This window comes from Psychrobacter aquimaris (genome assembly GCF_016107525.1).
GTDB lineage: Bacteria > Pseudomonadota > Gammaproteobacteria > Pseudomonadales > Moraxellaceae > Psychrobacter > Psychrobacter aquimaris.
The window spans coordinates 57,672-173,014 of record NZ_JABASR010000008.1; the positions used below are offsets into that span (position 1 = coordinate 57,672).

General features: G+C 43.5%; 91 protein-coding genes (2 of these 91 cut by a window edge). 35 read left to right on the forward strand and 56 right to left on the reverse strand.

Annotation, left to right across the window (positions count from 1 at the left end):
- The 4 genes from bioD to coaD all read right to left on the reverse strand — a co-directional run.
- Positions 1-620: the 5' portion of a dethiobiotin synthase gene (bioD, locus tag JFC10_RS08575; RefSeq protein WP_198332498.1), read on the reverse strand. The gene continues 106 nt to the left of window position 1, outside the view; only the first 620 of its 726 coding nucleotides appear in the window; it begins with the start codon at positions 618-620; its stop codon lies off the left edge, out of view.
- Positions 621-640: 20 nt separating this feature from the next.
- The gene (gene bioA / locus JFC10_RS08580) at positions 641-1,951 is read right to left on the reverse strand and encodes an adenosylmethionine--8-amino-7-oxononanoate transaminase (protein ID WP_198332499.1); all 1,311 of its coding nucleotides are present in this window, start codon (positions 1,949-1,951) and stop codon (positions 641-643) included.
- 53 nt (positions 1,952-2,004) lie between these two features.
- Positions 2,005-2,253, reverse strand: a complete 249-nt coding sequence (locus tag JFC10_RS08585; RefSeq protein WP_021814308.1) for a YfhL family 4Fe-4S dicluster ferredoxin — start codon at positions 2,251-2,253, stop codon at positions 2,005-2,007.
- Between the two features lie 105 nt (positions 2,254-2,358).
- Complete coding sequence (gene coaD / locus JFC10_RS08590) at positions 2,359-2,877, reverse strand: pantetheine-phosphate adenylyltransferase (protein ID WP_060490411.1); 519 nt, start codon at positions 2,875-2,877, stop codon at positions 2,359-2,361.
- 358 nt (positions 2,878-3,235) lie between these two features.
- Here coaD and smpB point away from each other — a divergent pair, with 358 nt between their 5' ends.
- Positions 3,236-3,712, forward strand: a complete 477-nt coding sequence (gene smpB, locus JFC10_RS08595) for an SsrA-binding protein SmpB (protein WP_193013243.1) — start codon at positions 3,236-3,238, stop codon at positions 3,710-3,712.
- A 101-nt stretch (positions 3,713-3,813) separates the two neighbouring features.
- Here the strand turns inward: smpB and rarD are convergent, their stop codons facing one another.
- Positions 3,814-4,836: an EamA family transporter RarD gene (gene rarD, locus JFC10_RS08600; RefSeq protein ID WP_198332500.1), complete on the reverse strand. Its 1,023-nt coding sequence runs from the start codon at positions 4,834-4,836 to the stop codon at positions 3,814-3,816.
- A 249-nt stretch (positions 4,837-5,085) separates the two neighbouring features.
- Here rarD and JFC10_RS08605 point away from each other — a divergent pair, with 249 nt between their 5' ends.
- The 5 genes from JFC10_RS08605 to JFC10_RS08625 all read left to right on the forward strand — a co-directional run bounded on the left by JFC10_RS08605 (position 5,086) and on the right by JFC10_RS08625 (position 10,729).
- Positions 5,086-5,553 carry an Lrp/AsnC family transcriptional regulator gene (locus tag JFC10_RS08605; protein WP_193013245.1) on the forward strand — a complete coding sequence of 156 codons (468 nt, stop codon included), beginning with the start codon at positions 5,086-5,088 and terminating at the stop codon, positions 5,551-5,553.
- Positions 5,554-5,695: 142 nt separating this feature from the next.
- Positions 5,696-6,496, forward strand: coding sequence for a YidX family protein (locus JFC10_RS08610; protein ID WP_227685785.1), 801 nt, complete (start codon positions 5,696-5,698; stop codon positions 6,494-6,496).
- 220 nt (positions 6,497-6,716) lie between these two features.
- Positions 6,717-9,176, forward strand: a complete 2,460-nt coding sequence (locus JFC10_RS08615; protein ID WP_198332501.1) for a YgiQ family radical SAM protein — start codon at positions 6,717-6,719, stop codon at positions 9,174-9,176.
- A gap of 337 nt (positions 9,177-9,513) precedes the next feature.
- Positions 9,514-9,927 (forward strand): hypothetical protein, encoded by a 414-nt coding sequence (locus JFC10_RS08620; protein WP_198332502.1) that lies wholly within the window; start codon positions 9,514-9,516, stop codon positions 9,925-9,927.
- Between the two features lie 238 nt (positions 9,928-10,165).
- Entirely contained in the window at positions 10,166-10,729 is a 564-nt protein-coding gene (locus JFC10_RS08625) for a hypothetical protein (protein WP_227685782.1), read from the forward strand.
- Between the two features lie 50 nt (positions 10,730-10,779).
- Here JFC10_RS08625 and JFC10_RS08630 read toward each other — a convergent pair whose 3' ends face one another.
- The 6 genes from JFC10_RS08630 to JFC10_RS08655 all read right to left on the reverse strand — a co-directional run bounded on the left by JFC10_RS08630 (position 10,780) and on the right by JFC10_RS08655 (position 21,307).
- Positions 10,780-12,375 carry a DUF2971 domain-containing protein gene (locus JFC10_RS08630; protein WP_198332503.1) on the reverse strand — a complete coding sequence of 532 codons (1,596 nt, stop codon included), beginning with the start codon at positions 12,373-12,375 and terminating at the stop codon, positions 10,780-10,782.
- Positions 12,376-14,451, reverse strand: a complete 2,076-nt coding sequence (gene ligA, locus JFC10_RS08635) for an NAD-dependent DNA ligase LigA (protein WP_198332504.1) — start codon at positions 14,449-14,451, stop codon at positions 12,376-12,378.
- 226 nt (positions 14,452-14,677) lie between these two features.
- Positions 14,678-15,694 carry a cell division protein ZipA gene (locus JFC10_RS08640; RefSeq protein WP_198332505.1) on the reverse strand — a complete coding sequence of 339 codons (1,017 nt, stop codon included), beginning with the start codon at positions 15,692-15,694 and terminating at the stop codon, positions 14,678-14,680.
- A gap of 203 nt (positions 15,695-15,897) precedes the next feature.
- Entirely contained in the window at positions 15,898-19,839 is a 3,942-nt protein-coding gene (locus JFC10_RS08645) for an AAA family ATPase (RefSeq protein WP_198332506.1), read from the reverse strand.
- Positions 19,840-19,981: 142 nt separating this feature from the next.
- The gene (locus JFC10_RS08650) at positions 19,982-20,458 is read right to left on the reverse strand and encodes a hypothetical protein (RefSeq protein WP_198332507.1); all 477 of its coding nucleotides are present in this window, start codon (positions 20,456-20,458) and stop codon (positions 19,982-19,984) included.
- A 45-nt stretch (positions 20,459-20,503) separates the two neighbouring features.
- A complete protein-coding gene (locus tag JFC10_RS08655) occupies positions 20,504-21,307 on the reverse strand; it encodes a sulfite exporter TauE/SafE family protein (RefSeq protein WP_198332574.1) in 804 nt (267 codons plus the stop codon).
- A gap of 195 nt (positions 21,308-21,502) precedes the next feature.
- Between JFC10_RS08655 and JFC10_RS08660 the strand changes: the two genes are divergently transcribed.
- Positions 21,503-22,471 (forward strand): biotin--[acetyl-CoA-carboxylase] ligase, encoded by a 969-nt coding sequence (locus JFC10_RS08660; protein ID WP_198332508.1) that lies wholly within the window; start codon positions 21,503-21,505, stop codon positions 22,469-22,471.
- A 37-nt stretch (positions 22,472-22,508) separates the two neighbouring features.
- On the forward strand, positions 22,509-23,237 hold the full coding sequence (locus JFC10_RS08665; RefSeq protein ID WP_198332509.1) for a pantothenate kinase: 729 nt from the start codon (positions 22,509-22,511) through the stop codon (positions 23,235-23,237).
- 83 nt (positions 23,238-23,320) lie between these two features.
- Here the strand turns inward: JFC10_RS08665 and JFC10_RS08670 are convergent, their stop codons facing one another.
- The 13 genes from JFC10_RS08670 to JFC10_RS08730 all read right to left on the reverse strand — a co-directional run bounded on the left by JFC10_RS08670 (position 23,321) and on the right by JFC10_RS08730 (position 39,994).
- Positions 23,321-23,788 (reverse strand): energy transducer TonB, encoded by a 468-nt coding sequence (locus JFC10_RS08670; RefSeq protein ID WP_198332510.1) that lies wholly within the window; start codon positions 23,786-23,788, stop codon positions 23,321-23,323.
- A 169-nt stretch (positions 23,789-23,957) separates the two neighbouring features.
- The gene (locus tag JFC10_RS08675) at positions 23,958-25,145 is read right to left on the reverse strand and encodes an isovaleryl-CoA dehydrogenase (protein ID WP_198332511.1); all 1,188 of its coding nucleotides are present in this window, start codon (positions 25,143-25,145) and stop codon (positions 23,958-23,960) included.
- 42 nt (positions 25,146-25,187) lie between these two features.
- Positions 25,188-26,108 carry a hydroxymethylglutaryl-CoA lyase gene (locus tag JFC10_RS08680; RefSeq protein WP_198332512.1) on the reverse strand — a complete coding sequence of 307 codons (921 nt, stop codon included), beginning with the start codon at positions 26,106-26,108 and terminating at the stop codon, positions 25,188-25,190.
- Positions 26,109-26,123: 15 nt separating this feature from the next.
- Positions 26,124-28,223, reverse strand: a complete 2,100-nt coding sequence (locus tag JFC10_RS08685; protein WP_198332513.1) for an acetyl/propionyl/methylcrotonyl-CoA carboxylase subunit alpha — start codon at positions 28,221-28,223, stop codon at positions 26,124-26,126.
- Between the two features lie 60 nt (positions 28,224-28,283).
- Positions 28,284-29,102 carry an enoyl-CoA hydratase/isomerase family protein gene (locus JFC10_RS08690; protein WP_198332514.1) on the reverse strand — a complete coding sequence of 273 codons (819 nt, stop codon included), beginning with the start codon at positions 29,100-29,102 and terminating at the stop codon, positions 28,284-28,286.
- Positions 29,103-29,274: 172 nt separating this feature from the next.
- Positions 29,275-30,885: a carboxyl transferase domain-containing protein gene (locus JFC10_RS08695; RefSeq protein WP_198332515.1), complete on the reverse strand. Its 1,611-nt coding sequence runs from the start codon at positions 30,883-30,885 to the stop codon at positions 29,275-29,277.
- Positions 30,886-31,014: 129 nt separating this feature from the next.
- Positions 31,015-32,793, reverse strand: coding sequence for an AMP-binding protein (locus JFC10_RS08700; RefSeq protein ID WP_198332516.1), 1,779 nt, complete (start codon positions 32,791-32,793; stop codon positions 31,015-31,017).
- A 278-nt stretch (positions 32,794-33,071) separates the two neighbouring features.
- Positions 33,072-34,844 (reverse strand): AMP-binding protein, encoded by a 1,773-nt coding sequence (locus JFC10_RS08705; RefSeq protein WP_198332517.1) that lies wholly within the window; start codon positions 34,842-34,844, stop codon positions 33,072-33,074.
- A 301-nt stretch (positions 34,845-35,145) separates the two neighbouring features.
- Positions 35,146-36,381 carry an FAD-dependent oxidoreductase gene (locus tag JFC10_RS08710; RefSeq protein ID WP_198332518.1) on the reverse strand — a complete coding sequence of 412 codons (1,236 nt, stop codon included), beginning with the start codon at positions 36,379-36,381 and terminating at the stop codon, positions 35,146-35,148.
- A 193-nt stretch (positions 36,382-36,574) separates the two neighbouring features.
- The gene (locus JFC10_RS08715; protein WP_045443837.1) at positions 36,575-37,306 is read right to left on the reverse strand and encodes an amino acid ABC transporter ATP-binding protein; all 732 of its coding nucleotides are present in this window, start codon (positions 37,304-37,306) and stop codon (positions 36,575-36,577) included.
- A 182-nt stretch (positions 37,307-37,488) separates the two neighbouring features.
- Positions 37,489-38,160, reverse strand: a complete 672-nt coding sequence (locus tag JFC10_RS08720; RefSeq protein WP_193012441.1) for an ABC transporter permease subunit — start codon at positions 38,158-38,160, stop codon at positions 37,489-37,491.
- Entirely contained in the window at positions 38,157-38,903 is a 747-nt protein-coding gene (locus JFC10_RS08725) for an amino acid ABC transporter permease (RefSeq protein ID WP_193012442.1), read from the reverse strand. Before JFC10_RS08725 ends, JFC10_RS08720 begins: the two co-directional genes overlap by 4 nt.
- Before the next feature lie 95 nt (positions 38,904-38,998).
- On the reverse strand, positions 38,999-39,994 hold the full coding sequence (locus JFC10_RS08730) for a glutamate/aspartate ABC transporter substrate-binding protein (protein WP_198332519.1): 996 nt from the start codon (positions 39,992-39,994) through the stop codon (positions 38,999-39,001).
- 562 nt (positions 39,995-40,556) lie between these two features.
- Here JFC10_RS08730 and hslO point away from each other — a divergent pair.
- Positions 40,557-41,537, forward strand: coding sequence for an Hsp33 family molecular chaperone HslO (gene hslO / locus JFC10_RS08735; RefSeq protein ID WP_198332520.1), 981 nt, complete (start codon positions 40,557-40,559; stop codon positions 41,535-41,537).
- Positions 41,538-41,652: 115 nt separating this feature from the next.
- On the opposite strand, the gene JFC10_RS08740 is transcribed toward hslO, so the two are convergent.
- The 10 genes from JFC10_RS08740 to JFC10_RS08785 all read right to left on the reverse strand — a co-directional run bounded on the left by JFC10_RS08740 (position 41,653) and on the right by JFC10_RS08785 (position 53,302).
- On the reverse strand, positions 41,653-43,122 hold the full coding sequence (locus JFC10_RS08740) for an esterase/lipase family protein (RefSeq protein WP_198332521.1): 1,470 nt from the start codon (positions 43,120-43,122) through the stop codon (positions 41,653-41,655).
- Between the two features lie 227 nt (positions 43,123-43,349).
- Positions 43,350-45,551: a PhoX family protein gene (locus tag JFC10_RS08745; RefSeq protein ID WP_198332522.1), complete on the reverse strand. Its 2,202-nt coding sequence runs from the start codon at positions 45,549-45,551 to the stop codon at positions 43,350-43,352.
- 253 nt (positions 45,552-45,804) lie between these two features.
- Positions 45,805-46,521, reverse strand: coding sequence for a fumarylacetoacetate hydrolase family protein (locus JFC10_RS08750; protein WP_198332523.1), 717 nt, complete (start codon positions 46,519-46,521; stop codon positions 45,805-45,807).
- 201 nt (positions 46,522-46,722) lie between these two features.
- The gene (locus tag JFC10_RS08755) at positions 46,723-47,448 is read right to left on the reverse strand and encodes an ABC transporter permease (protein WP_193007750.1); all 726 of its coding nucleotides are present in this window, start codon (positions 47,446-47,448) and stop codon (positions 46,723-46,725) included.
- A gap of 12 nt (positions 47,449-47,460) precedes the next feature.
- Positions 47,461-48,195 (reverse strand): ABC transporter permease, encoded by a 735-nt coding sequence (locus JFC10_RS08760; protein ID WP_193007751.1) that lies wholly within the window; start codon positions 48,193-48,195, stop codon positions 47,461-47,463.
- Between the two features lie 458 nt (positions 48,196-48,653).
- Positions 48,654-49,565, reverse strand: a complete 912-nt coding sequence (locus tag JFC10_RS08765; RefSeq protein ID WP_198332524.1) for an ABC transporter substrate-binding protein — start codon at positions 49,563-49,565, stop codon at positions 48,654-48,656.
- A 103-nt stretch (positions 49,566-49,668) separates the two neighbouring features.
- Positions 49,669-50,595, reverse strand: a complete 927-nt coding sequence (locus JFC10_RS08770) for a transporter substrate-binding domain-containing protein (protein ID WP_198332525.1) — start codon at positions 50,593-50,595, stop codon at positions 49,669-49,671.
- Positions 50,596-50,627: 32 nt separating this feature from the next.
- Positions 50,628-51,428, reverse strand: a complete 801-nt coding sequence (locus JFC10_RS08775; RefSeq protein WP_193012451.1) for a transporter substrate-binding domain-containing protein — start codon at positions 51,426-51,428, stop codon at positions 50,628-50,630.
- A gap of 311 nt (positions 51,429-51,739) precedes the next feature.
- Positions 51,740-52,537, reverse strand: coding sequence for an ABC transporter ATP-binding protein (locus JFC10_RS08780; protein WP_198332526.1), 798 nt, complete (start codon positions 52,535-52,537; stop codon positions 51,740-51,742).
- Positions 52,538-52,978: 441 nt separating this feature from the next.
- A complete protein-coding gene (locus JFC10_RS08785) occupies positions 52,979-53,302 on the reverse strand; it encodes a hypothetical protein (protein ID WP_198332527.1) in 324 nt (107 codons plus the stop codon).
- 483 nt (positions 53,303-53,785) lie between these two features.
- On the opposite strand from JFC10_RS08785, the gene JFC10_RS08790 reads away from it, so the two are divergent.
- The 5 genes from JFC10_RS08790 (at position 53,786) to JFC10_RS08810 (ending at position 58,165) form a co-directional block, all read left to right on the forward strand.
- Positions 53,786-55,087, forward strand: a complete 1,302-nt coding sequence (locus JFC10_RS08790) for a glutamate-5-semialdehyde dehydrogenase (protein WP_193012454.1) — start codon at positions 53,786-53,788, stop codon at positions 55,085-55,087.
- 182 nt (positions 55,088-55,269) lie between these two features.
- Entirely contained in the window at positions 55,270-56,040 is a 771-nt protein-coding gene (locus JFC10_RS15020; RefSeq protein WP_198332528.1) for a ribonuclease domain-containing protein, read from the forward strand.
- A 1-nt stretch (position 56,041) separates the two neighbouring features.
- Positions 56,042-56,410: a barstar family protein gene (locus JFC10_RS08800; RefSeq protein ID WP_193012456.1), complete on the forward strand. Its 369-nt coding sequence runs from the start codon at positions 56,042-56,044 to the stop codon at positions 56,408-56,410.
- Positions 56,411-56,499: 89 nt separating this feature from the next.
- Positions 56,500-57,774 carry a sodium/glutamate symporter gene (gene gltS / locus JFC10_RS08805; RefSeq protein ID WP_193012457.1) on the forward strand — a complete coding sequence of 425 codons (1,275 nt, stop codon included), beginning with the start codon at positions 56,500-56,502 and terminating at the stop codon, positions 57,772-57,774.
- A gap of 142 nt (positions 57,775-57,916) precedes the next feature.
- Positions 57,917-58,165 (forward strand): DUF2164 domain-containing protein, encoded by a 249-nt coding sequence (locus JFC10_RS08810; protein ID WP_198332529.1) that lies wholly within the window; start codon positions 57,917-57,919, stop codon positions 58,163-58,165.
- A gap of 125 nt (positions 58,166-58,290) precedes the next feature.
- On the opposite strand, the gene JFC10_RS08815 is transcribed toward JFC10_RS08810, so the two are convergent.
- The 5 genes from JFC10_RS08815 to JFC10_RS08835 form a co-directional block, all read right to left on the reverse strand.
- Positions 58,291-58,749 carry a hypothetical protein gene (locus tag JFC10_RS08815; RefSeq protein ID WP_198332530.1) on the reverse strand — a complete coding sequence of 153 codons (459 nt, stop codon included), beginning with the start codon at positions 58,747-58,749 and terminating at the stop codon, positions 58,291-58,293.
- Between the two features lie 240 nt (positions 58,750-58,989).
- On the reverse strand, positions 58,990-59,730 hold the full coding sequence (locus tag JFC10_RS08820) for a type 1 glutamine amidotransferase (RefSeq protein WP_198332531.1): 741 nt from the start codon (positions 59,728-59,730) through the stop codon (positions 58,990-58,992).
- Positions 59,731-59,820: 90 nt separating this feature from the next.
- A complete protein-coding gene (glyA, locus tag JFC10_RS08825; protein WP_193012461.1) occupies positions 59,821-61,077 on the reverse strand; it encodes a serine hydroxymethyltransferase in 1,257 nt (418 codons plus the stop codon).
- A gap of 430 nt (positions 61,078-61,507) precedes the next feature.
- Positions 61,508-62,026, reverse strand: coding sequence for a chorismate--pyruvate lyase family protein (locus JFC10_RS08830; protein WP_198332532.1), 519 nt, complete (start codon positions 62,024-62,026; stop codon positions 61,508-61,510).
- Between the two features lie 63 nt (positions 62,027-62,089).
- On the reverse strand, positions 62,090-63,388 hold the full coding sequence (locus JFC10_RS08835) for a GNAT family N-acetyltransferase (RefSeq protein ID WP_198332533.1): 1,299 nt from the start codon (positions 63,386-63,388) through the stop codon (positions 62,090-62,092).
- Positions 63,389-64,124: 736 nt separating this feature from the next.
- Between JFC10_RS08835 and JFC10_RS08840 the strand changes: the two genes are divergently transcribed.
- The gene (locus JFC10_RS08840; protein WP_198332534.1) at positions 64,125-66,344 is read left to right on the forward strand and encodes an NADP-dependent isocitrate dehydrogenase; all 2,220 of its coding nucleotides are present in this window, start codon (positions 64,125-64,127) and stop codon (positions 66,342-66,344) included.
- A gap of 342 nt (positions 66,345-66,686) precedes the next feature.
- Here JFC10_RS08840 and icd read toward each other — a convergent pair whose 3' ends face one another.
- Positions 66,687-67,946: an NADP-dependent isocitrate dehydrogenase gene (gene icd, locus JFC10_RS08845; protein ID WP_198332535.1), complete on the reverse strand. Its 1,260-nt coding sequence runs from the start codon at positions 67,944-67,946 to the stop codon at positions 66,687-66,689.
- Between the two features lie 572 nt (positions 67,947-68,518).
- Here icd and JFC10_RS08850 point away from each other — a divergent pair.
- Together JFC10_RS08850 and copM are read left to right on the forward strand one after the other, a co-directional pair.
- Positions 68,519-69,136, forward strand: coding sequence for a pseudouridine synthase (locus JFC10_RS08850; RefSeq protein WP_198332536.1), 618 nt, complete (start codon positions 68,519-68,521; stop codon positions 69,134-69,136).
- 203 nt (positions 69,137-69,339) lie between these two features.
- A complete protein-coding gene (copM, locus tag JFC10_RS08855; RefSeq protein ID WP_198332537.1) occupies positions 69,340-70,149 on the forward strand; it encodes a CopM family metallochaperone in 810 nt (269 codons plus the stop codon).
- A 169-nt stretch (positions 70,150-70,318) separates the two neighbouring features.
- Here copM and JFC10_RS08860 read toward each other — a convergent pair whose 3' ends face one another.
- Positions 70,319-72,352: a M61 family metallopeptidase gene (locus tag JFC10_RS08860; protein WP_198332538.1), complete on the reverse strand. Its 2,034-nt coding sequence runs from the start codon at positions 72,350-72,352 to the stop codon at positions 70,319-70,321.
- A 333-nt stretch (positions 72,353-72,685) separates the two neighbouring features.
- Between JFC10_RS08860 and JFC10_RS08865 the strand changes: the two genes are divergently transcribed.
- Positions 72,686-73,171 (forward strand): FKBP-type peptidyl-prolyl cis-trans isomerase, encoded by a 486-nt coding sequence (locus JFC10_RS08865; protein ID WP_193012469.1) that lies wholly within the window; start codon positions 72,686-72,688, stop codon positions 73,169-73,171.
- Positions 73,172-73,740: 569 nt separating this feature from the next.
- On the opposite strand, the gene JFC10_RS08870 is transcribed toward JFC10_RS08865, so the two are convergent.
- Positions 73,741-75,951, reverse strand: coding sequence for a carboxy terminal-processing peptidase (locus tag JFC10_RS08870; RefSeq protein WP_198332539.1), 2,211 nt, complete (start codon positions 75,949-75,951; stop codon positions 73,741-73,743).
- 517 nt (positions 75,952-76,468) lie between these two features.
- Between JFC10_RS08870 and nagZ the strand changes: the two genes are divergently transcribed.
- Positions 76,469-77,554 (forward strand): beta-N-acetylhexosaminidase, encoded by a 1,086-nt coding sequence (gene nagZ, locus JFC10_RS08875; RefSeq protein ID WP_198332540.1) that lies wholly within the window; start codon positions 76,469-76,471, stop codon positions 77,552-77,554.
- Between the two features lie 82 nt (positions 77,555-77,636).
- On the opposite strand, the gene JFC10_RS08880 is transcribed toward nagZ, so the two are convergent.
- Entirely contained in the window at positions 77,637-79,232 is a 1,596-nt protein-coding gene (locus JFC10_RS08880) for an OmpA family protein (protein ID WP_198332541.1), read from the reverse strand.
- Positions 79,233-79,694: 462 nt separating this feature from the next.
- Complete coding sequence (locus JFC10_RS08885; RefSeq protein ID WP_198332542.1) at positions 79,695-81,290, reverse strand: hypothetical protein; 1,596 nt, start codon at positions 81,288-81,290, stop codon at positions 79,695-79,697.
- Between the two features lie 370 nt (positions 81,291-81,660).
- On the opposite strand from JFC10_RS08885, the gene JFC10_RS08890 reads away from it, so the two are divergent.
- The 6 genes from JFC10_RS08890 (at position 81,661) to JFC10_RS08915 (ending at position 86,842) form a co-directional block, all read left to right on the forward strand.
- Complete coding sequence (locus tag JFC10_RS08890) at positions 81,661-82,269, forward strand: rhomboid family intramembrane serine protease (protein WP_193011242.1); 609 nt, start codon at positions 81,661-81,663, stop codon at positions 82,267-82,269.
- 144 nt (positions 82,270-82,413) lie between these two features.
- Positions 82,414-83,379, forward strand: a complete 966-nt coding sequence (locus JFC10_RS08895; RefSeq protein ID WP_198332543.1) for a metallophosphoesterase — start codon at positions 82,414-82,416, stop codon at positions 83,377-83,379.
- Between the two features lie 99 nt (positions 83,380-83,478).
- On the forward strand, positions 83,479-84,039 hold the full coding sequence (purE, locus tag JFC10_RS08900; protein WP_198332544.1) for a 5-(carboxyamino)imidazole ribonucleotide mutase: 561 nt from the start codon (positions 83,479-83,481) through the stop codon (positions 84,037-84,039).
- A 188-nt stretch (positions 84,040-84,227) separates the two neighbouring features.
- Positions 84,228-85,580: a 5-(carboxyamino)imidazole ribonucleotide synthase gene (locus tag JFC10_RS08905; RefSeq protein ID WP_198332545.1), complete on the forward strand. Its 1,353-nt coding sequence runs from the start codon at positions 84,228-84,230 to the stop codon at positions 85,578-85,580.
- A complete protein-coding gene (locus tag JFC10_RS08910; RefSeq protein WP_109592368.1) occupies positions 85,580-86,029 on the forward strand; it encodes a YaiI/YqxD family protein in 450 nt (149 codons plus the stop codon). The genes JFC10_RS08905 and JFC10_RS08910 overlap by 1 nt, the downstream gene beginning before the upstream one ends.
- A gap of 174 nt (positions 86,030-86,203) precedes the next feature.
- Positions 86,204-86,842 (forward strand): NAD(P)H-binding protein, encoded by a 639-nt coding sequence (locus JFC10_RS08915; protein ID WP_198332546.1) that lies wholly within the window; start codon positions 86,204-86,206, stop codon positions 86,840-86,842.
- Positions 86,843-86,979: 137 nt separating this feature from the next.
- Here the strand turns inward: JFC10_RS08915 and epmA are convergent, their stop codons facing one another.
- The 3 genes from epmA to JFC10_RS08930 form a co-directional block, all read right to left on the reverse strand.
- Positions 86,980-88,005 carry an EF-P lysine aminoacylase EpmA gene (gene epmA / locus JFC10_RS08920; RefSeq protein WP_198332547.1) on the reverse strand — a complete coding sequence of 342 codons (1,026 nt, stop codon included), beginning with the start codon at positions 88,003-88,005 and terminating at the stop codon, positions 86,980-86,982.
- 72 nt (positions 88,006-88,077) lie between these two features.
- Positions 88,078-89,211: a 4-phosphoerythronate dehydrogenase gene (locus JFC10_RS08925; RefSeq protein WP_198332575.1), complete on the reverse strand. Its 1,134-nt coding sequence runs from the start codon at positions 89,209-89,211 to the stop codon at positions 88,078-88,080.
- Between the two features lie 39 nt (positions 89,212-89,250).
- A complete protein-coding gene (locus JFC10_RS08930; RefSeq protein ID WP_198332548.1) occupies positions 89,251-90,378 on the reverse strand; it encodes an AI-2E family transporter in 1,128 nt (375 codons plus the stop codon).
- 849 nt (positions 90,379-91,227) lie between these two features.
- Between JFC10_RS08930 and JFC10_RS08935 the strand changes: the two genes are divergently transcribed.
- Entirely contained in the window at positions 91,228-92,919 is a 1,692-nt protein-coding gene (locus JFC10_RS08935) for an NAD+ synthase (RefSeq protein WP_198332549.1), read from the forward strand.
- 249 nt (positions 92,920-93,168) lie between these two features.
- Complete coding sequence (locus JFC10_RS08940; RefSeq protein WP_193011250.1) at positions 93,169-94,443, forward strand: hemolysin family protein; 1,275 nt, start codon at positions 93,169-93,171, stop codon at positions 94,441-94,443.
- A gap of 97 nt (positions 94,444-94,540) precedes the next feature.
- Here the strand turns inward: JFC10_RS08940 and JFC10_RS08945 are convergent, their stop codons facing one another.
- Entirely contained in the window at positions 94,541-95,257 is a 717-nt protein-coding gene (locus JFC10_RS08945; RefSeq protein ID WP_198332550.1) for a YggS family pyridoxal phosphate-dependent enzyme, read from the reverse strand.
- A gap of 383 nt (positions 95,258-95,640) precedes the next feature.
- Between JFC10_RS08945 and JFC10_RS08950 the strand changes: the two genes are divergently transcribed.
- Positions 95,641-96,696 (forward strand): type IV pilus twitching motility protein PilT, encoded by a 1,056-nt coding sequence (locus tag JFC10_RS08950; protein WP_193011252.1) that lies wholly within the window; start codon positions 95,641-95,643, stop codon positions 96,694-96,696.
- Positions 96,697-96,867: 171 nt separating this feature from the next.
- Positions 96,868-97,989 (forward strand): PilT/PilU family type 4a pilus ATPase, encoded by a 1,122-nt coding sequence (locus JFC10_RS08955; RefSeq protein WP_198332551.1) that lies wholly within the window; start codon positions 96,868-96,870, stop codon positions 97,987-97,989.
- A gap of 148 nt (positions 97,990-98,137) precedes the next feature.
- Here JFC10_RS08955 and fur read toward each other — a convergent pair whose 3' ends face one another.
- Positions 98,138-98,572, reverse strand: a complete 435-nt coding sequence (gene fur / locus JFC10_RS08960) for a ferric iron uptake transcriptional regulator (RefSeq protein WP_193011254.1) — start codon at positions 98,570-98,572, stop codon at positions 98,138-98,140.
- 327 nt (positions 98,573-98,899) lie between these two features.
- Here fur and JFC10_RS08965 point away from each other — a divergent pair, with 327 nt between their 5' ends.
- Positions 98,900-99,319, forward strand: coding sequence for an outer membrane protein assembly factor BamE (locus tag JFC10_RS08965; protein WP_198332552.1), 420 nt, complete (start codon positions 98,900-98,902; stop codon positions 99,317-99,319).
- Between the two features lie 44 nt (positions 99,320-99,363).
- Here JFC10_RS08965 and JFC10_RS08970 read toward each other — a convergent pair whose 3' ends face one another.
- The 4 genes from JFC10_RS08970 to JFC10_RS08985 form a co-directional block, all read right to left on the reverse strand.
- Positions 99,364-99,744, reverse strand: a complete 381-nt coding sequence (locus tag JFC10_RS08970; protein ID WP_227685780.1) for an RnfH family protein — start codon at positions 99,742-99,744, stop codon at positions 99,364-99,366.
- Entirely contained in the window at positions 99,732-100,874 is a 1,143-nt protein-coding gene (locus tag JFC10_RS08975) for a hypothetical protein (protein WP_198332553.1), read from the reverse strand. The genes JFC10_RS08970 and JFC10_RS08975 overlap by 13 nt, the downstream gene beginning before the upstream one ends.
- A gap of 432 nt (positions 100,875-101,306) precedes the next feature.
- Positions 101,307-101,975, reverse strand: a complete 669-nt coding sequence (locus JFC10_RS08980) for a c-type cytochrome (protein WP_193011257.1) — start codon at positions 101,973-101,975, stop codon at positions 101,307-101,309.
- A gap of 328 nt (positions 101,976-102,303) precedes the next feature.
- Positions 102,304-102,555, reverse strand: coding sequence for a c-type cytochrome (locus JFC10_RS08985; protein WP_227685779.1), 252 nt, complete (start codon positions 102,553-102,555; stop codon positions 102,304-102,306).
- A 496-nt stretch (positions 102,556-103,051) separates the two neighbouring features.
- Here JFC10_RS08985 and yihA point away from each other — a divergent pair, with 496 nt between their 5' ends.
- Complete coding sequence (gene yihA, locus JFC10_RS08990) at positions 103,052-103,837, forward strand: ribosome biogenesis GTP-binding protein YihA/YsxC (RefSeq protein WP_198332555.1); 786 nt, start codon at positions 103,052-103,054, stop codon at positions 103,835-103,837.
- 126 nt (positions 103,838-103,963) lie between these two features.
- Here yihA and JFC10_RS08995 read toward each other — a convergent pair whose 3' ends face one another.
- Complete coding sequence (locus JFC10_RS08995) at positions 103,964-104,677, reverse strand: HAD family hydrolase (protein ID WP_198332556.1); 714 nt, start codon at positions 104,675-104,677, stop codon at positions 103,964-103,966.
- A gap of 126 nt (positions 104,678-104,803) precedes the next feature.
- Positions 104,804-105,814 carry an RluA family pseudouridine synthase gene (locus tag JFC10_RS09000; protein WP_193011261.1) on the reverse strand — a complete coding sequence of 337 codons (1,011 nt, stop codon included), beginning with the start codon at positions 105,812-105,814 and terminating at the stop codon, positions 104,804-104,806.
- Between the two features lie 1,214 nt (positions 105,815-107,028).
- Between JFC10_RS09000 and JFC10_RS09005 the strand changes: the two genes are divergently transcribed.
- Complete coding sequence (locus JFC10_RS09005) at positions 107,029-111,300, forward strand: Rne/Rng family ribonuclease (RefSeq protein ID WP_198332557.1); 4,272 nt, start codon at positions 107,029-107,031, stop codon at positions 111,298-111,300.
- Positions 111,301-111,404: 104 nt separating this feature from the next.
- Here the strand turns inward: JFC10_RS09005 and JFC10_RS09010 are convergent, their stop codons facing one another.
- Entirely contained in the window at positions 111,405-112,334 is a 930-nt protein-coding gene (locus JFC10_RS09010) for a DUF808 domain-containing protein (protein WP_198332558.1), read from the reverse strand.
- Between the two features lie 400 nt (positions 112,335-112,734).
- Between JFC10_RS09010 and JFC10_RS09015 the strand changes: the two genes are divergently transcribed.
- From JFC10_RS09015 to JFC10_RS09025, 3 genes are all read left to right on the forward strand, one after another.
- Positions 112,735-113,589 carry a DsbC family protein gene (locus JFC10_RS09015; protein WP_198332559.1) on the forward strand — a complete coding sequence of 285 codons (855 nt, stop codon included), beginning with the start codon at positions 112,735-112,737 and terminating at the stop codon, positions 113,587-113,589.
- A 269-nt stretch (positions 113,590-113,858) separates the two neighbouring features.
- Entirely contained in the window at positions 113,859-115,217 is a 1,359-nt protein-coding gene (locus JFC10_RS09020) for a homoserine dehydrogenase (protein WP_198332560.1), read from the forward strand.
- A gap of 96 nt (positions 115,218-115,313) precedes the next feature.
- Positions 115,314-115,343 carry the beginning of a thiolase family protein gene (locus JFC10_RS09025; protein ID WP_198332561.1) on the forward strand. It continues 1,152 nt past the right edge of the window, so only the first 30 of its 1,182 coding nucleotides appear in the window; it begins with the start codon at positions 115,314-115,316; its stop codon lies beyond the right edge, outside the window.

Below are 115,343 nucleotides of genomic sequence, written 5' to 3' on the forward strand. Positions count from 1 at the left end.
AGGTAATGTTGCAAAAATTCTATCGTACTAGCGGCTATCTCAGCATCCGTATTATCACTATCGTCATGGATATGATTGTAAATAACGCTATGTACAGATAGCCCACGTGCTTTTATTGCCTGCAAACTAAGCAAAGTATGGTTAATACTGCCCAAGCGACCAGAAGTCACAAGGATAACTGGATACCCTTTATCAGCAATATAATCTAAGGTTAATAATTGCTCAGTGATCGGCACCATCAAGCCGCCCGCCCCTTCTAATAACACTACCTCATAATCCGCCTGTAACGCTTTGGTCGCGTCAGTAATTAAATTAGGATTTAAGGTATCTTCTGCAAGCGCGGCGGATAAATGCGGTGACGCTGGTTTTTCATAGCGGTAAGGACAAGTGGTAAAATCAAGGTCGCAAGGTTGCAACGGAAGGTTCATCAGCTGACGATGGATAATAATATCGTCGGCAATATTCATATCGCCGTTATCAGGATTGATTGCCACGCCCGTCTGTACCAGCTTTTGGGTGATGACCTTGATGCCTTTTTGCATTAGGGCTTTAGCAATCATTCCAGTGGCATATGTTTTGCCAATATCAGTATCGATGCCTGAAACAAGTAAAACACTCATGATTTAACTTTTCCTTATCTTTAAACTTGCACTTGACTGGATAAATAAGCGCGCACCACTTTTAATAGCGCTTGGCATAAAGTCTCAAGCTCGTCATCAGTGATGATATAAGGCGGCATGATATAGACCAACTTACCAAAAGGTCTAACCCAAATGCCATTATCAATGAGCAACGTTTGAAAGGTAGGCATATCAACGGCATTATCCAGCTCAATAACGGCTACCGCACCCAAACAGCGCACCTCAGTGACACCTTCTAACATTGCCGCTGGCGCAAGCTGCTCTTCCATTACAGATTGCATATTTGCCGTGCGTGTTTCGATATCATAAGACAAAATCAAATCAATCGACGCACAAGCGACGGCACATGCCAGTGGATTACCCATAAATGTAGGGCCATGCATGAGGGCTGGATAAGCACTTTGGCTAATGGTATCGGCAATATGACGCGTACATAGGGTTGCGGCAAAAGTCATATAGCCGCCAGTTAACGCCTTGCCAATTGTCATAATATCAGGGCTGATCTTGGCATGCTCACAAGCAAATAACTTGCCACTACGCCCAAAACCAGTGGCGATTTCATCCGCAATCAGCAGCACATCATGCTCATCACACAGCTGTCGTAATAGTTGCAAATACTGAGGACTATAAAAACGCATGCCACCCGCGCCTTGGATAATTGGCTCGATAATGAAACCCGCAAGCTGATCGCTATTTTTAACAAAAAACTCAGTTAATGCCTCACGCTCACTTTGGGTTAAATCACGCTCAAAGCCTGTCGGCGGTGCAGCAACGAAATTCTGCATCGGTAATTGTTTGCCATATAAGCTGTGCATACCATTGATAGGATCACAAACACTCATCGCATGCCACGTATCACCATAATAACCAGAATGGCTCGAGGCAAATTGGCACTTTTGCGGATATTGCGCAGCAATTTGATACTGCAACGCCATCTTGAGAGCGACTTCTACCGCGATACTGCCACTATCCGCATAGAAAATCGCATCAAGTCCAGCAGGCACAATGTCGAGCAGTCTTTTACCCAAATCTATAGCGGGCTGATGGGTCAAGCCACCAAACATAACATGCGCCATTTTACCCAATTGATTGGTAAGCGCTTCATTCAGTTTTGGATGATTGTAGCCATGAACGCTCGCCCACCATGACGACATACCATCAATCAGGCGCGTACCGTCCTCAGTGAGGATATAAATACCTTCAGCACGATCAATTACGATATTAGGATAAAGGGGTGGCAGGCTGGCATACGGATGCCAAAGATGTTGCTGATCAAAGTCGCTTGTTATCTGGTTTGAATTTATCGTCATTACATTGTCCCTAAAGCGCTTTGAACCCCAATATTATCAATAGTGCGAGCCACTTATTGACCCGTAATGCGTTTGTATTTGGACAACAAATCGCTTTCGGTTTCGACGTGGTTAGGGTCATGAGGAATACAATCAACCGGACAAATAACCACGCATTGTGGCTCATCAAAATGACCGACGCATTCCGTGCATAAATCAGGGTCGATGACATAGATATCATCACCTTCTGAGATGGCTTCGTTTGGGCAAGCAGGCTCGCACACATCACAGTTGATGCATTCATCAGTAATTAATAACGCCATAACCTGTTCCTTATATTTTACTGATAGCAATCGAAACTGAGCACTTTGGCTATTTCGATGCGTAGTTGAATGTTCAATACACCTTGATTGTCAGCAGGTATTTGGCTATTTAAGATTGAGTTTTTCAGCAAAAGCTTGTGAGACACATGGCGGGACAAATTTAGTCACATCACCGCCGAGCTTGGCGATTTCTCGAATCATGGTTGATGAGATAAAAGAATAATTTTGCGACGGCGTTAAAAATACCGCTTCAAAATTTTCATCAAGCTCACGGTTCATATTAGCGAGTTGAAATTCATACTCGAAATCTGACATAGCGCGCAGACCTCGTAAGACGGCAGTGGCGTTTTTTTCACGCATAAAGTCAACGAGTAGGCCTTCAAAACCCACGACAGATACTTGCGGCAAGTCAGCAAATACCGTCTCAACTAAGGCGACGCGCTCCTCAAAGTTAAATAAAGGCTTTTTGTGATGTCCTGAGGCAACCGCTATCACAACCTCATCAAACAGTTTGGTGGCGCGTGTGACCAAGTCCACATGACCATTGGTAATAGGATCAAAGGTACCAGGATATAAAATTCTGGTGTGCAGCTTTGAGGAGTTAGCAGAAGTAGAGTGGCTCATAGCGTGGCTAATAGGGTCAGTAATAGTAGGCTATATGCTAGCAAATTTTGCTCAAACTTAATACTTATCGTCGATGCATTTGTAAATAGTTACCGCCTTAACTTCACTTAATGTACTCAGTCTTCTGTTTGCGCTCGATTGCTGTGTATCCACCTTAAATGACTTCGGCTATATTGGCTACATTTGTCCTAATAGCCGACTTACATTTTTGTTAGAGGCTTTGCTACAATAGGCGGTTCGACTCATCCATTTTATAAACCAAATAAAAGACAATACCATTTATTGAGTTAGGATGAGGAATCAGTAGGACTAGTCAGATAAGGACTTTGTATTTTTAGGCAGTCCTTATGGAGAAATTATGTCAAAAAAATCAAAAAAACCGGACAATCAAATTTGTGCCAATAAAAAGGCTCGTCATGAGTACTTTATTGAAGAAACGTTTGAGGCAGGATTGGCGTTACAAGGCTGGGAAGTCAAGGCCATTCGCGCAGGTAAAATGACCATCACCGAAGCTTATATTATCTTCCGTAATAATGAAGCATTCCTATTTGGCGCGCATATTCAGCCGCTGCTATCCAGCTCGACGCATGTCAGTCCTGATAGTATCCGAACCCGTAAACTGCTGCTCAATCGCCGCGAAATCGAAAAGTTAATGGGCGCAGTCAACCAAAAAGGCTATGCCTGCGTGCCATTATCTTGCTATTGGAAAAACTCGCTGGTGAAATGTCAAATTGGCTTGGCACTGGGTAAAAAACAGCACGACAAGCGCAAAACGCTTAAAGACCGTGATTGGGAACGTGATAAGCAGCGCGGCTTTAAACAGCATTTAGATTAAGCATCGCTTTAGAAAGATTTTTAATCTTTAAAAAACGGACGACTCAACTTTATGCTGAATCGTCCGTTTTTATTTGTTCAATCTATTTTACTTATCAACCCTCAAACAACTGGCGCAATCTTTGTCGTTTTTGATTGTTTATGAGCACTGCGTAATTGACATATACCATGCATAATCAGACAAGCAATACCCAGCCAAATCAAACCATAACTATAAATCATCGCTGACTCAAATGGATTGCCCAGTACAGTCACGGCTAAGATAAACAATAAGGCTGGCTCCAAATAGCTCATCATGCCATAGACGTTCACTGGCAGCATCTGACTGGCATCAACGTTGGTTTTCATCGCAAGCACGCTCATGACACCGAGTCCTGCCAGCATCAGGATAAAAAATCCAGAACCACTCACTAAGCTTAAACTACTCGGCGCGAATAATAATAAATAGGCCACAGCAAATGGCGCAAACATCGTTAAATCAACCAATAATCCAGTGACCGCGCCAATCCCTTGCAGACGGCGTAAAATGTAATAAATAGGATAGGTGCCGCAGACCCAAAGCGTTGCCCAAGAGACACTTTGCGTACGAATGATTTCACTGCACACACCCACTACTGCAAAAGCCACCGCTAGCCATTGTAAACGGCTTAACTTTTCACCGAATAGTACGCAACCAAACACCACCATCATAAGCGGAAATAAAAAATAACCCATCGCGGTTTGTACGCCCTGCCCGTTGACTGGCGCCCACATAAACAACCAAAACTGGCTTAAGAATATCGGCGTTGGTAATAACAACCAAGCCCATTGTTTAACTGTGCCTAGCGCTTTGAGCTTATCGATGTGCAAACCCAAGCGCCCACTAATCAGCAAATATCCCACCAACGCCACCCACATCGCTAGCATCCGCCAGATAAAGACTTGCGTACCTGACAATGGTGCTAAAAAGCTGCTATAAGCATAAAGTACGCCAAATAATAAATTCGACAACACCGCTAAAACTACGCCCAATATTAATGTGCGTTGCTGTGCGCTACCCGCCGTCCAAACCGCTGGCAATGGCAAGCGCGAGACAGTGGTTGCTAGCGTATTTGCGAAGACAGTAGAAAGCATTGAAGTAGACATAAAAGCACCGTAAGTTTAAATAGACATTAGAAAACCAGTTATTAGCTTTTATTTGTTATAGCTAAGCTTTGGTTGCTAGCGTCTATTTTACTGAGTAGCGGTGAGATATTATTTCTAATAAAATCCTATTTATAAATAAATTTATCTTTTGAATCCTTTAAAACTAAATATTTTCTTAATTTTTGACTTATAGTGATAATAATTATAAAAAATCCAGTGAATGAAACGCTTTCTAAAAGAGAGAACACCATGAGCCAAGTTTTAGATGATATCGACAAAGCGATTTTAAATTTATTACAGGACGATGCGACTTTGCCATTGAAAACCGTGGCAGAACAAGTGCATGTGTCCATCGCTACTGCCCAGCGCCGTATTCAAGCATTAATAAGCAACGGCGTCATTACCAAACAAGTCGCTATCGTTGACCCAAATAAGGTGGGCTACGGACTGACTGCCGTGGTGATGATAGAGATGGCGCGCTCAAATACCTCGATGCAACATCGGTTTGAGCGCTTGATGAATACACAGCCACAAGTGATGAGCTGTTATGAGGTGTCGGGTGATGCAGATTTTATGTTGATGGTCAACGCCAAAAATATGAGTGATTACCATCGATTCACGACTGGGTTGCTTACCTATGAGAATAATGTGCACAACTTTAAAAGCCAATTTGTGATGAATTTTACTAAAAGTGGCACAAAGATTTTGCTCGATTAATTTGATTATAAAAACTGCTTGGCTGTTTAATTAAAAGTAGATAAGTCGCGGTCAAACAAGGTACGATATCAACGAAAGTTTGGCAGTAAATAATAAATGCCACACCAATAGTCCATCGCATAATAGACAAGGAAGCCTTAGCATGATTAAGAACACAGGTTCTATGAATAAAGAAAAGCATAATCACGTGGCGGTGAAAACATTGAATCTAAAAGCATTCAGTCTAAAATCACTCAACCCAAGATCCTTAAGCTTTAAAACAGTGATAACCGGCGTATCACTTGCGGCCTTGCTCGCCAGCTCAGGATGTGCCACCAGCTCATTATTAGACAGTGACAGTCATGTCAGCACAACGACAACTAAAAGTATTTTGTCGGAAGATCAAATCGTGGCGTTTGGTCGTCCTGCACAAGCATTGCCAAAAATGCCAAATGCGACCATGGTTATCGTTGGCGAAAAGAACAGCTATGTGCTGACCCAAGGCGGAACGGAGATGGTGGGTTTATTGACCAACTTAACGACAAAAAACATTCAAGTCGATAACGACATGAGTTTTTATGTGCCCAATAACGACGGCTATTTTCAGGGTGAGATGAAGCTGTCTTATGCCAAATTAAAAGATGAATTTAAACGCTCTGACTACCAGTTCTTTTTACAAAATAATGGCCGCGAGTGCACATCAGACAGCGACCAGCGTATCAATGCTCAGCGCTTTTGCTTTAGTATTCCTGTGAAAGGTGCTATCTATCCGCAGGTCAGTAATCTAAGCATGATTCAGTCGAATTATCGCGCCTTGAGCAAACCTTATACGGTCAGTTTTTATACACAAAGCCAGCAAAACCAAGTGTCTCGTCGTGGCGCAAATACGGCGCAAAAATTGGTCTTATTACCCTTTGCCTTAGCTTTTGACGTGGTTACTTTCCCATTTCAATTATTAGAGTAGTAAATCCTTACTATAAACGATGATTTAGAACAAAAAGATTATTAGTTGCTAGAAGCCTTTTTATTCATAGATTACTTAAACTATCAATAACTTATCGCTAATCGTTTATCACATCATGAGCGTAATTCATGTTAAAATGAGCGCTTTTAAATTAGCCGTTAATATTTTTAATGAATAACGGCTTTTTTTAGTGCCATTTTTCTAATTAACAGGTCCGCTCATGTCTGCCGATACCATCGCCCGCACCGCCTTTAAACAAGGCACCAAACCACTTTACGACTACGACAAACATTGGGCGAGCTGCTATGAGCCTGCGCCTTATTTGCCAATGAGCCGCAAAGAGATGGACGATTTGGGCTGGGATGCCTGTGATGTCATCATCATTTCAGGCGATGCTTATGTCGATCATCCAAGCTTTGGCATGGCGATTATCGGTCGTTTACTAGAGTCACAAGGCTTTCGTGTGGGTATCATTGCTCAGCCAGATTGGAAGAGCAAAGACGCCTTTATGGAATTGGGCAAACCTGTCTATGCGTATGGCGTGACCGCAGGCAACATGGACAGCATGATCAACCGCTATACCGCCGATCGCAAAATCCGTAGCGATGATGCGTACTCGCCGGGCAACGTGGCAAATAAACGCCCTGACCGCGCCGCTATCGTCTATAGCCAGCGCTGCCGCGAAGCCTATCCTGATGTGCCAATTATCCTAGGCGGTATCGAAGGCAGTCTACGCCGTATCGCTCATTATGATTACTGGTCGGATAAAGTCCGCCGTAGTATTTTGATGGATGCCCGTGCCGATGTTTTATTGTACGGTAATGCTGAACGTGCCATCGTCGATGTGGTACATGGCTTATCAAAAGGCTATAGCTTTGAGCAAATGAGCAAATTGCGTGGCACGTCATATCTATTGACGCCAACGCGCCGCCATTGGCAAGACGATATGACTGAAGTCGCTAGTAATGACGTCGATACCGTTGGCCGTGTTGACCCAATTATCAATCCGTATGTGATGACCGAAGACGTGGATCAATGCTCAATCGAGCAAGACAAGCCTAGTGACTCACCAGTTGGGCAAGCCATGTCGGGAATGGCAGGGCAATATCCAGGATTTGTCTCTGAACCAGTTGCCAATAAAATTCTAAATGCTGAGCAAGTTGACGAAGAAACACAAGTGGTGCAAATGCGTGGTTTTGATAAGCCAATGACGGCGCGTAAGCATAAACTAAAAATGCCACCACGTGAAAAGACAGTCATTCGTCTGCCTGATTATGAGCACGTCAAATCTGACCCTGTTTTATATGCTCATGCCAGCCGTATCTTACATCTTGAGACCAATCCGGGTAATGCCCGCGCCCTTGTGCAACGTCATAGTAGCGGTGCTGGTAACTCACACACCTCCATCGATGTCTGGCTCAATCCGCCACCGATTCCACTCTCGACTGAAGAGATGGATTATGTGTTTGACTTGCCGTACGCACGTTTGCCGCATCCAAGCTATGGCGATGCACGCATCCCTGCTTATGACATGATTAAGTTTTCTGTGAATATCATGCGCGGCTGCTTTGGTGGTTGTACTTTTTGCTCGATCACTGAGCACGAAGGACGCATTATCCAAAACCGTTCAGAAGAATCTATCCTACGGGAAGTCGAAGCCATTCGTGATACCGCACCTAACTACACTGGGGTAATATCCGACCTTGGTGGGCCAACGGCCAATATGTATCGTCTGAGCTGTAAAGATGAGACCATTGAAAAGAACTGCCGTAAGCCTTCTTGTGTCTATCCAGACGTCTGCGAAAACCTAATTACCGATCACAGTAATTTGACCAAACTGTATCGCAAAGCCCGTGATATCAAAGGCGTGAAAAAGATTCTCATCGCCTCTGGCTTGCGTTATGACTTGGCAGTAAAAGATCCAGAATACGTCAAAGAATTGGTCAGCCATCATGTCGGTGGTTATCTAAAAATTGCGCCTGAACATTCAGAAGAAAACGTCTTATCGAAAATGATGAAGCCGGGCATGGGCAGCTATGATAAATTCAAAGCCATGTTTGAACAGTACAGCCAAGAAGCAGGCAAAGAGCAATATCTGATTCCTTACTTTATCGCCGCGCATCCGGGCACTAAAGACGAGGATATGATGAACCTTGCGCTATGGCTCAAAAGCCATGGCTACCGCGCTGACCAAGTGCAGGCGTTTTATCCTAGCCCGATGGCGACAGCGACCACCATGTATCACACGCATAAAGATCCACTGCATAAAATCAGTCGTGATGAAGGTGATATGGATATCGTCAAATCTGGTAAACAACGTAAATTACACAAAGCGTTCTTGCGCTATCATGATCCAAAAAACTGGGTCATGTTGCGTAAAGCCCTGCAAGATATGGGTCGTGGTGATTTGATTGGTAAAAACCGTGGCTGCTTAATCCCGCCGTTTAACGCCAGTTTAGAGGGGCGCGATGCGGTACAAGACAGCTATCAATCAGCACGTAAAAAGAACAGCCGCTTGGGTAATGACTCAGTGAAGCGTAATAATAATTCGTCAACCAATAGCTCATCAGCTAAAGGCGCTGCGAGTCAAAATACGGTCAGCAAAAACACCAAGAAGCGCGTGAGCAAAGGCAATTTCCAAACGCAACATACTGGTCTGCCACCGCGTAAAACCAAGTAGTTAAAGCGCTGGGTCTCATTGCTAAATGCAGATGCCTAAATGAGTGACAAACACTTATTTAAGCTCATTAAAAAAAGCGTCTATCGATCAAAAGTTCGATAGGCGCTTTTTCATTTGAATTGGCTTATTTTTTAATTAATTAATAATTAAAGCTTAAATACCGACTAAAACGCGCCAAATGAAGCGTTACATTAGTCAGTGATTAAGTAACTTAATGAACACGTAACAAACAATTTCTAACATTCTTCAAGCGCCGTTTTCGTTACCATATGGGCTATATGCTTAACGCATTATTAAAAATAAATACATTATGATTTTTACATATTTGGAGAATGCCATGAACACCCTAACTAAATTTGCTGTTACTCTACCTACCCTTGCCCTATTAAGTGCTTGTGCGACCACGGCTCCTACTACGCCAAATGCATCAAACACGCCTGCATCAGAAAGCGTCACCGATGCCGCTTATGATCGTATGGCACCAGCACCTTATACCTGTACTGACGACAGCACCATCATGGCTAAACAATCTATCAATAAAAAACAAGTGATGCTCAATGCGACCTTGCCTAAAGTAAAATGGGCTGAGCAACCAATCATCTTAAATGGTGATGTGCAAGGTGATACCGCAAGCTACGTTAATGAGTCAAACCCAGAAGCTGTCTATGCATGGCACATGAAAGGCGACAAAGGTATTTTTGCCATCAAATGGGCAAACGGTACAGAATATCAAGTAAACTGCCAAATCTAATTAGCTAGCTATAAACAGTCTGCCAGTCGTAAAAAAGCAGTGGCATATACAAAACAGTCATCATAGGGTGGCTGTTTTTTTGCGTTTTGATTGAGTAATATTGTGCTGAATGTCTGTATAAAAACTGGCATCAAAACCACAGATTCAGGTCAAGCATTGATTAGAATAAACGGTTTGCTGCTTTTGTCTAGAGAAGCATCAAGAAACCTGTCAAAATAGCACTGATAGGACATTATTTATGATTAATAATACTGAGGATACGTCGATGGCTAAGCGCCTAATAAATATGATGATAATCGCTACTGCTAGCCTGTGGGCACTGGCAGGCTGCGACAACAGTGCTGAAATGGCTGCTCAAGCTTCTGAGCCAGCAGTGGCGACCGCAAACTCGTCCACGACAGCCACTAAGACTATCGACTGGTCTGTCATGGCGAGCGGTGAAAAGCCCGCTGACCCTGCCAATTATCAATATCCGTTTGCGCTTGATAGCCAAAATGTCCGTGACTACGCAGAATATTTCAAGGTAGATAATGCTACGGCTCAGCATAATCTGACCGTGAGCATGGCGAGCAATGAAGCACTATCGAAAGCCTTGGATCAGCTGAGTGAAAGCTATGTATCGCATGAGCTAACCGATGGCACTGATATGAAACTTATCATTCATACCACACCTGATATCGCTGCCAGTAGCTATGATTATGTACTGTCCGATGACTTTGCGAAAGGATTGGTATTACCAATTGAAATCAAGCCTGATGGTAAGAAAAGTGAAGCGAAGGCGCATGGGGAGATGACGGAGTAGAAGTTAATAGCGTGTGTTTTAATTTATATGACACACGCGACTAAAAAATATTAGGTCTGACGATATGGGTTGTTTGAAAGCTCAATTTTGACATTGGTATCGCAAAGTAGCTTAGCTAGATAAGGCTGATATTGAGTAGCTGCTGGGGCAATATATATTTTATCAAGGTGTGTTTTGACATCTGCTTCATACTCAACATATAAAAATTTCCCAAACTCCATTCTTACATTCTCGTTTTTCAAAGAAGTAACATATACAATACGACATTCTTGTTCTTCTTGGAAAGCTGAATGCTTAACAAGGTATTTAAGAGGTAATAAAATTTCATCAGCTATAATATCTAATTCATCTGTAATGCTTGAGTAATTACTATCTAACATTCGATATTGCTCATCTAATAAATTAAAGTTCACTTTAAGTTTATTTAGACTTCTTATTATAATCTCTTTTTTACTATCTACGTATTTTGTATACTCTTCCCAGTGCCTTTGAGCTTCACTTTTATCCTTAAACTCATTATAAAAAGTAATTTTATCTCGTTGAGCTAAATGTATATAATCATTTTTAACATTCAAGTACATACACCTAAATACATTTTGCTTATCTATCTCAGTAGCATTAGCATACTCTATCAATAAATTGTCTTTAATATCTTCTATTTTTTTTGTGTTAATAATATTTATTGGATCATTTAGTATTTTTCTGTACTTACTATATATATTTTTATCTAAGAAAAAATGCTTATTGAAGACTAAACTAACACCGGAAGCTTCTCTATTATTTTCTTTCCCATATAATCTAAACTGATTAAGGCTATCATGGTTAAAAGTAAAGCAACTTAAAAAAGCATGATAATCTACGTTTAAATCAACATTTTTTTTAATATTATATTTTTTCTCTTTAAGGTAGCCCATCAATAGATTACCTTCACTAGGATCATTAACATTATATATAGTACTCAATCTAAATAAACTTTTATTTTTCTCAGTATTATTTAATAAGTTATTTGCAACTATAGTACTAGTATAATGCGCAAGCTTTCTTTCATACTGATTCTCATGACTACAATCAACAATTAAATTATCCTGTATTACTAACACTTGCTTTAAAGAATCAAGAAAATATTCAGCGATTTTTTTAGTGTTCTCCCTAAGAAATAGCATACATATTCTTATCAAACAATAGTTTTCATAGGAATAAGAAGTACTTAGTGACTCGAACAATCTAAGAGCATCTTTATATTGCTCTTTATCAATAAGCTCACCCCCAAATTTAAACATGACATCTTCTACAGAGAGAAAACCTCCTTTTAGTACCACTGTACTTATGAGTTCAAACTCCTTATTTTCATATAATTTTATGAGCCTTTCGGAAGCTCTATAAACATTATTGTCAATATTCTTCTCAACAAGCGCTAAATTTATTTGAGCGAGATAGTAACTTATCTTATTATCAGTCTCTTTTATCTTACTTAAAGCTTCATATCCCAGACTATAGTCTTCATTAGAAAAACTAGTACTAAAAATTTTTAACTGAGCGGCTGTAAATGCCTCATCCCCATCTTTCTCACGCGTCACCTTCTGCAACTCTTCAATTTTTTTGCGAGTTTCTTCGTCCAGACCTTCCATGTCATCAATATTCATCATTTACTCCCCAACCAAAGCCAAAAACTCATCCTCGCCCACTACTTTCACACCCAGTTTTTCAGCTTTTGCCATCTTAGACCCAGCCTTGTCACCTGCTAGTAGTGCCGTGGTTTTCGCGGAGATACTGCCTGAGACTTTTGCACCTAGTGCTTGTAGTTTGGCTTTGGCTTCATCGCGTGCCATGCTATCGAGCGCACCGGTGATGACCCACGTTTGGCCATCGAGTGGCAGCCCTTCTGAGACGACCTGCTCGACCTTGTCCCAGTGCACGCCAGCTTCGCGTAATGCCGTGATGACTTCGATATTATGCGGTGCGCGGAAGAATTTATAAGCAAGTTCAGCGGTAATCGCGCCGACGTCAGGCGTTTGCAGTAGTTTATCGATATCAGCAGCCATCAGGCTATCAAGATCGCCAAATTGCTGCGCCAAATTCTGCGCCGTCGTCTCACCGACACCGCGAATACCCAGCGCATAAATAAAGCGAGCCAATGTCGTATGCTTACTGGCTTCGATAGCGCTGAGGATGTTTTGTACCGATTTTTCGCCCAGTTTCTCAAGCGTAATCAGCTCGTCTTGATGATTGTGCAATTGATAGATATCAGCGACTGTCTTCACCAAGCCATGCTCAAAAAAGCTAATCAGCCAACTTGCGCCTAAGCCATCGATATCCATTGCCCGACGCGAGACAAAGTGGATGAGCGCCTCGACCTGCTGCGCGGGACAAAATAGCCCACCAGTGCAACGCGCTAACGCTTCATCTTTGGGTAACACCACAGGTGAGTCGCATACTGGGCAGGTCGATGGCAACGTAACGGGTTCAGAATTTTCTGGACGTTGATCTGTCCAAACACGGGTCACTTTAGGAATCACATCGCCTGCACGGTGGACGCTGACCATATCACCTGCACGCACATCCAATCGCTGAATCTCGCCAAAGTTATGCAAGGTGACATTGCTGACAGTGACGCCACCGACTTTCACGGGTTCTAATTTACCAACGGGCGTAATCGCGCCAGTGCGCCCGACTTGCCATTCGATAGCATGCAAGCGTGTCATGACAGTTTCGGCAGGGAATTTATAAGCGGTCGCCCAGCGCGGCTCACGCGATAAAAAACCAAGCTGCTGCTGCAACGCCAAGCTATTGACCTTGATGACCATGCCATCAATCTCAAACGGCAGCTCGCCACGTGTCTCCTTTACCGATTCATAATAGGCTTGAGCCTCGCGTGGATTTTGTACCACCTCGACTGCACTCACGGTAAAGCCAATGGTTTTTAGCCATGCAAGCGCTGCTGATTGGGTTTTGATATGCTCAGGTAAACCTTGATTGACTGAATAACAGTAAAATGCGAGCGGACGGCTGGCGGCAATGGCAGGGTCAAGCTGACGTAAACTTCCAGCGGCAGCATTGCGTGGATTAGCAAAAGTTTTGTCGCCCTTTTCTTCAGCAAGGCGATTCAAACGCTCAAAGCCCGCTTTCGGCATCAGCACCTCACCGCGTACTTCCAATAATGGAATCTCGCTTGCAGACGCGAGCCAAAGTGGCAAATTGCGAATGGTTTTGGCATTTTGGGTGATGTCCTCCCCAGTTTGCCCATCACCGCGTGTCACCGCTTGGACAAACTTACCATAAGCATATTTGAGTGACACCGCCAAGCCATCGAGCTTTAGCTCCATCTCGTATTCAGGGTTTTTCTGCGCATCATTGAGACGATCATTCACGCGGCGCATAAAGCCATGTAACTCATCATAATCAAAGACGTTACCGAGCGAGAGCATGGGAATATCATGAGTGACTTGGGTAAAAGCAGATAGCGGCATGTCGCCAACTTGATTGATTGGGCTATCTGGCTGTACCAAATCAGGATATTGTTCTTCAAGCTCCAATAAAGAGCGGCGCAACTGATCGTATTCGCTGTCTTCTAAAATGGGATTATCAAGCACATAATAGGCATAATTATGCTGCTTAAGGGCATCGATAAACGTGCGCATTTGGGTGACGATAGCATTATCACTGTCTGTAGATTGTGCAGTATCGATATTTTTAGAGGTAAGCGGTAAGATAGGGTCAGTCATAGTCGGCGTCTTTTCTTTGCGATTCAAGATGCCGATATGATAACAAGTTTGCAGGATACTCGGATATCATTTTGTAGAAAACTAATTCTGTAGAAAACCAAGTTTATAGAAAATCAGGCTAATAAAAAATGCATAACCCGAAAACTAAAAAAGGCAAATAACGTCAATCGCTATTTGCCTTTTAGAATACTGCTAATATGAATCAGCTTTTATTAATCAGTTAGAACTAACCTTCATAATCGCGAACTTGGTTACGCAATTGCTGTTTGTATTCAGGGGTGATTGGTTCGTTCTCTTCATCGAGCATAATGGCGTCCAAGTCGCTTGCCATCATATAAGCAATACTCATCATACTATCGAAGCTACGCAGCGCTTGTGGATGCGGCAGCGATAAGAAAACCACCACGCCATTATAGGTATTGGTCGCCACGCTATGCGGATCAAAAGGCGCAATGCCACTATCGGTGATACCCATCATGCTAAACCATAGCATACCCGTGCCGTCTTTTTGCTCATAGCGATGGAACATATTCATCGCGCCATAGCGCAGACCATACTTATCAATTAATGCCAATAAATCACGACCACGGATAATCGCGGCTGGACGGTCGCGATATTGATGCGGCAAAATGGTGATATTAATATTGTCTTTGGCATTAATTAATGGACCGTTTTGCGCTTCATCTACTGGCTCTGATAAATGCTGATCGAGTATCGGACTGTTATTATCGAAGCTTGGCTCGTCTGCGGTATCAATAGAAGGCATCAAGCTATCAGTTGCGGACATTAAGCTTGAAAACGCATCCTGCTCTTGCTCGACATGCATCTGATCAGCGGCTTCTACAAACTCGCTGTTGTCAGCACGCTGTTGCTCTTCTTGCCAGCGCACATAGTCGGCATTATCTATTGTGTTACTATCGGCATCATTAACATCCGCATGCCCATCTGTTAGCTGCGCATCGACATTGGTATGAGATTGGGTCAAAGGCTTGTCTTCGACCACCGCATTTAGATAACTGCGATCAGGGGTGATGCTTGTTTCGCCAGCGACCGTATCGTCCAAGTCTGGCTGATCTACGATATTGCGTTCATGACGCGGTATGATAGGAATACCGTTTTTATCATAATTGACCGCTACCGCTTCAGCATTGTTGCGGCGCTTAAAGCTACGAATGACCATAAATAGCCCTGCAAGCACGATAAATGCGGCAATGGCAATCAATATAAACTGAATAGCGGTCATGAGAAATACATCCTAATATATGACAAAAGGGAATACATAAGAGGGAATGAATGGCAATAGTCTAGCATGGCTAATTAATATCGTCACCATATAGTCATCGTTTACCATGAGGCTGACACACTTGCGTGACCTTATGACCTCATTCCTAACTATACCACTAGCAATGGCTGCCAGTTATCAATTATTTTATTACTGGGCTGCTCTTAATCAGAAAGGTAACGTGCTGCTTCGTCGAGTGAGACGCTGACCAAGGTAGAAATGCCCGCGCTTGGCATGGTGACGCCTTTTAACTCATCAGCAATCTGCATCGTCAATTTATTATGGCTAATAAAAATAAACTGCAAATCGTCTGCTAATTCATGAATGAGGCTGGTAAAACGGGCGACGTTGGCGTCATCAAGTGGCGCATCAACTTCATCTAGTACACAAAATGGGGCAGGATGCTGCTTAAATATCGCAAAAATCAAACTCAATGCAGTAAGCGTCTTTTCGCCGCCTGAAAGCACGGCAAGACGACTATTACGTTTGCCTTTTGGCTGTGCCATTAACGTTAGCCCTGCCCGCCACTGTTCTGATTTTGGTGCATTGATAGGCATATCGTCAGTATTGAGCGTTAAACTGGCTTGCCCGCCACCAAACACTTTAGCAAATAAATTAGCAAGCTCAGTATTGACCGCATCGAGCGTCTGCATAAATAAGGTCTTGGTGGTCTCATCAATTGATGCAATCGCCTCCGTCAACGTCTGCATACTGGCAGCAATATCTGTTGTCTGCTGCGCAAGTGGCTCTAAGCGCTCATTAACTTCTGCCAACTCTGCCACCGCTGCCAAGTTAACTGCGCCAATTTTGCTTAGCTGCTGCTCAAGCTGCGCGCGCTCAGACTCAAGCTCAGCGATTTTGTCTGGGCGCACACGGCGATCATGGGCGATAAAATCTGCTAGCAAGTTTGAGACGCTCATTATTTGCTGATGATGCGATATTTCCGATGGCGCTTTATATTTATGACTCACTTTATGGTAAGCCTCTAGTGCTTCTTGCGTATGACTACTAGCATCCTCTAATTTCGCAGCGCTTAATGCCAACTCGGTGGCAAGTCGGGCAAGCGCACTTTGCTGAGTTTGCAGTGTGTTTTGACAGCTATCTAGCTCTACCTGCTGCTGACTGTACTCTTGCTTAAGCACCGTTAATGCTGTCTCGCGTGTCGTCAATACTGCCTGCTGCTCATCGCGCGTGGTCTGTGCTGTTTGTAATGCGGCTTGTAGTGCTGGTAGTTTATTTTGCTGCTGCTCAAGACGTGCCGTTAGACTTTGCTCGCTTTGTAGCGACTTGTCATGCTGTTCGGTCGCACGAACAAAACTACTGACACTATGCTCTAAACGCATCTCACTTTGTTGAATACGAAGTTGCAATGCTTGCCAAGCATCATCATCCGCTTGTCGGGTACGACTTAGCTCACTGCGCTCAGCTTGTAATTGCTGAGTTGCCGCACGAGCATCCAATATCTGTGGCGTCAGCGCCGCTATCTCGCTTTGGAGGTGCTGCTGCTCATGATTGAGCGCTTGCTGCTCTTGCACCAGCTCCTGTTGCTCTTGCTCAAGGGTAGCTTTTTCAGCATCGATGCGTTGGCTGTCCGCTTGTAAGCGCTCAGCGTTGGCGCGCTGGCTGGTGAGTTTTTGCTGATACTGATGCTTATCGCGGGTTAATTGCTCAGCTTGCGCACGAGTCTCTTCTAAGCTGACTGTCAGCGCATCATAGGTACGCTGGTTATTAGCAATGGTCTTTTGTTGGTCTTGTATTTTGCTTTCAAATTCATCCAGTAACCCTTCTAACGCTTGCAAACGACTGCGCTGTTGCAAACGTTGCGTGAGGAACTGGTTATTGCTCTCATTTTCCCCATTTTGTGCACCAACAAACTTACTGAGATTTATCGTGCCCTGACGACTAATAATCCAACCGTCAGTCGTTAGTAAAATGGCTGACAATGGCAATACTTTTAAGATGTCGGTAAGCGCCTCAAAATCCTGCTGATTAGTCGTTTGAGATTGCGCAATATATAAATAACACTGTTGCCAAAGCGTTAATTTCGGTGTGCTAATCAGCTGTGATAAAGGCAATATTTTATCAACCAAGTTATCTGGCAAAGCACTGATAAATGGCGTTGAATCTGTATCATTTGTCTGAGCAGATAGCCATAAGCTATGACGGGCTTCTGTTTTGATTGATAACTTGTCTACTGTATTGGTTTGCGCATTTTGATAAACAAATAAATCTTTTAACTCATGCTCAAGCATCTGCCATAAGCTATGCACTTTCTCAGAATCATCGTTAGCGTTATCGATGCTTGACTGATTCGTTTGATTTGAGATTAATACATGGCTGTCTAACCATAACGCCAACACGCTATCAAGTAGCTCTGCGTGCTCCTGACCTTTTTCACTTAGCTCAATCTGTTGACGCAAGGTAGTAATGGCCAATTGGTTATAGTCGCTAGCTACTTCATTTTCTAAATCACTTTTAATATCAGCAGTTTTTGCATGAACAAGCGATTGCGATTTTGGTGTAGGCTTCGGATGCAATATCTGGTGCAGGGTATCGTACTCTCCTGCCAATACCGCGTGGCGCTTCTCATTCTCGCTCAACTCGCGCTGCTGCGTATTTAAACGCTGCTGTAAATCATGCGCTTGCGGTTGTAGCTCAGACAGTCGTTCATCGAGTCTGTCTTGTTGGCGTTCAATCTGCTGCAATTGTTTGTTTAACTCAGCGACTTGCGCCGCTAACGTCTGCTGCAAAAGTTTCGCATCAGTATTCTCTTGTAAACCAGTACTTTCAATTGGTGATAACGACTGTTGTAGTTGCTGCCATAAATGCTGCCAATTTTGCTGGCGGCGCTGCCATTTATCATGGTTTTTCTGATAACGTTTTTGTGCTTGGCTATTAATCGCTTGCTGCTGTTCAAGCGAGCGCGCAGTATCTTGCAGCCTTGATAGCTGGTTTTGCGCGTCATGGTAGGCGCGCTGTAATGGTTGCTCGTTGCGTTTATGCGCTTCACGTTTATTCGTTAATTCAATGAGCTGTGGACGCAATCCTTCTAGCACATTCTGCTGCTCAACTTGCTCAGCCTTCAAGCGATTTATCTCATCGACTGCTTGCTTACGTTGTTGATCCAAGCTGGCAAGCTGCTGCTCAATAGCAGTCAGCTGTGACTTGGCATCGCCTAATTGATGCTCTGCTTGTTGATAGCTTAGCTGCTGTTGATAATAGATACTTTGAGCATCATCTTTTAGCCATTGCTCTTGATTGATACGGGCGGCAAGTTTATCTTGCTTGGCTTTTAGGGTTTCATAGTTGGCTTGTGAAGTTGATAATTCAGTGGCGCTGCGCTCATGCGCTATTTTTTGCTGCTGCTGAGTATGCTTGGCTTGATAGAGCTGCTGAATGGCAAGTTGCTGTTTGATATCAGCAAGCGACAACGCTAACGCTTCGTAACGCTCAGCACTAGCGGCTTGTTTAGACAGACGCTTTTGTTGGCTGACCAGCTCACTTTGCATATCATGTAGACGTGCTAAATTATCTTTAGTTTTCTCTAACTTCTTTTGCGTTTCTTCACGGCGCGCTTGATAACGCGAAACTCCTGCCGCCTCTTCGATAAACTCACGCAGCTGCATCGGGCTAGATTCAACAATCCGCCCAATCATGCCCTGCTCGATGACGGCATAACTGCGCGCGCCAAGTCCCGTACCTAAGAATACATCGACGACATCACGGCGACGACAGCGCGTGCCATTGATAAAATAATCCGAGCGCCCTTCTTTATTGACCTGACGGCGAACGGACAGCTCTTGATACAGGTTAAACTCGTGGCGAATGCCAGTATGCTCGTCTTGGGTATGCTCAAAGGTCAGCTCGACACTGGCGACACTTTTGGCGGCTTTATCTTGCGTACCCGCAAAGATAACATCACTCATCGCCCCGCCACGTAACTGCTTAGCTGAGGTTTCGCCTAGCACCCAACGAATGGCATCAATGACGTTGGATTTGCCACAGCCGTTCGGCCCGACAATGGCGGTGATACCATGACGAAAGGTAAAAGTCGTTGGATTGGCAAAGGATTTAAAGCCTGCCAGCTTTAGAGATTTTAGACGCATGAAGGATCAGTAAATATGGCGAAAACAGGCGGCTATTCTACCTGAAATTGTGGTGTTTGTGCTTACGATAGACAATACCATTAATCTCTAAGAGAACATTAAAAATTACCCGTGAAAAATAACGAAGGAAATAAGACTATTCCTAAGAAGTGACTATTTGCGTATATTCATTAGCATGTCGTTTAACAACTTTTAATAGGTTATCAGCTTCTCTATCAAAATCCTCTTTAATAACTCTACATTGTTCGAAACTACCAGCAAATAATTCGATATATAACTTAACGAGTTGTTTAGAAAATTTTTCGTAGTCCTCTTCTAATAAAGGGAAATGAAGCATGACTAAGGTATCAACTTCAGCCATTAACATCATGAATGTCTCCATCGTAAAATTTAAATTTTCATTTCTTGAACGATAATATACGCCTTCATAAGCCATATAAGCTAGGCGATATAGCTTAATAATTAATTGCTCATACTTTTCACGTGTGAAGACTTTCACTTCCTTGTTATGTTCTAACTTCAATTTATCAATATCATGCTTATGTATTTGTTTATTCGTTATATAAGGAAGTAATCCACCAATGAGAACACCTAAGAGACTAGCTATTACTGCAAACATTTTTAACTCCTTATATGATAATCAAAATTAAAAACGATTGGTTTCTTACAACACCCCAATCCCACTTAACAATAATTGCCCGCCTGCAAATAATAACAACACCCCAAAGGCACGCTTAAGCGTTAGCGCAGGCAATTGGTGCGCAAGCTTGGCACCGACTTTTGCCATCGCAAAGCTAGCGACGGAAATACATAAAAAACCCGTGATATGCACAAAACCTATCGTGCCCTCAGGCAGATTGACCACATCTTGCCCGAACCATGCAAACCCTGCTGCACCAGCCAATGCAATCGGCAATCCACAAGCGGCAGACGTACCGACCGACTGCTTCATCGGTAATCCTGCCCAATTTAAAAACGGTACGGTTAAGCTGCCACCACCAATACCAAAAATAGACGACGCCATACCAATCCCTGTACCCGCGCCGAACTGTACGCCAGCTGACGGTAGCGGTTTGCCCAGCTGCTCTTTATTGGACAAAAACAGCATTTTTAAAGCGACCAATAACGCGCCGATACCGATGATGGCTTGCAGTACTTTACCGTCAATCATATCGGCAATACCGGCTCCCACCAAACTACCGATTACCAAGCCGAGTGCCATTTTGCGCCACACTTCCCAACGCACGCCACCATGCTTATTGTGGGCGGTCAATGAGCTGATCGAAGTCACAACGATGGTTGCCAGTGACGTACCAATCGCCAAATGAGTCACCACTTCTGGCGAAAAATCATAAGCGGTAAAAATCCAAACCAATGCTGGTACGATAATCATGCCGCCGCCCACACCAAATAGACCTGCACTGACACCCGCAAACGCGCCTGCAATCACAAACCATACATATAACATCATCGAATCAGTCCTTTATCGCACTTATTTTTATAAAAATTCTTTAGTTTTATAATCACTTGCCTATCGCATTTGCCAAATCACAATCCGACCTTTATGCTGTTTATTTGGTATTGTCTAATCGTGACAATCTCATGACAATCGCCCAGTATAACAAAGATTATCCACGCTATATTAACCACATCGACGAAACTTATGCCGCCATTTTCTAATTTTTCTGACGACCCATCCGACTCATTAGAGCTTCATCATTTACCAGAGCTGAACCATCGTCACCTTGTCAACAGTGCCTCTACCAATAGCGAGCTGATAGCAGACGTGCAAAATGGCACGTTAAATGCTGCGGAGATGCATCTACTGACCGCTGAAACCCAAAGCGCAGGTCGTGGACAACACGGGCGCTCGTGGCAATCACCACGCGGCAATGTCTATCTGTCGTTATATCATCCTGTTCATCTGCCGATTAGCGGTTTACTGTCATTAATCATCGGCGTTGAACTGGCAAAAATGCCCGTTATTCAAATATTAAATGAGCAATTGCGCGCGCAAGGATTGACGCCAATCGGCGTAAAATGGGCAAATGATTTGGGCTTCTATCAACCGCCATCTGACTCAGTGTTAAATGAGCCTAAACTGGCAGCACAGACCCTACCTTTTAATAAACTTGCGGGTATTTTGATTGAGCCTGTCACCCAAGCGGGCAAATTGGTCGGCGTGGTGATGGGCGTAGGACTTAATGTACAGGCAACGCCCAAACTCACTACAAAAACTTGCGAAGGCATGAGCTATCAAGCGATTAGCCTACAGGATATTTATGAGAGGCTAAAACCAGAGACAGATATTGTGAGTCTACCAAGCCTAAAAATACTTTACCAACAAATGAGTAAAGCACTGCTAGCCGCGATGACACGCTTTGAGCACCTAGGATTAGAGAAGCCCACTGGTCAAAGCTATAATTTGGACAGCTTTTTAAAACAGTTTGATTCGATGGATGCATTGGCAGGATTACGCTTGCACGTTACTCAAGAGCATAACGGTAAAACAGATAGCATCACAGGTTATGCTTGTGGTCTTGATACACATGGATGTTTGCAATTACGTCAAGATAACGGTAAGATTTCTGCGCTTTTTACCGGACGCATCGACGTTATTGATAAGACTTAAATCAAAGACCCAATGGGCACGATATAAAGGGATTTTTATGCTCTGGTTAGATCTTGGCAACACCCGTCTAAAATACTGGCTCACCGATGATATCGGACAAATAGTCGCGCATGATGCTAAGCAACATTTGCAAGCGCCTGCCGAACTACTGATGGGTTTGACCGATCGCTTCGAGCGTTATGCGCCTGATTTTATTGGTATCTCATCGGTACTGGGCGACGATTTGAATGTTAAAGTGTCAGAGACGTTAGGTCGTCTGAATATTCCGTTTGAGTTTGTCCATGTCGATGCAGCGCACGCTTTGATGAAGAGTGCTTATAATGACGAACAGCTCGGCTGTGATCGTTGGCTACAGATGCTCGGCGCCGTGGATAAGAAAAAACGTCAGTGCGTGATTGGCTGTGGCACAGCAGTGACCATTGACTTGATTGATCATGCTGAGCATTTGGGCGGTTATATTTTCCCCAGTATTTATCTGCAACGTGAATCACTATTTTCAGGCACTAAGCAAATCACCATATCTAACGGCACCTTTGATAGTGTCGGTCAAGGCATGACCACACAAGATGCGGTACATCGTGGTATCTTGCTCTCTATTGTCGGTGCCATCAATGAGATTAGCCATCGCCATCCCAACTTTGAAGTCATCATGACGGGTGGTGATGCAGCTATTATCTCGCAGCACGTCAACCGTCCGGTGCGCCTACGTGATGATTTATTGTTAAATGGCTTGGCACGCTATTTTGATCAGACCAAACAGTCGTAATCACTTTATTAACCTTATAAAATGATTAATAAAAAAGCAGTACGTCTTAAGCGTACTGCTTTTTTATTATCGTTTAAGCTTTATTAATACTCAAAGAGTATTGGGATGGTGACATTACCTACTACTGTCTTACTATCTTTTCTAAATGGTTTAAAAAGAGAACGACGTAGTTCTTTTTCAAATCCACTATCAATTCTATCGGAACCGCTACTCTTTAATACGGTAATATTGGCGACTTTGCCTTCTTGATTTACCCTTAATAAGAATTCCATTTGAACACGCTTCTTTTTGCAAGGTTCTTCCGGATCGCAATAACCCCCTAAAGCACGAATGTGGCGATTGTTAAAACTTGGCTGACGTAACCACTTCGCATCAGAAGTCGCAAACTGGATGACAGGTTGCGCTGGTGATAAGTCTGCTATTTCAGCATTTGCAATGTGTGCCGAAAATATACTCAGTACTAGCATCGCCTTTGTCAGCGCAGAAATGATAGTTAATCGAAGGCGTATTTTTAAGTGTCTTTTAAGCGCGGTAGTAGTAGTCGGCATCATAAGCAGTATCTGATAAATATGGCGGATAAAAAAAGCTAAGGGTCAGCTTTATTAATCGATTATTGTTAATCAAAAAATAAAACCGTACCTTAGCACAATTGTTTATTTTTTTCCAGCCGTTACCTCGCACAGCCCAAAGCCATGTTGATCAATCTAGCCTGTGTTAACGTTATTTAGTCTCATTAAACAGCTCACGACCGATAAGCATACGGCGAATCTCACTAGTGCCTGCGCCAATCTCATATAGCTTAGCATCGCGCCAGTAACGACCAAGCGGATACTCATTGGTATAGCCATTACCACCAAATATTTGAATACCCTCACCCGCCATCCATGTGGCTTTTTCGGCACACCACAAGATCACACTGGCACAGTCTTTACGTACTTCTCGGCTATGACCAGCACCGCGCGCGTCCAGCATATCGAGGTTTTTGCCCACGGTATATAAAAAGCTGCGGCCTGCTTGCAGTATCGTATACATATCAGCGACTTTGCCTTGAATAAGCTGAAACTCACCGATGGCTTGACCAAACTGCTTACGATCATGGATATAAGGCACAACATTGTCCATCACCGCTTGCATGATACCGATAGGGCCTGCTGCCAATACGGCACGCTCATAATCTAATCCGCTCATCAGCACCTTGACGCCTTCATTAAGACCGCCCAAGATATTTTCGCTGGGCACTTCAACATTATTAAAGGTCATCTCACCAGTATGGCTACCGCGCATGCCGAGCTTATCGAGCTTTTGCGCGGTACCAAAGCCTTCCATACCTTTTTCAACGATAAAGGCCGTCATACCTTTGGCACCCATTTCAGGATTGGTCTTGGCATAGACCACCATCACATCCGCATCAGGGCCGTTAGTAATCCACATTTTGCTGCCGTTCAACACATAGCTACCATCTTTTTCTTCAGCTTTGAGCTTCATGCTGACGACATCTGAGCCAGCACCCGTCTCACTCATTGCCAAGGCACCGATGAACTCGCCACTGATCAGCTTTGGCAAATACTTTTGTTTTTGTGCCTCAGAGCCATTACGTTTGATTTGGTTGATACATAAATTGGAGTGGGCACCATAGCTAAGCGCTACCGATGCCGACGCACGGCTGATTTCTTCCATCGCGACCATATGGGCGACATAGCCCATATTGGAGCCGCCGTACTCTTCAGGAACGGTAATACCATGTAGGCCGAGATCACCCATCTTTTGCCACAGATCCATAGGGAATTCATCGCTGCTGTCGATTTCAGCAGCACGTGGGGCGATCTCTTTTGCCGCAAACTGCTGCACGACATCACGTAGGGCGTCAATATCTTCGCCAAGCTGAAAGTTCAATCCAGGTAAACTCATAACCATTCCTTGTTTTTAGTATTTCATTTTTACAATAATTTTTTAAGACTGACGCTTGTTAATCAAAGCCAGTGCCACGTTCGAGCCATTCGGACGCTTTAAGAACTCACTAATACGTTCGCCTGCCACGACCAATTTATCCAAGTCGATACCTGTGCTGATTCCCATACCATGCAGCATATAAACCACGTCTTCGGTTGCAACATTTCCCGTTGCACCTTTGGCATATGGACAACCGCCAAGCCCAGCGACTGAGGTGTCAAATTCACTGACACCCATTTGTAAAGCCGCTAACGTGTTACTTAACGCTTGACCGTAGGTATCATGAAAATGCCCTGAGATCATCGAAATATCGGCATACTCAAGTGCTGCCTGTAACGCCCGTTGTACTTTAAGTGGCGTACCAACACCAATGGTGTCCGCAATGCCGATTTGCTCTGAACCAATCTCAACCAACCGTTTAGTAACGTAAGCTACTTGGCTGGGGTCAATTTCGCCTTCATAAGGACAACCAACAGTGCAAGAGATAACGCCGCGTACTTTGATACCATGTGCTTTTGCTGCCGCGGCAACGGGTGCAAAACGCTCAATACTCTCATCGATACTGCAGTTAATGTTCTTCTGGCTAAAGGTTTCACTGGCTGAGCCAAAAATGACGATTTCATCAGGACGATGCAAGATAGCATTTTCAAAACCGCGCATATTGGGTACCAGTACCGAGTAACAAACGTCTGTCTGCCGCGTCGGTTCTAGCGCATCAAGCAATGCGCTGTTATCGCCCATTTGTGGCACCCATTTTGGCGAGACAAAACTGGTCACTTCCAATTTTTTGACACCTGCTACAATCAAATCATTAATGAGCGCCTGCTTGATAGCCGTCGGCACCGTCATTGATTCATTCTGCAGTCCATCACGCGGACTGACATCAACGATGGTGACATGGCTTGGATACGAATGGCTCATATTTGTAATCCTTTTCTACTCACTTTCACTATCGATACGCAATAGCTCATCACCATCAGCAACCAAGTCACCTGCTGCAAATAATAGCTCTGCTACCACGCCATCTGTCGGTGCGGTAATGGTATGTTCGATTTTCATGGCTTCGATGACAGCAAGTGGCTCGCCTTTTTTGACCGTGTCTCCAACAGCAACTTTAAAGGCAACAACCTGCCCTGGCATCGGTGATTTTAAGCTACCGACTGCTGCCGTATCCTCGCCCACATGTGCCATGATATCAACGAGGGTAATCTCATCGCGTCCACTATCTGTAAACACATAGACCGTCTCATTATTTACACAGCTTTGAGCACTGATACGTGCACCCTCTAACCATAAGGTATGATTGTGCGCGTCACTGCTATCATAGCTGACTTGCCCTTCATAAACCGTTTCGGTCTGAGCAGCGACATTGATATTACTATCATCCTGCGTATTCGCGATTTCTTTGCCAATGACAAGTGTAAAACTACTGAGGTTATCGCTACCTTTTTTACTGTCAGAACAATTTGTATTGTGCCAATTGCTGATACGAGCAATATATGACTGCTCATCATAAACCAAGCTAAATGAGCGAGTATAATCGCTATAAGCACGGAACCCTGTTGGCTTGCTAAATGGATCTGAGCCTTGTGTGGTTGCTTCACTGGCAAGCTGCTGCGCGATAGCTGTTACCACAAGCGTCGATAATTCAAGAGGATGCTGATCAAACAGCTTATCCTGCTCGCGCTCTATCAGCGCCGTATCGAGATTGGCGTTGCTAAACGAGTCGGTATTTAAAATATAACGCAAAAATGCCACATTATTTGGCAGACCGACAATACGCGTCTGTGCCAATGCACGATCTAGTCTAGCTAGCGCTTGCTCACGCGTGGGAGCATGCACGATAAGCTTGGCAATCATAGAATCATAAAAGGGACTAATTATATCACCCTCACGTACGCCATCATCGATACGCACATTAGCGATGTTAAAAGTACTGTGCTCAGGCTTTTGATAGGTAAATAACGTCCCTGTCGCTGGCAAGAAGTTATTGTCAGGGTTTTCGGCACAGATACGTGCTTCGATCGCATGACCGTTGATCGTCAGATCTTCTTGCGATTTTGGCAAAGGCTGACCCGCAGCAACCAACAGCTGCCATTCAACCAAATCGACACCAGTGATGGCTTCGCTAACTGGATGTTCAACCTGTAAGCGCGTGTTCATTTCCATGAAATAGAAATTCATAGTGCCTTCGCGCTGTTCCACGATAAACTCAACCGTACCTGCACCAACGTAATCAACCGCACGTGCCGCTTCGATTGCCGCTGTGCCCATCGCTTCACGCATTGAGGCGTCAACACCCGGTGCTGGCGCTTCTTCTAGTACTTTTTGATGGCGACGCTGTACTGAACAATCACGCTCGAACAGATGCACATAATTGCCATGCGTATCACCGAATACTTGGATTTCGATATGACGAGGTTTGAGGGCATATTTTTCGATCAACACTTGATCATTACCAAAACTGGTAATCGCTTCACGGCGACACGAGTCTAATAAATCAATAAAGTCGCTGCTTTGCTCAACGATACGCATGCCTTTACCGCCGCCGCCAGCACTCGCTTTAATTAATACTGGATAGCCAATAGCATCTGCCTGTTGCTGCAAAAACTGGGCGTCTTGATTGTCACCATGATAACCCGGTATCAGTGGCACGCCAGCGGACTCCATCAAGCGCTTGGACTCAGACTTGCCGCCCATGGCGCGAATCGCATCAGCCGATGGACCGATAAAGACCAAGCCAGCATCTTGGCAGGCCTGAGCAAAATCGGCGTTTTCACTTAAAAATCCATAGCCTGGATGAATGGCCTCAGCGCCTGCTTGCTTAGCGATGGCAATAATAGCATCACCTTTTAAATAGCTGTCTTTTGGTGCCGAACCACCCAAATAGATAGCCTCATCACAGACAGCCACATGCTTGGCTTCGCGGTCGGCATCAGAATAAACAGCGACGGTACTGACGCCAAGACGCTTAGCAGTCGCGGCTACTCGGCAAGCAATTTCACCACGGTTGGCGATTAGAATTTTAGAAAACATAACTATCCCTGTGTCTTGTCGTTTTTATTTGACGTCTTGTCGATTTGCCTATTTATATCGTTAGTCTGCTGTTAGCCAATCAGGCTTGCGCTTTTGCAAAAATGCTTGAACGCCCTCTTTACCTTGTGTTGATGAGCGGATATCAGCGATGCCTTTGACCGTGTCGGCAATCAGCTCATCAGTGATGAGCGCACCAGCAACATCGTGTAATAGCTGTTTGCAGGTTTTAACCGCATCAGGGCTATTTTTGACGACTTTGCTACAGAACGCAGCCACTTCATCATCCAACCACTCTTCGCTGACACGCTCATGGATAAAGCCAAGCTGACGTGCTTTTTTGGCATCAAACACCTCTGCACTTAAGAAATAACGCTGAGATGCTCTCGCACCTAATGCTCGGATGAGATAAGGACTGATGGTCGCAGGCGCCAATCCCAAACGCACTTCGCTGAGGCAAAAGCTGGCAATCTTCACGGCGATGGCCACATCACAAACGGCAACTAACCCCATGCCACCTGCATAAACATCGCCTTGTATTGCTGCAATGGTGGGCTTGGGGCATTCATAAATAGTCTTGAGCATTTGCGCCAATTTATCCGCATCCGCTAAATTTTCTTCATAGCTATAGTCCGCCATCGCGCGCATCCAATTAAGATCAGCGCCCGCACAAAATGCCTTGCCAGCAGCTGCTAGCACCACAACACGTACGTCATTGTCAGCACCAAGCACAGTGAAAGCATCTGTCAGTTCGGCAATCATTTCATCATTAAAGGCATTACGTATTTCAGGACGGTTCAATGTCACCGTAGCCACATGCTGTTCAACGCTGACCAGCAAGCTTTTATAATTACTAATATTTTTCGATTTCGCTTCTTTCATAACTCTCTCTATGTTCCTATTTATATATGCGTATGTAAATATTTAGCCCAACGTTTGGGTCGTCCATCATAATGCCCATATAAGAAAGTAATATGTCAAAACCCGATGTCGCGGTAGAATCATATTTAAAAAATTGTCGCACCACTCTCTCATTACGAGCAGACCTTAGCGCTTACATTCTAAAGACCCCGAAAGTCGTCTCTTCAATCGGTGCGTTATAGGCGGCGCTCAGCCCCAATGCCAATACATGACGGGTATCAGCAGGGTCAATCACGCCATCATCCCACATGCGCGCGGTGGCATAATATGGATGACCTTGCTCTTCGTACATTTCACGGATTGGCGCTTTAAATGCGGCTTCGTCCTCATCACTCCACGCTTCACCTTTGCGATCAAAATTATCACGTTTGACCGTTGCCAATACCGAGGCTGCTTGCTCACCGCCCATGACAGAGATGCGTGCATTTGGCCACATCCATAAGAAACGCGGACTATAAGCGCGGCCGCACATGCCGTAGTTACCAGCGCCAAACGAGCCACCAACGATGACGGTAAATTTCGGTACTTTTGCATTGGCCACTGCCATCACCATCTTGGCACCGTGACGGGCAATACCTTCGTTTTCGTATTTACGACCAACCATAAAGCCTGTGATATTTTGCAAAAATACCAAGGGAATTTTGCGCTTACAGCATAGCTCGATGAAATGTGTGCCTTTTTGCGCTGACTCACTAAATAGGATACCGTTATTAGCAATGATACCAACAGGCATCCCTTCGATATGCGCAAATCCACAAACCAACGTCGTGCCAAAGCGCGCTTTGAACTCATCAAAGGCACTATCATCAACGATACGGGCGATGATTTCTTTAATATCAAATGGCTTGCGTTTATCTGTCGGAATCACGCCGTAAAGTTCTTTGGCGTCATACTGTGGCGGACGTGGTGTGATTTGATTGGGAATGTGTTTGGCAGGACGATTCAAATGACTGACGATATTACGGGCTATGGATAACGCATGAGTGTCGTTTTGCGCTAAGTGATCGACCACGCCTGAGAGCCGCGTATGGACATCGCCGCCGCCCAAATCCTCTGCGGTCACCTCTTCACCCGTTGCGGCTTTTACCAGTGGCGGACCACCCAAAAAGATGGTGCCTTGCTCTTTGACAATGATAGACTCATCGCTCATGGCAGGCACATACGCGCCGCCAGCCGTACAGCTACCCATGACCACCGCGATTTGCGGTATACCTGCCGCACTAAGGTTGGCTTGGTTAAAAAAGATACGACCAAAATGCTCTTTATCAGGGAACACGTCATCTTGGTTTGGTAAGTTTGCTCCACCTGAATCGACCAAATAAACACACGGCAGATGATTTTCTTGCGCAATTTCTTGGGCGCGTAGATGCTTTTTGACCGTCATTGGGTAGTAGGTGCCGCCTTTTACCGTGGCATCGTTACAGACAATCATACATTCGATACCATTAATACGACCAATGCCTGCAATCACGCCAGCCGCTGGAATCTCTTCGCCATACATGTCATGCGCTGCCATCGGTGCCACTTCCAAAAATGGCGTACCCACATCAAGCAAACGCTCGACACGCTCGCGTGGTAGCAACTTGCCGCGTGCTAGATGCTTGGCACGTGCGCGCTCTGAGCCGCCTTGGGCGACTTTGCGCAGGTGCACATACAGATCATCGACTATCTCTTGCATCGCCGCACTGTTTTGCTGAAAGTCGCTTGAGTTTGGACTCAGTTTACTGGTTATGATAGCGCTCATGATATCCCTTTTTCTTTGATACATAGATTCGTAAATGCGAGTAGCTTTGTATATGAATGATGGCAACTGCTATTTTTTAAGTATGACTCACATAGTTCATCTTTAGTGTTTTAGAGCTGATAAGTCAGCTTACGACAAACCCAACTCTTCTTTCATTTGCTCAATAATTTTATACTTTTGAATCTTGCCCGTGATGGTCATTGGATACTCAGTCACAAAGCGATAGTAAGCAGGCACTTTATAATGAGCGATATGCTCACTGCAGAATTCACGGACTTCCTCTTCGGTCAAGCAGTCCTGCTCTTTAGGAATAATCCACGCCGCCAGCACTTCACCGTAACGCTCGTCTGGTATTCCAACGATTTGCACATCGCGAATCTTTGGATGACGATAAAGGTAGTTTTCGATTTCTACTGGATAGATATTTTCGCCACCGCGAATCACCATGTCTTTACTACGACCAACGATTTTTACATAGCCGTCTTCATCCATCGTTGCCAAATCACCCGTATGCATCCAGCCATCTTGAATGGCTTCGCGCGTTTTAAAACGGCTACCCCAATAACCCTTCATCACTGAATAGCCCCTTGTGAGTAGCTCGCCAGTCTCCCCGATAGGCGCAATTTCACCCGTCTCGGTATCAATAACCTTGACCTCAAGCGCAGGCTGTACCAATCCCACGGTCGAGACTTGTTTATCCAATGGCGTGTGCTCGTTGGTCTGGCAAGATACTGGACTGGTCTCTGTCATACCATAAGCGATAGTGACTTCGCTCATGTGCATCTTGTCGATGACACGGCGCATGACTTCAATCGGGCAACTAGAACCTGCCATAATGCCCGTACGCAAAGTGGATAAATCAAAGTTTTCAAATTCAGGATGATCAAGCTCGGCGATAAACATCGTTGGCACACCATGTAGACCGGTACATTTCTCTTCTTCGACGGCTTTTAATACCGTTAATGGCTCAAAACCATCGTTTGGATAAACGATACAGCCACCATGCGTCAGAATCGCCAAATTACCAAGCACCATACCAAAGCAATGATATAGCGGTACTGGAATGCACAGTCTATCCTCTTCCGTGAGATTCATGGCCTCACCGATGAAGTAGCCGTTATTGAGGATATTGCGATGGCTTAAGGTTGCGCCTTTTGGTGTACCTGTCGTGCCACTAGTGAACTGCACGTTGATGGCATCAGTATTTTTGAGTTGAGCTTGACGTTCGGCAACACGTGGATCGTTGGCATCGCCCTCGCTCATCCATGCAGAGAATTTCTGCATGAAACCAAAGGTCTCGTCCGACTCTGGTTCATCAATCCAAATGATACGCTCGATCGTTGGAATCTCGACCAAATCAAGCTGGGTGTAATCTTTATGATAAATCTCAGGACATAGCTCACGGATCAGACTGGCGTAGTCACTGGTTTTAAAATGACGCATAAGCACCAGTGCTGAGCAGCCGAGTTTGTTCAAGGCATATTGCAGCTCAAAGGTACGGTAGGCAGGATTGATATTGACAAGGATAACGCCGACTTTTGCGGTGGCCAATTGCATGAGTAGCCATTCAGCATTATTGTGTGACCAGATACCGATGCGATCGCCAATCTCAAGCCCCATCTCAATCATACTACTGGCTAGCTGATTGACCTGCTGCTGTAGCTCACGATATGTCCAGCGGATGTTTTGATGACAGACGACCAGCGCTTCACGCTCAGGATATTTGGACACAATGGCATCAAAAAAGTCGCCGATTGTCGCTTCAATCAGCGGTACATCAGGACCTTTATCATAGCTTTGGGTGAGCGGCGCATTTGCTGAGCGTGCGCCCATATTGATACTAGGGATATTATCTAAAATAGCATCGAAATCAACGTGAGTCGCATCGAAATTAGAATTTTGAGTCATAACGAGTCCTTTCGTTTTACTTTCTATGGTGCTGATTATTCGCCTGTCACCGATTCATTCTTCCTTGAACAGGTCTTGACTAGCGTTAGCTACTATACCGTCTTAAATCGAAGGCTGTCAATAATAGTAATACAATATGTATCATTTAAAATAAAATCATAAGATGAATTCATCCGTAATGACTAAACGACGCGTCTTTTGTCTGGCTTAAATTAAAAAAACCAGCCTTATAACATAATAGTAAAAAGCTGGCTTTTCCAGTAATTAGTAGTTTCAAATCACTCTAGACCTAACTCCTCTATCATTTTTTCGACGATTTTATACTTCTGAATTTTTCCAGTGATGGTCATTGGATATTCAGTCACGAAGCGGAAATAGGTCGGCACTTTATAATGAGCAATATGTTCACGACAAAACTGCCTTATCTCTTCTTCGTTTAAGCTATCTGGCTCTTTTGCAATAATCCATGCCGCCAATACTTCACCATACTTTTTATCAGGAACGCCAACAATTTGTACATCGCGAATCTTAGGATGACGGTATAGATAGTTCTCGACTTCTACTGGATAGATATTTTCCCCGCCGCGAATAATCATATCTTTGCTACGTCCAACCACAGTGATATAACCATCTTCATCCATAGTCGCAAGGTCACCCGTATGCATCCAGCCATCTTGAATGGCAGTACGCGTTTTAAAGTGGCTACCCCAATAACCTTTCATCACGGCATAGCCATAAGTGAGTAATTCACCCGTCCCTCCTATCGGGACGACATCACCAGTTTCAGTATCGACGATTTTGACCTCAAGCGCTGGCAGCACCATCCCTACTGTAGAGACTCTCTTTTCAAGCGGCGTTTTCGAGCTGGTCTGACAGGAGGCTGGACTGGTCTCAGTCATGCCATAAGCAATGGTGACCTCGCTCATGTGCATCTTATCCATGACACGGCGCATGACTTCAATTGGACAGCTTGAGCCGCCCATGATACCGGTGCGCAAGCTGGATAAATCAAAGCTATCGAAGTCTGGATGATCAAGCTCAGCGATAAACATCGTCGGTACACCAAGCAGAGCTGTGCATTTTTCTTCTTCCACCGTTTGTAATACCGTTAGCGGATCGAAACCATCGTTGGGATAAACCGCGCAACCACCATGGGTCAAGATGGCGAGATTACCACCTACCATGCCAAAGCAGTGATAGAGTGGCAATGGGATACATAGCTTATCCTCTTCCGTCAGCCTCATTCCCTCACCCATAAAATAGCCATTATTCAAGATATTACGATGCGTTAAGGTTGCGCCTTTTGGGGTGCCAGTCGTCCCACTAGTAAACTGTACACTGATAGCGTCGGTGTTTTTAAGTTGGGCTTGGCGCTCTGCAACACGTGGGTCGTTAGCATGTCCCTCTGCCATCCAAGCAGAGAACTTTTGCATAAAATTAAAACTCTCATCGCTTCCTGATTCATCAATCCAAATGATACGCTCAATCGTCGGAATCTCAACCAAGTCAAGTTGCTGATAGTTCTTATGATAAATTTCAGGACATAGCTCACGAATCATTTGCGCGTAGTCACTGCTTTTGAAGTGACGCATCAATACCAATGCCGAACAGCCTAGCTTATTCAGCGCATATTGCAGCTCAAAGGTACGGTAGGCAGGATTGATATTGACAAGGATAACGCCGATTTTTGCAGTCGCTAATTGCATCATTAGCCATTCAGCATTATTGTGTGACCAGATACCAATGCGATCGCCAATCTCGAGCCCCATCTCAATCATGGCACTTGCCAGCTGATTGACTTTTTCCTGTAAATCACGGTAGATCAATCGGATGTTTTGATGGCGAGAAATTAAGGCTTCACGCTCAGGGTATTTGGAGACAATAGCATCAAAGAAATCACCGATGGTCGCCTCAATCAGCGGCACATCAGGGCCTTTATCATGGCTTTGGGTGAGGGGTGCATTTTCTGAACGCGCGCCCATCTTAACTTTGGGGATATTATTGAGAATACTGTCTTTAGTAGTACTGTCGAAGTCAGAAACCTGAGTCATAACGAATCCTTTCGTTTTGCTGTTTATTATTTTTTATCAGAGCGGTAATAGATTACAAAGGTAAATACCATATTCTTCCTTGAATATTCTTTGTCACCATAGACTATAATTAAATCAAGCCCTCACCAATATAGCCTCTTAAATGAAAGCCTGTCAATAATATTGATACAGTACGTATCGATTACTATTGCTGCACCATTTTATTAAATTCATGATTAATACAAAAGCTGCGATAGACATAAAAAAGCCAACGCTGCATTAGGCTTGCAGCGCTGGCTATGATTTAGAGTTTTTTTAATAGTTAAGCTTTAGACATGACAGGTGCTTTAATCGTTACTGTTGCACTCGTTTCATGATTATCATCGAGCAAGTCCATGATAAGCTCCTCATCACTTTCAGTCTTAACTTGCCAATTACCAGACGCTTGCGGTACACCCGTCACCATCACAGAGATCGCTTTGTTTTTTAGACGAATCATCGGCGGCTTATGATCATAGCCGCTATGCTCGTGACCTAGGATATCATCAGCGATGGTCGCAGCCTGTGCCCGTAGTGGAGCGACATAGCGACATGCGACACCGTTGATAGACATACAGTCACCAATGGCATAAATATGTGAGGTATCGGTGCGCAATGTCGTTGCATCAACCACGATACCAGTACGACGATTGAATTCCACCCCTGCTGCTGTCGGTAATTTATCATCAACCGTCAGACCGGTACTGGCAATCACATGATCAACGATGAGTGATTGGATTGGCTCAGCAGTTGCACTGTCTGTCGCTGATGCTAACGACTCATAACTGACTTTCAACTTGCCATCGTTACTTCGAATAACGTCAATGACTTGATAGCCACCCAAGAATTGAATGCCTTGTGATTCAATCGCTTTGGCGATACGTGCCGTCGCTTTGGCTGGTAGCATCTGTGATAGTGGCGCATCGTTCAAATCAATCAAAGTTACTTGATGACCCGCTTTTAATAAGTCTTCAGCGATTTCCGTGCCAACCATACCTGCACCAACAATGGCAACGTGCTGACTGCCCTCAGCCAGTTTTTCTTGTAGCTGACTAAAGCGCTCAATATGGTTAACATGCCACACCAAATCCTCTGGTAAGCTTTGTGGAAAGATAGGATGAGCACCCATCGCCAGTACTAATTTCTCATAACTGATGGTGGCATAATTGGTATACACCGGATCTGAGCGCAGCGCTGAGATAAGCTGTACCGTTTGAGCCACAGGGTCAATGTCCGTTACTTGCGTATTGGCAAGTAGTGTCACTTGTGCCGCTTCTGCCGCATCAGCACCAGTCGCCCGTACCAAGTCTGCGGCGCGTTTTTTTTGGCTAATCGCCATGGTTAGCATTGGCTTGTGATAACGATCGCCATCATCAGCCGTGATAAGGGTAATCGGGATGTCTTTATCTTTCGCACGAATCGCATCAATCACGTGCCAACCCGCCAAGCCTGCGCCAATAATGACGATGCCATCTTTTGATGAGGTTGCCGATGCTACAGATAGATTGTCTACGCTCATATTAGCTCCACTATAAATAAGGAATCGTTTTAATTATTAACAAGAATGGCAGCCATTGTATCAGTAAACAGGCATGCACTCACATATGCATCCAAATTGAAGGTATAAATCAACTCACACAAAAAAGCGCCTATTAATAGACGCTTTTTAGATCTGCTATTTATAAATAATTCAAATAACGCAGTAGAGAGTTTTAATGATTCAAAATCTTCGATAAGAACAGTTGCGCGCGGTCACTTTTTGCGCCTTCAAAAAACTCATCCTTACTACAGTTCTCGACAATATGACCTTCGTCCATAAAGATAATACGGTTGGCTACTTGACTGGCAAAGCCCATTTCATGGGTCACACACATCATGGTCATGCCATCGCGAGTCAACTCGACCATGACATCGAGCACTTCTTGAATCATCTCAGGGTCAAGCGCAGAAGTCGGCTCATCAAAGAGCATCGCCACGGGATCCATTGCCAGCGCGCGGGCAATCGCCACACGCTGCTGCTGACCACCAGATAGCTCCGCGGGATATTTCGCGGCCTGTACCGTTAGTCCAACACGATCTAAATACGCCATAGCTTTTTGTTTGGCCTCACTCTCTTTACGACCCAATACTTTGATCTGGGCAACCGTTAAATTATCAATAATGGTCAAATGCGGAAACAGCTCAAAATGCTGAAATACCATGCCGACACGGCTGCGTAATTTCGGCAAATTGGTTTTTGCCGCACCAACTGAGATACCATTCACCATGATTCCACCTTCTTGAAAAGGCTCCAGTCCATTGACCGTTTTAATCAAGGTTGACTTACCACTGCCCGATGGCCCGCACACGACGACGACATCACCTTTATGTACATGCGCCGTACAATCACTTAATACTTGAAAATCCCCATACCATTTGCTGACATCGGACATTTGAATGACCATCTCATCACTAGCATGACCATTGTTGGTAACCAGTCCGCCAAAGGCATTTAAGTATGTATCAGCTTTGCTCATCACTGGCTCCTAACCACATTGTTTTCGATAATCGTCATTTAAGAAAAGTTAAATCAACTGCTAAACCAAAGCCTCAACACTCAAAAAGCGCAAGCCAAGATAAATATCTATTAAAATCGCAAACGCTTCTGCAATTGTTGTACGCCCACGGAGGCACTTACACTGATGATAAAATACACCGCACCAGCACCCAAAATGTAAGGCGTAAGCAGACCCATCAGCTCACCACGGACGTAGGCTGCGCGGAAAAAGTCTGTCAAACCAATAGCGAAAACCAACGTCGTATCTTGGAATAAAATAATACACTGCTGCAAGATCAGTGGCAGCATTTTACGGAAGGCTTGCGGCAAAATGACCAGACGCATGGTCTGTCCATACGTCATGCCAAGCGCTTTGGCGGCATTGACCTGCCCGCTGCCAATCGACTGAATACCAGCACGTACCACTTCTGAGAAGTAAGCAGCCTCGAACATCATAAAGGCAACCACGCAAGATGCAAAAGCGGCGTCGAGCTGTAAATACTTACCCGCTACCCAAAAGTAAATCATCGGTACAGCAAAATAAAACCACAGTAGTACCAGTAGTAACGGTACAGAACGAAAATAATTGACGTATAGCTTCGCTGGAATCTCAAGCGCTTTGATACCAGACAAGCGCATCAACGCCAATACCGTTCCTAAGCTAATACCACCAATAATCGCCAAAAACAGTACTTTCAAGGTGGTAATCATACCGCCCATCAAACCAGGATAGGCTGTTGCCAATTCGGTCATCATACTCATTTCTGACCTCCTACAATGAGCCCAGGCACACGCAGTTTGCGCTCAATTAACCCCATAATAGCAATCAACGATAAATTAAATACTAAATAAATAATCGTTGCGTAGGTATAAATCTCGATGCTGTTTTGGGTGTATTCACTGATGGTTTTTGTCTGACTAATCAGCTCCATCACCCCCACTAATGAGGCGACGGAGGCATTTTTAAAGCAGTTGGTCAGCTCAGAGCTAAGCGGTGGCAAAATGATACGAAAAGCCTGCGGCAGCAATACTTCTTTATAGACTTGCGGAATGCTAAAGCCCAGTGCATAAGCAGCATTAATCTGACCTTCGGGCAACGACTCTATACCCGTACGCACCTGTTCGACGATACGAGCGGCGGTAAATAAGCCAAGACCGATACTGGCTGATAGCATGGCTGAAGTGTTGGGAGATAAATCCTTATACCACCATTCTTGAATGGTGGGAGTGAGCCAGCCAGGTGCAATATAAAACCAAAAAAACAACTGGACAAGCAGTGGAATATTACGAAAAAACGTCACATAAGCGGTGCCAATGGCACGAGCGGTCTTATTGGGCAAAGTGCGCATGATACCAAAGATAGTACCTACGACCATAGCGATGGCCCATGCGATACTACCAATCAATAGTAGCCAGCCAAGACCAGTAATCATCCAATGGATGTAAAGCTCATTACCGATACCAGTCTGCTCAAAGAGCACACCCCAGTTCCAGCTATAATTCATGGTTGTCTCTCCGAGCAGCGACTGAAAATCCTACGCGTCAGATTGACATCGATATCAGTCTGAACGCGTAAACAAGCTATGTTGCAGGACAATGATTACTGTGCAGTCGCAACTTTCGGCTGAGCACTATCATGCGGACTGGCAATCAAGGCTTTTAAGTTGTCAGACATCTCAAAGTTTAGATTAACGTTTTTTGGTGGGATTGGGTTCAAGAACCACTTGTCATAAATGCTATTGATTTCGCCTGAGCTAAAGACATTGGTCAGTGCTTCATCAACCACGGCTTTGAATTCAGGATCATCTTTACGCATCATACAGCCATAAATCTCAAACGATTGTGGCGTACCGACGATGACCCACTCATCAGGATTTTTTGCTTTGGCTTTTTCGCCAGCAAGTAGTACATCATCCATCATAAAGGCGTCAGCACGACCATTTTCTAACATCAAAAATGCTTCGCCGTGATCTTTTGCTGAAATGATATTCATATCCATTTTGTTATCATCATTGTATTGACGAATATAACGCTCTGAGGTCGTTCCTGCGGTGGTGACTAAGGTTTTACCTTTTAAGTCTTCGAAATCTTGAATGCCAGAGTCTTTTTTGGTCAATAAGCGCGTACCAATTTCAAAGAAACCGTTAGAGAAGGCGACTTGTTTTTGACGCTCTTCGTTATTGGTGGTTGAACCACATTCAAAGTCGACCGTACCGTTTTGTACCAAGGGAATACGTGTTTGTGAGGTAACAAGGTTATAACGGACGTTGAGGTCTGGCATGTTTAGCTTTTGCTTAACCGCTTCGACGACTTTCATTTCTAAATCGTGCGCATAGCCAATCGGTTGATTTGGGTCGTCAGCGATATAAGAAAATGGAATAGAAGAGTCGCGGTGACCAACCACGATAGTACCCGAATCTTTGATTTTTTGTAGGGTACCGTTGGTACTTGCCGAGGCGTCTGTCGTCGTTGCACCATCTGTTGATGCCGCATCAGTAGTGGTTTGACTGCTATTATTACACCCTGCTAGACCTAGCGCCATAAAAGCTGCCAGAGTCAAAGGTTTAGAAAAAGACCTAGAAGATAGATAACTCATGAGATACATCCTTTTATCACATTATCACAAGATTGAATGAATGCTTGGATGACACAGGTCTTATTCATTGACCTTATTGCCACGCATTCATGCGGTTGTTGCTGTTATTTATCACAATGCAACTTAATGTTACTGTACAACAAATTAGCGGGTGTGGGTAAGTTTTTTTTAATGAAGGCTATATTTTAAGGATATCGGGTTTATTATCGTCATAACTATCCAATAAAATAGATGAGATAATCTGTTAAACGCATCACTATTTTAAAGATGCCTACTGACCATTAGGGCGTGTCCTCATTTTAAAAATGGTGATAAAAATGAGATAAATTGCCGTCAAGCAAGGCAAGTAGCGCAAATAATATCGAGATATTAATAAGCTATTTGACGATGTTTGGCAAAATTTAGCCATTTTTAGCCCATTTAGAAAGTAATCGATTGAATTGAGGACACACCCTAACTATCAATAAATAGCTTTAATCTGTTAAACATTATCTAACAAGCAATTGATAAATCACGATGAATCCCCATAAAGTTTACAACTTCTTAATACTACCAATGACCTATGACACAAGATATCCAAGTCCCCAATACGGACAGCCAAAACGCTGGCAAACATAGTGACAATGACGTACGTCAGCGTTTCTTTATTGAAGATTCGCCCGTGCGCGGTGATGTGGTGCGCCTATCACGCAGCTATGCCAGCACGATTGCCCAAAAACCTTATCCTGAAGCGATTAAGCGCTTATTGGGTGAAATGCTGACAGCCGCCAGTTTGCTTATCGGCACAGTCAAAATCGATGGTCATCTGTCCATTCAGTTGCAATCATCAGACAGCGATAGCTTGCTAAACTGGGCAATGGCAGAATGCGATCAAGACGGTATCATCCGTGCCCTTGCCAGCTGGAAGGCTGAGACTGATGAGCAAATGCAGGCGTGGGAAAATATGACTCATGCCAAAGAGGCATTTGCTGAATTGGGTGCGATGGGTCAAGGCGTGTTATTTATTAACATTCAGCCTGAAGGCGGCGAACCCTATCAAGGCATCGTCGAGCGCAGCCATGACAATTTGGCAGACTGCTTAGCCCACTACCAAAAACAATCGGCGCAGATTCCAACCTTGATTAATTTGGCGTCTGATGGTCTGCAAGCGGGTGGAATGTTGGTACAAATGCTTCCTCGTACCGCTGAAGAAACCTATGAAGTCGAGCAAAACCAAGATGCGGGTATCGACGATGACTTATGGACACGTCTGAGCGTTTTGACGCGGACAGTGAAAGCTGAAGAGTTGACCACGCTTGATGCCAACGAAATCCTTTATCGCTTATATCATGAAGAAAAAGTCGTCGCGCCCGACCCTGTTGCTTTATCATTTGGTTGCACCTGCTCACGCGAGAAGTGTGAGATGGCCATTGAGCAAATCGGTGAAGCAGAAGTCTTAGACATCATTGATGAGCAAGGCGGTAACTTTGAGATGGATTGCGGATTTTGTGGCGAGATGTATAAATTTAATAAAGACGATGTGACCACGATATTTTCTGAGTGATTAGAATTTAATTTGGTTCGCTTAGTAATAGAAAAACCCTCAAGTATGATGCTTGGGGGTTTTTTATGTTATGGCTCAAGTTTATAAATGACAATATAAATGGTTTCGAGAATGCTTAATTGACTACTTCATCCACTTCTGGGTAAGAATAGATACGAGGATTCAGCCCATACTTTGCATCATGGGCATCACCTAGTCGGTTATCCAATAGCCAAGCAATAATTTGCTCATGTACTCTATCGCTGTAGATTAAATTCATGTGATTGACCCCATAAAAAATTGCCTTATGTCCCTCTGGTACTGCCAGCGTATGCTCTTCAGTATATTCGCCGAGTGCTGACTCTACTGAAACCAACCCGTCCCCAAGCAAACTTGTGGTCTTAGATTCATAATGCGTTTCAATCAAAGCTGCCGCCACTAAATACGTATTCACATGCAAAGGCAAATGCGTGGGATGACGAAACTCTGCTGGCAGTACGCTGCGTCCTTCGGCGGACTCCCAGTCAGCATCGCGAATACTGCCATAACGTAAATCAATAATACCGGCGCTACGCAAGTCACCCAGTTTAGCCAATGAGCCTGCAAAAGGCAGCTTAGCAATTTTATCTTGGACAAAATGTCCAATCTGCTCCAAGCTTGCACCATGATGCGGCGAGCCTAAGGTGACGAGGTTGCCCACGCGTTTGACCCAGCTAAAACCTTGCTCTTTGCCGTAAAACAGCGCACTACGACTCAACAAACCGCCCATACTATGACCGATTAAATCTATCTGAGTAACGTCTGGATTATTCTCAACCAAATCTTGCAAGACTTTTGCAAAGCTACGTCCATTGCTAGAAATACGCCGACCGGTATTATAATTTAAATACAGAACGGTCGCTTTTGGCAGGTGACTGACCAACGCTTCACCCAAGTTACTTTCTCCAGATACCTGCCAGCTCAAGTGGCTCATACAAAGCCCATGGCATAAGATAATAACGCGCCCTGACAGCGCGCTACTTTGCACACGATTATATTTATCGTATAGCACCATCGACACTGCTAATGGATTGTGATGAGTGATAAGGTGATCGCCCATGACGCCATTTAAAATATTGACCAAGCGACGTAAGTTTTTAGGCAAAGGTTGTACTTTTTTAGGCCGAGAAACAGTGTTATAAAGACGCAGCCCTGAGGCAAGATTATTGCCCACCAATTGCATCGTATAACGCACTGTGCCATAAATCCGCCCCGTGATACCACGCTGCCAGTGCTCAATATTGCCTTTATTAAACCGCCCTAAAGGACGTAGCAGAATCTCACGATGGATAGCCTCTACAATATCAGTAACTTCCACCACGCCCATCGTTGCCAACTGAGCCAAGCCTTCAAAAAAATCAACCAAAGTAATGGGCTGATGCGGTTTACTATAGCTGTTATCTACCGTTTCTGCGGTCAGCTCATCGACATAAATATAGTCGATTTTCGCCAACTCTTCATAGACATCACCCTGAAACCCTTCATCAGTATCCGACTCAATAGCAGTTGGGCGCCGAGTGGTGGCAAATAAGTCATGAATGATTTCTAAAGGTTTTGGACTGAGCATAATGTTGACATATCAAGCAATTAAAGGGGCTTTCCATACTATCCTGTAATTGCCATAAACAGAAGAGAATGATTTAATTATCAGGTATCTTTATTGTCAAAGAAAGGTTCCATCCAAGAACACCAACGCTTGCATATTAATAACTATCATCCAAAACACAAAATCCCAAGCCATGACTTGGGATTTTGTGTTGAGCAAGACGTATCAATGACCCTGAAAATAGTTAACTAGACAAATGACTCTGCCAGTATGACATCGCCATCTTCGCGAGTAATCATCACGGTCGCTGAGCGCGGCGTACTGCCTCCCGCAACAGCGCCCCAAGTATTACCCGGATGCTGAATATTGATAAATAAGGTTTTAAAGTCAGGAGCCATAGTAATACCTGTTACTTCACAGCCTTCAGGACCGACAAAAAAACGTTTGATATTGTCATTACTAGCAGGCATCCCAACTCGTGTTTGTTGTCCTGCTGAGGTCGTTATGGCTGTCCCATCACTGACTTTACCCGGCAGCGCCGCCAGCAACATACAGCTGGTGGTATCGGTATAAGCGCCGTCATCGGTCTGAATCCACAATACGCCACGCGGATCAAAGTACAAACCATCGGGAGAAGACAAATCATTGCTATCATTTAACTGTGACAAATTTTCTGCGGCCAGATCATAGGGCGTAGCAAACAGATAAATATCCCACTCAAAACTCATGGCCGCATGATCGCCACCTGCTTCTGCCCAGCGAATGATATGACCGTTGTCATTACCTGCTGCTTTTCCACCTGCCTGATAGCTACGCGGATTAGAGGCTGACACTGGTTGATCCTCACGTACGCCGCGATATTTATTATTGGTCAATGTGACGTACACCTCACCCGTCATAGGGCTAACCGACACCCATTCTGGACGATCCATCTTGGTTGCGCCGACCGCATCCGCTGCGGCACGAGCAAAGACTAAAACCTCATCTTGTCCATTAAAAGGCAATACCGTATTGGAAATATCCAGTCCATTTTGACTATGGACGAGTGCTTTCCATTCACCGCTACCATCTTCATTAAAGATAGCAACGTAGAGCGTGCCATCATTCAAATACTTATCACCTGCTTTTAAGCCACCACCGATATCACTATTTGACCATGTGGCTTTGGAGACAAACTTATAAATATATTCGCCCCGAGCATCGTCACCCATATAAAAGACCACCGGTTTGCCTTGTTCAACGGGCGCATAGGCGCAATTCTCATGAGCGAATCGACCCATAGCTGTACGTTTTTGTGGCGTTGAGTTTTGGTCAAATGGATCAATTTCGGTGATATAACCAAAGGTATTAAAGCCATTACGATAATCGTCAGCAGCACTCGTACCAACAGCGGTCATATCCCAGCGCGAAAACTCATCGGCTATCTTGGCATCTTTGGCTTCAGGTGTGTGCCACAGATACTCCCAGCCTGGGAAGTCCTCTGTTGCACCGTAGCGCTCACGACCATAGTTATGCCCCGCACTTAATCGGCTAGCATCTTGCCCACGGGCGAATACCCCTAAAAAGTTCTCTTCGGTGGTCAGATAGGTGCCCCAAGGTGACAACCCTGCGCCGCAGTTATTATTGATGCCACGAGTCTGAAAGCCTGTCGGATCAAACTTAGTCTTGACCAAATCAGAACCCGCAACTGGCCCTGTCAACTGCGCCGTACTACTACTTGTGAGACGGCGATTATATTTCGAATCAGGCACCATCTCATAGCCCATGCCATCAGCGCGGCGTTTCATCTCAACCACCGCTACCCCATGGCAATTGACTTCTCGGCGCACATCACTCGCGAGGCGACGATTTTGAAAGATGGGCGCGGCGTTGTTATCTTGGATCACATGATAGCCAAACGGACTCAGCTCACTACTGTTTACATATTCATGATTCATCACCAGTAGCCCATTCTCTGCCGCTTTGGCATCATATGCACCGCCCTTTTTACCAAAAAACCACATGCCATCATGATTATCACCCATGCGCCATTCGAATGACTCGGCCGACTGCTCACGGTTATCCTTCCAATCTTCAATCCCAAGCATAAGCGGTGTGCCAAGTGGCAATATCATTTCTGCTTTATAACCTTCTGCTACCGTCATCGTCTCGGCAGTTGAATGTGCCACTGCCGTAAACTTCAAAGTCTCAGGACGTTTGAGATCGCCCTGTGCAGGGATAGCCGCGTTATTATCAGCATTCTTGATAGGGCTACTGTCATCGTCATCGCTACAGCCAACCAAAGGTAGCGCCCCAAAAAACGCTGCCGCTGTCAATCCTGTGCCACCTTTGAGGATACTACGACGGTTTAAACGACGACTAATAATGGTTTGAAAATCGATATTGTCGGTCGGATTAGAATCTTCAACGATTTCATGGGCAAGTGGTTGTTTATTATTCAATAATGTCATTATCAGTCACCTTGCTATTAGGCTGGATTGGCAGAAAAGAGTTGCTAGCGGCTTTATAGTTACCGCCATCAAAATACGAATTCCGCTTAAGTCTACTGAGAGTTTATGACAGGACGTTGAAACATAGATGACAGTCTCATGACAGCACTTTGTAAGCACCTTATAAAACGAAAAAAATCCCAAGCGTTAACTTGGGATTTTTTGATAGCGTTGCTGCATTTGACGACTGATAAGATAGTCTTGCTACAGTAACTTATCGAACCTGCGCCTGCCATTCATGGGCACCGAGCTTCAATTTTAACGCATCACCTGCTTGTAATATACCAACGCCGCTCGGCGTACCAGTCATAATCACGTCACCTGCTTGTAAGCTAAAGGCATGGCTAATCTCTGCCAGTAATTCATAAACTGGAAATAACATCAAGGCACTATCACCATCTTGCTTAAGCTCATCATTAATATAAAGCTGATATTCGACATGGCTAAAATCACCAAACGCTTGCGGATCAACCCAATCAGCAAGTACACAGGCACCATCGAAACACTTAGCACGCTCCCATGGATGACCTTTTTCTTTGAGCTTACTTTGCAAGTCACGTAAGGTCAAATCAAGTCCCAAGGTCACGCCACCGATGGCTTGCCTCGCTTGCTCAATGTTAGCATCAGACAAATCTGCTGACAGTTGAATACAAAGCTCAGCTTCATAATGAGTATCACCATATATCTCAGGATTGGGGCGGACAATATCATGACGCACACTGACCACTGACGATGTTGGCTTCATAAATAAGATGGGCGATTTTGGTATCTCATTGCCAAGCTCGCGGGCGTGTTCCGCATAATTACGGCCGACACAGACCACCTTGCCGATGGATGCACGTACGCTATCATTAACAGTGGCGATGCTCACGTCATCATTGACGCTGGCAGCAATCGCATTGATTAAGGACATATGGGGTGATTGGCTCATACTAGGCACTCACAGCAGATTATTGATAGGTTGGTCATACATACTGCACTATCTGTCGCTATTTTTCTAGGGCTTATCTCCATTTTAAAAATAGTCATAAAAATGAGATAAATGGTAGTTAAACAAAAGAATAGCGGGTTAATATTAAGATATTAACCCGCTATTTCATTGATTTTTTTAGCCTTATTTTGAGCCAAACCATTAAGGTATGGTGTTGGTCATTACATCAGGCGGTACATAGCTTGCATGACGATTCATTCTTTTTTCAAACAATCTAAAGCTAAATAAAATCACCCATGACAATAAGAGATAAATAATACCAGCAGCAAAAAACAGCTCCATCAAGGTATAAGTGCGCGCACTAATCGTACGGGCAACACCCGTGATATCCATCAAAGCGATGGTTGACGCTAGCGCACTGCCTTTTAGCATAAAGATCACTTCATTGCTGTAGGCTGGAATGACAATACCAAAAGCACGAGGTAAGGTAATACGCGTGAGTTTCTGCCATTTGGACATACCGATGGCATCAGCTGCTTCAAGCTCACCAACAGGAATGGTCTGAATGGCACCGCGAATGATTTCTGCCAAATAAGCACTGGTATTCATGGTAAAGGCAATGATGGCACACCAATATGCCTGACTGAGTACAGGTTCCCATAAGAACGAATTGCGGACAGCTTCAAACTGTCCTAGACCATAATAAATCAAAAATATCTGTACCAGTAGCGGCGTGCCACGGAAGAAAAAGATATAAGCAAATGGTAATATCTGTACCAGCCAGTTCTTTGACAAGCGCAACTGCGCTAAAACCAAACCAAAAAACAAACCGATAATACCCGAGACAACAACCAGCTGCACGGTCAATACTGCCCCGTTAAGTAATTCAGGGATATTGTCAAAAATAACCTGCCAATTCCAATCCATAGTATCTCTCCTCTACCCTATGGTCGATTGACGGTGGGTTGACTGACGGCTCAGCTTTTTAGCATAGCGCGCCGCTGGATTGGCGCGCCATTCGAGCCACATCATAAAACCAGTAATCAACATGGTTAAACCCAGATAAATAATCGCTGCTGCCATATAAAAGGTGAATGGCTGCTGCGTTGATTGGGCGGCACGTGATGCCTGATACATGATGTCTTTGAGACCCACGACCGATACCAATGCAGTATCTTTGAGCAACACCAAAAACAAATTACCCAATCCTGGCAACGCAATCTGCCAAACTTGCGGCAAGGTAATGCGATAAAACGTCTGAAAAGGGCGCATACCAATCGCTTGCGCCGCTTCTCTCTGCCCTATCGGAATCTCTTGAATTGACATGCGAAAAATTTCAGTCGCATAAGCGCCAAACGCGATAGATAACGCCATCACGCCACCCCAAAAGGCACTGATCTCAACATATTCGTTATAGCCGAATTTTTTGAGAATCGTCATCAGCAGCATAGAGCCACCGTAATAGATGAACAGTACCAATAGCAACTCTGGAATACCGCGCATTGTCGCCGTATACACAGTCGCAATTTTACGCAGCAGCCAGACGTTGGACAGCTTAGCTGTGGCACCGAGCAGCCCTAAAGCCATGCCGATGACTAAACTGGTCATGGCAAGCTTGATGGTGACGGTAGCGCCGCTCAGTAGTAGCGCGCCAAATCCTTGTAAATCAAACACAATTATCCACTCAGTCTCTTTATATTAGCAATTTGCAAAATATGAGTTAAAAGAATCAGCATCAATAGCTGAGCGCTGCTAATAAACGTATTTTATACCAAATAGACCTTGGTATTTTGCGTCATAGATGGACGTCAAATCAATACGGTTATTGCAGCGGAAATTGACACAGTAGAAATGAGCGCTGATTTTATCATATTCGCTGCCAGCTATGTTAATACTCACACGTAAAAGCAGTGCTTAAATAGCCCCTTATCTTCTTAAAAATGCATTAAATCAGTCATATTTTTACAAACCGAACGCTCAATATTATAAGACCAAACTATTTTTTATAAAAAATAAAAAAAGGATACCGCTATTAAAGCAATACCCTTTCTATAAAGTGGAATCCAACTTAACCTACTAGACATCATCATTCTAACGGTTACGATGCAAGCATTCTGAACACGCCCTAAGGCTTATTCAGCAGGTTTTTCTGTCGAATCAGTCATGGCCGTTGAGCTTGACGCTGGAATCGCAAAATATTTTTGATTGATTTTATCGTAAGTGCCATCCGCTTTAATATTGACCAATGACTTATTAATTTTTGCTTGTAATGCATCGCCCGGACGCACCGCGATGGCAAAATTATCATTGATGTCAATCTCTTGACCTTTAAGCGCATACTGACTGCCTGAGGTGGAGCCAAGCCACTCTAGCGCTGGCAGCTTATCAGACACCATCGCATCGACCCGATTTGAGCCCAAATCCAAAAACGCATTACTTAGCGTATCATAAAGCTTCATATCAGCATTTGGATAAGCGTTTTCTAACCACTGCGAAGAAATGGTCGAGCGCTGAGCGGCAATGGAATGCGCATTGATATCATCGCTATTGCTAGGATCGAAGCTACTGTCTTTTTTGGCCAAAAACACCAAGGTATTACTAAAATACGGCTCTGTAAAACTGACTTGTTGCTCACGCTCAGGAGTCACCGACATAGCGGCCACAATCGCATCATACTTACCCGCTTTAAGACCGGGGATAATACCGTCCCAATCTTGCGCTGTAATTTCACACGTCACCTGCATATCGGCACAGATAGCGTTGGCAATATCAACATCGAAACCGCCAAGTGTGCCATCCGCATTGGTATAGTTAAAGGGGGCGTAAGCGCCCTCGGTACCAATGCGTAACACCTCACCCGTCGCTGCTGTCTCAGCTGCGTCTGGGCTGTTATTATCATTTGCATCATTTTGACCATTGCTACACCCTGCTAAGGTTAAAAGCGCCGCCAGCGTAACCAAAGGCGGTGAAAAACGTCGCGCCTTGATGCCATTGATGACAGATGCGTTCGCGATTGCACAGTGTTGGTCAAAATGGTTGTTCATGATCATCCTTGGGGTTTGTGAATAAAAATAACACTCATCTCTATGAGTGAATATCGCCATACGTGACAGCCATATCAGCCGAGCACAGAGATGAACTATGATATTAGTTAGTCGCCGCTTCAGCTGGTTCTTCTTTCACTTCAACAGCATCATCGCCCTCAACCACCATCACTTCTTTTGCGTCGGTGGTTGCCACTGCTTTTTGCGCGGCAGCGGTGGTGCTGGTGCCGAAATAGCTGCCTGTGATTTGGTCATAAGTACCGTTTTCTTTTAACTCAGCCAATGCTTTATTGAACTTAGCGACCAATGGATCGCCTTTACGAAGTGCGATACCCATGGCATCTTCATCAGTGCTAATTTCTTGTCCTTTTACTTCATAGTCTTTACCAGCATCAGTTTTTAGCCAATCAAGGCCAGTAACTTTATCGGACATCATCGCCCGCACGCGACCTGAAGTCAGATCCAGATATGCATTATCTTGGGTGTCATAGAGCTTGATATCAGCATCTGCATGTTCATCCTGCAAGTACTGTGAAGCAACGGTTGAGCGCTGTGAGGCAATTGGCTGACCTTTTAATGCATCTATGCTAATGTCATCACCTTTTTTACCAATTAAGATAATGCCAGTGTGAAAGTACGGGTCAGTAAATTCAACCACTTCTTTACGCTCAGGCGTGATTGACATACCCGCGATAATTGCATCGAATTTTTGGGCATTTAGACCAGGAATCAGACCGTCCCAATCTTGTGAGATGACTTCACATTTTGCTTTCATTTGTGCACACAGAGCATCGACCAGCTCAATCTCATAACCAATTAATTTGCCATCAGCATCGGTATAACTGAATGGCTTATAGCTTGATTCGGTGGCAATTTTTATGTTCATAGGTGCATCCGCTGTGCTGTCAGCTGCCGCCCCATCTTCAGGCGTTGCGCTATTATTACAACCGGCCAGCATAAGCATCGCGGCACTTAATGGCGCAAGCCAAAGCGCCTTGGTTTTTAATGATGATGTCATTGATATTGTCATGTTTGCTATTCCTTCATTTTTCAATCAGAAGATTATTGACCAAAGTTCGCTTGCTCAAGACGTGCCAGCTCACCGTTACTACGGATTTCGCTGAGTGCTTTATTAAAGTCGTCTCTGAGTGGGTCACCTTTACGAACAGCAATGGCAATATTATCGTCATTGTCGATTTCGTCACCAACGATACCAAAGCCTTCAGGGTTGTCTGCTAACCATGATTTGGCAGAGACTTTTTCTGCCAATACCGCATCGCTACGACCAGACTTTAGATCCAGATAAGCATTGTCATAATTGTCATACAACTGCACGGTATTGCCGTCTTTGCCTTCATAGTTATCTTGTAAATAAGCGCCAGGCGTGGTTGAACGTTGACCACCAAGTGTCAAATCTTTGATCGCCATAGGATCAAAGCCACCTTTTGTGTCGGTCAGCCAAACCATCGTATTGGCAAAGTAAGGCTCGGTAAAGTCGACTTTTTCTTGACGCTCAGGCGTAATAGACATACCGGCAATCACTGCATCATATTTTTGTGCCAAGAGACCTGGAATAATGCCATCCCAATCTTGAGCGACGATTTCACATTTGGCTTGCATCTGTTTACATAAAGCATTGGCAACGTCAATATCGTAGCCTGCCAAGCTGCCATCAGCATTGGTGTAGTTAAAAGGAGGGTAAGCACCTTCGGTCGCGATACGAATGGTCTTGCCAGCCGTTTCTGCTGCAGTGGCGTCAGTGTTGCTATCAGTGGTTTCATTAGCCGGTTGACTACAGGCGCTCAGCATCAATGCGGCGGTAACGGTCATCGATGACCACAATAGGCGAGAATTCGACATCATACATTCCTTAAATTCTGATGAGTTTTTAATGTAGGGTTCTGATATTTTGTTCTCTGACGTCCCTGCCAGACAAGCAATATAGATAGCAGAATACACAAGCAGCCGTCATTACTGACCACCTGTAAACCTTCTGATAATACCTGAGTAAAATATCAAAAACAAACGTTTTACATACCGACTGTTATTAACGCGTAATAAACGGTCAACGCTGCTTACTAAGCAGTAATTTTATGCTTAAAATAAAACGACGATAGGATGGTAAGAATATTACCACCCCATTTTTGAATATATAAATGACGCTGAATACAAGGCTAGTTCTGACGATGCGATGCCATAAAGTCTTTGACACGCTCAGAGGTAGGATTATCAAAAACTTGCTCGGGCGTGCCAATCTCTTCAATCACGCCTTGATGCAAGAACACCACTTTGCTTGATACTTCTCTCGCAAAACGCATCTCATGGGTGACAATAAGCATAGTGCGCCCTTCTTCTGCCAACTCACGCATGACGGCGAGCACTTCATTGACCAGCTCAGGATCTAAGGCTGAGGTGGGCTCATCGAACAGCAGCACTTGTGGCTGCATGGCAAGCGCACGGGCAATCGCCACACGCTGACGCTGTCCGCCAGACAAATTCGCTGGATACGCGTCTTTCTTATCAAGCAGACCAACTTTATCGAGCAGTTTTTCAGCATCACTGATCGCTTGATCTTTTTTAATCTTTAAAACCTGCGTCGGCCCTTCGATGATGTTTTGCAAGATCGTTTTATGCGGCCACAAGTTAAAGTTTTGGAAAACAAAACCCACGCGCGCGCGCAAGCTTTCTAATTGCTTGATATCGACCGCTTGCAGCTCACCTGACTTGGCAGGCTTGAGCATCAGCTCATCATTACCGATAATAATACGACCTTGATTGGGCTTTTCGAGCAAATTAATGCAGCGCAACAAGGTAGATTTACCTGAGCCTGATGAGCCCAAAATAGAGATAACATCACCGTCGTATGCGGTAAGGGACACCCCTTTTAGCACTGCTAATGAGCCGTAGCTTTTATGGATGTCTTGTAGGTCTAGGGCGATAGGCCGAGTCGGATCTTTTGCAATATCAAGCATGGTTTAGCAGACTTCCAATAAATATGAGTGAAAACAAGAATAAAAATAAAAAAAATAGCGGCATAGATAATATCAGCATTGATCATAGCATTATCGTGATAAGGCGATGATTCGTGACATAAAGAGAAAAAATGACACATTGTCTCTTATTACACAACAAAAAGGCAAATCCTGTATTGAACCAGCCCATCAATCAATGCTTAATAAGTGGTAAATAAATACAAATACACCATTAAATAGCTAACATAAAAAAGCCCAGACTGTATTTACAGCACTGAGCCTTATTTTATCACTTTCGTGTACTGGGCGTTGTTTTATCTGATTATCTAATTTTATCGTCTCATATCATCCATTTGTGACAACCGTTTAATCACGCCAGCAGTCCCAATATGCATAGCAAGTTAATCAAAAATACTATTAAGGATTATTCCCAGTAGCGACTTAATACGTCGAGACATGTTCTTCGCTCTCAGTGCCATCCAGCACTTCTGCGTCATCTGCTGTTGCCACCGCTACATCGTCATTATTACCCACTGCCATGCCATCATCGGCGCTAGCAACTGCAATATCATCGCCAGCGCCTGCTGTCGCAACGCCAGTAGCCTCTTCCTCTACTGCTGTTTGTGCATCAACGGCTGGGGCAGTTTCCATAGGGGCTTCATCTTTTTTACCGCAAGCACCCAATGTCAATGCGGCGGCGACCAAACCAACTGTCAACCAGTTCTTACGCATGGTGTTTTCGGCATTGTCATTGCTAATGGCCATTTTTATTCTCCATTGTTATTTAATTTATTGAATTGATATTTGCTTTATCAGCAGCCATTCATACATTAATGTCTGTATTTTAACTGCTTTCTCTTACAGTAATTAAGCCCTACTATACGTATGATTAATTATCGCTACCTTAGTAGTTACAGCGCAGTTCTGTTAAAGGCACGTAACCGCAAAAATGTGTTTTCCCTTTATCTAAAACGATACCTGTATCATGAAGTGGCAAGGACTAAGTAAAGGTAAAATCAGTAAAATCAGTAAAATCAGTAAAATCAGTAAAATGAGGAGACGATAATGCTCATAAACGCTATGTAAAGCAGGCGCTGTTCACAAAATCATCTTTACTATCGCCTCAATCTCCTCTATGTTAAATAGCATAATACCTCACAGGTATCTAAATCATCTTTTTGCCACACTTTCGCCTTTTTGGGCGCTTTCATTTGTTTAAAACATTTATAACCATAAGGAAAATAATTTATGAGTCAATCGAATACCACAGACGTTACTGCCTATATGCAATCTGTCGGCAAACAAGCACGAGCAGCTTCGCGTGTGCTGGCTGCAGCAAACACTGGTGACAAAAACTCAGCATTAATGGCAATTCATGATGTGTTAAAAGATGCCAAATCAGATATTTTAGCGGCCAATAAAATCGATATGGATAATGGACAAAGCAACGATTTAGAAGCAGCCTTACTGGATCGCCTAGAGCTAAATGATGCCCGCTTTGACGGCATGCTGCAAGGGTTAAAAGACGTCGCCTCATTACCAGATCCTATCGGCGAAGTCACTGACATGACCTATCAGCCATCAGGGATTCATTTGGGGAAAATGCGGGTGCCACTCGGCGTGGTTGGCATGATTTATGAGTCGCGCCCTAACGTGACTTTAGAAGCGGCTTCATTGGCGCTAAAATCAGGCAACGCTATTATCTTGCGCGGCGGCTCTGAAGCGTTTGAATCCAACCAAGCGATTGCCAAGTGTATCTTGGAAGGTCTACAAAAAGTCGGACTATCTGAGCACAGTGTACAAGTATTACAAACGACGGATCGTGCTGCTGTCGGTGAGCTTATCACCATGACAGATTATGTCGATGTCATTGTCCCACGCGGTGGCAAAGGATTGATTGAGCGTATCAGCCGCGATGCTCGCGTTCCTGTCATCAAGCATTTAGATGGTAACTGCCATACCTTTATCGATAGTGATGCGGATGCCGAAATCGCCATCAAAGTCAGCGTCAATGCAAAAACCCATCGCTACGGTACGTGTAATACCATGGAGACGCTATTGGTCGATGAATCAGTCGCCAATGAGCTCTTACCAAAGATTGCTGAAGCCATCATCGCCGCTGATGATGCGATGCAGTTGCGCCTTGATGACAAGTCGCAAGCTATCTTAAATGATAATGCTAAGCTTGCTGGTCATTTGTCTGCAGCCACTGCTGAGGATTGGGATACCGAATATTTAGCGCCTATCTTAGCGGTAAAAGTCTTGTCAGGTATTGACGAAGCCATTGAACATATCAATACTCATGGCAGCCATCATACTGACGTTATCATTACCGACAACTATACCAAGTCGCAACGTTTCATCCGTGAAGTCGACTCGGCGAGCGTTATGATTAACGCCTCTAGCCGTTTTGCCGATGGCTTTGAGTATGGATTGGGTGCTGAGATTGGCATCTCGACCGATAAAATCCACGCTCGTGGCCCCGTAGGACTAGAAGGCCTGACCTCACAAAAATGGATCGTGTATGGTCATGGTGAGACTCGCGCTTAACGTCTTACTGCTTAGCCTATCATTCATTCTCTAATTTAACGTATAATCCACAAAAAACGCCAGCTCAATTGCTGGCGTTTTTTAGTAGTGTCAAATATGTTATATATGCGGCATCAAAACCATGGCGTATTGTAGAAGTCATGCGGCAAGATAACAAAAACACGCTATAGGAATGTGGGCTTATGCAGAGTGGTAAAATCAAGCACTGGAATTCAGATAAAGGCTATGGCTTTATCGATGTGGACAATCAAAGTGAAGATGTGTTTTTTCATGTGAGTAAAGTGCGATTATCACAGCCAATAACCGTCGGTCAAAGCGTCTACTTTAATAGTAAGCGTAATGATAAAAACCAACTACGGGCCACTGAAGTCACTTCCAATGAATTGAGTATTTTAGCCACTCCAGACTCAAATATAACGCATCACCGTTCAAATACTGATAGCCGAAACCACTCTACTGATAATAAAAAAAACTCGCGACACACTACCCGCGACAATCGCCATCATCAGCGCGGCAATCAAAACAAGAGAAGCTTAGGCTCTACCCTATTTAGTTTGATTGCCCTTATTGCTGTCGCTGTTTATTTCTTTGGGGATTTATCATCTGGGTTTTTGACCGATAGTGCTGGTTTAACAACGACATCACAAACCTCATCCGAGATGCAGCCAGAAAATACAGGCGGCGTCACGGGCGATGCTCAGATAGACAATACCATTGCTCTTATTCAACGAGGCGGTCCTTTTCCTTATCCGCATAAGGATGGTACAACATTTTATAATCGTGAGGGCAGATTACCCACGCAGTCGCAAGGCTACTACCGCGAATATACTGTGCCTACCCCTGGCGTATCTCATCGCGGCGCACGGCGTATCGTCACAGGTGGCCATCCACCGACCGTGTATTACTTAACCGTTGATCACTATGATAGCTTTCGCAGACTGGACGTAAAATAATATGAGTAAAGCCATCCACTATATGAACCTGAGTGTTGACCAAAACATTAACCAAAACGCTACAGCACTAAATGCTAGCATGCCCGCTCAGGCTGTTAACATACCTATAAACGACATACTTAATAAAACCACATTATTAACAAACTTAGCCAATGCCTGTGATTTTCCCAGCTATTTTTCACATAACTGGGATAGTGCATGGGACTGCTTAACGGATAGCGAAGTGACTCATCTAATGCTGGATCTAACAGCGGTGAAAAAAATAAACACCGAAGATTTTAATGTCTTTAAAAGCATCATTGAAGATGCCTACAGAGATTTTGGTAAGCCACAATTATGGGTTATTATGCCGTCCGTGGATGATGCCTAGTCGCCAATCATCACACAAACCTGAATGCGAGATAAAACCATATTTATCTCGCATTCAGGTTAATTTATTTTTATAGAAAGGATTAATATATGGAAATTACCCTAAACGGCTATTACACGCTGATATTAGCCACTCTAGTGCTACTGCTTGGGCGCTTTTTGGTCAAGAGAATTAAATTCTTAGAAGATTTTAACATTCCAGAGCCTGTTGCTGGTGGTTTGGTCGCGGCAATAGTTGTCTATGTTCTAAATATCATTTGGGGATATAGTTTTAACTTTCATCAAGGATTACAAACGGCTACCATGCTGATGTTTTTTGCCTCTATTGGCTTGAGTGCTGATTTTAGCAGACTCAAAGCTGGTGGTACGCCATTGTTGATTTTTACCATCGTTGTATCAGTCTTCATCGTCTTGCAAGATGTCGTCGGTGTGGCCATGGCAAGCGCGTTGGGACTTGATCCACTGCTTGGGTTAGTAACAGGTTCTATCGCCCTGACTGGTGGTCACGGTACGGCAGGCGCTTGGGGTATCACCTTGGAGCAGGATTACGGTGTGGTCGGTGCAACGACGCTTGGTATCGCCGTTGCCACCTATGGCTTAGTCGCTGGTGGTATCATTGGCGGTCCTGTGGCCCGTCGCCTGATTCAAAAGTTGGGATTAAAACCAACGCCCGCCAATCCCAATCCTAGTGATATCGAAAAAGTCGCTGGTGCGCAGTCGTTGTATAGTACCAAACATGATGAAGATTCAGCGAGTAGCAATAAAGAAATTTTCGAAAGACCTGATAGCATGCGCTTTATCACCGCCTCATCTACTATCGAAACCTTGGCATTATTCGCAGCAGCGTTGGCCTTCGCTGATGTCATGACGCTTGTTGCCCAAGGCACATGGTTTGAGCTACCTACTTTCGTTTGGGCGTTGGCAGGTGGTGTGATTATTCGTAATGTCTTAACCACTATCTTTAACTTTGATATGTTTGATCGCTCTATCGATGTATTCGGTAACGCTTCTTTGAGTCTATTCTTAGCCATGGCGCTTCTATCCTTAAAGCTATGGCAGTTGACTGATCTAGCAGGCCCTGTATTGGTTATCTTGCTGGTACAGACGGTCATCATGATTGTTTATGTCTATTTCATAACCTTTAAAGTGATGGGTAAAGACTACGATGCAGCGGTCTTGTCAGCCGGACATTGTGGTTTCGGTATGGGTGCAACGCCAACGGCGATTGCCAATATGCAGGCGGTCACAGATCGCTATCTGCCTTCACCTAAGGCGTTTTTGATTGTGCCAATGGTTGGTGCTTTCTTTGTCGATATCGTCAACGCGACGATCTTGCAGATATTTACTAAACTGCCGTTTATGTGATTTGATAAGCAATAAAGTCGAATTAACCTGAATAAGGCTGGGCTACGCTATCGTAACCCAGCCTTTTTTATTGGTTATTCAACCTTCCTATAAAGATGTGATTGAACTAACCTAGATCATTACCTAGTATTGAGAGAGTGATATGAGTAAAGACAAACTTATCAAGTTATCGAAGGAAGAGGAAGAAGCGCTGTTAGATAGCTTAAGAGATTATATGAGCGAAGAGTTTGATTTGGATATCGGTAATTTGCCTGCCAAGTTCTTATTCGATTTTATGGTGGACTTGATCGGCTCTAAAATATATAACCAAGCCATCGATGATGCTGAACCTTGGTTATATGATAGGTTTATGGGTATATTAGAAGACAGTCATGCGTTGAAGAAAGATTAGTAATCATCTTAAGCGACGCACAAAAAAACCGCCTAGAAAATGCTAAGCGGTTTTTCACATCAAACTAAGACGCTCAAGTTTTAAAATACTTCAAGTAACAAATACTTAAAGCAAATTTTTATATACTAAAGCGTAAACCCAATCACATTGAGCTTGTTCTCTTCTGCAAACTCAAATAACTCATGAACATGATTTAAATTCTCAAGAAACGCATTCAAACCTTCTTGGCTATCTGCTTCGTGGTAACCGATATCATGTACCAATTTTTTTAAGTCTGTCGCTGCAAACGCTTTGACAATCTTAGGTACGACTGCCACATCATATAATAGTCCGTCATGCTGCTCATGCAGAGGCGTGCTGTTGTCTGCCAAAAATAACAGATCGCACAAGGCGTAATGCCCCTCTCCCAACAGCTCTATCAACTCTTCCGTATAATGTTCAAAAGATGCTTGTTTCACATCCAAGTATTGATTGTCGCAATTTTCTCTTAGCTCATCCAGCGTAATACCACCATCGAGCATACTTGCTAAATTTTCCTCACGAACACTACAAAAACAAAATGACATAGATGTAGAAATAGACATCGTATTCTCCTTATCTGTTATTAAAAATAAAAACCACCTAGCAGAAGCTAAATGGTTCTTTCTTCAGTTCAATGAGATTGTATAAAAGATAGGCCGCAGGTTAAGTAATCAATAGCGAGTATTATGTAAGTAAGATAAGTAAAACTCACAATCTTGACTGGTTTGCTCATCTGTCATTTTAGCGCTTTTCTTTATACTGGATTTTCACCTGCTACAGATTATTAATCGCGTTTCACTGAATTATTTGGCCAGTTTATCTAGCATTGTAGATAGCCATACATTGTTATCTACAATATACGTGTCCCCTAGCGCTAGGATCTCATCAGCCGCTTGCACAGACTCAGGATGATCAATCATCGCTTCTTGTATATACGTCTGTCCATACGACACCATATCTACCATACTCTTGTTAGTCACTTCAAAATGACATTGCCAGCCCAGTACCCACGTACCTAATTCTTTATGCTTTGGCGTTTGATAAATAAAACCTTGATTGGCCCAAGTATGTGACGTTGCAATTGGCGTCGCGCCTTTGGGACATTCAAAACCATCGCCATGCCAATGAAATACAGTGAATTCATTCTTTGGCAAATCTGCTAGCAGCGGATGCGCAAGCCCCTGTTCGGTCAATTGAATGGGCAGCCAGCCAACCTCTTTTATGCCTGATGGCGCAACTTTCGCCCCCAAACTATCTGCAATCAGTTGTGCACCCAAGCAAACACCAATCACGGTTTTTCCGTCATTAATACTTTGCTGAATGAAGGCTTTTTCATCAGCTAGCCACTGAAAGTCACTTTCATCATGAATGCTCATTGGTCCACCCATAACGACTAACCAATCAAAACTGTCTTGCGCGGGTAATGGCTCATTTTTATAAAAACGTGTGACCGTAATACTATGGCCTCGATTATCTGCCCACTGCTTGATATGGCTGAGCTCTTCAAAATCAACATGGTAAAGAGCATGAATTCGTAGCACCATCAAATTATCCTTTTATTAAAAAAATAAAAACCGCCTAGCAAAAGCTAAGCGGTTTTTGTTATACAGCTCTCAAAAAGAGTCAGTTAATACTTACTGGTTTTTTTCGTAAACTGGTAACTCTTTGCAGATTGCTTCTACTTTACCGCGTACTTCAGTTGCTACGGCTTCGTCACCGCGGCTGTCTAACACGTCACAGATCCAACCTGCCAAATCGGCCGCTTGCGCTTCGTTGAAGCCGCGAGTAGTAATGGCTGGCGTACCGATACGAATACCAGATGTTACGAACGGCGATTTTGGATCATTCGGTACGGCGTTTTTGTTCACAGTGATGTGTGCGTCACCAAGCCATTTGTCCGCTTCTTTACCAGTCATTTCTTGCTTCACTAGGCTGATCAGCATGAGATGGTTTTCAGTACCACCAGAGATGATTTCATAGCCACGCTCTTGGATGACTTTTGCCATTGCTTGTGCGTTTTTCACGACTTGCTGCTGATAAGTTTTGAAGTTGTCTTCTAACGCTTCTTTAAAGCAAACTGCTTTTGCCGCGATGACATGCATCAACGGGCCACCTTGGTTGCCTGGGAATACGGCAGAGTTTAGTTTTTTGGCAAGTACTTCATCACGCGCCAAAATCATACCTGAACGTGGGCCACGTAGGGTTTTATGCGTGGTAGTTGTGACCACATCAGCGAAAGGTACTGGGCTTGGGTAAACACCACCAGCGACCAGACCAGCTACGTGTGCCATATCGACCAATAAATACGCGCCGACTTCATCCGCGATGTCACGGAAACGCTGCCAATCCACCACTTGTGAATACGCTGAAAAACCAGCAATGATCATTTTTGGCTTGTGCTCACGCGCCAAGCTGTCTACTTGGTCATAATCGATAAGACCAGTACCATCTACCAATCCGTACTGTACAGCATTGTAGTTCAGACCTGAGAAGTTAATGTGTGCGCCATGAGTCAAGTGACCACCAGCGTCTAAGCTCATGCCTAGTACGGTGTCATTTGCTTCAAGTAAAGCTAAAAATACGGCAGAGTTTGCTTGACTACCTGAGTGTGGCTGGACGTTGACGTACTCAGCACCAAACAACTCTTTTGCACGATCAATGGCCAATTGCTCAACAACATCAACATGCTCACAACCACCATAGTAACGCTTACCAGGATAGCCTTCAGCATATTTGTTGGTTAGATCTGTGCCTTGCGCTTCCATCACTGCTTGCGAGCAGTAGTTTTCAGACGCAATCAATTCAATATGGTTTTCTTGACGAACGCTTTCTGCAGCCATCGCTTCAGCAAGTACTGGATCAAAATCTTTGATAGAAATATCTTTAAACATAGTGATGTCCTAGGTAGTGACTGTCATTGAAAAGAAGCTTATAGGCTGCCCACAATAAAACGATTACTGTGTCAACGTCGCTCAAAGTACCGTCGGTACTTCTACGCTCAGTTTTATGGTATGACCATTATTGTGAATTGAGTCTATTAGCAAAGATAAGTAGGAGTAAGCAGAGGCAATTGGCCTGTTATTAACTTGTCCAATTCGGCAATAAACTCGATACGCGTTGGCATCAAAATCATCGCTAAACATTAAGTGTAACATGAAAATTTGTGCGGTGAGCGCAAAAAAACCTCACTGAAAGCTGAGTAAATTAAATGGCGATATAACGCAGATAAATAGCCAATAAAATAAACGGTTTACCGATACCAGACTTCGCCTAGCATGTTTTTGGTCAGTAAATTATTAGTGATATCTATCTATTGACTGCCTACTTAACGGGCATTTGACTGTCAGTAGTGACAAATGCCGGCAAGAAAGTTTCGCTGATCAGCAGCTGGCGACCATACCAATCATAACGTGTTTGCCGTTGCCAGCCCTCACTTGTCCGCTGGATAAAGCGCTGATGTGGCAAGGTGCGACTGCGTTTAAACAATACATAACCGATGGGTGTGGCTTTGAGCTGCGGTAGACGGCGGGCGTGACCTTTGAGACTGGGTAACGGAAAGATACTTTGCGCGGCCACCCACGGGCGTGCGTCATTGCCATATAGCTGCGCTTCACGCACCCATGCTAGCATGGGACGATTCAGCATGGCACCTGTGATATTCAACTGTTTTTTTTGTGCCAATGACAGTAACCGGTAACCTTCAAAGCTACGCTCCACGCGCAAGGGCTGCCCTGCTTTTACCTCTAACACGGCCGTGAGAGAGCCTGCGACATTGAGCCACGAGAGTAGCTCACTAGGAGGAGATAAATGGGTAGGACAAAAGACTTGAGTGCTGGACATAGTTAACGGCTAATAGTGAAATAATAAAAAAGAAAAACGAGCGTTAGGCGTGTAAAACAGCCCCTAAGTATTGGTATCAAAGTCTGGCATATTATCTGCATTAAAGGGTAATGCCTCAAACGCTTGCTGACGATACTGCGCCATATGCTCACGGTCTTGGGCGCAAAAACTGGCGATAGCTGGTACAAAACGTGGGTCATAAATACGGTGGATAGAGTGCGTTTTCGTTGGGATAAAGCCACGAACCAGCTTATGTTCCCCTTGCGTACCTGGATCAAAATATATTAACCCTTGCTCGATGGCAAACTCAATACCTTGATAATAGCACAGCTCAAAGTGTAAGCTATCGTACTCACCCAGTGCCCCCCAATAGCGACCGTAAAGAGTGGCATTTTCGCTATGGCGATCATCGTATAAGAACAAGCTACTAGCGATGATTTCTCCAGAGCCATCTAGCGCTTGTGCGAGCATTAAGTGCTCAGACATAGTCGCTGCCAGTATCATAAAAAAATCTATCGTTAAATAAGGCTGTTGTCCACGTACTGCATACGTCATCACATAACAATGATAAAAGGCTTTCCAGTCCTCATCGGTAATGGCATCACCGCATTTACGTTGGCATATGATGCCTTGCTCAGCAACCTTACGACGCTCAGCACGGATAGTTTTGCGTTTTTTGGCTTTTAGCGTCGCTAAGAATGCTTCAAAATCAGCAAACGGTTGGCAGTCTTGTAGCAAGTCTTTATTTTGCCATAAGAACTGACAGCCTTGTCGTTCTAGTATGGGCATATCAAGCGCGGGTGATTCTAAACCATTGTCCTGAACTGCTAGCAAATGTGCTATCTCAATATCATTAGGCATAGATGCCGTCGCAATCGTAGCCAGCTCAGGCGTGACGAATAATCCATGCCAGCTTGAGGCACCCACTTGCTGAGCAATATCGTCGACGCCCGCGATAGCTGCCTTTATAATATCGGTGGTTAATGTCTCACCTTTTGCCAACCATAGCCGCTGACCCGTAATCGGTGTATAGGGCACGCTGGTGACCAGCCTTGGATAATAATCCACACCATAACGCGCGTAGGCTTCTGCCCATGAATGATCAAAAACAAACTCACCGCGATGATGACCTTTTATAAATACTGGCATCACCGCGACAGGGTGTAGTGCAGTATCCTCAGCGTCATCGTCGACACGATGAACCAAAATAAATATCGGTAGCCAACCTGCCTGCTCTCCAATCGCGCCCGTATCGGCAAGCGCTTGCCAAAAAGCAAATGACATAAAAGGAGTATCGGGCGTTTGCCAGTCTGTTTGACTCTGCCAGCTGGTATCATTGAGTAATGCATATTGTAAACTCATAATGCTCACTATTTATTTTTCTATGGGCGTAGTTTTTTATACTTTGTTTCGTATACGACTAGCTTAGCAAAATTCTACTCATCCTCTGTCACAATTATGCTCTCATAGCTTTCAGATGAGACGAGTAAAACCGATAAAGATGCGCTCTCGATAATAGTTATTATCACAGTAAAGTCATCTATAGTCTTATAGATGATTTTGTTTATCATCTCATTTCTAAAAGAGGATTGAAAATTGCTTAGTCATGACTCATAACTATGATGTGACTGGCAGTTTTTTGAATAATGACGGTATTAGGAATCGTTTTACGACGAATATTAGCGGGCAGTGTTTGTATAGAAAGGATGAAATTTTTTCAGATGACTGGTAGAATAAGGCTCTTAATAGCTTAATGTAATTAAGACATATTAGAAACAACCGAAAACACTACACATAGTTCATTATGCGATATTGACATCGTATCAGATTTATAATCAGTTAACTATAATGTAGCGTCCGCACTCTATTTTCAAGTCATTCAGATGAGCAGGTCGTTCAGACAAGACAGTCAAACTGCCCGCTTAGCGACAGAAAAATCCTAAGCAGACTCGATGGTCTCCAAGAGACTGCCTATAAAAAATTAGCGATAAACTATTTAGTATCATTGCATGGTCCATTATTACGTAAGAGCTGCATGGAATTATTAATTTATATTTGAGCCTTATTATTAATTACAACCAAAAGGAATGTCCACCAAATGTCAAAAATTATTTATACAAAAACTGACGAAGCACCAGCGCTAGCAACCTTATCATTTTTGCCGATAGTAAAAGCTTTTACTCAAACAGCAGGCATCGAAGTTGAAACCAGTGATATCTCTGTTGCTGCCCGTGTGTTGGCTGAGTTCCCAGATTATTTAACGGAAGAGCAGCGTGTTCCTGATAATCTAGCTGAGCTGGGTCGTCTGACTCAAGATCCAGACACCAATATCATTAAACTGCCTAATATCAGTGCTTCTGTTCAGCAGCTAAAAGCTTGTATCAAAGAGTTGCAAAGCAAAGGCTACGCTATCCCTGACTTTCCAGAGGATCCTAAGACAGAAGAAGAAGAAGAGATCCGTAAGCGTTATGGCAAAAGCTTGGGCAGTTCTGTTAACCCAGTATTGCGTGAAGGCAACTCAGACCGCCGCGCGCCAAAAGCGGTTAAAAACTATGCACGCAAGCATCCACACTCTATGGGTGAATGGAAGCAATGGTCACAGACACACGTATCACACATGCACAGCGGTGATTTCTATGCTGGTGAGCAATCTATCACCTTGGATAAAGCGCGTACCGTACGTATGGAGCGCGTGGCTGAAGATGGCACTATTAATGTCTTCAAAACAGGCATTTCATTGCTGGATAAAGAAGTCATCGACTTGATGTTTATGAGCAAAAAATCATTGCTTGATTTTTATGAGCGCGAAATGGAAGACTGCCGCGAAGCCGGTATCTTGTTTTCATTGCATGTAAAAGCCACCATGATGAAAGTATCGCATCCTATCGTGTTCGGGCATGCTGTTAAAACCTATTATAAAGATGCTTTCAACAAGCATGGCGCTTTCTTTGACGAGCTAGGCATCAACGTCAATAACGGTATGGCCGATTTATACGACAAAATCTCTACCCTTCCTGCCTCTAAACGTGAAGAAATTGAGCAAGACTTACATGCCTGTCAAGAGCATCGCCCACGCCTAGCGATGGTTGATTCATCAAAAGGTATCACCAACTTCCATTCACCAAGTGACGTGATTGTTGATGCGTCTATGCCTGCGATGATTCGTTCAGGTGGCAAAATGTGGGGGGCTGATGGCAAAATGTATGATTGTAAAGCAGTCATGCCTGAGTCTACTTTTGCCCGTATCTATCAAGAAATGATTAACTTCTGTAAATGGCATGGCAATTTTGATCCAACTACGATGGGTACCGTGCCTAACGTTGGTTTGATGGCACAAAAAGCAGAAGAATACGGCTCACATGACAAAACGTTCGAAGCGAGCGATTCGGGTATGGCTCGTATTGTTGACGAAGAAACTGATGAAGTGTTGCTTGAGCAGTTTGTTGAAAAAGGTGACATCTGGCGCATGTGCCAAGTCAAAGATGAACCTATCCAAGATTGGGTGAAACTCGCCGTGCGCCGTGCGCGTGAATCAGATACGCCAGTTATCTTTTGGCTAGACCCTTACCGTCCACACGAAAACGAGCTAATCAAGAAGGTCGAAACTTACCTGAAAGAGTACGATACCGAAGGCCTGCACATTGAAATCATGTCACAGGTTCGCGCCATGCGTTATACACTAGAGCGCGTTGCCCGTGGTCTTGATACCATCTCTGCGACCGGTAATATCTTACGTGATTACCTAACGGATTTGTTCCCAATCCTAGAGCTTGGCACAAGTGCTAAAATGTTGTCAGTAGTACCATTAATGAAAGGCGGCGGTTTGTTTGAAACAGGCGCGGGTGGTTCTGCACCTAAGCACGTTCAACAGTTACTAGAAGAGAACCATTTACGTTGGGATTCATTGGGTGAATTCTTGGCCTTAACCGTCTCTTTAGAGCATCTGGCCACTCATGATGACAATGCCAAAGCCCAAATATTGGCAGATACGCTGGATACGGCGACAGAAAAACTGCTGTTAAATGATAAAGGCCCTTCACGTAAAACTGGTGAGATCGATAACCGCGGTAGTCACTTCTATCTGGCGATGTACTGGGCTCAAGAACTGGCGGCACAAGACCAAGACGCTGATCTAAAAGCACAATTTACACCGCTTGCACAAAATCTTGAGAGCAATGAAGCCGCTATCGTTAAAGAGCTAAATGAAGCTCAAGGCAAGTCTGTCGATATCAAAGGTTACTACTTAGCTGATGAAAAACTGGCAGAGCAAGTCATGCGTCCAAGCACCTTGTTCAATGAAGCATTAGCCTCATTGTAATTGAATAATGTGCCGACGTAGCAGATAACTGGGCTTAATTTTCTTTATCTATAAAGACTTTTGAATCCAGTTTAGGCAAAATAAAAACACCGCTTAGGTCTCAGACTTAAGCGGTGTTTTTTATTCTTAAACAGAAAGTATTACTTTAAACAGAAGGTATTACTTTTAAAATGCCACTTATAAACAGCAAAAAACTACTAATAAAAAACCACCTACATGACTATAGATGGTTTTTTGACATTGATATTTTCATTGATATTTTCATTGATACTTTTATTAATATCGATAATTCTATTAATACTATAAAGTGCTGATAAATACGGATTCAGCTATATATCCACTTTAGGCATCCATGTGCTTGATAACCGCTTTACCAAACTCAGAAGTACTGAGCAAGATAGCATCTGGCATGAGACGCTCAAAGTCATAAGTGACCGTTTTATTGGCGATGGCACCTTGGATACCATTGATAATGAGATCAGCTGCTTCTATCCAGCCCATGTCTCGTAACATCATCTCAGCGGATAGAATCAATGAGCCAGGATTTACTTTATTCTGACCCGCATACTTAGGTGCTGTGCCATGAGTTGCCTCATAAACCGCAATTGCGCCGCCTTTGTTAGCACCTGGTGCAATACCAATACCGCCTACCTCGGCTGCTAGGGCATCAGAGATATAATCCCCATTTAAATTTAGTGTCGCAACAACGGAATAATCCGCAGGACGCATCAAGATTTGCTGTAAAAAGGCATCAGCGATAACGTCTTTGATAATAATATCATTGCCTGTTTTTGGATTTTTTATCGTCATCCAAGGGCCACCATCCAATAATTCTGCATCAAAACGTTCTGCAGCCAGCTCATAACCCCAATCCTTAAAGGCGCCTTCAGTGAACTTCATGATATTGCCTTTATGCACTAAAGTCACACTGGGCAAATCATTATCGATAGCATGCTGAATGGCCTTACGCACTAGACGTTGCGAGCCTTCTTTGGATACTGGCTTGATACCGATACCACAATCATCATCGAAGCGGATCTTCGTAACGCCCATCTCTTCTTTTAAGAACTTAATGATTTTCTTAGCATCCTCACTGCCCGCTTTCCATTCGATACCTGCATAAATATCTTCTGAGTTTTCACGGAAAATGACCATATCTGTCAGCTCAGGATGTTGAACAGGACTTGGCACACCTTCAAACCAGCGAACTGGGCGCTGACAGACATAGAGGTCAAGCTCTTGACGTACCGCCACATTCAACGAGCGAAAACCACCGCCAACTGGTGTGGTTAACGGCCCTTTGATACTGATGACATAGTCTTTTAAAATCTCTAGCGTCTCGCTTGGTAGATAGTCACCATCGTATATTTTAGCGGCTTTTTCACCGAGATAAGCCTCCATCCAAATGATAGATTTTTTGCCATGATAAGCTTTGTCTACTGCTGCATTGACCACTTTTATCATGACAGGCGTGATATCCACACCGATACCATCACCTTCAACAAACGGAATGATAGGATGATTGGGGACATTTAGCGACAGATCAGCGTTTACGGTAACCTTTTCTCCGTCTCTTGGGACGATAACCTTCTCATAAGACATGAATAGAACTCCTTGGTTGTATGTTAGATATCGCAAGCGTCATTGGCATTCTGTTATGCTAACCATTATATTATGATTATTTATACCGCTTTAAACACGGGTTAGCTAAACTAAAAACTCTGAGCAATAGATAAGTTGCGATATGCTAATAAATGACTTAAAAAATTAATAAGTAAAATAGTGACTCACTGAATAATTATTTATTGCCTTAACGATACTGTAAAAATCCCTTTAGCAAAATAGCATCCACACAGACTGTTATAATAACAAGCAAAATGACAAAGATACTTTATATAAAATCAACAAATTTACAGCTTATAGAGTTGATTTAAAAAAATAACGTTTTATTAGGGCGTGTCCTCATTCTAAAAATGCTGATAAAAATGAGATAAATTGCCGTCAAACAAGGAAAGTAGCGCAAATAATATCGAGATATTGATAAGCTATTTGACGATGTTTGGCAAAATTTAGCCATTTTTAGCCCATTTAAAGGTTAATCGATTGAATTGAGGACATGCCCTAGCCTCAAAATACGCAAAAAAGAATGATTCAAATCCAGGAAACACCATTTTATGTCGACCTCTAGTCTGATTTTATTCAATAAACCTTATGGGGTGCAAAGTCAGTTTCGTGATGACAGCAACAATGATCACACCACCCTATCGCAGTATTTTACCGATAAGTCTTTACGAGTCGCAGGTAGGCTCGATGCCACCTCAGAAGGCTTGCTGATTTTGACCGATGATGGACGAGTCAACAAAGCGATTACCCATCCACCAAAAGCCAACGCGGGGCGCAAACAGGGTAAAACTTATTTAGTGCAAGTGGAAGGAGTTCCTACTACTGAACAACTTAATAAGCTTCGAAGTGGCGTGATTCTCAAAGATGGTAAGACCCTGCCTGCCAATATCAAACACGTCAGTGAAGAGACATTACCCATGCCACTTTGGCCGCGTAATCCACCGATACGTGAGCGTAAAAGTGTGCCAGACTCATGGCTGATGCTAACGATTTATGAAGGTAAGAATCGCCAAGTCAGACGTATGACGGCGCAGGTTGGACTGCCTTGTCTGCGTTTGATACGCTGGTCGGTAGCAGGGTTCGAATTGGGTGACTTAGCAGTTGGTGAGTTTGTGCGCATTCACTTAAACAGTGAGCGTTGCCAGCAATTAGGCATTTCTGATTATTAGAGCGCACCCTCATTTTTATCAGCATTTCTAAAATAAGGACAAGTCCTAATCATTGGCTTTGATATCAATTAAAACCAATTACGACTTACTAAACATCGCGTCTCGAACGAGCAAGGTTTATCTGCTAAGCTTCAGTACACCATTATTTAGGTATCATAAGTCTCATCCACTTATCATTTTATTTTTTATTATAGGGATATGTTATGTTTGCTTCTCGTCGTTGGATCTTGTTGGCCACCAGCATTTCTGCTGTGCTGGTACTGAGCGCCTGTCAGCCGACAACAGAAGATAACGAGGCAAGTTCTGGGGAAACCGTTACTCCGCCCATCACTGATAGTCAAAATGAAAACGAGGTCAATGAAGATTTCATAAAAGATGAAGATGTCGCGGATGAGAGCCAGATGACAGATGTGCTCAGAGACTATACAAGGTCGATGACTAGAATGCATGATGAGATGATGATCGGTATGGGTTACAACGACCCCGATACGGCCTTTGCTAAAGCGATGCTTGGACACCATCGCGGTGCAGTAGAAATGGCAAAAATACAGCTGAAATATGGCACTGATGAAGAGATGCGTCAATTGGCGCAAGAGATTATCACCGCTCAGCAAGCTGAAATCGATATTTTGAATAAATGGCTTGCCAGCCACCCTGATACCGCCAAACCTAAACCCAATACCGAAGCGATGCAGCAGTCGTATGCCAGAAGCATGGATGTCTTAAATGGCAAGATGGTATTGGGTATCGCCGATCCTGTGCCTGACATGGCATTTGCACGTGGTATGCTACCGCATCATATTGGCGCAGTAGAGATGGCAAAAATTCAGATGAAATATGGCACTGACGAAGAGATGCGTCAATTGGCACAAGACATCATCGATAGCCAACAGATTGAGATTGCGCGTATGCAACAATGGATTGCAGACGCTAATACCGATAAAAACACTAAAGAGACACAGGGCGCAAATGAAGCGGATAATCATCAGAAATCTGAGCAACCTGCTTCTTAGATGTTGAATTATTAGACACTGACTTACCTGTTAATTTTTAACAAACCTCAAAAAAGACTGATAACTATTACACAAAGCCTTTGCCAAATAATAGTATTTGGCAAAGGCTTTTATTTTTAGCCAATTATTGGACAGAATAGTGAGACCCAATACGTTCACATTAATGTATTTAACTCTGATAACGCTCTATCGCATTGAGCCATGCTTGCCAGCCCGCATCGGCTGGAGAAGCGTTATCACTGACTCCTGACGATTGATTTGCTTTTGCTAACTGCAAGCTCACTTTATACGGGTATGCTTTATTCGTAGCTCTATTAACCTCATTGACATTACTATCGGTACTGTCTTGCTGTTGCCCCTCAATAGCCGCCTTAGGCAGTACATTGACACGCATCAATTCATCGCGGCGAAAAAGATGACACTCAATATCACGCTCAACATTACTCAGCAATGCCAACTGTTTACTGTCAGCTTTGATACCGTCAAGCGCCACAATGACATCGTTCGCTGAAATACCCGCTCTAGCAGCGACACTAGCACGTGTCACACGATTAACCTTAAGACCAGCGGGCGTCTCAGTACAGCGCATGCCCCAAGGCATATGCTTGTCAGCCGTCTCTTTGCTATTGCTATTCATGTTAATACCGTTTTCCGCCAGCAGCGCTTCGATTGGCAACTCTTCAACACCATTGACATAACGATACTCAAAGTCTTCCCAATCCTCTATAGGCATGAACTGCCCAATGACTGTACCCATATCAGCACTATTGATACCAATGCGTTTATTATCGTTTTGCTTGGCTTGAGTATAAAAAGCCTTGACCACATCAAACAGACGATAGCGACCATTGCTCTTTTGGAGCAGCGTCAAATCCAAGCATAATGCCACCAATGCGCCTTTGTTGTAATAACTGATACCAGCATTACCTGTATTTTCATCGTTACGGTATAGCTTAATCCACGCATCAAAGCTCGATTCTGCAACGCTTTGATACGCGCGACCAGCCGTTTGATAGTAACGATTAATTTGCTCAGCCAGTAGCTTGAGATAGCTTGGCTTATCAATCACGCCCGACGCTTGCAACATAAAGTCATCGATATACGAAGTAAATCCCTCAAATACCCATAGCAACGGTGTAAATGCCTCGCGGCGCAAATCGACATCCAACATAACATCTGGGCGTACCGTTTTGACCCACCACGAATGAAAATACTCATGGCTGCATAAACCCAAAAATCGCTGATAATCGGTGCTTGGTATTTTTGGCTCATCAAGACTAGGTAAGTCTCGGCGCGGCGTAATGAGACTGGTCGAATTGATATGCTCAAGTCCACCATAATCCTGACCACTGGCAAAGGTCATAAACGTATAATCATTAAATGGCGCATCGCCTAACCAATCTAGATAGCACTGACAGATCTGAGTGACATCCTGCTGTAGCCTGCCCATATTGGCGCTGTGCTTACCTGAGAGATAAAAACGATGGTGTAGCGTCTGATGCGTCTTGTCTTGAATAATAAAGTCAAACTTATCCTGCTCTGCAATCTCAAACGGGTAATCTATCAACTCGTGATAACTGCCTGCTTGTAATCCGTAGCTATGCTGCCCATCAAGACGTAGATGCGTAGACTCCAAGCCACATGCCAATAGCAGCCGACTCTCATTTTTACCTGCTAAAAATGCTGCTGGCACTACTAAGCTAGCTTGTACATCTCGATGTTCTTGCCCTTCAACAGCCAATGCCAACGAGGTGAAATTCCCATACAAACGCTGCTGATCGACATAGGCAGTACGTACCGATAAGTCATAGCAGTAGACTTCATAATGGACACTGACGGCTTGCCCTGCCTTGGCTTTTGGTAATTGCCACGTGTTTTTATCAATTTTGTGCGCACGATAAGTCTCGTGAGTATTGTCATCCATGATTTGGCGGTCTAACGCTTGGCGGTCTAACACCTGATAATGCACCGCGGTAATGTTGCGCGCAAACTCACGCATCAGATAACTACCCGGTATCCATGCTGGCAGCCAAAGTTGAGGTGCATCATTCGCTGCCGTAAAATTGAGCGACACATCAACCAAGTGTTCAAAAAAACGCTCGAAACTGAGTCGATAACTGATATCCGCTTTTGATTTATGGTGATCGTTGATTTTATTGGCATCTGATAGCTGATTGCGTGAATTATTTGCAAATGAAGTCATGGTCTTTTTATCCTTATTTTTATCATTATGGTAGAAGCCCTTGTCCAAAAACGCAACTGGCAAACCCCGAATATCCATTTTCTGCCTTCAAACTGCAAAAAACCGTGTTTATTTTCATAAAAAATACCATTTATCAGTATAAAATAGCATTTTTTATTGTTTTTACCTTGAAAGTTATATGAGCCATCTCAATTAAAGATGCTAACTGCTAAAGTTACTTTAATAAACTGATGATAATTGACTAATGACGTGGCTATTTGGCTTGCTGATTGGATTTTTTAGGTTTATTGCAACCGTATTTAATTTTTTACATAGATATATTTAGGATAACTTATGACTACTATCGCAAAAGACACTGCCGTCAAATTCAATTACACACTAAAAGACGACGAAGGCAACATTCTTGACCAATCACCAGAAGGTCAACCACTTGCGTATTTGCATGGCCATAGCAACATCATTCCAGGCCTTGAGCAACAGCTAGAAGGTAAATCTGCTGGCGAACAAGTGAATGCTGTTGTTGAACCTGCTGATGGCTACGGCGAATATCAAGAGCAAGCGGTACAACATGTACCACGTGATAACTTCCAAGGCGTTGACGATATCCAGCCTGGTATGCAGTTTCAGTCAGAAGCTGGCGGCCAAGTAATGCTAGTTACTGTGACTGCTGTAAATGACAAAGAAGTGACCGTTGATGCAAACCATCCATTGGCTGGTAAGCGTTTGACGTTTGATGTTGAAATCCAAGAAGTACGTGCAGCAACTGAAGACGAGCTAAACCATGGTCATGTCCATGGCGCTGGTGGCGTTGAGCACTAATCTCTTCTAGAGTATAGTGAGATGTTAAATGGTAGTCTTTATTAAGACCACTATTTAATAAAAAAGGTCAGTGGCTTTGTCTACTGACCTTTTTTTATGTCTATCATTTATAAAAACCATTTTCTAGAAACATTGATGTTTTCAGTTTATATTGAGCAGCCTGATAGGCTTATAAACTATTCACTGTTATTGATTTATCTATTAGAAGCTATTAGTTAGTCGCATTTATCAAAATGCTATATGGCAGACGTAACAAAGCCGCATAACGACAAGCGTTATGCGGCTTTTATCACTAACCATCCATGTTATCGTTACATGATACCTAATCCCGGAGTATCTTATAACTGACAGGCATCCAGCCTTATCATCCCTAATCAGCAAACCACCTATCCCTGATGCGACATTTGAGATACCAATCCCTAGTATCAATGAACCGTTTCGTTCAATCGTGCCGTACAGTTATAATCGCAGATTGCCTCATGGTTAGTAAGAGGTATAAACGTCAATCCATGTAAGCATATGCTTACATGGATTTTATCAACAGCGGTTTTGGCTATAATATTGACTGTTTATAGCTTCTCTTCAGGGCTTAGCAAGGCTTTAGGTTCAGCGCTCAGCATAATATAGGCCGCTTCATTGATGAAGGCTTCGTCTTCCGGTAGCTCTGGGCGCTCCTTGGCTTTCATGCGACTGCGCTCTTCAAATTTTGCATCCATTGCCGCTTGATAGGTGTTCCAATTGGCATAAGGGCGCTCACCTGTTGCAATAAGACGTTTGTTTTCAGCTTCTAATGAACGCTTTTCAATCAACTGCATCTTAGCTCGGCGGCTATTGATATCCAGAGGAACTGGTTTTTTCTCATCTTCCATATCGCGAATGTTGTTTAGCGCTGATAGATAAACAAACTGTGGGTTTTGCTCTTGACGAATTTTAGACTGCTGGTTAAGTGTCGCTAGCGTATCGTCGGTGAACTTACCTTCAGGCTTGTAAGGCGCAGTTTTGATGGTATCCCAAGGTAACGCATTTTTCTGCGCACGTTCGCCAAAAGTGGCATCATCATAGATATTGACCAACTCTACATCAGGTACCACACCTTTATTCTGCGTACTACCACCAGTGATGCGATAGAATTTGCGCTGCGTTAAAGTGGCTGAACCCAATGCCAAATTATCGAGTTGAATCTGGGCTGAACCTTTACCCGTTGTGGTACTACCAACCACCAGCCCACGACCGTAATCTTGAATAGCCGCGGCAAATATCTCACTGGCTGAAGCAGATGCTAGGTTGGTAATAACGACCACCTTACCATCATAAAGTTGCTCACCGCCATCATCGTCACGGTAGACTTGGATATTGCCGCGATTGTCACGAATTTGCACCATCGGTCCGCTCTTGATAAAGAAGCCAAGCATTTTTGCCACTTCATCCAATGAGCCACCTGGATTATTACGCAAATCAACCACGAGGCCATCAATATTTTCTTTATTCAACTCTTTCAACGCTTTTTCGGTATCGATACTGACGCTGCGGTAATCCTCACCATTACGACGAGCACGATAGTTCAGATAAAAGCTTGGAATCTCAAGTACACCGATGCGTTTTGGCGTTTTATCGATATTAGGACGCTGTACTTCTACCACACGCTGGGTAACTCCTGACTCTTCTTGTTGAATAATGTCACGAACCACCGTCACGTTACGGGCACTAGCATCAGGGGTATTTGGCTGACGCACTTTGATGGTCACTGATGTGCCACGTTTACCGCGAATCAAGCTCACAATCTCACGCGTTGACCAGCCAACCACGTCTATCATGTTCTCGCCATCTTTGGCGATACCGATAATCAAATCGTTAGGTTTAATCTGACCAGATTTGGCTGCTGGACCACCATCGACTAAGGTCACGATGCGGGTATAATCTGGGTTTTTACGGTCTGGGCGAATAGAAACACCAATGCCTTCTAATTGTAAACTAGATTGAATTTGCAATTCGTTGGCTTGAATCGGTGCGTAATAATTACTGTGCGGATCGTAAGTCAGCATCGCCGTATTTAAGATAGTTTCCATGATTTCATCATTTGTGAGACGCTTAAACTGCTCTTGCTGTCGCGATAAACGATTTTGTAAAATCTCGCTTGGTGTACGTTGGTCGTTGCGTACTAAATCTTGTCCACGAGTAATATCTGGATTGCTCAGGAATACTTGCTCTTTGGCTTTTTCATCTTCTTGACCCAAGGTAATACTCATCAGCTGAAACTTAAGCTGACGCGCCCAATAATCACGCTGCTCTTTTTTGGTTTTAAAATGGGGGAGTTTTTCACGGTCGAGCACGATAGTGTCATCACCCGTCAAATCAAGATTCGTTTTTAGCATCTTACTCGCCATCGCAAAATACTCGTTTGAGCGTTTGCGATAACGCTCAAAAACATCTACCCCTGCAGACAAATCGCCACGCTTGAGACGAGCCCCAAATTCATCGGCGTATTTTTTCTTAAATTCATCCACATCAGATTGCAAAAACAAGGTATGGTTTGGATCAAGGCTGTCGATATACATGGACAAGATCTCGCTGCCCATTTTGCTATCTAGCGGCTGATTTAAATAGTGGCTACGATCCAGCAATGCGGCTACTTGGCGAGTGGTGACTTTTTGTTCGGGAGTTTGTACGAAGCCTTCAGTATTGGTGTCGGCCATTGCCGTCCCATAGCTTTGGGTAAGAATAATACCGGCGATGCCCACTGACGCTGCACTGAGTAACCACTGTGCTGGTTGTTTTTTCATCATATGTACCTAGTTATTTTACGTTAATAATATTATTTGTTTGATAAAAATCAAAAGTGGTTGGTTCGGTCGCTGCCCATGAATGCTTAATCTTTAATTTACGATATGTTTGTTGACCATTATCAATCGAATATTTATTCAATGATAGTTTCTGAAGAATCATGGTCGCTAACTACCATTGCTGTTTGCTAATATATTGTTAAAAATCACTCAATATTATCATGCACATAAATATCGGACTGTCTCAAACTGTATAAGCAATCTTACACGCTACGCCTGCACATACCAAACTTTCTATTACATTTATTATTCATCATTATTTGGGCCGTTTATTGACGATTCAATGCCTATTTACGAATTGATTTGAATCTATTCATCTGCCACATTATGCTCATTTAATAATAACTGTCATAATAAAGCAGTTTTGATAATAGCTGCACAATGCCAATTATCATCATTTATTTGTTTGCAGCTGAACCGATCATATAACAATATATAACACCATAAGGATTACGCTATGTACGGCGTTTTAATGATTGATATCGATAGTACCGCACTGACCGCAGAAGATGTCAGCTTAATCAAACAGGCACAAGTGGGTGGGGTAATTTTATTTGCCCGAAACGTTGCAGATGCCGCACAAGTACGCGCGTTGTGTGACGACATACGTTATCACAACCCTGACATATTAATCGGCGTTGACCAAGAAGGTGGACGAGTCGCACGACTGCGCAATGGCTTTACCCCACTACCCGCCATGGGCAGGCTTGGGGAATTATTTAATCAAGACCCTAGCCATGCGCTGAGCTGTGCTTACGATTGTGGCTATCTAATGGCAACAGAAGTGTTGGCCGTGGGCATTGATCTCAGTTTTGCGCCAGTACTTGACAGAGATGGCATCAGCCAAGTCATTGGGGATCGTAGCTTTCATCAAGAGCCGCAAGCGATCATTGCGCTGGCGACTCAGTTTATGCGCGGTATGAAAGCCGCTGGCATGGCAACCACAGGTAAGCATTTCCCCGGTCATGGTGCGATTGCCCCTGATTCCCATGTGGCTGAGGCCATCGATACGCGTAGCTTGGATGAGATTATGCATAGCGATATGCAGCCTTTTGCCCAAACGCTACCGTGGCTTGATGCCTTAATGCCTGCCCATGTTATTTTTTCGCAAGTCGATGATAAGCCAGCAGGTTTTTCTAAAATTTGGCTCAAGGACATCATACGGGATCAGCTCAATTTTGATGGGGTTTTATTCTCCGATGATCTATGTATGGCCGGTGCTCAAGCAGCGGGCGATGTCAGCGCACGTGTGAAGGCAGCGATTGAAGCAGGTTGTGATATTGCACTGGTTTGTAATGATCGTGTCGCCGCCCATGAAGCCGCAGAAACTGCACAAGAGCTGCCTTATCCCAATCAAAACCGTATCAAAACGATGTGCGGAAAGATACCAACATGGCAAGGTGATCTGGAATCTACTTGTCAACAATTTGACTATTGGCAACAGGCAAAGCAAAACGTGACTCAGACCTTTTTTAATCCTCAATCTGAGGTGCAAACGACTCGCAGCGCTACTGAATCAAAAGATCCGACCGCCTATAAATAATAGCCTTAGCAAAATAAAAAACCGCACCTTTATAAGATGCGGTTTTTTTAAATGAACAACTTCTCAATCAAGCTGTTGTACATTAATTGGCAGGATCTACTGCCGTACCTTGAGTGGCATCATCACCATCAGGTAATAAGTCGTCGTTGTTGCTATCCAGAGGGTTTAAGTCTGGGTCAAAGGCATTATTACTAATAGTCATGCCATCGTTTGCACTGGCCGTCTCGTCATTGACTATAAACTCAATACGGCGATTACGGAAGCGACCTTGCTCGGTTGAATTATCAGCGATAGGCTCTGATTCACCCATGCCTTTAGTCGTCAGTTTGCTAGCATCTACACCTTTAGATACCAAATACTCTTTCACTGCTTCAGCGCGATCACGAGATAATTCTAGGTTGTAAGAATCTGATGCTTGACTGTCGGTATGACCGATAATCATCAACTTCATATTTGGCACTTCAGTGATAATCTTAGCAGCGCGGTCAAGCAGTTCTTTATTGACATCAGGAATAACTGCCTCATCCACTTCAAAGTTGATCACCTGAATACTTAACGCACGAGCCACATCACGTGGATCTGGGTTTTTACCAAGATTAGTCATAGCAACATCGGCAGCCGCCAAACTATTATCAATCTCACCCTGCAAATCCAACGGTCCTTCGGCTTGTATAGTCATCGCAGGAGCAGCTGCTTGTAAGTCAGCCACTAGCTTATCTAATGCCGCGGCGTCAGGTGCATTGACAGTGATCACATCGCCTTTGATAACCATGCTGGCGTTTGGTACATTTTTGACAATAGGTAAAATAGTGGCTAGCTGAGCCACCGCCGGCATATCTACTGCGAAATTATCATCGACATCAGCACGGCACTTATTGGCTTCATCACCAAATGCACTGGTCAACGCATTCATTACATTGCTCTGCAAAGTCTCGTCGCCCACATTCATACGGCAGGCATATAATGCTCCGTTTTCACCAGTCGCAATGCGCAATGATGCCGGCTCGATATCACCTGCCACTGCCAACTGACCATCTCCCTGCGCTGCTTGTTGAGCAGTAGCCACCGGTGTGGCGACAGGCTCAGGGTTTTCTTGGCAACCACGAAGTAAAGCCCAAGCCAATGCCCCTAAGATAATTAGTCCAATAATTGGAAGCAATGCTTTCATAAAGCTGCCTTGTTGCTCTTCTTCACGTTGCAATGGTGCAGTACTAACCGTATCAGAGATGTGCGCTCCAGCAGCAGGTGTCGCCGCCAATACACCGACAGGCAAAACCGCACTTGCCCAGGCAGGGATATAACGCTGATAACTATCAAGATTATCACTTAAGAACTGCGGCACTGGTGTGGTACCTGCCAAGCTTTTAATTTCGTAAAAAGCAAGTGGGGCTGCCATCGCTATCAATCCGCGCGAAGACGTTGCATCGACATTATGCTTGCCTGCCAGCTCACGAGCGATTTGATCACGTTGCGAATCATCGCTCCATACACGGTCATAAAAACCTTGATCATCACGAGTGATATTCTCATTTGCAAAACGATTGTAAGTATCGTTGTCCGCTAAGCGAGCGGCAAAAATAGCGTAGAACTGCTCAAGCAGACCTTTTTTCGCTGGACTATGATCATCCTCCAGTACCGCTGGGCTGACTGTCCGCGTCAAATGACTGATAATATCCATAATACAATTCTCCTATTAATACATATTACTATCGATTTATATAATTAAAATACTCAAAAAAATACCAGATAAAATAATAATATGGAATAAGAACCATGACAGTTAAAGCCATCTTGGCGATATTCAATTTTCATCATTATAAAAGTATTAAGTCAGTGTTAACAATCAACACGTTGTTGTGCAAATGATACGTTAGGTAATATTTCAGATGTCACACGTAACCATAAACATGGCAAGTGATTACTCATTCATCCGTTGATAAACGATAAAGGAAGCAGTAAAAACTATGCATATATGAAGAAAATAAATCGTTTTTTCAGATGTTTTATAGTTTTTAGATACTTTTCATTGGGTATTGATAGAAAAAATGGTGACATAAGACACTTATCCCGCCATCTTTATTTAATAAATTATTCCACTGAATAAATGATGGGATAATCGCTAAATAATCCTATTATCCCATCATTTATTCCTTACTTGTGCAGGTTCAGCGACAATGAGTGTGCTTGCCATATCATCTACCTCCGATTCTGATATGGGGCCCGAGGGTCTGCTATTCACTGGTGCGTTGTTAGGGATATTATTGGGAATATTACGAACATTGTTGGCATTGTTATCGTTGGGTGCAGGATTAGGTACGATACGATCGCCTGCATCATCATCTGCTGCTTGAAATTCTCCAGACCCACCGTTGTTATAGTCATTAGCATACTGGTTGTTGGTAGCCCCATCATTTTCGAACTGATTATTCGTATTATTCATTGCATTGGCATTGTTATTTTCAGGCAGCGGTAGCGGTGCAGTACTATCGATGACCATAGCAGGTACCAGAGTACGTATATCCGTAACCAATCGTTGCAATAGCGTACTATCTGGCGCTTCTAACATAAGACGGTCATTCTGCAAATGTAGGCGTGCAAATGGCGTAGACCTAATCATCGTCAAGACATTGGGCAGTACTTCCTCGGGTAAGTTGGCAATACTACTGGCAACCCCAGTCTGTACTGTCAATTCGCAAATACTCGCCTGCTCACCAAAGCTGGTATTGAGCGCTTGTTGCAATGTACTTTGCAGCACTGCATCGCCGATGGTAGCACTACAGGTATACAGACTACCGCTGTTATCTACGCCCACGATTAGCTCAATAGGAGTCATCACCTGCGCTACTGGTTCGGGCGTTGGCGCTACCACAACAGGCGCTGCGGCAACCGCTTCTACAGGTGGCGCGTTGTTCGGTCTGATTAATATTGCCCAAGCAGCAAGCCCCATCGCAGCAATGGCTATGATTAATAAAACCACCCGTACCAGTAAATCATTGCGCTGATTGCGAGTGCGTACTTTTTCTTGCTTCATACTACTGTTTTCTGCCAAATGATGCGCTGACGGATTGGCATGAATGGCGTCAGTATCGCCTATCTTCATACTTTCTACATCAGTATTTCCGATATCAGGTTTATCTACTGTGTCAGCATTTTTCCTATAAGCGGCTGTCGCTGCGGTCATCGTGCTGGTATCTATATGAGAATTTTGCCGACCATCCAAAGACGTATCATGCGCTTGTACGCTATCAATATCTGCTGCGATGCTTGGGTGTACTTCTGATTCGCTATTGATGTTTTGAGGAGCAGTAATAATAGGTGCTGACCATATCGGTAAGTACTGACGCAGTGCCGCCTGCTCTCCCTGCAAGAACGCTGGCAAAAACTGGCTATTGGCCAATACTTTTAGCTCACGATAAGCCAATGGCGCGGCATTGATAAGCAGCTGTGACGTAGTAGACTCATCAATATGATGCGTGGCAGCCAGTTCTCGGATCATGAGCTGCTGTATGCCTTTATCTAGCCACAGCTGTTCGAACAGTGGACTTTCTGTGACTCTATCAACCATCACTTGCTCGGCGCGGATAAATTGTGAGTACACTTGCGGCAAGGCGAGACGTGATGCCAAGATGGCATAAAACTGCTCCAATAAGCTGATGTAAGCCACACTATCATGACTGTTGCGCTCACCTATGACAGCTGGCGTTACGGTCTTTTCTAATTGGTCGATAATACTCATAGATTACTGCCTCTTTCGGCGCTTATTTTAAATTTGCCAACGCATGAAATGTTTGTTTTATTTGTCGTTAGCGTCTGTATTCTTAGATACTGCTCTCATTTAGCCCGCCATTACCGTCAAGATACGAAGCATTACTCAATTTGCCTGACAGCCTGCTATATTATTCACTATAAAAGCATATAAATGCACTATTTTGTCACATAATAAGTTTTTGCATTGTCATAACTACTGTTAGTATTACTTTATTATAAGTAGCTAATACTTAATAATTGATTGTCAGTCCTATAAATTTAGTTTGCACTCAGCCATAATGCTTAGGCTTTGAACATTGTCATTCATCACATATCAGGCGCAGCCTAAGGATTTTCCTTTGTTCAATCATACGACCCTCATCATTATTATCACCGTTATTGTCAGCTTAGTGGCATGGCAAAACAAAACAGTATTTAATCGACTCATTTTTTATCCACCAGCGGTAAGTAATGGTCAGTGGGACCGTTTTGTCACGCATGGCTTTATTCATGCCGATAGTATGCACTTGCTCTTCAATATGTTTACGTTATACTTTTTTGGTCGTGCTATTGAGGGACTATATCAGCCGTTCTTATTTGGTTATGGTTTCGTGGTTTTTTACGTATTGGCTATTATCATTGCGATGATTCCAAGCTACCTCAAGAATAAAAACAATGCGAGCTATTTAAGCCTTGGCGCATCAGGCGGTGTATCAGCCGTATTGTTTGCTTTTATTTTGCTGGCACCGTGGGAGAAAATCTACCTATTCGCGATTATTCCTATACCTGCGATACTATTCGCCGTCGCTTATATCGCTTATAGTATCTATGCGGATAAACGGGGCGGCTCTAATATCAATCATATGGCGCATATGTGGGGCGGCGCGTTTGGGGTTATTGCCACGATTATTTTAGAACCGCAAGTCCTACCACATTTTATCAATGCGCTCTTATCACCTGGGTTATAAGCTTAATGATAAAAATCAGCAATAAAAACTGAAATCAGAACTCGGTTTATGATGGTAGTTCACGTAATTGAGCGATGAGTAACGTCGCGTTGTGTTTTACGCAAACTAATACTTAACAGACTATTTAAGAATTTGATAATTATTATGATGATAGATGTTATCGGTGATATTCACGGCTACGCAGACAAGTTAGTTGGTTTATTAAAGCAGCTAGGTTATGTTCATAATGGTACGTATTTTGTACCGCCAGCAGGGCATCGAGCGTTATTTATCGGTGATTTAATTGACCGAGGACCACAGCAATTGGCTACCCTGGAGATTGTTTTTGCCATGATAGATGCTAACGTGGCGGATGCAGTGATGGGTAATCATGAATATAATGCCCTGACTTTTGCCACACTTGACCCTGATAACTCTAGCCAATATCTGCGCTCGCACAATGAAATCCATACCCGCCAACATGCCGCATTTTTAGCCGAAGTAGCCTTTGGCTCAGAGCGTCATCAATATTGGCTTAATCGGTTATATGAGCTCCCCCTATGGATTGAAACCACGTATGCTTGTTTTGTTCATGCCTGCTGGGATGTCGATAGTATGGCGGTACTTCAACCGTTATTGACTGACGATAACCGCTTAACGCCGCACGGGCTAGTCGCCACTGCTAAAGAAAATACGGCGCCATTTGATGCGCTAGAGCGAGTATTAAAAGGCGTGGAAACAGCACTACCCGATGGCATTGTCATGGTCGATAAAGAAGGCACTGAGCGCAAGCGCGTGCGAGTGCGCTGGTGGCTTGACGGGCTTAATAAACGCCGTCTTTATGAGGTGGCACGCGCGCCTGCATCAGCATTGGCTCAGATTCCAAAAGAGGTGTTGGCTGAAAATATTGATTTCGCTCTGAAAACGGCTAAAGCAGTATTTGTCGGTCATTATTGGCTAACTGGCGCGCCTGAGCCGTTGAGTCCACAAGTTGCCTGTACTGATTATTCAGCGGCGGTAGACAGCGGTTATCTGACTTGTTATCAGCTTGATACTGAGCAGCCACTGCCACTTAAAGCCAGTAACTTTGTCCAATATCGCCATGATAAATCAGCAAACACCAATCCATAAAATTGGTGCTATTGCTCCCGCTTTGTTATTAAAAATTAAACTTGGCTTTACGAAGGCAACAAAACTTTTGTATGATGGTCTTTTTGAGGATATCAAAGCATGAGCACCACAACAGCTACTGTTAACACGATGGATCAAAACAGCCCTATCACCTCCCCTGCTGGTCAGCCAAAAGTTGGCATTATTATGGGATCACAATCTGATTGGGCTACCATGAGTGCGGCAGCGCAATTGCTCGCAGACTTTGATATCGCTTTTGATTGTGAAGTAGTGTCAGCACACCGCACCCCTGATAGATTGTTTGACTATGCAAAAAACGCAAAAGATAACGGTCTACAAGTTATCATCGCAGGCGCTGGCGGTGCCGCACATCTGCCTGGCATGTGTGCCAGCCAAACGCCGCTACCTGTGTTTGGCGTCCCTGTAAAGTCTTCTATTCTCAGCGGTTGGGACAGCTTATTATCTATCGTACAGATGCCTAAAGGCGTTGCAGTTGGCACATTAGCCATTGGCTCAGCAGGCGCTTACAATGCTGCTCTGCTTACGATTCAAGTATTAGCGTTGCATGACGAGACGATTGCGACTAAGCTTGATAATCTGCGCCAAACGCAAACTGATACCATCCTTGCCAGCCCAACGCCAGGTATTATCAATACCTAATTGCATGTTTTTGATAACGGTTTTTGAATCCCGTTATTTAGATATAGACGCTATTTACTTGATATTTTTTTAGATGGGTTTTACTTAATATAAGGTGCATGTAGTGCACCTTTTCCTATTTTAATAGATGACTTTTTGCATTTTAATACACCAAAAACATTATTCACTTTTAACTCAAAGAGCCTGCCATGACTACAGCGAACGCTTACCCTGTTACCCAAACCATTCGTACCATCGGTATTTTAGGCGGTGGTCAGCTTGGTATGATGCTTGCCGAAGCAGCGATGCCACTAGGCTACCAATGCGTGTTTTTAGAAGACAGCACTGACTGCCCTGCTGGCTTATACGGTCGTGTATTTCATAGCGATCAATTGGAAGAATTCATCGCAGCAGCAGATGTTTTTACCTTAGAGTTTGAAAACACACCGACTGCGACAGTCGAACAGCTTACTGATTTGTCAAAATCAGGTAGCAAACAAGGCATGTTTCCGCCATTGATTGCGCTTGATATCGCTCAAGACCGCTTAAAAGAAAAGCAAATGTTCAATTCGCTTGATATTGCCACTGTACCCTTTATGGCTGTCAACTCTGAAGCTGAATTGCAGCAAGCCTGTCATGAATTAGGACTGCCTATCGTCCTAAAAACCAGCCGTGGCGGTTATGATGGCAAAGGTCAGTTTGTGATTAGACAAGACAGTGATATCAAGGCAGCATGGCAAGATCTTAAAGATGCGGTTACGGGAAAGGGTTCACTAACGCCAACGCCTGCACCTTTGATTGCAGAAGGTTTTATTAACTTTAGCCGCGAGCTTTCTATTATCGCCGCACGCGCACAAAATGGTCAGGTTCGTTGCTACGATTTGGTCGAAAACCATCATCATAATGGTATTTTAGCCAAGACCCAAGCGCCTGCCGTTGGCACCAGTCATTTATTCAAACAAGCAACCGATGCCATCACCAAGATCATGAATCATTTAGACTATGTTGGTGTGATGGCACTTGAGCTCTTTGTGACCAAAGATGCGCGTGGTCATGACACACTACTCGCTAATGAAATTGCGCCGCGCGTACATAACTCTGGGCACTGGAGCATTGAAGGCGCTGTCACCAGCCAGTTCGAAAACCATATTCGCGCCGTCGTCAATCTGCCATTAGGTGATACCGACAACGTTCACCCAGCGATTATGCTCAATGTCTTGGGTCAATATCCAGATATCAGCGCCGTGCTAAATATTGATGGTGCACACTATCATAGCTACCATAAAGCAGAACGTGACGACCGCAAAATTGCGCATATTACCTTGATGCCCAATGATGTTGCCGATTTAGAGCCTGCTTTAGCCAAGCTCATCGCTACGCTACCCAATAAAATGGGACTTGAGAAAAAGCCCTCTTCGATTGATAGCCAGCCAAAAGCGTCAGATAGTCTAACCACTACTGACAATGACAACATTTTAGAGAGTACAGAAGTCCGCCTCGAAGACAGCAAAATCAGTAAGGCTATCGACGCTAAGGCAAAAACAGAAAAGGTTAAAAAATAATGCAGATTTGGGTAGATGCCGATTCGGTGCCATTGATTGCCAAAGATTTGATTATCAAAACCGCTGAACGCACACAAACCATGGCAATATTCGTCGCCAATCAGCCGATCAAACTGCGTAAGTCACCACTGCTTGTCATGACAGTGGTGCCATCAGGGTTCGATAAAGCCGATGATTATATCGTTGAGCAAATACAGCCAGGCGATCTGGCTATTACCAGCGACATTCCTTTGGCTAATGACATTTTGGACAAAGGTGGTATGGTCTTGACCACTCGCGGCATGGTCTACGACAAAAATAATATCAAGCAAAAGCTCAATATGCGTGATTTTATGGATACCATGCGCGGTACTGGTGTGCTCGAGCTACAAGAAATGAGTGGTCAAAAACCTTATGGCGATCGTGATAAAAAAGCCTTTGCTGATGGATTAAACAAGTTGGTACGCTAGTTTTTAAATGCTTTGTTTTTAGTTTTTTGATCTTACCCACTTTGCAAACCGTATACACTCTATAACCAAACACTATGCAATCGGCACGCTTCATAACGAAGTGTGCCGTTTTTTCTTGATACGCTATATTCAGTTTTTACAACAACGATAACGTATATAAGAATAGGAATGACAATGAAAATTTTAGTAATTGGTGCAAGTGGTCGAGTGGGAACGGATTTAGTTAAGCAATTATTAGCGGATAACCATCAAGTTATTGGCACGACACGCCAAAAAGAAAAATTGTTTAACGATGACAATTATAGCCAGCTAGATTTAGATATCACCGCCGAAAAAGAGGCTATACAAAAGCAAATTGATCGAGATATTGACACTGTTTATTTCGTTGCAGGGTCTGGCGGCAAAGACGTCTTAGAAGTAGATTTACACGGGGCGGTCAAGACCATGCAAGCCGCAGAAGATAAAGGTATTAAACGCTATATCATGCTCAGCACCGTCTTTTCATTAGACTCCAGTAAATGGGACAATGCTGGTATTGCTGACCTAAAAGAATATTATATCTGCAAACACTATGCGGATCAGTGGTTGATTAATAATAGTAGCCTTGACTACACCATCGTTCAAGCAGGGGCGCTAAAAGAGCGCGAAGCAACTGGTAAAATCACTGTCAACGATGATAATGCTGGAGAGAACTCAATTGCCGATGTGGCTACTACTCTGGCAGCTGTCCTAAACGCCGATAATACCATCAAGAAAGTCTTTAGTATGCATAACGGTGAGACTGCGATTGATGAGGCGATTGCACAGTTATAATAAATAAAACGATAATTTAGAGCACTTAGACCAACAAAAAATCGAGTAAGCCTATAAGACTTACTCGATTTTTGATGATGAGCTTAGTTTTATGAGGGGTTGCCAAATAAATGATTCTGTTCAGACTTTCCAAAACACTAAGCCAAACCGCTTGGAAACGAAATCACATCCTCTAAGCTATTCGCGCCTGTGATCACCATGAGTAATCTATCGATACCAACGGCGATACCGCTACAAGGAATTAAAGCATCAGACGCTGCTAATAAATGCTCATCGATTGGCATTTGGGGCAGGTTATGACGCTTACGCAGTTGATTGTCTCGCTCAAACCGTTCTCTTAACGCCTGTCCATCTGCCAGCTCATCATAAGCGTTGGCAATCTCAATGCCATTGATATATAGCTCAAAGCGTTTGGCGACTGTATTGCCCTCTTTATCCACAGCTGTTTTTGCCAGTGCAGCCGTCGCAGGCGGATATTCTATAATCAAGGTCGGTAAGTCGTGACCTAAGTTTGGCTCGACCGCATGACTAAACAGCAAATCCAACCAGCTTTGGCGAATATCTGCTTCGCCATCTTCTGTGTTATCCAAGTCGCTATTAAAATCAAAACCTGTCAACCCCTTATCTTCTGCCACCGCTTGCAAGGAATCGAGGCTAGCTGTCAGCGGATGTATGCCGACAAAATCCATAAATGCATCAACATAGCGGTAATGACTCATCACCACTGAATGCCCATAAAGCGCCGCTAATAGTTCACCCAGCTCAGCCCCCATATCATCCAGACTATAATTCGGCTGATACCACTCAAGCATGGTAAATTCGATATTATGGCGTATGCCTATTTCATTATCTCGAAATACGGAGCAAATTTGATACATGGGCACTTGCCAGCTGGCAAGTAAACGCTTCATGGCAAACTCAGGTGAAGTATGCAGATAATAAGTACAGGGTTTATCTTGGTAAGTCACTTGTGCGGCGACTGATTGTAAGAAAGTATCGGTATTGCCAGCCTGCGATAATAGCGGTGTTTGAACTTCAAGCACTTGATGCGTGGCGAAAAACTGACGGATGGTGCTCATCAATTGCGCACGCTGCTGAGCCATTGCCAAGGTCATGGTCGGCGCATAGCTGGATTTAGAAGAAGAGTTACTTGCTGGGATCATTATTATTTACTGCAATTTAAGGATAAAAATAAGTTTTGAGATACTACTTTAGATTTTAAGACTGCCTAACTTTTACCACTGCCATTCGCGGCGTAAGCGATAATCTCGGCGCAACTGATCAAAGTCAGCACCCTTTACTTGACCGTCAGCCAGCTTGCTTCTTAGTGAAGCATCATCTGCCATGATGTCATAAAACTTAATCAGTCTGTCTGGATACATTTTTAGTTCAGACCATAAAAACATATTGAGCGGCAGTAAACTATGCATAGACTGAACAGGCGCCACTGCCAATTTTTCACAGAGCGCATCATAGATGATTTGCGTACCACGCAGTTTACCTTCGACCGTATAACCTGCGATATGCGGGGTAGCGATAGCCAGTTTGGACAATAAGTACTCAGAAATCTCTGGTTCAAATTCAAACACGTCAAGCACTACTTGGCGATCTGTGCGCTCAATATCTGCTTCTAAATCACACGCATTAATGACTGGTCCGCGAGCACTGTTAATCAATAAGGTATGCACAGGCATCATTGCCAACGTATTTGCATCAATAAGATGCTTTGTTGGATAATCATTACCACTAGGGTGTGTATCATCTTTTTTATTGGTTAAAGGCACATGCAAGCTCACTGCATCGCTTTGGCTAAGCACTTGCTCAAGGCTGGCATTATTCATATTCGATGTAGGCAGTAGTGGATCATAACCTAGTACCTGCCAGCCCAAATCAATAGCATACTGAGCAAGCGTGCTGCCAATATTACCAAGACCTATGATACCTAAGGTGACTGGCGGCATCGTTTGCTGCCAATATTGCGGACGCAACGTCAAAATCGCTGTCAATACATACTGCGCGACAGAATGCTTACTACATCCAGCCGCATTGGCGAAAGTGATATTGCGCGCTGCCAAATAGTCTTGATCGACATGATCGGTACCGATAGTCGCCGAACCAACAAATTTTACGCTGTTGTTATTGGCCAGCAGTGCCTCGCCTACTGGCGTCACCGAGCGTATCAACAGCACATCAGGTTGTAATTCTGCGAGCAATTGCGCATTGATATCACGTCCAGCGATGGTAATGATATTGACCGTCTGCTCAGATACCTGCCCAAGCATTGAAGCATTAAAAAACGCATTCAAGCTAGCGATATTGCTATCGGCCACGATAGTAATATTGTCAACAGGGTTCGCTCTATTTTTCATAGCGTTTGCAGCACTATCATTTAACATGACTATGTATCTCTACTCTGATTCATTTACTGGTGGCAACGGTTGATCGTCAGACAATACCAAATCCTGCGGGGCAAATATCTCATTTTTATGCTGCGATATCCATTCTCGCCATACCGCCAATCCGATGGCTAGTACCACAGGACCGATGAATAAACCAACAAAGCCAAAAGCCGTTAGGCCACCTAATACACCAATAAAAATAATAATAAAAGGGATTTTGGTCGCACCACTAATTACAATAGGACGGATGAGATTGTCAACCCAGCTGATAACTAAGGTGCCCCATAGCGCCAAGCCAATGCCTTCTACGGTATGACCCTGGCTTAACAACCAAATGGATACACCGCCCCACACAAATGGTGTACCAAACGGAATCAGGGCGATAATAAAGGTTACGATAGTTAATAAGATAGGACTTGGTGCACCAGCGAAGTAGTAACCCACACCTGCGAGCAGTGCTTGTGCCAATGCCGTCAAACCAATACCATAAACCACCGCACGCGTGGTCGTACCCACAGAATCAATATAACCATCAATGCGATTACCAATGATATTACGCAGTGCTTGACGGATCTGGCGAACCAAACTGGTACCATCACGATAAAAGAAAAACAACGTCATCAGCGCCATACCTAACTTGGCAAGACCGCTAAACAACACATCAAATGCGACTTTGCCATAATATAAATGTGACTGTACCCAAATGCGAAACGCTTCTAGCGTCCCTTCTGGGTTTTTATTGATTCTCCACAGCACATCTTTCACTTGCTGGCCGATGACAGGTAAGTCTTTGATAGAATCAGGCACATCTAAATAGCCAACTTTGATACGATAAATCAAGTTGCTGATTAGACTCAAGGCTTCTTGTTGTAGAATAAAAACACCGATAACCAGTGGCACACCTATCATTAAGGAGATACTCACCGTCATAATAGCGGCGCTAAAATTAGGACTCAGTTTTACTTTTTCATAAAAAAAGTTATAAATAGGAAAAGTAACATACGCTAAAATTGCCGCCCATAGTGCCGGTACAATAAAAAACTGTACCACTTGAAAACACAATACGAACAGCACCACCAATAAAGTAATGGCCAGTAAGCGCTGAATAATAAATTCTTTTGTCCAGTTTTCAATCATAGCGTATAAACCAAGAGCGGACAGCAAAGATCTATCATGACTTTGCTGGCAAGTTTATAAATGTGTGATGAATATCAACTCACAGACTGTGCCCATAAAAAGACCCTATCCATAAGCGGTACCCATTAGCGAGGGATGTAAACAATCAGTGCCAGTAAAACCTGCTTTGAGAGCGTCAAATCGTAGCATACCGTAACATAATTACGGACGATAGTTTTGGCTAAAGCAAGATAAATATCAAGCGATTATCATGGCTTATTATGCAGCAAAATACGACAATGATATAACGCTATGTTGTAATCTTTACTTACAACTTTCTCTATACAAGCTTACTAGATGATGACACTAATAGATAGAAGGTCATACATGGATTTAACATGTAAAAACAATGAACTAAAAGCCTGTTTTATATTCACGCTGTAAACAGGGCTGTTGCAAGGTAATTCACTGGCGCGTTCTATTTGTAGCGACAATTGATGTTATACTAAAGCAATTATTTTAAGCTTTTCAATAGCATTAAGCCCGTTTGTTATTATCTATTTGAATCGTTATACAGATATAGCATTTTTCAAACGATATGTCACAACCCTCTTTTATCGTCATTCTATAGACTATCATAAGATCCAACCTTTAGAGCGGCGTTACAACGTTGAATATGATGCGTAAGCAAGCGCTGATATGCATCATCATAAAGGCTTATGCATGATGTAAGCTCATCATCTCGGTTCACTATTAGAATTCGATATGACAGAGTGCTATTTTGAGTAAATTTCGGACTTACTTTGATTTTATTTTAAATCAATAATGACCCACCAAATTTTAAACCATATATCGATAGGAACAATAACAATGTCAAAAGACAATGATAATCCCAATATAACTCCCTCAACTGAGGTCCGTAAGACCAATAAAATCCAAGAAACGGTTACTTTTGCATTGGCCCAGTCGCATTTTTTGGTTGGTGATATTACTACCAATGCCGAAAAAATGCGTACACTCGCATTGCAAGCTCGCGAGCAAGGTGCAGATGTCATTATTTTCCCAGAACTTGCTTTATTAGGTTACCCACCGCAAGATTTATTATTACGCCCAAGCTTATCTGGCCGCATCAAAAGCGCCTTGTCTACTTTAAGTGATATCGATGACATCGTGATGATTGTCGGTTACCCACATGTCGACCATCATGGTACTTTTAACTCAGCTGCTATCTTGCATAATGGTCATCAAAAAGGCTTTTATCATAAGCAAATCCTGCCAAATTATGGCGTATTTGATGAGCGTCGTTATTTTGATAAAGGTCGCAACCAAGTTTTATTTGACTATAAAGGAATCACTATCGGTCTGCTCATCTGTGAAGACCTGTGGGAAAAAGGCCCTATTGCCGAGCTTAAAAAGCAAGGTGCTGATCTGATTGTTAGCTTGAATGCCTCACCTTTTGAGATCGAAAAACAAGACAATCGTAAAACGATGCTGGCCAAGCGTAGCCGTGAAAATAATTTGCCTATTGTGTATGTCAACGCTGTTGGCGGTCAAGACGACTTGGTGTTTGATGGTGGCTCTATGGCGGTGCAAGCTGACGGTAGCGTTGCACACGAAGCACCGCGTTTCATGAATCAGCTATTACTAGCCACGTTAGATGTCAAAACGGCCAAGTTCGATAGTCAATCTAAAGCGCCATTAACGCTGAGCCGTGAGTCAGAGATGTATCAAGCATTGGTCGTTGGCCTGCGCGACTACGTCAATCATTCAGGATTCACTGGTATCATCGTTGGGTTATCAGGTGGTATTGATTCAGCATTGACGCTATGTATCGCGGTTGATGCCTTGGGCGCTGACAAGGTATATGCAGTGATGATGCCTTATGAATATACTTCTCAAATCAGTCTAGAAGATGCCCAAGCACAGGCACGCCGCTTAAACGTTTCTTATACGGTTTGTCCTATTTTTGATGCGGTTGAAGGCATTCGTCATACTCTAGCCCCACTATTTAACAAATCCCCAGCAGACACTACTGAGGAGAATATTCAGGCGCGTGCACGCGGTGTGGTATTGATGGCATTGTCCAACAAGTTTGGGCATTTAGTCATTACCACTGGTAATAAGTCTGAGTTGGCCGTTGGCTATTCGACATTATATGGTGATATGGCAGGCGGCTTTGATGTGCTAAAAGACGTTTATAAGTCGCAGGTTTATAAATTAGCCAGCTATCGCAACCGCTTGGAAGACACCCCTGTCATCCCTGAGCGCGTCATCACTCGCCCGCCATCTGCTGAGTTACGCCCAGACCAAAAAGACCAAGACAGCTTGCCTGACTATGATGTGTTAGATGGCATCTTAATGTCATACATCGATGAAGATATGGGCTATCAAGACATTGTTAATAAAGGCTTTGAGGCTGAAATGGTCGCAAAAGTCATCAAGATGGTAGACAATAGTGAATATAAGCGTTTACAAGCGCCAATTGGCACCAAAATTAGCCACAAAGCCTTTGGACGTGAACGCCGTTATCCATTAGTTAATAAATGGTCAATAAAAGGCTAAATTATATTAACCATTGTTGCTTGCCCTACTTTTATTATGTAGAACGCGAGCAACACGGCTAGCTTAATACTTTTATAAAAACTCAAATTTATTGACGATTAGCTGGGTGCTTACCCAGCTTTTTTAGTTTTTATAAACCAATTTTTAACGCCAATATTTTATACACAACACTTTCTTTTTTGTATTTCCAACCCATTCATTCTTTAACTCCAATTATTTTAATCCTTATATTTTTTTACCGAGTATGTCATGAGTTTGCTAACTGCTAGTATCTTTCTTCTGTTATTGCTTGCCCTAAGCGCCTTTGTATCCGCTGCCGAGATTGCCATCGCTGCTGGTCGCAAAATCAAGCTACAAATCATGGCAAAAGAAGGGGATGTCCGCGCATTTGACGTCCTTAAAATGCAAGAGCACCCTGGCAGTTTTATTACTGTCGTGCAGGTGGTTTTAAACGCCGTTGCTATCTCGGCTGGTGCGGTAGGTGAGTCAGCTATCAGCCCTTATCTAGAGCTTTTGGTGAAGAATGAAGCAGTGTCATCCGTCATATCATTTGTCCTGATCACCAGTTTGTTTTCTCTGCTCGCTGATTTGATGCCCAGACGATTGGCGATGTCAAACACTGAAGTGATCGCGGTACGCCTCGTACGACCAATGATGCTATTGATCTTTATATTCAAACCAGTGATTTGGATATTTGATGGTGCAGCAAATCTCATTTTTGAATTACTGGGTATTTCAACCATACGGCAAGACGATATGACGCCAGAAGATATTTATGCCGTCATGGATGCAGGTGCTGAAGCTGGTGTGCTCAAAAAACAAGAACATCATCTGATAGAAAATATCTTTGACATGCAAGAGCGCACAGTAACGTCAGTGATGAATCCACGTGAAAATATCGTTTATTTTGATACCAAAACGAGCACTGAAAAAGTCGTTGAAGTGATGATTGAACAGCCACATAACAAGTTTTTGGTCTGTCAGGATGATGACTTAGAGCATATTATTGGTTATGTAGAATCACGTAGCTTTTTGGCATTGGTTCTTAATCAGCAAGAGGTCAGCTTAACAGACAAAGCACTATTAAAACCTGCACTCTTCGTTCCTGATACCTTGTCCTTGTTTGAAGTGTTAGAGATGTTTAAGTCTACAGGCGCTGACTTTGCCGTCATCGTGAATGAGTATGGCTTGGTAGTGGGTGTTATCACGCTTAAGGATGTGATGAGTATCGTCATGGGGGAGCTTGTAACCTTGGAGGAGCAGCCCATTGTTCAACGTACTGATAACTCGTGGCTAATCGATGGAATGACTCCTATTGAAGACGTTGTACGCGCTTTAGATATTGTCAATCTGCCACGCAGTCAGAACTATGAAACCATTAGTGGCTTCATGATGTACATGCTACGCAAAATCCCAAAGAAAACCGATACTATCGAGTATGCCAATTATCGATTTGAAATTATCGCGACTGACAACCTCAAAATTACTCAGATGCTGGTGACCAAACTTGATGAAACTGTCTAATAAGCAGCACTGAGTTAATCTAGAACGTGTCATCAATCAAAGCATTTTTATTTTTATCTTCGTAATCTGAGGGATGATATATCTAATAAATAAAAAGTTAAGATCGTGTACCAAATATGGCGGTACCAACGCGCACCATCGTCGAACCGTTGGCTATCGCCTCTGTCATATCACCGCTCATGCCCATGCTTAGGGTATCCCAAGCATTTAGCTCTGCATGAGTTTCTTTAATCTCATCAAACAACTGCTTGGTTCGGGTAAAAGCATCCGTACCTACCTTAGCAGGAATAATCATCAAACCACGCAGCTGTAACCTGTCATAGCCCTTGATGGCAGTTATTAACTCCGGCAGCTGTGCTGGCAGGCAGCCTGATTTGCTTTCTTCGTTATCGATATTCAACTGAATCAATACATTCAATGGTGGCAGCTCAGCTGGACGCTGGTCATTTAAACGCTTAGCAATAATGTCACGCTCAACCGTTTGCACCCAATCGAAATGCTCAGCAATATCGCGGGTCTTATTGCGCTGTATACTACCAATATAGTGCCAAATAATGTCTTTAGTTTCTGGCTGTCGTTTTAGCGTCTCGATTTTTTCGATGGCTTCTTGCAGATAATTTTCACCAAAGTGCTGCTGTCCTTGCTGAGCCAAAGTAGCAATCATATCGGCAGGTTTGGTCTTGGAAACTGCTAGTAGCGTCACACTATCCGCTTGTCGTGCGGCACGCTCACACGCTTGAGTCATTTGCTTGCTAACTTGCTGCCAGCTCGCAATAAGATTTTGGCTATCACTGTTATTTTCTATTTCTTTCATATATTACTCACGAGAATAATTTAATCCATTTTTTAATCAGTCACTTTTCATGACTTCTATAATGGGCTTTTATTAATTATGGTTAAACTTTTTATAAGTGTCTTTTAATGTAGAAAAACTCAATAAGCATCAATCTATAAATCGACGCTCATAATGACTAATTTTACATTTTCTTGCGGTAGTAGATGGTTAATTGTCAGTAGTCTTGTTATTATATTGTTACATGGTTTAACATATGCTACTGAATATAATAGTAATGGTAAAGACTATCGCTACTCCTTTATTGACGTGACCGACTTTAATCAGATCGTTTATCGATTGCTAATCACTCCCCTTTTTTGCTCTTTTGTCCTACCCTTATTGATTGATAGGAATATCCGATTATGGCTGAAAAAAACAATTTAAGTATCGAAGACTTGCTACGCTTCACGGTTAAGCATAAAGCATCGGATTTACATATTTCAGCCGGTATGCCAGCAATGATACGTGTTGATGGTGAAATGACCCGTATTAATATGCCAGAGATGACTCATCAGGTTGTGCATCAGCTTATTTATGACATCATGAACGATAAGCAGCGTGCTGACTTTGAAGAATTTTATGAGACGGATTTCTCTTTTGAGATTCCTAACCTAGCACGTTTTCGGGTAAACGCATTCAATCAAAATCGCGGTGCAGGTGCTGTATTTCGTACCATTCCTTCCAAAGTTTTGACCATGGAAGACCTCGGCATGGGTGATGTGTTTAAACGTGTGTCAGACTTTAAGCGTGGCGTGGTATTGGTCACGGGTCCAACAGGTTCGGGTAAATCAACAACGCTGGCTGCCATGATTGATTATATTAACGAAAGTCGTAAAGAGCACATTTTAACGATTGAAGATCCGATTGAATTTGTTCATGAATCGAAGAAAAGCCTGATTAACCAGCGTGAGGTGCATCGTGACACCTTGGGTTTCGAGCCTGCATTGCGCTCTGCGCTACGTGAGGATCCCGATGTGATTTTGGTCGGTGAGCTACGGGACCTTGAGACCATTCGCTTAGCATTGACAGCAGCAGAGACTGGTCACTTAGTATTTGGCACCCTACACACCAGTTCAGCCGCCAAAACCATTGACCGTGTCATTGATGTATTCCCCGCCGCAGAAAAAGACATGATTCGGGCGATGCTATCAGAGTCACTACAAGCCGTTATCTCACAAACGCTTTTGCGTCGTCAAGCAGGCGGACGTGTAGCAGCACATGAAATCATGCTCGGTACACCCGCTATCCGTAACTTGATACGTGAGAATAAAATCGCTCAAATGTACTCTGCTATCCAAACAGGTGCGGGTGAAGGTATGATTACTCTGGATCAAACGCTCAAAAACTTAGTAGCAAAAGGCACCATTAGTAAAGACGTAGCCCGTCCTTATGCTAAACAGCCTGAGGCATTTTTGTAATATTATTAATCGTGCGTCACTGCCTTATAATGACTGATGTGTGAGTCAATAATACAAACATTCATGAGGCATGATATGCCCTACTTTTATTGCTACTGGTTATTATTAGCGATTTTTAAAACATGATTTTAAATACTTTTTTAATCGATTTACATCGAATGCAGGTACGATATGGACATTGATAAACTATTGCAGTTAATGATCAATAAAAATGGCTCGGACCTTTTTATTACCGCTGATGTAGCGCCCTCCATGAAAGTAAATGGCAAAATTTTACCTGTCGGTAAAACGCCTTTAACCGCTGAGCAAACCATGCGACTGGTCAAAGGCGTCATGACGCCAAACCAGCAAAAAGAGTTTGAAGAAACCAACGAGTGCCAATTTGCTATTGCTGATGAAGCACAGCAAGCACGTTTTCGTGTCAGTGCCTTTATACAGCGTGATATGGCAGGGATGATTTTACGGAAAATTGAGAATAAAATTCCGACTGTCGAGGAGCTGCGTTTGCCGCCATCGCTAAAAGAGCTGGCAATGAAAAAACGCGGTATCATTCTGCTAGTGGGTGCAACAGGTACGGGTAAATCGACGACCCTTGCTTCTATGATCGGGCATCGTAATCAAAACTCGCATGGTCACATCATTACCATCGAAGATCCTATCGAGTTTGTCCATAAACATCGTGGTTGTATTATTACCCAGCGTGAAGTTGGTATCGATACCCATTCATTTGAGGCAGGGCTAAAAAATACTTTGCGCCAAGCACCTGATGTTATCTTGATTGGTGAGATTCGTAACCGTGAGGTAATGAGCTACGCCATTCAATATGCAGAAACAGGGCATTTGGTATTTGCGACCTTGCACGCCAACAACGCCAACCAAGCGATTGACCGTATTATTCACTTTTTTGAAACCAGTCGCCACAATCAGTTATTCATGGATTTGTCGCTCAACTTGCAAGCCATTATTGCCCAGCAGCTCATTCCAACCCCTGATGGTAAAGGACGCCGTGCGGCTATCGAAATTTTGTTAAATTCACAGCTGATTAGTGATTATATCCGTAAAGGCGAGGTTCATGAAATCAAAGATGTCATGACACGATCGCGGGATAGTGGCATGCAAACCTTTGATCAGGCGCTTTTTGACTTATATGGACAAGGAGAAATCACGTATAAAGAAGCGATTCTTCATGCTGACTCTCCTAATGATTTGCGCCTAAAAATCAAACTTAGCAGTAAAAATGGCACAGCCAATCTGGATGAAGGTGTGGATAACTTATCATTAGATATCAGTTAAGTATGGCTTTTGAGCGTTATTATTTATTTTTGCCATAAAAATTTCTAAGAAAGCCCTCATATTACTATGAGGGCTTTCTTATTTTATACATGACGATAAGGCACTAAAAATAATATCAAATACAGAGCATGCTCACTAACCAAAAAAGTTACTTGATACTATCTTGACACGCTTGGTCATTACAAATACCGTATAGCACCAATGAATGACCTGATAATTTAAATCCGTGCTTTTCTGCGACTTTAAGTTGCTCTTCTTCGATGACTTCGTTATGAAATTCTATAATCTTGCCACAAACATCACAAACCAGATGATCATGATGCCCTTCTTGGGTAATCTCGAACACGGACAAATTATTTTCAAAATTATGGCGCTCAACGATTCCAGCTTGCTCAAACTGCGTGAGCACTCGGTAAACAGTCGCTAAACCCACATCCTCACCTTGTTCTATCAGTGCCTTATAAACCTCTTCAGCACTCATATGATGCAACTCTGCACTCTCCAGCAGCTCTAAAATCTTGATGCGAGGTAACGTGACTTTTAATCCCGCTTTACGTAAATCTTGATTGGTAAAAGAAGCCATAATATCCCTTCTGACTGTGACAGTCTTAGCAAATAAAGAACCAAAAATATGAGATAAACAATCGTTAATGATTATTTTTTATAGTATATGAAACATTTTAATAACAGCTGACTGGCTGATTTAGCCTCATTTTCAAGCCTGTTATTTTCTATAACAATACTAACGCAAGCCTATGAATTTAAAATATAAATAATAATATGGCTCAGGTAGCATTTGGTAAATAATGTCGTAAGTGGTAGGAAATTGCAAGTAAATGACGTATCATTTGTCCAAGATTGTCGGCCAGACTAGCATTAACAACCTCTGGCTGCGCCTAATTCATTTCTTATGAGTCATCTTACCATGATAAAGACATTAACTTTTCGTCCGTTAAGCCCTGCAAGCGTATTACGCAAGATTGTCATCACCAGTATGCTTAGCGCTACTGTCGCTATGTCTGGCTGCTCATTATTGAGTGTTTATAAGATTGATTTGCCACAAGGCACTGCCATCACTCAAGCACAAGCGCAAAAACTGCAATTGGGTATGAATCAAAACCAAGTCCTTTATATCCTTGGTAGCCCAGCTATTAGAGACACATTAGAACCTAAGCGCTGGGATTATATTTATGATTATAAAGCAGGGACAGAAGGTAGCCGCAAGGGTATCGCTGATGTCAAAAATGCCAGCCAACACTTAATTATCTACTTTGATGATAATGGTTTGGTCAATCGTATTGAAGGTATTGAAAGCCTACCTGCATCATAATCAAGAGCGTCAATTGGCTTTGATGATAGATGGATGAACATCGCTTAAACTCGAGATTTACTCTTGCGCTGAGACATAGGATCAGCGCTTAAGCTGCGATATACTTCGATACGATCAAAAGGCTGCAAGCGATAGCTAAGCGGCTGTTTTTGTGCATAGATACCCACATGCCAACGCTTCGCTGTTGGCGTGGCAATGTCTACCACTTGCTCACACCAACGTGCTAACGCTGGAAATTTTACCAGCCATCCTGCCTGCATCAGCGCCGCATACAAACTCGTTTCATGATTAACTTGTAGGGTTAAATAATGCTGACGCTTTGCATCTTCGGCATATGCCAAATAAACAGTCATTGGCATGGTCTGCTCAGATGACGGCGCACAATTATTATCAGATTGAACGCCATTAGCGGTTAACTCAACCACTGCATCACCCAACCTATCAATGCCAATAACAGTGCTAGTGGCACAATCAAACGAATCGCTATTCGCCATAAGTTATAAAACGCTTCATTGCCAAAATTTAATGACTTACGTAGATGACTAATTTTCATCTGCCAACCCGCAAAGATAGACAGAAATAATACCGCTATGCTGCTAATAATCACTAAGAGTCCGACCAGCCAAACAGTTGGTACGATAACGACTAACAAAAGCGCCAAGACAAAGGTCAATACTACACTGACCAGCAGTCCAAACTTGTGCGCTAATTGCTGGGTACTATAATGCAGCAAATAGCTGGCGACAAATAACACCCCTATCCAATAGGATAGCTGTCCAATTGGTGGCAGCGCCATGCCACTAGTAGATAAAGCAACGACCCCAACGATCAATTGTAATATCCAAATCGGGAGCACCAATTTGGTTGCACGATACTCACTCGTCGCACGACTGCGAGCAGGTTTTTGCGCATTGATATTGTCCGTGTCTACCGCTGTTGCCACTTGGTTGGTTACCAAATTTTGACCAAACCAGTATAAACCTGTACCTGCACCCACACTAACCAACGCTAACGCGACTGCACGCGCCCATTCATTTAAGCTGATATCAGTCATCGCAAAGTCAATATTGGGTAGGCCATTTGCCACGCCCAGCAACAAACCTATCACCATTAACCCCAAGCCAATCGGTAATGGTGCAACGCCCAATAAACTCAGTAAAACAGCAACGACCATCAGGCCCGCAGCGATCGCAAAGCTTGGTATAGCAGGAGCACTATTAAGCTCCGTCAATGCAGCTAAAACACCTGTGCTCGCGCCTGAGATAACTAACGCTGCGATCATAATAGAGACCAGCGCGGCGAGCCAACCAAAACTACGCCATATTGGACTGGCATCCGCTTCGCGAGTGAGTTTTTGCATCCCTGCTAATGGCGCATCGACACTACGATAGGCTAAAGCAATTTCCGCATAAACAACGGGCAAAGATACCAATACCATTGCCAATAGCCAGAGTAGCCAAAAGTCGATCTCACCAATGGATGCTGGTGCAAACCAACGAAATAGCAGTAACGGTAGCAGTGCCGCGATAAAATAAGAAGCATAACGGATCATCATAATCTAAATCCAAACGATCTAATACCTTTCACAAAAATGAGAATAGCTAGGAAAACGAGTGTCAGTACTACACATTGTAGACGAAACAAGTTTGACACAGCTAATCATACTCTGTGGGTTTGGTATAAAGTGAATAACGATAATTTATCATGATACAGAGCAATGATAAGCCTCTGTAAGCAGTTTTATTTTATATAGTCGATTCAATTTAAAAGAAGCACAAGGTAACCAGAAGCAAATATACGTCCAATACTTCAAGCGAGGTTAATGCGGCAACTCTTTTATAATGGAATGACTATATGGTCTCTATAATATAAGGGATGAACAGTTATAAAAAAACCCCGAAATCGGGGTTTAAGAATGAAATAATAACGAATATATAGTCGAGCGCTCAGTAGTCTTAGTTACGTACTCGTAACTGACACCAACGAATTAGTGAATAGCACTGATATAGTCTGACAAGATACGAATATCACGATCAGATAGTTTTGAGGCAACGGTTTGCATCATCCCCATTTCGCCTTCTTTCGCGGCATCATTGACTCGTTTTTGATCATCGCTATCGATATCATCAACACGTCCAGCAGCACGGAAGAGTTTTAGCTGAGTAGCAATGTACTGAGCATGCTGTCCGCCTAATTTTGGAAATGCCGCCCAAGTGTTACCTGCAGCGTCTGGCCCATGACAACCGGCACAGCCAATAACGCCACGTGACTTATCACCACCCAAGAATAGCTTAGTAGCTTCTTGGTTGGTCGCAGGATTACCAAATCCAACGCCCCAAGGCGCTTGGCTAGCATAATAACCGGCCACATTGGCTAGGTCTTGCTGCGATAAGTTTGCAACTTGCGATTGCATAATGCCATTCTTGCGATAGCCAGCTTTAAAGTTGACCAACTGTTTGTAAAGGTATTTTACGTTTTGGCCACCCAAATTCGGCTGCGCAGGGACAACACTGACACCATCAACACCATGACAAGCCGCACAAACCGTTTCTGCAATTTGCTTACCGGCATTGACGTCGTACTCAGGAACAATAATAGCAGCTTGTACGCTGAAACTTGCAACGCATAAGCTGGCAGCAGCGATTAACTTTTTCATTGATACAAATCCTACTAGCTCGGCGTAAGCATTATTTAGAGTGATTGCACTGATAAGATACCTCGTATAAACCACCTTACTATTGGTTAGGTAGGTATATGTTTTAAGGTCTTGGCCACAAGCAGTCTGAAAGTACTTACTAACATCAGGGTTTATTTTCGATTATTATAGCAAGACTTTGTAGCATTTGCCTACTTAATCGTCACATCCATCAGTTTTTCTAACACATAAGCCCGTATGCTGACAAAAAACAAAAAGCGCGTAAAGGTTAAACAACCCAGCGCTTTTTTAAGTTGTTTTATACTGTTTTACTGTATCGGTCAGCGTCTCATTTACTCATGTACTCAATCAACTTGCGATAATCATCGTCACTACAACTGTTACAAAGACCACCAGCTGGCATCTGTGTCATACCATTTTTGACGGAATTAATCAGGGTCGGCATGCTTTTTTGTTTTATAAGCTGTTGCCATTTGGCACTATCACCTTTTTTGATGGCGTTCAGCGCCCCACTATCGTGACAGGCGGCACATGAGTTATCATAGCTGGTTGCAATATCAGCAGCATTAGCGCTAGTCATGATGACACTACTTATTAGCAGTAATACCGCTCCGCTACCTATTAAAAATCGGTAGATCTGGCTGAAAAGTGCATTGATTGAAACCATAGAACACCTCCTTTTGATGCTTCTCTCGTTTAATCAATCTTGCTGTTAAACGTCGTTCGTTCAGTATATCTTATTAAATATTGTAACAATGTATGTCGTATAAATATAGATAAATATAGTTTGGCTTTGGTAACGCATGAATAAAATCGATAACTTGCTCTAACGATGGGTTATTTTAATGGTATTCTGTCATTTATATGATGCTAATCATAGTTATTTCAATAAGTAAGATAAGTAATAGTATAGAATAGTCGATGACTTGAAACGACTGTATTTATGACCAATAAACATTGAAAGTTATGATGAATAATTTCGTACAGCTTTTTTGTCTAATGCACCGTCTTCTCGACAACCAGTTGATTAAAATTTTACAACCGTATCCAATTTCTTAAAGATTAATGAGCCATTTATGAGTACCCCGTTTACTGATGTCGCCGCCGAACATGCATTGTTCAACACTAAGTCTCGTCAAAAAATTCAGCAAACTGAGTTTATGATGTCAGCGCCTACTTTTCGTCTCTGCCCACCCGATATGGGCTTAGAAGTTGCCTTTGCAGGACGCTCAAACGCAGGTAAATCTTCGGCTATTAATGCATTGACCAACCAGCGCCAACTGGCACGCTCTTCCAAAACACCTGGTCGTACGCAGATGATTAACTTTTTTAGTATTGGTGATGCTGATAGACGTTTGGTAGATTTGCCAGGTTATGGCTATGCAGCCGTACCGCTTGAGATGAAAAAAGAATGGCAGGTTGAGCTAGAAGAATACTTGGTATCGCGCTCAAGCTTGGCAGGTTTGGTGCTCATGACTGACATTCGTCATCCCTTGAAGTTCTTTGATGAGCAAATGCTACGTTGGGCACAAGATGGTGAGCTACCCGTTCATATCTTGCTAACCAAAGCAGATAAACTGAAATATGGCGCATCTAAAAATGCCTTACTGAATACTCGTAAAAGACTGAAACAACTGGGATTGAACTGTAGCATTCAGCTATTTTCAGCACTAAGAAAAGAAGGTCTTGATGAATTGGCTGGTGTAATGGGCAACTGGTATGAGTATCAGCTCGATGCAGACAAAATTATTGAGTCCTCTTTTGCATTACTAGAAGGCGCTGAGTTGGAAGATGCGATTGAAAAAGATAGCATTGAAAAGGAAAGCGCTCAAAACGAATATTCTCAAAAAGAGAACAAATAGATATCATAGTCTTCAATCAAAAAGGGTTTATCGTTATTATCGATAAACCCTTTTTTTATGATCATTTAAAAAGATTTTTATTTAAGGACTTTTTATTTAAGGACTTTTCATTTAAGTACTTTTCATTTAAGCGCATAGTAGCTCAGCCAACGCCTGCGGGGTATCAACCTGATAAGTGGGTTGCTGCGCGGCGAGCTCTGCTTGTGATGCAGTACCATAATTCACCGCAATGCTGGTCATGCCAAGTTGTGTTGCCATTTGAATATCGTAGATACTATCACCGATAAAAACAGCATTGGCAATTTGCTGATCGGTATAATCCAAAATATCATTCAGCATCTGCGGATTAGGTTTTGAGCCTGCCTCATCGGCACAGCGGGTCATCACAAAATAATGGTGACTATCTGAAGCATCTAATACGCGGTCTAAGCCCTTTCGTTTTTTACCAGTTGCAACCGCGAGACTTTTACCTTGCGCTTGTAATGTCTGCAACATACCTTCTATCGGCGCAAAAAGTGGCGTACGGTGACTATTGGCAATATAGTGGTCTGCATAGCTTTGCTGAATGGCCAGTTTCTGTGACTCATTTGCTTGCGGATACAAAATCTCAATGCCATTCATTAAGCTCAGCCCAATAATGTCTTGTACTGCTTTATCGGTCGTCTGAAATCCATGTGCTTCTCCTGCGACATGCATCGACTCAACGATTAAGCCGATTGAGTCCATCAGCGTCCCGTCCCAATCAAAAATAATCAGCGTCTTATCTGCTAAGCGATGACTGGCTGATAACTGATTTCTTTTGGCAGCGGTAGAGATACTAGCGACAGATTGTTCACTCATAAATAGACCTTAGCGAATAGCGATAATAAATGGTAGATACAGATATGAAAACGTCACGGCAACTTATTAGGAAAAATAAGCGTTCGTGACGTTTAAAATTGATACTTAAAAATTCTATTTGGCGACTTATTCAGGCAATTTGATTTGCTCTGGTAACCAGTCTGCCATATCTTCTGGTAGTGGTGCGGTAATAGTTTCATAACCTGGAATGTCTAAACGCCACGCGTGTAAGCATAAACGATGAACGCCTGATTTATCATGCACATTATATTTATCATCCCCCAAGATAGCGTGACCAATGTGAGCCAAATGCACACGGATTTGATGGGTGCGACCCGTCAGTGGTTTGGCTTCAATTAGGCTAACTGGCTGATCGGCAATCGTAAAACGACCATGAACGACAATATCTGTCTGGCTTTCTTTCGCTTGTGGATCTTGCGCATCTACTTTGACGCGGCGCTCACCACTAGCCAGCGTATAGCGTAGCAATGACGCATCGATACGTTGCTCATTTAATGCCGGCTGACCTTTGGCGATACATAGGTAGTGCTTCTGGATGGTTTTATCAACCAGATGCTGCTGCAAGGCTTTTAGCGCAGAGCGTTTTTTAGAAATCATCAACAAGCCGGAGGTGTCTTTATCGATGCGATGTACCAGCTCTAGGTATTTTTTACCTGTCACTTCACGCATGGCTTCGATAACACCAAAGTCCAAGCCACTGCCACCATGAACGGCGATACCAGAAGGCTTATTCAACACTAGCATACCTTCGTCTTCATAAACCACGCGTGCCAATAAGCTTTTAGCAAACTCGGTGCTGATGATTGGCTTTTCGCGGGTAGCGAGTACCACTGGCGCGATACGTACCACGTCTTCACGTTGTACTCTATCGTGTGCCTTGCAACGTTTGTTGTTGACGCGTACTTCATCTGAGCGAATCATTTTATAGATATGCGGCTTTGGCAACCCTTTTAAACGGTTCAACAAAAAGTTATCCAAGCGCTGATCGTGTTGATGGCGGGTTACTTCAAGATAATTAACCTTACCAAAGTTGCTGATTTCATCGTCAGCGCTTTGCGGGCGTGTTTTACTATTAAAAATAGCAGGGGCTTCATGGGTAGGTGCGTCGTCAGTCATTTTTGGGTTCGTCATTTTTAGTTAGGTATTTACAGAAAGATTTGCTATAGTTTAGCATGTTGAGCGACAATTAAGCAGAGGCTGCAGCAATAATCATTATTGTTCTAGATAGCGCATTATCGTTTTTACGACTTTTTAGTAAAAAGGTATTAGCGGTATACCCTGCCAACATTGTACGTTTCATCGGATTTTAGGGCGCAGTATCTGTTTAGAAATATCACCTGTAGATATTTATAGATATGCCCCCATAAATTGTAGATTGTAAAATGAAAGTATCATACTGACTTTACTCAGTATCATAGAATAAATAGTGACACTAAATACCTTTGTGTTCATCAATTCAGCGTTGATAAATTTGGCTAAATGCCCGTTTATTGACTGATAATGACACTACATTGACTCACAACCTGCATGACAACGACTGTATTTGATAATTATTCATTATTTAATGACTAATTATCTGATGGTCCTTTACGCAAGCGTAGTTGAGCAAGTATGGGTTGTTTAGCATTAGGATCGAGGAGTATATCGATAGCTGCCTAAGTATTGGTGGTCAAACAGATAACGATAAAAAGATATGAATACAGCACCATACTGATAGTTTGGTCATTTATTCTGTTTGCCAAGTACGCCCCGCTGATAACCGAAGCCGCGACACCTAATCTTAAAACACCCAAGATATTATTGACGTTATACCAGAAAGAACGATAAATAAAGAGTGACCAATTGCTTTACCTAAATAAATAATTGCTGAATATTGCCATTTCATATAGTGGAACTTATAACAGCGATATTATTGCTAGACTTTGATGGATGAATAGCAGCAGCACAACGCCTTTTTAATATCAGTATCTTGAATCCCGTCACTGCCCCTCGCCTACTCTTACAAAGTAAGCTGGCATGACTACCAATAGAGCTTACTGATAATAAAAGTGAACCGTATGCTGACGCATCGATATTTGAACTAAGCCTATCAATAATAAGATATAAATAGATAGCCTTACACCCTATAGATTTTATATTTACGTTAGCATTGCTAACCGACTTTAGGTAAAAAACAAGCCATTGACAAAGCCCAAGTGCTTTATTTAACCCATGATTTACGTTCTATTGTTAATTAAAATCTGCTCATGCTAATTTAAATGTTAGCCATACTTGCCATTACGCTCTAAAGCCCGTCTCGTCGTTGTTATGCGTACTCATAGGATACAAATATGAAACGCATTTTGATCAACGCTACTCAAAACGAAGAAATTCGTGTCGCCTTATGTAAAGGCAACCATCTTTACGATTTCGATTTAGAAAACCGTACTCGTGAACAAAAAAAATCTAATATCTATAAAGGTCATGTAACCCGTGTCGAGCCATCGCTCGAAGCTGTATTTGTTGAATATGGCTCACAGCGCCAAGGGTTTTTACCGATTCGTGAAATCTCTGCTGAATACCTAAGCGGCAATCCACGTGACGAAAACATCAAAAAGCTGATCAAAGAAGGCGACGAGCTAATCGTCCAAGTCGAAAAAGAAGAGCGTGGTAACAAAGGCGCTGCCCTATCAACTTATGTCTCATTAGCTGGTCGCTATCTGGTATTAATGCCAAATAACCCTCGTGGTGGCGGTATCTCACGTCAAATCTCGGGTAAGCTGCGTGAAGACATGAAGCGTATGCTAAGCAATCTTGATTTGCCAAAAGGTATGAGCGTCATCATTCGTACTGCGGGTATTGGCAAAACTCAAGAAGACTTGCAGCATGATTTAAACCATTTGCTTAATATCTGGCAAGCCATTCAAGAACAAAACCAAAAATATCCTTCGCCGCGCTTGGTTCACCAAGAAGCAGGCGTCGTGACCCGTGCCGTTCGTGACTATCTGCGTGATGACATTGCTGAGATTTGGATTGATAACGAAAATGCTTATATTGAAGCGGCAGGTTTTATCGATGCGGTGATGCCAAAGCAAGCTGAAAAGCTACGCAAATATACCGATTATGAGCCGATGTTTTCACGCTTTAATATCGAAAAGCAAATAGAAACTGCTTATCAGCGCGAAGTGCGTCTGCCATCAGGCGGCTCAATCGTTATCGACCAAACGGAAGCACTGGTCTCTATTGATATCAACTCAGCCAAGTCGACCAAAGGTTCAGACGTTGCTGAGACTGCTTACCATACCAACTTGGAAGCAGCTGATGAGATTGCTCGTCAGCTACGTTTGCGTGATATGGGTGGTTTGATCGTTATTGACTTCATCGATATGAATGACAATAAGCATCAAAAAGAAGTGGAAAAACGTCTGATTGATGCCACTAAATACGATCGTGCGCGCGTACAGTTTGGCGATATCTCTAAGTTTGGTTTGATGGAAATGAGCCGTCAACGTCTACGTCCATCACTAGAAGAGTCAACGGGTTATATTTGTCCACGCTGTCACGGCAATGGCATGATTCGTGACTTGCGTTCATTGTCGCTATCCATTATGCGTCAAATTGAGCAAATTGCTCTCAAAGAACGCCAAGGTGAGGTGCAAGCAGAAGTCCCAACAGATATCGCAGCATTCTTGTTGAATGAAAAGCGTGACAGCTTGGTTTATCTTGAGCAAGACAGCGGCACGCGCATCACTATTTTACCGCACGCTCATTTAGAATCGCCAAACTTTAAGCTTCACTTTAACCGTGATGGCTTTGCCCCATCGAGCTATGAGCGTATCACTGATGCTCAGGAACAAGAGCACAGCGATCTTGGCTACAATGTTGACTGGCAGACTGCTGAAAAAGAGCGTCCTGAGCAGCAGCCTACTCGCCAGCCTCGTAAAACGTCAGATGACAGTAATAATAAGCAAGACAGCCGTTCAAATGCGCAGCAAAATACAGCCACACAAGCGCAAAACGATACGGTAAATCATAGTAATGACCGCCGTAACCATAAAAACACCAATGACGTTACACCTGCGCACGCACCGCAAGCTAGTAAAGCCGCGAGCGTTGCAGCTCCAGTCGCAGCGCAGACTCAAAATGTCGAAACAAATGCTCAACCACAAGCAGTTGCTTGGTTATCAAACCTATTCGCTCAGGCGCCGCAAGCCACAACCACACCTAGCGTTAGTAGTCGTGATGCCGCTGAAGCAATCGAAGCGCTAGTGAACACTGGCGCGCAAAGCTTAGGTTCATTTGGTCAAGTTGATAGCAATGCGTTGAACAATACTGCCTCAAGCAGTGAGCAGCCGACTCAACAAAATAATGATCAGAAGAGTGACAGCCAGCAGTCAGATAGCAATAGCAATCGTCAGCAAGCACGCCGTAATAATGACAGCGACACTGATGACGGCAATAACGAAGACAGAAGAAGACGTAAGCCGCGTAAGTCTAGATCATCTAAGCCGCGTCAAAGAAAAGATCAGACAGAAGAGTCTAGCAATGAGATAAACGGCGATACCGAAAACAACGCCTCAAATAGTGCGGCAAATAACGCTGATGACAAGCAGGCTGACAATCAAAATAAACGTCAGCAGGATGCCAGACGCACGAATGATCGCAACCGCAACAACCGTCAAGATAGTAACCAGCAAAACAGCAGTCGTCAAGATAGCAGCCACAACGCAAACGAGCGCAATGATGCTGATGATAAAGACAGTAATACAGCAGATGAGCAAACTCGCGCAAAGCGTAAATCGCATAGCCAACGCGGCTCACGTGGCAAGTTAGAGCGCGGTGAGACACTAACAGCTGAAAATACTAAGCAACCCAATCAGCAGGCGACAACCGGTACGAACGGCCGCAAAAATCAATCGAACACGCGCCGAAATCAAGATCCTAATGAAGTCGTGCTACAAGTCAATGAAGCACCCGTTGAGCTGAAATCACCAGAAGTCGTGCACTTGTCTCTAGATGACAGCAAGTCCACACACGCTAAGACTCAATCTAGCGAAAAGCAGAGCTCAGCACATGACACGGCAAAAAATGAGCACTCAAAAGATCGTACTGCTCAACAGCCTGCGAATAAACATAGTAGCAATGAGCAGAACACTGACAAGCAGAACACCAGTGCTCAGAACGCTGATAAGAAAAGTGACGAGAAGAAAAGCACGGTAGAAACACCAGAGCGTCAGGTTAATAATGGCAAAGGTGATGCTACTAAAGCTGAGGTACAGAACGATACACCTATACATGAGCCAGTTGCTGAAAACAAAAAAGAGCCTGTAGAAGTGCAGTCAACCTCGACTAGCAACACGGACAGTCAATCAGCTAGTCCAAAGCCAGTAACTACTGAGGTAGAGCAAGCCCCAGTGACGTCGCAGCATCAGAAAGACAATACTGCTGATGATACCGGTAAGTCTGAAGAAGCTAAGAAGGTTCAAGCCAATGTCAATGACAGTCATAACGCAAGTGATAAGACCAACTCAGCACTGACGTTAACGCACGAAGCATTGTTTGCCAAACGCTATGTGACTGCTGAGAAGTTCGGTCAGGCTAGCAATGACCCACGTGTCGTTCGTAGTCAGCAAGCGCAAGTCACTCAACAATCTCAAGTAGTTGAATCAGCAGTGGCAAGCTCATCAGCTATTCGCGGAACCGTTGGTGATTTTATTCGTAAATCCTTAACAGATGCAGAGAGTCGTTTAAAAAATGACGGTGTCATCAGTTGCTTTATTGCTGCTATCGAAGCACATACGCAGCAAGCAAAACCAGCTAACGTTGAGACGAATGTCACACCGACTGCTGATACTAAAGTTGAGGACAGCAATTTTGACTTTAGCAACTATGGCTATCAGCCATTAGCGGCAGATTACCTAACGCGCTTTGAAACAATGACACAAGCAGTCAGTCAGTTTGCGGCAACACAAGGTAAAACGGATGTTGAACCACGCGCCATTGGTAAGCGTGCTAGCAACGATCCACGTGGCCAACATCCTAGTTATCAGGAGCCCGCAGTGTTGAGTCTACCTACTGAAAAGGCGACTGATACTGAGCAAACGGTTATTGAACATGATGATAACAATGTGGATGCTCATGATGTTGAGGCAAACGCTCTCTCCAACCAAGCTCAAGCACATGCTGTTAGTGCGGACAGCGAACAGTTACTAGAAGCAGAGCAAGCACTTGCAGAAGCAACTAACGAGCCGTTGAATGAAGGCACTGATATTGCTGATAGCGTAGTAGCTGAAAAGACTGACGTGCCAAGTGACGATAGCGAAGCTGCTAACGTTGAAGAGACTGACATTGAAAATATCAAGCCCGCAGATGAACCTAAGGTAGAGCAACCTACCAAAGAAGCGGGCAAAGATGACAGTCAGACTGCTAAGTCAAAAACCACGATCGCCAGTTATAAAAACATGATTGAGAATGTGGCTGAACAACTGCTGCCACAGACTGGCATGTTTAATTTGACCACGCCAAAAGTACCAAAAGCACGTAGCCGTAAGCCTAAAATGGAGCATAAAAAGCCTACACAAGCTGAAAAGCTAGAGGCTGACGATTCAGATAGCGAAAGCTAATCGTTTAATGCTCAATGCAAAAGCCCCAAAGTTGTCAGCAACTTTGGGGCTTTTTTATAAAATAAAATCACAAGCAATATAAAGCTCAAGCGTATTTAATTGGCTTAGTGGGCAGATGACGCTTTGTCGTCCTTTCCACGAATTTTTCCAATAATTGTAAAGATAGCAACGACCGCAGCACCAATGATAAAGCCAATGATGCCATTTAATATGGTCGTCGTTAAGCTCTCAAAGATACCCGTTAAATCAGCGATATCCTCCACTCCATGATGTAAGAAGCCAATACCGTGTACTAAGATACCACCCCCTACTAAAAACATCGCCAAGGTGCCAGCGATAGATAAAAACTTCATGAGTTTGGGTGCAGCCGCAAACATCACCTTTCCTAATTTTTGCTTGAACGCCCCTTCTTGTTCCATTAAATGCAGACCTGCATCGTCTATCTTCACGATACCAGCAACCAAGCCATAAATACCAATAGTAATACCGATGGCTAAAATAGAAAGCACCAAGCTTCGTTCTAATAAAGTAGCACTTGCCGTTGACCCCAAGGCAATCACGATAATCTCAGCTGACAGAATAAAATCTGTACGCACTGCGCCTTTAATTTTTTCTTTTTCAAAAGCGACCAAATCTATAGTCTCATCAGCATTGGCTTGCCGACGTGCATTTTGCTCCTCATCGTGTGGCAAAGCATGTGGCCAAAATCGATGAATGACTTTCTCAGCGCCCTCATAAACCAAAAACAAACCGCCACACATTAATAAAAAAGTGACCAGTGGGGGATAAACGGAACTAATCAAGAGTGCCGCTGGTACTAGTATAAGTTTATTAACAAATGAGCCTTTGGCGACTGCCCAAACCACTGGCAGCTCACGATTGGCTTTAACACCTGTGACCTGCTCTGCGTTGAGCGCCAAATCATCGCCCAATACGCCTGCGGTTTTTTTGGCAGCGACTTTGGTCATGACGGAAACATCATCCAATATCACACTGATATCATCAAGTAGGGTTAATAAACTGGCACCTGCCATGTGTGCTCCTTAGCAAAATTTGTTGAAATAAAGGATTAAAAAAATAATTGATATCAATAACTTTATATGAATTTTTATAAAAATCATGTTATTAGCGGTAGCCTACAAGGACGAGCATCGATATTAAATAGTACAAATGTATCTTGTTTTTTGAATTAATGCTTATTCCTACTGCTATTATTACCACCTTATCTCGCTATATAGCCTCTGACTGTTATTTACCATAAATATGTTAATATAGGCGACATTATCACCTCCCTTTTATAATTGTAAATTGTAAAAAGTCCTTCAATTTTAACCCTTTAAGACAGTATTGATACGTATTACTTTATCTAGAAATTCAGTATCATTTTTCTTAAAACGACTTCATGATTAGGCACGATGCCTACAGGACACCCATATGTCACTCCCAATTGCAAAAAACACCTTTGCCCCTAACCGCTTTTCTCGAAATAATTTATCTCGTTTTATGATGAGTGCACTGCTTGTTGTGATTGCTGCTGGCTGCTCAAACAATGCAGCCGATGCAACCAGTAACACCAGTATCGTCAATAGTAGCGATGCGAAAACCAGTACAAGTAAAGCATCTGCTGAGAGCGACGCTGCTGTGGTAAAGGCGTTACAGGCGAATTTAAATACGTCAGGCATTGAAGAAAGTATCATTTCAGCCGTACCAACAGATATGGATGGTATTTATTGGGTCACGGCGGAAGGGCTGCCGTCTTTCTTCACCGATAAGTCTGGCAAACACATTATCCAAGGTCAGATTATTGCTGTTGGCGAGGCTGCGCCCGTTGATATCAGTGCGGCCTTAGTTGCTAGTACCGCACAAGAAGCACTAAAAGCCGTCGATAAAAAAGACATGGTTATTTATCCAGCAATAGGTGAAACGAAGTCAGTGGTCTATGCCTTTACCGATGCAGACTGTGGCTATTGTCGTAAATTGCATGAAGAGATGGGTGATATCAATGCACGTGGTATCGAAGTACGTTATTTAGCATGGCCGCGCAGTCAGGAATCGGTACCAAAAATGGAAGCCATTTGGTGTAGTGAAGATCGCAAGGCGGCAATGGATCAAGGAAAAATGGGGGCTGATGTACAAGCCCCTAGCTGTGCCAACCCGGTACAAGAACACATGGCATTGGGTGCAAAACTTGGTGTGCGTGGTACTCCCGCTATCTTTACTGAAGCAGGACAGCAAGTAGGTGGCTATCTACCTGCGGCGCAGTTGGCTCAAGCCGTCGGCGCTAGCTAGGGTTCATTATATGTTTTGAGCGTTTGTGATATCTATGACGATGGCGACATTGTGTAGACGTCACAACTGCTTGTCGGTATGATACGATAAAGCGCTATGAAAAATCAGCAGCATACTTTTTATTTGAGTATTTTTTATTCAACTATAATGAGCAATCGATAAAGCTGCGACTGTCAAAATGCATGCAAATACTACAGCTAGTACCGCAAGTGCATTTGACGCTGTGACAGCGTTATCATTGTCATTATATTTAACCTCTTGAGGATACTGTGAGTAACTCCATCAAACTAGCGATACTTGGTCTGGGCACCGTCGGTACGGGCGTGATCAATCTAATCAATGACAACTTAAATGAGCTAAAACGCCGTAGCGGACGCGACATTATCATTACCGAAGTTGGTACGCGCCGTCATCGTGATGATATTGATCCCAATATTATGCAAAACAGTGACTTGATGGCAACTGCTGCAAGCGACGATGTCGATATCGTGATCGAGGTGATTGGCGGTACTACGTTAGCAAAAGATGTCATCATGCACGCCATCAAAAATGGTAAGCATGTGGTGACTGCAAACAAGGCCCTATTGGCTGAACACGGCAATGAGATTTTTGCGTTCGCTGAAGAGAATAATGTCCATGTTGCTTATGAAGCAGCAGTCGCAGGCGGTATCCCCATCATTAAGGTAATGCGCGAAGCACTCGCTGCCAATAAAATTGATTGGCTGGCTGGCATCATCAACGGTACTGGCAACTTTATCATGACTGAAATGCGTGATAAAGGTCGCCCGTTTGCCGACGTGCTCAGTGAAGCACAGGAATTGGGTTATGCAGAAGCAGACCCAACTTTTGATGTCGAAGGTATTGATGCAGCTCATAAACTGGCACTACTCGCCTCTATCGCCTTTGGTATTCCGCTGCAATTTGATAAGGTCTACTGTGAAGGCATCACTGGCATCACCTTGCAAGACGTCAACTATGCTGAAGAGCTTGGCTACCGCATCAAGCATTTGGGCTTTGCCGTACGTCGTGATGGTCAAGGCAATGATGAGGCTTCTGGTATCGAACTACGCGTGCACCCAACGCTAATTCCGCAGGATGCGTTACTGGCCAACGTCAATGGTGTGAAAAATGCGGTGTTGGTCAATTCTCATCCACTTGGACAGACATTATATTGCGGCGATGGGGCTGGGGCTGGGGCAACCGCTTCTGCGGTAATGGCCGATGTGATGGACTTAGTTCGTGTTCTAGGTAGCAAAGATAGTAACGATGAAAGCAACAGTAATCAGAACAACCATGGCCACCATGTACCGCATTTAGCATTTATCCCTGAGCAGCTATCAGACACGCCCATATTGCGCGCTGAGCAGATGATTACAGGTTATTATTTGCGCGTACACGCTTATGACAGCCCTGGTGTGTTGGCAGATATTACTCGTATCCTAAGCGATGCTGGTATCAATATCGACGCGATTTTACAAAAACCTGCGCACAAAGTTGGTCAAGTTCCCGTCATTATCTTGACACTGCCCGTGGTCGAAAGTCAGATGAATCTAGCCATCGAAAAAATTGAAAAATTAAATACCATTACTGATAAAGTAGTACGCATTCGCTTAGATGAGCTAGCATAAAGCACGCAGTTATTAAGTCTGATAGATGCTATTTAGTCGGCGTTTGGTTTTAATTCAAACAAACTCATTTAAAATACGTAAAAAGGAATAATAACGATGTCAAATGATGCAATTGTAATTTTAAAC

Coding starts and splice junctions, on each gene's coding strand:
- JFC10_RS08915 (WP_198332546.1), top strand. CDS start 86,204: ATGAAAATTTTAGTAATTGGTGCAAGTGGTCGAGTGGGAACGGATTTA.
- epmA (WP_198332547.1), bottom strand. CDS start 88,005: ATGATCCCAGCAAGTAACTCTTCTTCTAAATCCAGCTATGCGCCGACC.
- JFC10_RS08945 (WP_198332550.1), bottom strand. CDS start 95,257: ATGAAAGAAATAGAAAATAACAGTGATAGCCAAAATCTTATTGCGAGC.
- JFC10_RS08800 (WP_193012456.1), top strand. CDS start 56,042: ATGAGTAAAGCCATCCACTATATGAACCTGAGTGTTGACCAAAACATT.
- JFC10_RS08705 (WP_198332517.1), bottom strand. CDS start 34,844: ATGACTCAGGTTTCTGACTTCGACAGTACTACTAAAGACAGTATTCTC.
- smpB (WP_193013243.1), top strand. CDS start 3,236: ATGTCAAAAAAATCAAAAAAACCGGACAATCAAATTTGTGCCAATAAA.
- JFC10_RS08725 (WP_193012442.1), bottom strand. CDS start 38,903: ATGAATTATAGCTGGAACTGGGGTGTGCTCTTTGAGCAGACTGGTATC.
- JFC10_RS08790 (WP_193012454.1), top strand. CDS start 53,786: ATGAGTCAATCGAATACCACAGACGTTACTGCCTATATGCAATCTGTC.
- JFC10_RS08615 (WP_198332501.1), top strand. CDS start 6,717: ATGTCTGCCGATACCATCGCCCGCACCGCCTTTAAACAAGGCACCAAA.
- JFC10_RS08785 (WP_198332527.1), bottom strand. CDS start 53,302: ATGGCCATTAGCAATGACAATGCCGAAAACACCATGCGTAAGAACTGG.
- rarD (WP_198332500.1), bottom strand. CDS start 4,836: ATGTCTACTTCAATGCTTTCTACTGTCTTCGCAAATACGCTAGCAACC.
- JFC10_RS09005 (WP_198332557.1), top strand. CDS start 107,029: ATGAAACGCATTTTGATCAACGCTACTCAAAACGAAGAAATTCGTGTC.
- JFC10_RS08715 (WP_045443837.1), bottom strand. CDS start 37,306: ATGGTCATTCAAATGTCCGATGTCAGCAAATGGTATGGGGATTTTCAA.
- JFC10_RS08685 (WP_198332513.1), bottom strand. CDS start 28,223: ATGTTTTCTAAAATTCTAATCGCCAACCGTGGTGAAATTGCTTGCCGA.
- JFC10_RS08710 (WP_198332518.1), bottom strand. CDS start 36,381: ATGAGCGTAGACAATCTATCTGTAGCATCGGCAACCTCATCAAAAGAT.
- JFC10_RS08680 (WP_198332512.1), bottom strand. CDS start 26,108: ATGAGCCATTCGTATCCAAGCCATGTCACCATCGTTGATGTCAGTCCG.
- gltS (WP_193012457.1), top strand. CDS start 56,500: ATGGAAATTACCCTAAACGGCTATTACACGCTGATATTAGCCACTCTA.
- copM (WP_198332537.1), top strand. CDS start 69,340: ATGTTTGCTTCTCGTCGTTGGATCTTGTTGGCCACCAGCATTTCTGCT.
- JFC10_RS08670 (WP_198332510.1), bottom strand. CDS start 23,788: ATGATGCCGACTACTACTACCGCGCTTAAAAGACACTTAAAAATACGC.
- JFC10_RS08880 (WP_198332541.1), bottom strand. CDS start 79,232: ATGGATATTATCAGTCATTTGACGCGGACAGTCAGCCCAGCGGTACTG.
- bioA (WP_198332499.1), bottom strand. CDS start 1,951: ATGACGATAAATTCAAACCAGATAACAAGCGACTTTGATCAGCAACAT.
- JFC10_RS08940 (WP_193011250.1), top strand. CDS start 93,169: ATGAGTTTGCTAACTGCTAGTATCTTTCTTCTGTTATTGCTTGCCCTA.
- JFC10_RS08910 (WP_109592368.1), top strand. CDS start 85,580: ATGCAGATTTGGGTAGATGCCGATTCGGTGCCATTGATTGCCAAAGAT.
- JFC10_RS08610 (WP_227685785.1), top strand. CDS start 5,696: ATGATTAAGAACACAGGTTCTATGAATAAAGAAAAGCATAATCACGTG.
- JFC10_RS08820 (WP_198332531.1), bottom strand. CDS start 59,730: ATGGTGCTACGAATTCATGCTCTTTACCATGTTGATTTTGAAGAGCTC.
- JFC10_RS08695 (WP_198332515.1), bottom strand. CDS start 30,885: ATGAGCGCTATCATAACCAGTAAACTGAGTCCAAACTCAAGCGACTTT.
- JFC10_RS09000 (WP_193011261.1), bottom strand. CDS start 105,814: ATGACTGACGACGCACCTACCCATGAAGCCCCTGCTATTTTTAATAGT.
- JFC10_RS08815 (WP_198332530.1), bottom strand. CDS start 58,749: ATGTCTATTTCTACATCTATGTCATTTTGTTTTTGTAGTGTTCGTGAG.
- JFC10_RS08905 (WP_198332545.1), top strand. CDS start 84,228: ATGACTACAGCGAACGCTTACCCTGTTACCCAAACCATTCGTACCATC.
- JFC10_RS08950 (WP_193011252.1), top strand. CDS start 95,641: ATGGCTGAAAAAAACAATTTAAGTATCGAAGACTTGCTACGCTTCACG.
- JFC10_RS08830 (WP_198332532.1), bottom strand. CDS start 62,026: ATGTCCAGCACTCAAGTCTTTTGTCCTACCCATTTATCTCCTCCTAGT.
- JFC10_RS08995 (WP_198332556.1), bottom strand. CDS start 104,677: ATGAGTGAACAATCTGTCGCTAGTATCTCTACCGCTGCCAAAAGAAAT.
- JFC10_RS08750 (WP_198332523.1), bottom strand. CDS start 46,521: ATGAGCCAATCACCCCATATGTCCTTAATCAATGCGATTGCTGCCAGC.
- JFC10_RS08870 (WP_198332539.1), bottom strand. CDS start 75,951: ATGAAAAAACAACCAGCACAGTGGTTACTCAGTGCAGCGTCAGTGGGC.
- JFC10_RS08885 (WP_198332542.1), bottom strand. CDS start 81,290: ATGAGTATTATCGACCAATTAGAAAAGACCGTAACGCCAGCTGTCATA.
- JFC10_RS08765 (WP_198332524.1), bottom strand. CDS start 49,565: ATGAACAACCATTTTGACCAACACTGTGCAATCGCGAACGCATCTGTC.
- JFC10_RS09010 (WP_198332558.1), bottom strand. CDS start 112,334: ATGGCAGGTGCCAGTTTATTAACCCTACTTGATGATATCAGTGTGATA.
- yihA (WP_198332555.1), top strand. CDS start 103,052: ATGAGTACCCCGTTTACTGATGTCGCCGCCGAACATGCATTGTTCAAC.
- icd (WP_198332535.1), bottom strand. CDS start 67,946: ATGTCTTATGAGAAGGTTATCGTCCCAAGAGACGGAGAAAAGGTTACC.
- JFC10_RS08935 (WP_198332549.1), top strand. CDS start 91,228: ATGTCAAAAGACAATGATAATCCCAATATAACTCCCTCAACTGAGGTC.
- JFC10_RS08770 (WP_198332525.1), bottom strand. CDS start 50,595: ATGACAATATCAATGACATCATCATTAAAAACCAAGGCGCTTTGGCTT.
- coaD (WP_060490411.1), bottom strand. CDS start 2,877: ATGAGCCACTCTACTTCTGCTAACTCCTCAAAGCTGCACACCAGAATT.
- JFC10_RS08730 (WP_198332519.1), bottom strand. CDS start 39,994: ATGAGTTATCTATCTTCTAGGTCTTTTTCTAAACCTTTGACTCTGGCA.
- fur (WP_193011254.1), bottom strand. CDS start 98,572: ATGGCTTCTTTTACCAATCAAGATTTACGTAAAGCGGGATTAAAAGTC.
- JFC10_RS15020 (WP_198332528.1), top strand. CDS start 55,270: ATGCAGAGTGGTAAAATCAAGCACTGGAATTCAGATAAAGGCTATGGC.
- JFC10_RS08740 (WP_198332521.1), bottom strand. CDS start 43,122: ATGCTCAGTCCAAAACCTTTAGAAATCATTCATGACTTATTTGCCACC.
- hslO (WP_198332520.1), top strand. CDS start 40,557: ATGACACAAGATATCCAAGTCCCCAATACGGACAGCCAAAACGCTGGC.
- JFC10_RS08975 (WP_198332553.1), bottom strand. CDS start 100,874: ATGATGATCCGTTATGCTTCTTATTTTATCGCGGCACTGCTACCGTTA.
- glyA (WP_193012461.1), bottom strand. CDS start 61,077: ATGTTTAAAGATATTTCTATCAAAGATTTTGATCCAGTACTTGCTGAA.
- JFC10_RS08650 (WP_198332507.1), bottom strand. CDS start 20,458: ATGTTTGCAGTAATAGCTAGTCTCTTAGGTGTTCTCATTGGTGGATTA.
- JFC10_RS09015 (WP_198332559.1), top strand. CDS start 112,735: ATGTCACTCCCAATTGCAAAAAACACCTTTGCCCCTAACCGCTTTTCT.
- JFC10_RS08660 (WP_198332508.1), top strand. CDS start 21,503: ATGCCGCCATTTTCTAATTTTTCTGACGACCCATCCGACTCATTAGAG.
- ligA (WP_198332504.1), bottom strand. CDS start 14,451: ATGACTGACCCTATCTTACCGCTTACCTCTAAAAATATCGATACTGCA.
- JFC10_RS08755 (WP_193007750.1), bottom strand. CDS start 47,448: ATGGATTGGAATTGGCAGGTTATTTTTGACAATATCCCTGAATTACTT.
- JFC10_RS08865 (WP_193012469.1), top strand. CDS start 72,686: ATGACTACTATCGCAAAAGACACTGCCGTCAAATTCAATTACACACTA.
- JFC10_RS08925 (WP_198332575.1), bottom strand. CDS start 89,211: ATGAAAAATAGAGCGAACCCTGTTGACAATATTACTATCGTGGCCGAT.
- JFC10_RS08745 (WP_198332522.1), bottom strand. CDS start 45,551: ATGACATTATTGAATAATAAACAACCACTTGCCCATGAAATCGTTGAA.
- JFC10_RS08605 (WP_193013245.1), top strand. CDS start 5,086: ATGAGCCAAGTTTTAGATGATATCGACAAAGCGATTTTAAATTTATTA.
- JFC10_RS08700 (WP_198332516.1), bottom strand. CDS start 32,793: ATGACTCAAAATTCTAATTTCGATGCGACTCACGTTGATTTCGATGCT.
- JFC10_RS08645 (WP_198332506.1), bottom strand. CDS start 19,839: ATGCGTCTAAAATCTCTAAAGCTGGCAGGCTTTAAATCCTTTGCCAAT.
- JFC10_RS08675 (WP_198332511.1), bottom strand. CDS start 25,145: ATGAGTTTACCTGGATTGAACTTTCAGCTTGGCGAAGATATTGACGCC.
- JFC10_RS08810 (WP_198332529.1), top strand. CDS start 57,917: ATGAGTAAAGACAAACTTATCAAGTTATCGAAGGAAGAGGAAGAAGCG.
- JFC10_RS08955 (WP_198332551.1), top strand. CDS start 96,868: ATGGACATTGATAAACTATTGCAGTTAATGATCAATAAAAATGGCTCG.
- JFC10_RS08775 (WP_193012451.1), bottom strand. CDS start 51,428: ATGATGTCGAATTCTCGCCTATTGTGGTCATCGATGACCGTTACCGCC.
- purE (WP_198332544.1), top strand. CDS start 83,479: ATGAGCACCACAACAGCTACTGTTAACACGATGGATCAAAACAGCCCT.
- JFC10_RS08690 (WP_198332514.1), bottom strand. CDS start 29,102: ATGAAAGAAGCGAAATCGAAAAATATTAGTAATTATAAAAGCTTGCTG.
- JFC10_RS08930 (WP_198332548.1), bottom strand. CDS start 90,378: ATGATTGAAAACTGGACAAAAGAATTTATTATTCAGCGCTTACTGGCC.
- JFC10_RS08585 (WP_021814308.1), bottom strand. CDS start 2,253: ATGGCGTTATTAATTACTGATGAATGCATCAACTGTGATGTGTGCGAG.
- JFC10_RS08980 (WP_193011257.1), bottom strand. CDS start 101,975: ATGAAAAAGTTAATCGCTGCTGCCAGCTTATGCGTTGCAAGTTTCAGC.
- JFC10_RS08780 (WP_198332526.1), bottom strand. CDS start 52,537: ATGCTTGATATTGCAAAAGATCCGACTCGGCCTATCGCCCTAGACCTA.
- JFC10_RS08835 (WP_198332533.1), bottom strand. CDS start 63,388: ATGAGTTTACAATATGCATTACTCAATGATACCAGCTGGCAGAGTCAA.
- JFC10_RS08965 (WP_198332552.1), top strand. CDS start 98,900: ATGAGTCATCTTACCATGATAAAGACATTAACTTTTCGTCCGTTAAGC.
- JFC10_RS08665 (WP_198332509.1), top strand. CDS start 22,509: ATGCTCTGGTTAGATCTTGGCAACACCCGTCTAAAATACTGGCTCACC.
- JFC10_RS08860 (WP_198332538.1), bottom strand. CDS start 72,352: ATGACTTCATTTGCAAATAATTCACGCAATCAGCTATCAGATGCCAAT.
- JFC10_RS08720 (WP_193012441.1), bottom strand. CDS start 38,160: ATGAGTATGATGACCGAATTGGCAACAGCCTATCCTGGTTTGATGGGC.
- JFC10_RS08850 (WP_198332536.1), top strand. CDS start 68,519: ATGTCGACCTCTAGTCTGATTTTATTCAATAAACCTTATGGGGTGCAA.
- JFC10_RS08640 (WP_198332505.1), bottom strand. CDS start 15,694: ATGACCGCTATTCAGTTTATATTGATTGCCATTGCCGCATTTATCGTG.
- JFC10_RS08630 (WP_198332503.1), bottom strand. CDS start 12,375: ATGATGAATATTGATGACATGGAAGGTCTGGACGAAGAAACTCGCAAA.
- JFC10_RS08840 (WP_198332534.1), top strand. CDS start 64,125: ATGTCAAAAATTATTTATACAAAAACTGACGAAGCACCAGCGCTAGCA.
- JFC10_RS08625 (WP_227685782.1), top strand. CDS start 10,166: ATGATTAATAATACTGAGGATACGTCGATGGCTAAGCGCCTAATAAAT.
- JFC10_RS08985 (WP_227685779.1), bottom strand. CDS start 102,555: ATGACTAGCGCTAATGCTGCTGATATTGCAACCAGCTATGATAACTCA.
- JFC10_RS08620 (WP_198332502.1), top strand. CDS start 9,514: ATGAACACCCTAACTAAATTTGCTGTTACTCTACCTACCCTTGCCCTA.
- JFC10_RS08655 (WP_198332574.1), bottom strand. CDS start 21,307: ATGTTATATGTATGGTTTGTGATTGCAGGCGCGTTTGCGGGTGTCAGT.
- JFC10_RS08895 (WP_198332543.1), top strand. CDS start 82,414: ATGATGATAGATGTTATCGGTGATATTCACGGCTACGCAGACAAGTTA.
- nagZ (WP_198332540.1), top strand. CDS start 76,469: ATGTACGGCGTTTTAATGATTGATATCGATAGTACCGCACTGACCGCA.